The sequence below is a fragment of the Agrobacterium sp. BT-220-3 genome (assembly GCF_025910175.1).
Lineage (GTDB): Bacteria > Pseudomonadota > Alphaproteobacteria > Rhizobiales > Rhizobiaceae > Agrobacterium > Agrobacterium oryzihabitans.
The window spans coordinates 55,741-163,885 of sequence record NZ_JAPAIX010000009.1 but is presented as its reverse complement, the minus strand read 5'-3'; the positions used below and the strand labels follow the sequence as shown (position 1 = coordinate 163,885).

The following is a 108,145-nucleotide window of genomic DNA, read 5'->3' as shown; positions in this document are numbered from 1 at the left end:
GTCGCGATAAATCCAATAGGGATTTACGCCGGTAACGCGGGGTGGAGCAGCCCGGTAGCTCGTCAGGCTCATAACCTGAAGGCCGCAGGTTCAAATCCTGCCCCCGCAACCAAAAATACAAGCATCAATCAAAGGGCTCCGGGGAAACTCGGAGCCCTTTTGGTGTTTGAACAGCCCGGACCTCAAGCTGTTGAAACAGGCTGAGCATCAACCTGCAATTCCCACTCGTTTTATGCGGCTGGTTCAGCCTTTCGGCATTGCGATAGACCCGGATTTGGCCATGATGCGCCAACCGTCCAGCTCAGAAGAAAGCCACCGTGAACGCCGATCCTATGCAAATCCTCAAGGCCGTCTATGGCTACGATACGTTTCGTGGGCAGCAGGCTGAAATCATTCGGCATGTGATGGCGGGCAACAATGCTTTCGTGTTGATGCCGACCGGGGGCGGGAAGTCGCTTTGTTACCAGATCCCGGCGCTCGCCCGTAACGGCATGGGGTTGATCGTTTCGCCCCTGATCGCGTTGATGGTCGATCAGGTAGCCGCCCTGCGTCAGGCGGGCGTGCGGGCTGAAGCTCTCAATTCCGATCTTTTGCCGGACGAGCGACGGGCGCTTTGGCAGGATATGCGTGCGGGTAAAGTCGACATTCTTTACGCGGCGCCGGAGACGCTTCTCAAGCCCGATGTTCTGGATGCGCTTCAACCCATTACCCTGTCGCTGATTGCGGTCGACGAGGCTCATTGCCTGTCGCAATGGGGGCATGATTTCCGCCCGCCATACCGCCAGCTCGACGCGCTGATCGAACGCTTTCCGGATACGCCACGCATGGCGCTGACGGCGACTGCGGACGAGCCAACCCGCGCGGAAATTTTAGGGCATCTAGGGATCGAAGGAAGCGACGCCTTTATCGCGGGCTTTGATCGCCCCAATATCCGCTACGCGATCATGGAAAAGGATAATCCCCGCGCGCAGCTGAAGCGCTTTCTGAGAGGTCGCGAAGAGGAAAGCGGTATCGTTTATTGCCTTTCCAAACGCAAGGTCGACGAGACGGCGGCGTGGCTGCGCGAGGAAGGTCGCGATGCGCTGCCCTATCACGCCGGCATGGATAAATCTGCCCGCGAGTCGAACCAGACCCGTTTCCAGCACGGCGAGGCGGTCATCATCGTTGCAACCGTTGCCTTCGGCATGGGCATCGACAAGCCGGATGTACGTTTCGTCGTCCACATCGATTTGCCCGGCAGCATCGAAGCCTATTATCAGGAAACCGGCCGCGCCGGCCGTGATGGCCTGCCGTCAGAGGTACTCATGCTCTACGGTTATGAGGACATTGCCCTGCGTAACCGCTTTATCGAGGAGTCGGACGCTGCGGATCAGCGTAAATATATGGAGCGCCAGAAGCTCGATGCGCTGCTCGGTCTTGCGGAAACCGCCGGTTGCCGCCGTCAGGTGCTGCTGTCCTATTTCGGCGATCGCTGCGAGCCATGCGGCAATTGCGACACCTGCGCGGAGCCGCCGGACCTGTTTGATGGGGCCATCGCCGCGCAGAAGCTGCTTTCCTGTATTTATCGCACCGGCGAGCGTTTCGGTCAGGCCTATGTCATCCGCGTATTGCTGGGAGTGGAGGATGAGCGGATCTCCAGTTTCGGGCATGACCGCATCACGACTTACGGGATCGGCAAGGAGCATGACAACCGCACCTGGCGAGCCATTCTGCGCCAGATGGTTGCGCTGCGCCTGATTGAGGTCGATCTGTCCGGTCACGGTGGATTGTCTATTTCCGAGGAAGGAAGGCGGTTCCTGCGGGAAAAACCTTCCCTGATGCTGAGGATACCATCCGCCCCCCGATCAACGCGACAACAGGCAACCCGCAAGCCCGCCTCTGCGGTTTTGCCGGAGGCCGATCGCAGTCTCTTCGAGGCACTGCGTGCGAAGCGCATGGAAATTGCGCGCGCGCAGAACGTTCCTCCCTATGTGATTTTCCACGATAAGACGCTTATCGAGCTTGCAGCCGCAAGACCGGCCTCGGCGCGCGAAATGGCGCAGATACCAGGAGTGGGAGACACCAAGCTCGAACGATACGGTCCGGCTTTTCTGGCGGCTATCGTGGAACATGCCGCCAGCGATTGAACGCTTGAATCCGGCAAAGAGTTGCGTGAAATATCACCGAAGCCGCAAGCCTCAGCCTGTCGTATCCTTGAACAGCACGTTCTGATCGATGAGATATCGGGAAAACAGCGGCAGGCTTGCTCCCCCGATCGCCCGGGCCTGGCTGCCAACCACGCCTTCGATGATCTCCGGCAATGTGACGCCCTGAAGATCGTGGTGCTTGAGGGCGAGCCGGGTGGCGGCAACTATTCTGGTTCTGACCCAGCCGGGAAAACCGCCATCGATGATCACGCTGGAAAAATCGATGATGGAGGCGGCGGCAATGACGGCCTGAGCTAGTGCGGCGGCGGTTTTGGTGATCCAGCTTTCCAGCGGCTCACCAAAATCGATCCATTCGTCGGGTGAAAACCAGAGGGGGCGCGGATCGATGTCCTTTTCGCGCAGCATGTTTTCCAGAACGAAGATCGACGCGATCTTCAGAAGCTGAACCGTATTACCATCCTGCCCCTGCACCGGCAGGGGGCCGATCGCGCCGGCCGTTCCCGTCTTTCCGGAAAACAGCGCCGAATTCAAAACAACGCCACCGCCGATGAAGGAGCCGATAAAGATATAGAGAAAGTCCGCATAGTTCTGGCCCGCGCCAAAAACCAGTTCGGCGCCACAGGCGCTGGTGGCATCATTCTGCAGGAAAACCGGATAGCTGACATTTTCGGCAATTTCCGAGCGGATATCGACGCCCCGCCACCGTTCCATTTCAATTTGCGGTGCACCCACCTCCTGTGCCCAGTTCCACAACTCAAATGGCGCGGCGATGCCGACGCCCGCAATTTTCTGGCGTTCGGCGGGAGACAGCTTCGTTTCGAGTTCCGTTATGCCCTCTGTCACAAAGGGCAATATCCATTCCGGCATGGGGTAGGGATAGGTTCTGCGCAGCTTGAGCCTGATGCGGCCGACAAAATCCATAAGCACGAGATCGACGCTGCGCCGGCCGATCTTCACGCCGAAAGAGAACACGGCGTCGGGGTTGAGGCGCATCGGTGTCGATGGCTGCCCCACCTTGCCGCGCAGCCTTTCACCACGAATAAGAAGACCATCCTTTTCGAGTGAGCGCATGATGACGGAGACGGTCTGTGCCGAGAGACCACAGAGCCTGGAGATTTCAGCCTTCGACAATCCGCCATGACGGCGAACGAGGGAAAGCACGAGCCGCTCATTATAGGCGCGCACCCCGATCTGGTTGGCGCCGCCGCTCATATCCATGGTGGTGGGCGGCGTTGGCGGCGCCGTCTCGACAGATTGTCTCATAATGTCATCCTCCCGCCCGCATATCCGTACATGACCGATACTCGCAGGCTTTATGGCAATCTTGCTATCGCAACGTTAAACGACGCGGCGATATTCCTCCCTGCCGTATATTAGAATGCCATATCGAATTAATAATTCAATCGGATTTATTTATTGACAGCCGTTTCCTTTGGTGGTTCCATCTGTGCCAACGGTCACTGTTCTCGGAGGAGACGGATCGTCGAGTAACCGTCACGGTGCTTAAATATCCATTGGGAGGATCACAAATGAAGACCACTGTTTCCGCTCTTCTGGGCGCGCTTGCGCTTGGCGTTTCTTTCGCTTCCGTCGCGTCCGCCGCCGATACGTCGGTGTGCCTCATCACCAAAACAGATACCAATCCCTTTTTCGTCAAGATGAAGGAAGGTGCGACCGCCAAGGCTAAAGAACTCGGCGTGACGCTGAAATCCTATGCCGGCAAGATCGACGGTGATTCCGAAAGCCAGGTTGCCGCCATCGAGACCTGCATCGCCGATGGCGCCAAGGGTATCCTGATCACCGCATCCGACACGAAGGGCATCGTTCCGGCCGTGCAGAAGGCGCGTGACGCCGGTCTTCTGGTCATCGCTCTCGATACACCTCTGGAGCCCGTAGATGCCGCCGATTCCACTTTCGCCACCGACAATCTTCTGGCCGGTGAACTGATCGGCAAATGGGCGGCCGGCACCCTCGGCGACAAGGCCAAGGATGCGAAAATCGCCTTCCTCAACCTTACCCCCTCCCAGCCGACCGTGGATGTGCTGCGCAACCAGGGCTTCATGAAGGGCTTTGGCATCGACGTGAAGGACATCAACAAGATCGGCGATGAAAACGATCCGCGCATTGTCGGCCATGATGTCACCAATGGTAACGAGGAAGGCGGCCGCGCGGCGATGGAAAATCTGCTGCAGAAGGATCCGACCATCAACGTCGTTCACACCATCAATGAGCCTGCAGCTGCCGGTGCTTACGAGGCGCTGAAAGCGGTCGGTCGTGAGAAGGACGTGCTGATCGTGTCCGTCGATGGCGGTTGCCCGGGTGTCAAGAACGTTGCTGAAGGCGTGATCGGCGCGACCTCGCAGCAATATCCGCTGCTGATGGCAGCGCTCGGCGTGGAAGCCGTCAAGAAGTTCGCTGACACGGGTGAAAAGCCGAAGCCGACCGAAGGCAAGAACTTCGTCGATACCGGCGTGACGCTGGTGACCGACAAGCCGGTCAAGGGCCTCGATTCCATCGACACGAAGGAAGGTCTCAACAAGTGCTGGGGCTGATGCCTCGCCGTTGAAACCCGCGGGGGCAATCTTTGCCCCCGCCCTTGGACCCATAATGATTTCAGGCACGATCCGGGGGATCGGACAAAGGAACAAACGGGTGTGCCGCATCCTGAAGGGATGACAGAGGCTGCCTCACAACACTTTGAATCTACGCATCATTCTCTTTGGAGACGGTTTCCCGTTTCGGGGCCGATGCGATGGAGCGATCGGGAGGAAAATCCATGAGCGATCAGCCGGTGCGGTCTCAGCCGCATAATGAATTTGAAAAAGTGCTCTCGGAAAGTTCGACGCAGGTCGCCGCTTTCGACACGCACGACAAGAATACGCTGGAAAAATTCCAGCATTTTCTCCATTCCAGCCCGGCCGCCGTGCCGCTTATCGTTCTGGTGCTGTCGCTGACTGTTTTCGGCCTGCTCCTCGGCGGCAAGTTCTTTTCGGCCTTTTCGCTGACCCTCATCCTGCAGCAGGTGGCGATCGTCGGCATCGTCGGCGCGGCGCAGTCGCTGGTCATCCTGACGGCGGGTATCGATCTCTCGGTCGGTGCGATCATGGTTCTGTCCTCCGTCGTCATGGGGCAGTTCACCTTCCGCTACGGTTTGCCGGCGGAGCTTGCCATTCTCTGTGGCCTTGCCGTTGGCGCATTCTGCGGTTTCATCAACGGCATCCTGGTTTCGCGCATGCGGCTGCCGCCTTTCATCGTCACACTCGGCATGTGGCAGATCGTCCTGGCGACCAACTTCCTCTATTCCGCGAATGAGACGATCCGCGCCCAGGACATCGCCCAGCAGGCGCCGATCCTGCAATTCTTCGGCGCCAATATCCGTTTTGGCAACGCGGTCTTCACCTATGGCGTCATAGCCATGGTTCTGCTCGTCGCCTTGCTCTGGTATGTGCTCAACCGAACCGCCTGGGGCCGTCATCTTTATGCGGTGGGTGACGATCCGGATGCCGCCGAACTTGCCGGCGTCAACGTCAAGCGCATGCTGACGACGGTTTACACGCTCTCTGGTCTCATCTGCGCCTTCGCCGGTTGGGCCTTGATCGGCCGTATCGGCTCGGTTTCGCCGACGGCCGGTCAATTTGCCAATATCGAATCCATCACTGCGGTGGTTATCGGCGGCCTGTCGTTGTTCGGTGGGCGCGGCTCCATCATGGGCATGATTTTCGGCGCCCTGATCGTCGGCGTCTTCTCGCTCGGCCTCCGGCTTATCGGAACAGACCCGCAATGGACCTATCTGTTGATCGGCGTCCTCATCATCATGGCTGTCGCAATCGACCAGTGGATCAGAAAGGTAGCAGGCTGATGGCAAAAGAACCCATTCTCACAGCACGCAATCTCGTCAAGCGTTATGGTCGCGTGACCGCTCTCGACCATGCCGATTTCGATCTCTATCCGGGTGAAATCCTGGCCGTGATTGGCGACAATGGCGCCGGCAAATCCTCTCTCATCAAGGCGATTTCCGGCGCGGTGACACCCGATGAAGGGGAAATCCGGCTGGAAGGCCAGCCCGTCCAGTTCCGCTCGCCGATAGAGGCGCGCAAGGCCGGCATCGAGACGGTTTATCAGAACCTCGCGCTGTCGCCGGCGCTTTCCATAGCCGACAATATGTTTCTCGGTCGGGAAATCCGTAAACCCGGCATTCAGGGCAGCCTCTTCCGCGCCCTTGACCGCCCGGCCATGGAAAAATTCGCCCGCGAGAAACTGTCGGAACTCGGCCTGATGACGATCCAGAACATCAATCAGGCAGTGGAAACCCTCTCCGGCGGTCAGCGTCAGGGTGTGGCGGTGGCGCGCGCGGCCGCCTTTGGTTCCAAGGTCGTCATCCTCGACGAGCCGACCGCAGCGCTCGGCGTCAAGGAAAGCCGCCGCGTTCTGGAGCTTATTCTGGATGTGCGCTCGCGCGGGTTGCCGATCGTTCTCATCTCGCACAACATGCCGCATGTTTTCGAGGTTGCGGATCGCATCCATATTCACCGGCTGGGCAAGCGCCTGTGCGTCATCAATCCGAAGGATTACACCATGTCCGACGCCGTTGCCTTCATGACCGGCGCCAAGGAAGCGCCAAAGGAAACGCTTGCCGCATGACGCTGAAGCTTGAGACGATCGTCGAAGACGTTCTTCGGCGGGCAGAGGGCCAATCCCGTTTCATCATCGCCATTGCCGGTCCCCCTGGGGCCGGCAAATCCACGCTGGCGGATGCGCTCTGCGACGCTCTGCTGGCGCGGAGCGAAACGGCTGCCGTCCTGCCGATGGATGGCTTTCATATGGACAATGGCATTCTCGAAGAGCGGGGGCTGCTGCCGCGAAAGGGCGCTCCCGAAACCTTCGATGTGCGTGGTTTCCTCGATATCGTCTCCGCCGTTCGCAAGGGCGGACAGGAGGTGCTTGTTCCGGTTTTTGACCGTTCCCGCGAAATTGCCATCGCCTCCGCCCGTGCTGTCCCGCCAGAGACACGCTTTGTCCTTGCCGAAGGCAATTATCTCCTGCTGAATGAAGCGCCCTGGACCACGCTTTCCGACAGCTTTGACCTCACCATCTTCGTTGGCCCGTCCGTCGCGGTGCTTGAAGAGAGGCTGCGGAACAGATGGCAGGGTTACGGTCTCGATGCGGCTGCGATCCACGCCAAACTTTTTGAAAACGATCTTCCCAACGGAAAAAGGGTACTCGAGAACGCCCGCCCCGCCGATATTCGCATCGATATCTGGGAATAGATTAACGCTTTTCCCGTCTTGAGCGGCAACTCCATTTATCGTTAAGCCTTTGTTGACTCTGTGTTGAATCTTTTTGATCCACAGGGTGGGGCTTTTCCATGTCTATTTATTGACGAGAAAATTTCCTCATATACTATATGTGGTGTTCGAGGTTCTTCCGATTCGCAAGCGTCGGGAGCTAAGACGGGAATTCGGTGCGTAACGCCATTAATGGCGGAGCAAGACCGAAACTGCCCCCGCAACTGTAAGCGGTGAGCATCGTTCCGATTTGGGTCACTGGAGCCGAAAGCTCCGGGAAGGCCGGAATAGATGTTGTGACCCGCAAGTCAGGAGACCTGCCTTGAGCGCAAACGTCCACGGGCGGGGTGTCCGGAGGAAGGTGTTGACGCAAATGATTTGCGTGCGCCCTTTTCTGCCCCCTCCAGAACAAGCTTCGGGGTGAAGTCATGCCAGTGCATTTTTTTGAGTTCCTGCGCTCGTCGGCGTAGAGAATGATTTTCCACGGCTAAAGGCCGTGCCCGCCACCTGAATGACAGAACCATCGCCAACCGATTGCGATCGCAATCGGCAATGTTGAGCCGTGTGCAAAAGCGGCTTCGAAAGAGGAAATCATGACCGTCACCGTTTACAGCAAGCCCGCCTGCGTCCAATGCACCGCCACCTATCGCGCACTCGACCGCATTGGCGTGAGCTACGAGATCGTCGATATTTCCGAAGATGCGGATGCGCTCGATCACGTTCGCGGCCTTGGTTACATGCAGGTTCCGGTGGTCGTCGCCGGCGAGCGCCACTGGGCGGGTTTCCGTCCAGATATGATCGGCTCGATCAGCTGAGGCGGCGGGCGATGGGGCTGATCGTCTATTATTCCAGCCGGTCTGAAAACACGCATCGCTTCCTTCAGAAACTGGGACGACGATTGTTTCGCCTGCCGCTGGGTGCCGAGGAGGAGGTGCCGCATGTGTCGGAATCCTATGTGCTCGTCACCCCCACCTATGGGGGCGGCGGCACGAAAGGGGCCGTGCCGAAACCGGTGATCCGGTTCTTGAACGAGCCCTCCAACCGAAACCTCATTCGCGGCGTCATCGCGGCGGGAAACACGAATTTTGGCGCAGCTTTCGCATCCGCCGGAGATATCGTCTCGCGCAAATGCGCGGTGCCGTTTCTCTATCGCTTCGAGCTTCTCGGCACGGAGGAAGATGTCGCCAATGTCAAACATGGATTGGAACGATTTTGGACACGCTGACCTCGAGCGCGCTGCGCAAGGACGCCAAACAGCCGGTAGCCGCAAGCCAGAAACCGGTCGATACTGGGCTGGACTACCACGCGCTGAACGCGATGCTGAACCTCTATGACGCGGATGGAAAAATCCAGCTCGACAAGGACCGCCTTGCGGCGAGGCAATATTTCCTCCAGCACGTCAACCAGAATACCGTCTTTTTCCATAACCTCAGGGAAAAGCTCGATTATCTGGTGACCGAAGGATATTACGAGCAGGAGGTGCTGGACCAGTATTCCTTCAATTTCGTTCGTGACCTCTACGATGAAGCCTATGCCCGGAAATTCCGCTTTCCGACCTTTCTCGGCGCCTTCAAATATTACACCTCCTATACGCTGAAGACCTTCGACGGAAAACGCTATCTGGAGCGTTACGAGGATCGCGTCTGCATGGTGGCGCTGGCTCTGGCGCGCGGCGATGAGCAGCTTGCCCGCGATCTGGTCGACGAGATTATTTCGGGCCGCTTCCAGCCGGCAACGCCGACCTTTCTCAACGCCGGCAAGAAAAGCCGTGGTGAGCTGGTCTCGTGTTTTCTGCTGCGTGTAGAAGACAATATGGAGAGCATAGGCCGCTCCATCAATTCGGCGCTGCAGCTTTCCAAGCGCGGCGGCGGCGTGGCGCTGTCCTTGACCAATATTCGCGAATTCGGAGCGCCGATCAAGCAGATCGAAAACCAGTCTTCCGGCGTCATTCCTGTCATGAAGCTGCTGGAGGATAGTTTTTCCTATGCCAACCAGCTTGGCGCGCGACAGGGTGCCGGCGCGGTCTATCTGCATGCCCACCATCCGGATATCATGCGTTTTCTCGATACGAAACGCGAAAACGCCGACGAAAAAATCCGCATCAAGACCCTGTCGCTCGGCGTGGTGATCCCCGACATTACCTTCGAACTCGCCCGCAACAATGAGGATATGTATCTGTTCTCGCCCTATGATGTGGAGCGGGTCTATGGCGTGCCGCTGACCGAGATTTCGGTCACCGAAAAATATCATGAAATGGTCGCCGACAGCCGCATCCGCAAGAAGAAGATCAAGGCGCGTGAGTTCTTCCAGGTCATCGCCGAAATCCAGTTTGAAAGCGGTTATCCCTACATCATGTTCGAGGATACGGTGAACCGCGCCAATCCGATCGCCGGTCGTATCAGCATGAGCAATCTCTGCTCGGAGATTCTTCAGGTCAGCGAAGCGAGCGAGTTCAACGCCGATCTGTCCTATAGCCATATGGGCAAGGATATTTCCTGCAATCTCGGCTCGCTCAACATTGCATCAGCAATGGATTCGGCCGATTTCGGCAAGACGATCGAGACCTCCATTCGGGCGCTGACGGCAGTGTCGGACATGAGCCACATCTCTTCCGTACCCTCGGTGGAAAAGGGCAATGATGCCAGCCACGCCATCGGGCTCGGCCAGATGAACCTGCACGGTTATCTGGCGCGGGAGCGCATCTTCTATGGTTCCGAAGAAGGCGTCGATTTCACCAATATCTATTTCTATACGGTGACCTACCACGCCATCCGCGCCAGCAATCGCCTTGCCGTGGAAAGGGGCCAGAGCTTCAAGGGCTTTGAAAACTCCAAATATGCCTCGGGCGAGTATTTCGATAAATACACCGACCGGGAGTGGCTGCCTGCGACGGAAAAGGTCCGCGACCTCTTCGAAAAAGCCGGCATTTCCATTCCGACACAGGAGGACTGGAAAACCTTGAAGGAGGCCGTCATGGCTTCCGGCCTCTATAATCAGAACCTCCAGGCCGTACCGCCAACCGGTTCGATCTCCTATATCAACCACTCCACCTCTTCCATTCATCCGATCGTCTCCAAGATCGAAATCCGCAAAGAGGGCAAGATCGGCCGCGTTTATTACCCGGCTTCCTATCTCTCCAACGATAATCTCGAATATTATCAGGATGCCTATGAGATCGGTCCGGAAAAGATCATCGATACCTATGCGGCGGCAACCCAGCATGTCGATCAGGGCCTGTCGCTGACTTTGTTCTTCCGCGATACGGCGACGACGCGCGATATCAACCGCGCGCAGATCTACGCCTGGAAGAAGGGCATCAAGACGATCTACTACATCCGTTTGCGCCAGATGGCGCTGGAAGGCACGCAGGTTCAGGGCTGCGTTTCCTGCACGCTCTGAATTGAGGGACAAGAGAATGAACATTGCCGTAAAACCCGTGTCCCGCATTCGCGCGGTCAACTGGAACCGTATCGAGGACGACAAGGATCTCGAAGTCTGGAACCGCCTAACATCGAATTTCTGGCTGCCGGAAAAAGTGCCGCTCTCCAATGATATCCCCTCCTGGGGAACGCTGAAGCCGGAAGAGCAGAAACTGACGATCCGCGTCTTCACCGGACTGACTTTGCTCGACACCATCCAGAACGGTGTCGGCGCCGTGCGCCTGATGGCGGATTCGGCCACGCCGCATGAGGAGGCGGTACTGTCCAACATCTCCTTCATGGAGGCCGTGCACGCACGCTCCTATTCCTCGATCTTCTCGACGCTCTGCTCCACGCCTGACGTCGATGACGCCTATCGCTGGTCGGAGGAAAACGAGTTCCTGCAGCGTAAATCCGCACTCATCATGCGCGAATATGACAGCGGCAATCCGTTGAAAATGAAGGTCGCCAGCGTGTTTCTGGAGAGCTTTCTGTTCTATTCCGGCTTCTATCTGCCGATGTTCTGGTCAAGCCGGGCGAAGCTGACCAACACCGCAGATCTGATCCGTCTCATCATCCGCGACGAGGCCGTGCACGGCTATTACATAGGCTACAAGTTCCAGCGGGCGCTGGAGCGTCTGGGCGAAAGCGAAAAACAGGAGATCAAGGATTTCGCCTTCGATCTCTTGCTCGAGCTTTATGACAATGAAGCGAAATACACCGAAGACCTCTATGACGGCGTCGGGCTGACCGAAGACGTCAAGCAGTTCCTGCATTACAACGCTAACAAGGCGCTGATGAATCTGGGTTACGAGGCGCTGTTTCCCGCCGAGGCCTGCCGGGTCAATCCGGCGATCCTGTCGGCGCTCTCGCCTAATGCCGACGAAAATCACGACTTCTTCTCGGGTTCCGGCTCATCCTATGTCATCGGCAAGGCGGTCGCGACCGAAGACGAAGACTGGGATTTCTGAAACCGCTATGTCGAAAGGACCCGCAAAAGCTATTGCGGGTTCACCACCTGGCTCGCAAGCCGGAAGGGGCTGGAGACGGTTGCCCCGATTGCATCGAACACAAAGGCACCCGCGCGGCCTATGCCGTTTTCGCCGTTGCCGTTCCGGCTCGCCTCCAGTTGTGGCACCAGCGATGCCAGTGCCGCATAGCGGTCATGGTTGAGCGGGTCCGACGCCTTCAGATTGGAAATATCCACGAATTGCACGCCCTCTTTCAGGGCTGCCTCCTGCACCTGCGGATCGGTCACATCCAGCGCGCCGATACGGGTGACGTCGGCCCCGAGGATAGAGGAGGCCTTCAGGGCTCGATCGTCCTTGGAGACGAGAACGGTGAGCGGCGGATTGAGCCGTCCCACCACCTCGATCTGCTTGCGGAACACATCGGCGTCGATATCCGGCGCGGCCAGCACGACCTGTAGTTTGGAGAGCACATCGTTCCTGCCTTCGAAGCGCAATTGCCGCAGCGCTTCCATGACCAGCCAGCCGCCCATGCTGTGACCGAACACGACAATGCTTTTTCGCGGTGTCTGCCGGGTAAGGTCGGTCAGCACCATGGCCAGCGCGTCGCGCGAATAGGTCGCTGATTCCTTGTCGGCCACATAACCGGTGACGCTCGCCTGCGACGGCCAGGAAAAGACCAGCGGCACGCCATCCATATTGGCGTCGGCGGCCATTTGTGCCGCGCGGAACAGGGCCTCCTGATAGCTGTAATTATAGCCATGGACAAAAAGGGCGATCTGTTTGCCAGACCGCGTGACATCTCCAAGATCTTCGTTGAAGCGTGCTTTCGTCAGTGTGTCGGCCTTGGTGACGACAAAATCCTTTTTCGGGTCAGGCTTGCCTTTGGACCATTCTATATTTCCGCTTTTATGGTCGGGCGGAATGGAAATGTCGAAGCGTGCATAGTTGGGCTCGGCCGCGCGCTCCGCGGTGAAGCCCTTTTTGGCTTCCTTGTTTCTTTCCCGCGTGCTCGCCACATAGGCGGTCACGATTTTCGCGTCGCCGGTCTTGGTATTTATGGCCTGCAGCACATCCGCCCCCGGCCTGCCTGCGCAGGATGAAAGAAGGCCGAGAGCGAGAAGGAGCGATAAGATCAGGCGCATGAATGGGGTTACCGGTGATGAGGACCGGCTCATAAATAACCGGGCGCTAAAAAAGTTGCTACTGGAGAATGGATTGCGTTGTTGGGCAGGGTCTTCGATATGGGAGGGACGTTCCCCACCTTGCTATCCGGCGATGTTCGTTTTAGGCCGTACAGATGACGAATAAGGTGTCGCTTTTACGGCTGAAACTCACGGACTTCCGCAACTACGCGGCAGCGTCGCTCACGCTTGATGACCGCCATGTGGTGCTGACGGGCGACAACGGTTCCGGCAAGACAAATCTCCTCGAGGCGGTGTCCTTTCTTTCACCGGGAAGGGGCCTGCGCCGCGCCACCCTGTCCGATGTCACTCGCGTCGGTGCGGAAGCCGTCGGTTTTTCGATTTTTGCGGATGTGGATGGCATGGATGGCGAAGTTGCCATTGGGACCGGGATCGAAGGCGACGGTGAGGTGGTATCGCGTCGCCTGAGGCTGAACGGAACATCGGTGAAATCCGTCGATGAATTGACGGATCATCTGCGTGTGCTGTGGCTGACGCCCGCCATGGACGGTCTCTTTACCGGCTCGTCCTCGGATCGCCGGCGTTTTCTCGACCGGCTGGTGCTGTCGCTCGATCCTGCCCATGGGCGGCGGGCGAGCGATTTCGAAAAGGCCATGCGCGGCCGCAACCGCCTGCTTTCTGAAGGCCGTTTCGATCCGGTCTGGCTGGACGGGATAGAAAAGCAGATGGCGGAACTCGGCATCTCCATGGCTGTCGCCCGTTATGAAATGCTTGGCCTTTTGAAGAACCTCATCGAAGGCAGAGCGGGCGACGCGGCCTTCCCATCGGCGGCGCTTTCGCTTTCCGGTTTCATGGACGAGATGCTGAACCGGCCGGCCGTTGATCTCGAAGACGAATATGGCCTGATGTTGCGTGAGGGCCGGTATCGTGACGCCGCAGCCGGCCGCACGCTCGATGGTCCGCACCGCGTCGATCTCTTCGTGCGCCATGCGGAAAAGAACATGGAAGCCGAACGCTGTTCAACAGGGGAGCAGAAGGCGCTGCTGGTGGGGCTGGTGCTTGCCCATGCGCAGCTTACCGCCAATATGACCGGCCACGCGCCGGTTCTACTGCTGGACGAGATCGCCGCCCATCTGGACGAGGGAAGGCGTGCCGCTCTGTTCGATCTCATCCACGCACTCGGCGGCCAGAGTTTCATGACCGGAACGGATGCGGCGATGTTCTCCGCCCTTGGCGAGCGGGCGCAATTCTTCAATGTTTCCCACGGGAGCGTCACGGCATGACGGCAGAGAGATGGAGTGCGACATGGACCCGCTGAGCCCGGAGGAAATCGAACGCTACAAGCGCCACATTCTGTTGCCGGAAATCGGCGGTGCCGGGCAGCAGCGGCTGAAAGCGGCGCGCGTGCTGGTGATTGGTGCCGGCGGTCTCGGCGCCCCTGTCCTTCATTATCTGGCCGCTGCCGGTGTCGGCACGCTCGGCCTCATTGATGACGACGTGGTGTCCCTCTCCAATCTCCAGCGGCAGGTGATCCACGATAGCGGCACAATCGGCGAATTGAAAACCGCAAGTGCCCGTGCAGCCATCGCCCGGCTCAACCCGCATGTCCGCACCCTTGTGTATGAGGAGCGGTTTTCTGAGGTCTGGGCGCATGACCATCTGCCATCCTTCGATCTCCTTATTGATGGCTCGGATAACTTTGATACGCGTTATGCCGCAGCCGACGCCGCAGAAGCCGCAAAACGGCCGCTGGTCACGGGTGCCGTCGGTCGTTTCGATGGTTCCGTGACGGTGCTCAAACCCTATGAGGCGAGTGCCGATGGCAATCTTTTGCCGGGTTACCGCGATCTGTTTCCCGAGCCGCCGCCACAGGGCCTTATTCCGAATTGCGCCGAAACGGGCATTGTCGGGGCGCTGACCGGGGTCATCGGCACCATCATGGCCATGGAGGCGATCAAGGTAATCACCGGTGCCGGTGAGCCGTTGATCGGCCGTCTGCTCCTCTACGACGCCCTGTCAGCCCGTTTCGAAACCGTTCGTTACAGGCGGCGGTCAACTGGAAAGAAACCATGATCGAGATCGCCAAGATCGGGGAAGAATTCAGTCGCTGGCAGGAATTGCTGACGCTCATCATGTCCTCCTTCGCCTATATGGATGGCGTCATCGACCCGCCATCCTCAGCCCATCGCCTGACGCTTGAAAATCTGGCGGAGAAGGCGAGAGTGGAGATAGCCTTCGTGGCGCTTGATGGCGATGAGATTGTGGGCTGCCTGTTTTGCCGGCCGGAGCCGCCGGTCTGTCTTTATGTCGGCAAACTCTGTGTTTCCCCGAAAGCCCAGGGAAAGGGCATCGGCAGCATGCTTCTGGAACAGGCCGAAGCGCTGGCCCGCGAATTGGCGTTACCGGCGCTGCGGCTGGAAACTCGTATCGAGCTTATCGCCAATCATGCCAAATTCGCCGCCTGGGGTTTCGTCAAGACCGCTGAAAATGCCCATCCCGGTTACGACCGCACGACTTCGATTGAAATGACGAAATTTCTCGGCTGATGCCGTTCCGTTCCGCCCGGCAAAGTCTATCGCAAAAGACCGGACTGAAGCATTTGGGAGAGAAAGACGGAAGAGACACGGTCAAGTCCCGTCTGTGACTGCACTTCAGCCGATCCGACCCGCCAGACGCCTTTATCCGGACCTCTGACGAGCTGAATTTCCGTAGCGACCTTGTGGGTGAGCGGAGCCGACTTCGTGGCGTCGACCATCTGCTTCATGAGTTTCGCGGAAGGCATGCGGGTTTTATCGCCAATATCCTCCGCATTTGCGGCTGCCTTCAGCCGCTGGAATGCAGGCCCGACATCCGGCAGGGAGCAGTTCATCTTTACCCGCGCCACAGAGAGACCCGTGGGCGATTGCGAGCCGATACGCGCAGGTTCGGCATGGCAGCGCACCCGTTCCGTGCTGGCGACCCAGAGCCGTGCGAACTGGTCGGACTGCTCGTTCGTGGTTCCCTTGGGAGCGTGCATGCCCTTGTATTTGCGCTGCCATGCAACGGGGTTGGAAACCAGATCCATGTCGGTGTAGCGCTGCCCGCTACCCGACGATCCCCATTCCTTGCTGAGGCGAACCATGCTGGCGCGATCAAAATTCAGCCAGGCGCGATAATAGAGTTCCGCGGTTTCCTCGGGTGAGGGCGGGGCAGCGCGGGCCGGACCGCTAATTAGAACGATGAGGACCGATATGAGCAGCAGAAACTTCGCCTGGATTGCCATTGAACTCCCCTCCGATGTGACGATCAGACACGGCTTGCCTGAACCGGTTCAGTTTCGCCCCGGCAGCACCCTGTTGGGCGGGCGATGGCCGTCGAACAGCGTGCGGATGTTGATAATGACCTTGTCGCCCATTTCGATGCGGCCTTCGATCGTCGCCGAACCCATATGCGGAAGCAGCACGACCTTGCCTTCCTTGGCGAGCTTGATGAGCTTTGGGTTTACCGCAGGCTCGTTCTCGTAGACATCGAGCCCGGCGCCGGCGATCTTTCCTTCGCGAAGGCACTGGATCATCGCCGCCTCATCGATGATGTCGCCGCGCGCCGTGTTGACGATGTAGCTGGTCGGCTGCATCAGCGCGAGCCGCCGCGCCGAGATCAGGTGATAGGTTGCCGGCGTCGAGGGGCAATTGACGGAAACGATGTCCACCCGCGCCAGCATCTGGTCGAGGCTATCCCAATAGGTGGCCTCAAGCTCCGTCTCGGTGGCCGGATTGACGCGTTTGCGGTTGTGATAATGAATGGAAAGCCCGAAGGCCTTGGCACGCCGCGCAACCGCCGTGCCGATGCGGCCCATGCCGACAATGCCGATGCGCTTGCCGGAAATGCGCCGCCCGAGCATCCAGGTCGGCGACCAGCCCAGCCATTCATCCGCGCCGTTGGCGAGAACGCGTGTGCCTTCGATCATGCGGCGCGGCACGGCCAGCGCCAGCGCCATGGTGATATCGGCAGTGTCTTCGGTCAGCACGTTAGGGGTGTTGGTGACGGTGATGCCCTTTCGGGCGGCGGCGTCCACATCTACATGGTCTATGCCGTTGGAAAAGCTTGCAATCAGCTTCAGCTGTGGCCCGGCCTTGTCGATCATGGCGGCGGTAATGCGGTCGGTCACGGTCGGCACCAGAACATCGACCCGCTGCATGGCGGCCACAAGCTCTTCCTCGCTGCGCTGCGTATCATCGATGTTCAGTTCGGCATCGAAGAGTTCCCGCATTCTGGTTTCGACGACGTCAGGCAATTTGCGGGTGATATAGACTGTCGGTCTCTTCTTGTGGGTCATCGTTTGCCGCTGCCTTGTTCAGAAGTCATTAACCAGAAAGAGCGATAATTTCTTTCAATCAGGGCGTTTCTACCAGACCCACCGGCGAAGACAAACAAATCTCGCTGAAGCTTGAGGCATGTGGAAACGAGCCTCCTCGAATATCATCCGGTTTGCAGAAGGCGGGAAACGGAAATGGGCATGCGCAGTGTGGTTTCTATCGTTTGCATTGCATTGTCTTTGGGCCTCCTTGGCGCGGCGACCGAAGCCATGGCGCAGGGCGCTGCCAAGGGCGCAAGCGGCCTGCCTCTGCCGCGGTTCGTCAGCCTGAAATCAAAGCGCGTCAACATGCGCATCGGCCCCAGCACGGATTATGCCGTCTCCTGGATGTATCTGAAATCGGGAATGCCGGTGGAAATCATCCAGGAATATGAAAACTGGCGGCGCATCCGTGATGCCGACGGCACGGAAGGCTGGGTCAATCAGGCGCTGCTTTCGGGTGAACGCACGGCGGTTGCCGCCCCCTGGATGCGCGGCAAGGGCAAGGAAGTCTACGTGAACATGCGCCGCGATGCACAGTCAGGCGCTGCCGTCATCGCCCGGCTGGAACCTGGCGTCGTCTTCAGGATCGGTGAATGCAACGGTGACTGGTGCCGCGCAGAGGCCGGTCAGGCCTCGGGCTGGGTGTCGCAGGGCGAAATCTGGGGTGCTTACCCCGGCGAGGCCTTTAAATAAGGCCGTGTTTCACGCCAAGGACCTTCAGGGATGACATTGGCCGCGGCCCGACCTGTTGAATGACGGCGGCGGCGGCGAGGCAGCCGAGTTTGCCGCAATCTTCCAGAGACCGGTCCTGCGTGTAGCCGAACAGGAATCCGGCGGCGAAAAGATCGCCGGCACCCGTCGTGTCGACCACATCATGCACTGGATAGGCGTCTACCTTCACGCGTTCCGTACCGCGCAGGATAACGGCGCCTTCTTCGCTCATCGTCACGGCTGCGATCTTGCAATCGGCTGCGATTTTCGTCAGAGCCAGCTCGAAATCATCGGTTTCGTAAAGCGAAAGCGCTTCCTGCTTGTTGGCGAAAACGATGTCCACCGTGCCGGAACGCATCAGGTCGAGAAACTCTTCGCGGTAGCGGCCGACGCAGAAACTATCGGAAAGCGTCATGGAGACTTCACGGCCGTTCTCATGCGCGATGCGGGCGCATTCGCGAATGGCGTCCTTGGCGCGCGGCGGGTCCCACAGATAACCTTCGAAATAGGTGACTTTCGTATCCGCCACCACATTCTCTTCGACGTCTTCCGGACCGAGATCCACGCAGGCGCCGAGATAGGTGTTCATTGAGCGTTCGCCATCCTCGGTGACGAAGATCATCGAACGGGCGGTCGGCGGAAACGTGCCTTCCGGTTTGGTTTCGAAATAGACGCCCTGCGCGCGGATGTCGTGTTGGAAGATTTCTCCGAGCTGATCTTCGGCCACCTTGCCAAAATAAGCGGCCTTGCCGCCGAAATTCGCCACGCCTGCGGCGGTGTTACCCGCACTTCCGCCGGATGCCTCCAGAGCTGGTCCCATCAGCGAATAAAGCAACTCGGCCCGCTCCGCGTCGATGAGGTTCATCGCACCCTTGGTAATGGCATTGTCGTTCAGGAACTGATCATCGCAGCGGGAAATGATGTCGACGATGGCATTGCCGACAGTCAGTACGTCGAATTTCGTCATGGGCCTATCCGGTTGGCGGTGGGTATTTTCCGAATGGTCTTAAACATTTCTGGCTTCAAGAAAAGCCCATGAGGGAAATATGCCGTTCTCCACGAGAGAGCGAGACGCGTCATTTGGCTGTAATATGGTTAAGCTATCACTCCGGTCAGAGCAAAAGGTGTGTGAATACGGACCTGAATGGAAGACATGAGGTTTTCTGGCTCCACCGTTATCTCCGTCACGGATGTACTGGCGGCATATAACGGATATGACAAAAGGCGGGGGAAACCCCGCTTTTTCTTTTGGCTCATTGCCTCCGCGCGCCATGGACTGAGCGGGGAGAAGCTTCGGCACATGCGCCTTGCCGTTCGGCTCCGGTAGCATGAAGGTTCGTCCGCATTCCATGAAAACAGGGCGGCATAGCGTTTTCGCGATTCCATTCCCTCGGAAAACGCTCTAAAGCGGAGTATCTCCCGCAAAGCCGCGAAAGCTTTCCCTCCATGTCTGCCGTTGCCGCGAACGTCGCTCCCATCTTCATTCTCATCCTGATCGGCTGGCTCACCGTCAAGGCCGGTCTGTTCAGGGCTGATGCCGGCGAGATTCTCAGCGATTTCGTGTTCAAGATCGCCGTGCCGACCCTGATTTTCCGCACGCTCGCGGAAGCGAATTTTCACGGCGCATCGCCTTTTCGCCTATGGCTCACATACTTCGCGGGTGTCGCCGTGACCTGGACGGTCGGTCATATCGTCACGCGTTATGTCTTCAAGCAGGATGTCCGCATCGCCGTCATAGCCGGCATTTCCTCGGCCTTTGCCAACAATATCTTCATCGGTCTGCCGCTCGTCGGGCGGTCCGTGGGGGATGAGGGGCTGGTCGCCCTGTCCATTCTGCTGGCCATCCACCTGCCGGTTATGATGATCGCCGGCACGATCCTGATGGAGAACGCCACGCACAAGGCGGTTGGCGGCGAAAAGCGCAGCACGGCTGCGGTCTTCAAGCAGGTGGGCCGCAACCTCGTCACCAATCCGCTGGTGATCGGCCTTTTCATCGGGCTTTCGACCAATGTTTCCGGTGTGACGCTGACGCCTATCCTCAAGACCGTGGTTGACCAGATCGCTTCCATGGCGGGACCGGCGGCACTTATCTCGCTCGGCATGGCGCTGACGAAATACACCATTCGCGGCAATCTCGGCATCGCCGTCACCATGACGGTTTTCAAACTACTGCTTCTGCCCGCCTGTGTGTGGGCCATGGGCCACGCGCTCGGCCTCAGCCGGGAATGGACAGCCGCGCTGGTGCTCACCTCTTCCGTGCCGACGGGGGTGAACGCTTGGCTGATCGCCAATCGCTTCGGTATCGGCCACAGCGTTGCGGCCTCCACCATCAGCATTTCCACGGCGACCGGTGTTCTTTCCGTGTCGCTGTGGGCATGGCTGTTGAGCTGATTATTCTGCGGACTTGATTACTTCTGGGCGCTCAGGATTTTGAAGCGCGCGTTGCGGCATACCTCGGCGCTGGTGCGGAATTCGGCCGCGAGCACCGGCTCATAGGGCATGCCGCGATTGGCAACCATCAGCAGCTTTCCGCCGCTGCGAAGCGCGCCGGCCGCAGCCTTGATGAAGGCCTGACCGAGTGCGGGTTCCGCTGCCTGTCCCGCCGCGTGGAAAGGCGGGTTCATGATGATGAGGTCGTATTTTTCCTTGGGCGGCTCGTTTGCCAGATCCTGCCAGAAGAAGCGCGCCGTCAGCCGCGGATTATTTTCAAGAAGATTGGTCTTGGCGAATTCGAGCGCATTCCAGTCCGCTTCAAAAAGATCGATGCGGGCCGTGCGCGGTGATTTTTCCGCAAGCATGATCGAGAGATAACCCCATCCTGCGCCAAAATCGGCAGCATTGCCGTCAAAGTTGGTCGGCAGGCGCGATGCGAGGAGCTCCGAACCGTCATCCACGCGATCATGCGAGAACATACCGGGCATGGCGGTGAAACGGCCAGCGACCGTAACGGAATGCTGGGCGAGCTTCGACACGACAAGCGAAACATCGTCCGGCCGCCTGAACCAGACGGCGACGCCGTGATATTTCGGCGTTGATTCCGCTTCGATGCCAAGCTTTGCAAGCGTCTTGCGCAGGGTCAGAATGCCGTCTTCCTTCGATCCGGCAGCAACGATGAGGCCACCGGCTTTCACGCGCGAAAGTGCTTCGGCAACACGGTTTTCGTTTTCGCCACGGTGTTTGCCGCACAGCAGAAGCGCGGCATCGTAGTCCTCGCCCGAAACATCGGGTGTTACCTGCGCACCCTGCGCCTGCAGGGGCCGGTAGAGCGGCCTCAGATGCTGGACCGCAACAATCTCCGCATCAAAACCGTCCAGCCGTGGGCCGGCCTCTGCTCCCAGAAACAGAACGCGCTCGCCCTCTTTCGGCATGTCGAGCATTTCTGCGGCAAAGGGATGGAAAAGGGTTTTGACTGCGTCACGGCTCATTGGAGCGTCCTTAAGATCGAGCATTTCCAGTAAAATTGCGTCGCGGTTTTACGCCCGGAAAATGCGTAAAAACAAATAAGTAGAGCGCTTTCGCGTTTCGGAGAAAGGCGGAAACGCTCTAATAGAAAAAAGGCGCGGGCAAAACCCGCGCCTCGATAGGGTCTGGCGGCGCGGCCTTATTCGGCAGCGGCTTCGCCGTCTTCCTTCTTCTTGTCGGCAGCGACTTCCTGGCCGGTGGCCTGGTCGACAACCTTCATGGACAGGCGAACCTTGCCACGCTCGTCGAAGCCCATCAGCTTGACCCATACCTTGTCGCCTTCCTTGACGACGTCAGAGGTCTTGGCAACACGCTCGGAAGCGAGCTGCGAGATGTGGACGAGGCCGTCGCGGGCGCCGAAGAAGTTGACGAAAGCGCCGAAGTCAGCGGTCTTGACGACCGTGCCTTCGTAGATCTGGCCGACTTCCGGTTCTGCAACGATCGAGTGGATCCACTTGCGGGCCGCTTCGATTTCCTTGCCGGAAGAGGAAGCGATCTTGACGGTGCCGTCATCCTCGATGTTGATCTTCGCGCCGGTCTTTTCGACGATTTCGCGAATGACCTTGCCGCCGGAACCGATGACTTCACGGATCTTGTCGACCGGAATGTTCATCACTTCGATGCGCGGTGCGAATTCGCCGAGCTGGCCACGGCTCTCGGTGATGGCGTTGGCCATTTCGCCGAGGATGTGCTTGCGGCCACCCTGTGCCTGCTCCAGAGCGATCTTCATGATCTCTTCGGTGATGCCGGCGATCTTGATGTCCATCTGCAGCGAGGTGATGCCGTCGGCAGTACCGGCGACCTTGAAGTCCATGTCGCCGAGGTGATCTTCATCACCGAGGATGTCGGAGAGAACCGCAAAGCGCTCGCCTTCAAGGATAAGGCCCATGGCGATACCGGCAACCGGCTTTGCCAGCGGAACGCCGGCGTCCATCAGTGCAAGCGAGGTGCCGCAAACCGTTGCCATCGACGAGGAGCCGTTGGACTCGGTGATTTCGGAAACGACGCGCAGCGTGTAGGGGAACTGTTCTGCAGTCGGCAGCATCGGGCGGATAGCGCGCCATGCGAGCTTGCCGTGACCGATTTCGCGACGGCCCGGGGAGCCCATGCGGCCTGTTTCACCGACCGAGTAGGGCGGGAAGTTGTAATGCAGCAGGAAACGTTCCTTGTACATGCCGGTGAGGCTGTCGACATACTGCTCGTCTTCGCCGGTGCCGAGCGTCGCAACAACGATCGCCTGGGTTTCACCGCGGGTGAACAGTGCCGAACCGTGCGTGCGCGGCAGAAGGCCGACTTCCGAGATGATCGGACGAACGGTCGACAGGTCGCGGCCATCGATACGGCTCTTGGTGTCGAGAACGTTCCAGCGAACGATCTTGGCCTGAAGGTGCTTGAAGACAGCGCCGATTTCTTCCGGCGTATACTTGGCTTCGCCTTCTTCCGGCAGGAAGTGCGCCTTCACCTTCGCCTTGACAGCGTCGACGGCAGCGTAACGGGCAGCCTTTTCGGTGATCTTGTAAGCGTCGCGCAATTCGGCTTCGGCGAGCGCCAGCATTTCGTTTTCGAGCGCGGAGAAGTCTTCCGGTTCGAATTCGCGCGGTTCCTTGGCGGCAACTTCGGCGAGCTTGATGATCGCGTCGATGACCGGCTGGAAGCCCTTGTGGCCGAACATGACGGCGCCGAGCATGATGTCTTCGTTCAGTTCCTTGGCTTCCGATTCAACCATCAGAACAGCGTCGGAGGTGCCGGCGACAACCAGATCGAGAGTGGATTCTTCCATCTCGTCGAGATGCGGGTTCAGAACATATTCGCCGTTGATGTAGCCAACGCGCGCGCCGCCGATCGGGCCCATGAACGGGATGCCGGAAAGCGTCAGTGCTGCGGAGGTGGCAACCATAGACAGAACGTCCGGGTTATTTTCCAGATCGTGCTGGATGACGGTGACGACAACCTGCGTGTCGTTCTTGTAGCCTTCCGGGAAGAGCGGGCGGATCGGACGGTCGATCAGGCGCGAAACCAGCGTTTCGTTTTCGCTCGGACGGCCTTCGCGCTTGAAGTAACCACCGGGGATCTTGCCGGCCGCGTAGGTCTTTTCCTGGTAGTTGACGGTCAGGGGGAAGAAGTCCTGGCCGGGCTTCGGGGACTTTGCGGAAACTACGGTCGCGAGAACCATCGTCTCGCCGTAGGTTGCGATGACGGCGCCGTCAGCCTGACGGGCAACCTTGCCGGTCTCGAGCTTCAGCGGGCGGCCTGCCCATTCGATTTCCACGGAGTGTTGATTGAACATATCTTGTCCTTGTTTGTACTTGCCCGCCTTTTGGGGGCAAAGAACGACGCAATCACGGGCAAGACAGCCGGAGGCTTTCAACGTGCAAGCATCCGGCAATCCTGCCCCATGACAGGTCTGCGGTTGAAAAGGCGACACCGGCCCATCCGGGGCTACCTTATCGTTCGGGGGCCATAGATGTGGCAAACGCCCGGAAATTCACGATGACCTTCAAAAGGCCGGATATAAAAACCGGCGGGTATCTTTGCGAGACCCGCCGGATAAGGCTTTAGCGGCGAATGCCGAGAGCACCGATCAGCTTGCTGTAACGGGCTTCGTCCTTCTTCTTCAGATAGTCGAGAAGCGAACGACGGCTCGAAACCAGCGTCAGAAGGCCACGACGGGAGTGGTTGTCCTTCTTGTGGTCCTTGAAGTGACCGGTGAGGTTGTTGATCCGCTCGGTCAGGATAGCGACCTGAACTTCCGGGGAACCGGTGTCGCCTTCCTTCGTTGCATATTCCTTGATGAGGGCGGCTTTGCGCTCTGCAGTAATCGACATCGGACGATCCTTTCTATTTAAGGAAAAATGGGACGCCTGGAGCCGGGATGTCGTCCAGCTCAGGCCATTCGGCAGCAAAGGCAAAGCCCAAGCTGGCGCTGCCTATAAACTATTCCGGGTACAATTGAAAGAGGCGATTGACTGCGCCTCCCAGAGCGTTTCCAGGAAAGGTGTGAAGCGGTTTTCAGTTGGGGAACGCATAGGCGAATAGATGGAGCCGTTTCAGCCGAAAACCCGCTTCGGCCTGAATTCTCCTTCGCCGATCTCGCCGATGGCGATGAGCTTGCCATGTGCGGTGGCATAGGCTTCCGGGTGATTGGCCGGCGCATCGCGCCCGCGCAGCAGGATAGGGTTGCCCATTTTCAGCCGGTGCGCCTGGTCGTCGTTGATGATGAGGCGGGGAAGGGCGGAAAGCGCCTCTGCCGTATCGATCAGAAACGCGTCCAGTGCTTCAAGCCGCTCGTCGCGATCTTCGATCGCTTCCAGCGCCGTCAAGGTCTCGAGCGGCACCATCATGTCCTCGCCGAACGGCGCAACCATGGTACGCCGCAATTGCGAGATATGGCCGTAGCAACCGAGATCGCGGCCCATGTCGCGTGCGAGTGCACGCACATAGGTTCCCTTGCCGCATTCCACCTCGAAATGGGCGGTGTTGGCATCGGGGCAGGCGAGCAGTGTCAGGCGGTGAATTTCCACTTCGCGTGCCGGGATTTCCACGGTCTCGCCGTCGCGCGCCAGATCATAGGCACGCTCGCCGGCGATCTTGATGGCGGAAAACTGTGGCGGCGTCTGCATGATAACGCCGGTGTAATTGGGCAGAATATCGCGGATCGCCTGTTCGTCCGGGCGCTGGTCGGAGGAATTGACGGCCTCGCCCTCCAGATCGTCGGTCGTGCGCTCCTCGCCCCAGGTCACGGTAAACTCGTAGATTTTCCGGCCGTCCATGACGTAGGGAACGGTCTTGGTGGCATCACCCAGCGCAATCGGCAACATGCCGGAAGCCAGCGGATCGAGCGTACCGGCATGGCCGGCCTTCTGGGCGTTGAACAGCCACTTGATCTTGGAAACGGCTTCGGTGGAGCCGAAATCGAGCGGCTTGTCGAGAATGAGCCAGCCCGAAATCGGGCGGCCCTTGGGTTTGCGGTGCTGCTGTTTATGTGGTTTGGACATGCTTCAGTTCTGTTCGTCGTCTTTTTCGTTTGAAGGTCCAAGATCGCGCTGCACCTCCGGTGACCGCAGGAGTGCGTCGATCTTCTGGTAATTGTCGAAACTCGTATCGTCGCGGAAACGCAGTTCCGGCATGTATTTCATTTGCCGCAGCTGGGGGCCCAGACGTCCGCGCATGAATTTGGCGTGGCGGTTGAGGGCGCTGATGATGTCGGTGTGATCCGCAACGCCAAGCGGCGTCACGTAAGCGGTCGCGATCTTGAGATCGGGCGACATGCGCACTTCCGAGATGGAAATGACGGTGCTTTCGATCAGGTCGTCACGGACTTCACCGCGCTGGAGAATCTGGGTCAGTGCGGCGCGCACCTGTTCGCCGACACGCAGCATGCGTTGCGAAGGGGCCGATGATGTTGCTTTTGCCATTGGTAATGCCTCAAACGGAGCGAGCGCCGGTTAAGCCGGCGCCCGACAGAAAAATCCTGTTTTGCGGCGAGACGCTTAGAGCGTTCTCGTGATGTGCTCGACGCGGAAGCACTCGATGGTGTCGCCGGCGCGGATATCTTCGTAGTTTTCGAATGCCATACCGCACTCCTGACCAACAGGCACTTCGTTGACTTCGTCCTTGAAGCGCTTGAGGGTCTTGAGCTTGCCTTCGTGGATAACGACGTTGTCGCGCACCAGACGCACACCCGCACCACGTTCCACCTTGCCCTCGACGACGCGGCAACCCGCGACCTTGCCGACCTTGGTGATGTTGAACACCTCGAGAATTTCGGCATTGCCGAGGAAGGTCTCGCGACGTTCCGGCGAAAGCAGACCCGACATCGCCGCCTTCACGTCATCCACCAGATCGTAGATGATGTTGTAGTAGCGGATTTCGATACCGGCGCGTTCGGACGCCGTACGTGCCTGTGCGTTGGCGCGAACGTTGAAGCCGATGATCGCGGCGTTGGATGCCTCGGCAAGCGAGATATCCGATTCCGTGATGGCACCAGCACCAGAGTGAACGACACGAGCGCGGACTTCGTCTGTGCCGAGCTTGTCGAGCGAAGCGATAATGGCTTCGACCGAACCCTGCACGTCCGCCTTGATGACCAGCGGGAATTCCTTCAATCCCGAAGTCTGCAACTGGCTCATCATCTGTTCCAGCGAGCCGCGCTGACCGGTCTGGCGGGCGACAGCCTTGTCGCGTGCCAGACGCTGGCGGTATTCGGAAATCTCGCGGGCGCGGCTTTCGTTTTCGACAACCGCAAAACGGTCACCGGCCGACGGCGTGCCGGAAAGGCCGAGGATTTCGACCGGCATGGCCGGACCGGCTTCCTTGACGTGTTCGCCCTTGTCGTTGACGAGCGCGCGCACACGGCCCCACTGGTCACCGGCAACGATGATCTGGCCGGGCTTCAGCGTACCCTTCTGCACGAGAACGGTGGCGACGGCGCCGCGTCCACGGTCCAGCTCGGCTTCGATGACCGTGCCTTCTGCGGTGCGGCTTGGATCTGCCTTGAGATCGAGGATTTCCGCCTGAAGCAGGATCGCTTCGAGCAGCTTGTCGAGATTGAGCTTGTTCTTGGCCGACACTTCGACGTCAAGAACTTCACCACCCATCGATTCCACGAAAACTTCGTGCTGCAGCAGCTGCTGGCGAACCTTTTCAGGGTTTGCCTCGTGCTTGTCGATCTTGTTGATCGCAACGACGATCGGAACACCGGCAGCCTTGGCGTGATTGATGGATTCGATCGTCTGCGGCATCACGCTGTCGTCTGCGGCAACAACCAGCACGGCAATGTCAGTCGCCTGCGCACCACGGGCACGCATTGCCGTAAAGGCGGCGTGGCCGGGGGTGTCGATGAAGGTGATCTTCTGGCCGTTCTTTTCGACCTGATAGGCACCGATATGCTGGGTGATGCCACCGGCTTCGCCAGCAACAACATTTGCCTGACGGATGGCGTCGAGCAGCGAGGTCTTGCCGTGGTCGACGTGACCCATGATGGTGACCACCGGCGGACGGGAAACCATCTCGCCTGCGTCGTCAGCCTGGTTGAAGATGCCTTCTTCAACGTCGGATTCAGACACGCGCTTGACGGTGTGGCCGAATTCGACGGCGATCAGTTCCGCCAGATCGGCGTCGATCACGTCGCCCGGCTTCATCATCTGGCCTTCCTTCATCAGGAACTTGATGACGTCGACGGCCCGTTCGGACATGCGCTGCGACAGTTCCTGAATTGTGATGGTCTCAGGCAGGATGACTTCGCGCATGACCTTTTCGCGGGTTTCCTGCATCTGGCTGCGGCGGAATTTCTCCTGACGGCGGCGCATGGACGCCATGGAGCGGCCACGCGGCGTGCCGTCTTCATCCAGATTGGACGAGGTGACGGTGAGTTTGCCACGACGGCGTTCTTCTTCCGTCTTCAGGCGGGCGGCGGGCTTGGCCGGAACCGGAGCTGCGACCTTGCCGCGGGCCGGAAGGCTGCTGCCGCGACGCGCACCGCGATCGTCCTCGTCATCACCACCAGCGCGACGTCCGCGCGGAGCGACGGTTTCAGGCGTGCCAGGAGCGGAGCGGGGAGCGGCGGCTGCAGGCTGGGGACGGGCATCGGCGCGTAGCGCCGGTGCTGCGGCCTGTGCCGGCTTTTCATCGGCCGGTTCGGCTTTTGCTTCAACGGCAGGCTGGCTTGCCGCCACCTTTGCGGCTGCAGCTTCCTCGATGGCGCGGCGTGCTGCCTCTTCCTTTTCGGCGGCGAGGCGGCGTTCTTCCTCGACCTTGCGACGCGCTTCGTCTTCGGCGCGCTGCTTGGCTTCCACGACATCGCGGGCTTGCGCTTCCATCAGCGCGCGGCGACGGGCTTCCATCTCGCCTGCTGAAAGGTCGTGCAGAACATTGCCGCGCGGCCGGTCAGGCTGGCGCTGCTGGGGTGCGGACGAGCCTGGACGCTGCTGCGACTGGGAAGAACCCGGGCGCTGCTGCTGGCCACCTGGCTGGTGAATACGCGGCTGGGGAGCCTGCGGACGCGGCGCCGAAGGCGCCGGGGCTGCTGCTACAACCGGCTTCGGTGCTGCTGCAACAGGCTGAACCGGCTTCTCGTCTTCGGGACGCAGGGGGCGGCGCTTGCGTGTTTCCACGACAACCGCGTTTGTGCGACCTCGACCCATGTCCTGCCGCACGGTGCCCTGATTCATCCCGCCCGGTTTCAGGGTAAGAGTCTTCTTGGCCGGCGCATTGAGTGTCTTGTCGTCGTTGTTGTCGGTCATTCCGTTCCCGTTCCTTCGGACGAAAACCGGATGACGTCCATCAGGCCTCGTCGTTCAATTGCTGCATCGGAACGCGGCGACCGTTCATGTTCGGTAACCGCGTCATTGTTCTGTCCGGGCAGCGTCGCGTTCCGCCTCAGGCTGACCGCCAAGGCGGTACTGCTCAAGCATCTTTGCGCGCTTCACTACACCCTCACCCGCCTGCCCCGCAAGCGCGCAAGCATGGATAAAAGCATTCTGGCCCATCAACTCGTCCATTTCGGCTCCACTGAAGAGCCGGAAGGACGGAATTTCATTGCCGGCATCGCTGCCGAGCGCCCAGGCCTTGCGGGCCTGGTCCAGTTTTCTCACGCCGTCTGCCGCAGCATCGTTCGCGTGGAATACGGCAATCGCGTTCCCGGACCGGACGGCGGCATCGACCTTCGTTGCGCCGCTGATGAACTGGCCCGCCTTGCGCGCCATGTTCATCATTCCGGCAAGCTGCTGCGCCATCAGCCGGTCGAGAAGAGCGAGAAGCTCCGGCCCGGCCTTGACGTCGCGTTTGAGAGCCCGTGCGAAGAGCTTCTTCGCAATGGCTTTCTCGATCAGGACGCGCTCGGGTGTTACCCAGCAGCCGCGCCCCGGCAATTGGCGTTTCAGATCCGGAACGACGTTGCCATCCGGCCCTGCGACGAAGCGGATCAGCTCGTCTGGCGATCCGCTCTGCCGTGTCACAATGCACATACGTCCATTGACGTTGCCAGCAAGCCGCCCGTCCTCATCGGTTTCGGGCAGCTCGTCCAGCTCATGCGCCTGCGATGTCATTCCTGTTCGGCGGTATCCGCCTCCTCGGCAGCTTCGAGATCGGCTTCCTCTTCGGAAGCGAGCTCCTCGGCCGTGATCCAGCCAGCCAGAAGACGGGCCTGCACAACCATGTTCTCAGCCTCGACGCGCGATACGTCGAGCTTGGAGAAGATGCCTTCGAACTTCTTCGTCTCGCCGTCCTTGCGTTCGCTCCAGCCGACCAGATCGTCCGCAGCGCAACCGGCAAAGTCCTCGATGGTCTTGATGCCGTCTTCACCCAGCGCAACCATCATCTGCGAGGTCAGGCCATCGATCTGGCGAAGCTCGTCGGTAACGCCGAGTTCCTTGCGCTTGGCGTCCATTTCGGCTTCCAGGCGTTCCAGATATTCGCGGGCGCGGGTCTGGATTTCATCGGCGGTATCCTCATCGAAACCGTCGATGGAAGAAATTTCGTCGAGATCGACATAAGCGAGTTCTTCGACCTGCGCGAAGCCTTCGGAAGCCAGAACCTGGCCGACCATCTCATCGACGTCGAGGGCGTCCATGAAGAGTGCCGTACGCTCGTTGAATTCCTTCTGACGGCGCTCGGATTCTTCCTGCTCGGTCATGATGTCGATATCCCAGCCGGTCAGCTGCGATGCCAGACGTACGTTCTGGCCGCGGCGGCCGATGGCGAGCGAAAGCTGCTCGTCGGGAACGACCACTTCGATGCGCTCGGATTCTTCGTCCAGAACGACCTTGGCGACTTCTGCCGGCTGCAGGGCGTTGACGATGAAGGAGGCCGGCTCCTGGCTCCACGGAATGATGTCGATCTTTTCGCCCTGCAATTCGCCGACGACGGCCTGAACGCGCGAACCGCGCATACCGACGCAGGCGCCGACCGGATCGATCGACGAGTCGTTCGAGATGACGGCGATTTTGGCGCGCGAACCGGGGTCACGGGCAACCGACTTGATCTGGATGATGCCGTCGTAGATTTCCGGAACTTCCATGGTGAAGAGCTTCACCATGAACTGCGGATGGGTACGCGACAGGAAAATCTGCGGGCCACGCTGCTCGCGGCGAACGTCGTAGACGTAAGCGCGCACGCGGTCGCCGTAGCGCATGTTTTCCCGCGGGATCATCTCGTCACGACGGATGATGCCTTCGCCACGGCCGAGATCGACGATGACGTTGCCGTATTCGACCCGCTTGACGGTGCCGTTGACGATTTCGCCGATGCGATCCTTGAACTCGTCATACTGACGGTCGCGCTCGGCTTCGCGCACCTTCTGAACGATCACCTGTTTGGCGGACTGGGCGGCGATACGGCCGAAATCCATCGGCGGCAGCGGATCGGCAATGAAGTCGCCGAGCTTGGCGTCCGGGTTGCGGTCGCGGGCCAGTTCGAGCGGGATCTGGGTCGAATAATCTTCGGCCGCCTCGACAACTTCCAGAAGACGCTGCAGGCGGATTTCGCCGGTCTTGGAGTTGATGTCGGCGCGAATGTTGGTTTCCGAACCATAGCGCGAGCGGGCGGCTTTCTGGATAGCGTCGGCCATTGCGGCAAGCACGATTTCGCGGTCGATGACCTTTTCGCGCGCCACAGCATCGGCGATCTGCAGAAGCTCAAGCCGGTTAGCACTCACTGCCATTTTTCTGTCTCCGTAAGTCGCATAATTGCGTTGGTCGCCCGTTTTCGGGCTTTACGTTGGAATTAGTCTTCGTCTGCTTCGTTTTCGTCGTTCTGGTTTGCGGCGGCGGCCTTTGCCGCCTTGTCTGCCCGCAGCGCATCACGAATAAGGTCATCCGTCAGAATGAGCTTCGCATCCGAAAGCGCGCTGAACGGAATGATGACTGTCGGCTCCTCGCCATAGGCGATCTGGTCGCGTTCCAGCTTGAAGCCATCCGCATCGACCTCTACGATCTTGCCGCGAAACCGCTTGCGGTTCTCGACCAGAATGGAGGTTTCGACCTTCACCAGATGACCCTGCCAGCGGGTGAAATCCGATTTGCGAACCATCGGCCGGTCGATGCCGGGCGAGGAAACTTCGAGATGATACGCTTTATCGACCGGATCTTCCACATCAAGAACAGGTGAAATCGCCATCGAAATGGCTTCGCAGTCCTGGACGGTCATTGTTCCGTCTTCGCGCTCAGCCATGACCTGAAGCGTCATGCCGTTCTGGTTGGAGAGCCGCACGCGCACCAGAAGATATTCCATGCCCGTCAAAACAGGCTCGATGATCTCGGCGATGCGCTGATCGATGCCCGTTTCGGTTATCAGTCGCGGTTCATATGTGGTGTCTGCCATCTGGCCTTCCGGTCGTTGATTTTTTCGCCGGGCCCTGAAGCCCGTGGTTTCCGGTTCGCCTAACGAAAAAGAGCGGAGCCTTGCGGCCCCACTCTTCATCAAGCGATCAAGAATTTCAGTGGTCATATAGACCCATCGGGGCAGGATTGCAAGGTTTTCGCAGGCAGCCCCACTTCGGTGACGGCCCCGGCCATATTTTCACCCTTACCGTGTCGGAAAGGCTGGCATGATTGTCGGCACTGTCTATAGTTGCCGTTTGATAGATCGCAGTTGCATTAAGTGGACTGATCGTGCCTGACCGTAAATCGCCACTCACGCCTTTAAGGCATTTGACTTACAGACGAATCTGGGTCGCCAGCCTTGCCTCGAATTTCGGTGGACTGATCCAGGCGGTTGGTGCCGCATGGATGATGACATCGCTGTCGAGTTCGGAAAACATGATCGCGCTGGTGCAGGCCTCGACCTCGCTGCCGATCATGATGTTCTCACTCATTTCAGGCGCGCTGGCTGATAGTTTCGACCGTCGCCGCATCATGATTTCCGCGCAGTTCCTGATGCTGACGGCCTCCGTTCTGCTCACGGTTTTTGCCTGGTCCGGCTGGCTCACGCCCTGGCTGCTGCTTTTCTTCACCTTCATGATCGGCTGCGGCACAGCGCTCAACAATCCGTCCTGGCAGGCTTCCGTCGGTGAAATGGTGCCGCGCGAGGATCTGCCTGCCGCCGTGACGCTGAACAGCGTCGGCTTCAACATCACCCGCAGCGTCGGCCCGGCCATCGGCGGCATCATCGTCGCGGCCGCAGGTGCTGCCGCCGCGTTTTTCGTGAATGCGCTCAGCTACTTCGCACTGATCTACGCCTTGTTGCGCTGGCAGCCGCCGAAATATGCCTCGACATTGCCGCGCGAGCAGCTTCTCGCCGCCATATCGGCCGGGATGCGTTATGTGGCCATGTCGCCCAATATCGGCAAGGTGCTGGTGCGCGGCTTTCTCTTTGGCCTCTCCGCCAGCGCCATCCTGGCCCTGATGCCGATCGTTGCCCGCGATCTGGTCGAAGGCGGGCCGCTGACGTACGGTGTCATGCTGGGTGCATTTGGTGTCGGCGCCATCGGCGGTGCGCTCATCAGCGCCCGGCTGAGGGAAGTCATGTCCAGCGAATGGATCGTGCGCGTCGCCTTTTTAGGCTTCGCTTTCAGTTCCGGCGTGACGGCAATCAGCACGAGTGCGATCATCACCTCGCTTGTCCTGACGGTGGCCGGCGCCTGCTGGGTTCTGGCGCTTTCCCTGTTCAATACCATCGTCCAGCTTTCCACCCCGCGCTGGGTGGTCGGCCGGGCGCTGTCGCTTTACCAGACGCTAACCTTCGGCGGCATCGCGGTGGGTAGCTGGCTGTGGGGTGAACTCGCGGAAGATTACGGCATTTCCTACTCGCTTCTCTGTTCCTGCGTGCTGATGCTGCTTGGCGTGGTGGTCGGCTTCAAGCTCGCCATGCCCGCCTTCGCCTCGCTCAATCTCGATCCGCTCAATCGCTTCGTGGAGCCGCCGCTACGGCTCGATATCAAGCCGCGCAGCGGGCCGATCGCCATCCTCATCGACTATGAAATCCACGACGAGGATCTCGGCGAGTTCCTGCCGCTGATGGCGGAGCGCCGTCGCATCCGTCTGCGCGATGGCGCACGCAACTGGAACCTGATGCGCGACCTGGAAAATCCTGACATCTGGACGGAAAGCTACCATGTGCCGACATGGGTGGAATATGTCCGCCACAACCACCGCCGCACCCAGGCGGATGCGGAGGCGTGGGACCGGCTGCTTGAGCTTCATCGCGGCAAGACCCGGCCGCGCGTGCACCGGATGATCGAGCGGCAGACCATTCCGCCGACCGACGATATCTTCCACAAACCCCATACCGACCAGCACTGAGAGGCTGGGAGAGGCAGAAACGGGACAGGTAAAAAGGTTATTGAGGGCCGTTGTCATAACCTCGACGTCATCCTCGGGCTTGTCCCGAGGATCCAACCACGTATCGTTAAATCAATCGGTTGCAGATGCTCGGGACAAGCCCGAGCATGACGACGAAGAGGTTTTCCGACGTCGCCGGTAACGTGCTATTTCAGCTTAGCCTTCAGGCTTGCATCTGGAAAACACGTCGGTGAGAGCCCGTTCTTGGCCTGCCAGTCGCCCAGCGACCGCCGCGTCTTGAAACCGGCCAGCCCATCTGCCTTGCCGACATCGTAACCCTTGGCCACCAGCGCCTTCTGCATGGCGAGAACATCCGAGCGCAGCATCGATCCGACATTGCCCCATTCACCCTTGAACGGGCCCGCCCCATGGGTGATGCGGTCGGCGAGATTGCCGATGAACAGCGCGTAGAGATCGGAATTATTATATTCCTTGATGACGTAGAAATTCGGCGTCACCACGAATTCCGGCCCGTGACGTCCGGCCGGAACCAGCATCATGCCATCAGCGGATAGGTCATTGGACGGAAAGGCTTTTCCGGAAATGCGGGTAATGCCCATCTTCGCCCAGTCGGCGACAGGGCGGGCAAGGTCCGGACCTTCCTGTGCGCAGGAGACCTTGGCCGGTATCGAGACCTCGAAGCCCCAGTCGCGATTGCGCTGCCAGCCGCGCTGGGAAAGATAGTTCGCTATGGATGCCAGCGCGTCCGGCACGGAATTCCAGATATCGCGATGGCCGTCGCCATCGAAATCCACGGCATATTTGAGATAGCTCGACGGCATGAATTGTGGCTGGCCGAGCGCGCCGGCCCAGGAGCCCATCATGCGCGAGGCCGCAATATCGCCGCTCTCGACGATTTTCAGCGCGTCGATCAGCTCGGTGCGGAACATCTCCTTGCGGGTGGACATATAGGCTTTCGTGGCCAGCACATCGACCACGGAATGCGGCAGTTTCGCCCGGCCGAAACCGGATTCGCGGCCCCAGATCGCGATGACGATATTGCCGGGCACGCCGTATTTCGCCTCGATCCTGCGCAGCGTCGCCGCATGCGTGGCGGCAAGCGAGCGGCCGGTGCCGGCCAATCCCTGCAGCCGTTTTTCGGAAAAATAGGCTCCCGGGGAGGAGAATTCCGCCTGACTCTGGCTCTGTTCCTTCGGCGGTTTCTGGCCGGGGATAACGAGATCAGGCAGGTTCCAGCTGATGGAAAGACCGCTGAGCGTGGCCTCAAGTGTTTTCTGCGATATGCCGGCCTTGCGGGCTTCCGGCCAGATTTCCTTTTTCAGCCAGACGTTAAATTCGGCGTCGTATCGGGCTGCGGCTGCGCCTGTCGGTGCCGACTGCGCAAAAGCCGTCGTTGCTGAAAAGACGGAAAGAATGGCGGCCAGTGCCTTAAAGCTTTTCCGTCCGGAAATGCGCCAAGACAAGGAATCAAATCGGTTTCGCATTCGGTCTCCTCTTTGGATGACGGGGAGGGAAGGCGTCAGATCGTCGTGCGCGCCCGAAGCGCGGCCGTCAATGTGCCTTCGTCGAGATAGTCCAGTTCGCCGCCCACCGGCACGCCATGCGCGAGCCGGGTGATCTTGACGCCGAAATCGGCCAGACGGTCGGTGATGTAATGGGCGGTCGCCTGTCCTTCCACCGTCGCATTGACCGCGATGATGAGTTCGCGGATACCGCCGACGCTGACGCGATCGATCAATCCCTTGATGTTCAGATCTTCGGGCCCGACGCCATCAAGCGGCGACAGCGTACCGCCCAGCACGTGATAGGCGGTGTTCATGGCGCCCGCCCGCTCCAGCGCCCACAGATCCGAAACGTCTTCCACCACGATGATGACCGCCTGGTCACGCCGCTCGTCGGTGCAGACGGTACAGGGGTCGATGGTATCCACATTGCCGCAGCAGGAGCAGATCTTCACCTTGTCATAGGCCTCACCCATGGCATGGCCGAGAGGCCCAAGAAGCTGTTCCTTCTTCTTGATGAGATGCAGCGCCGCCCGCCGCGCCGAGCGGGGCCCAAGCCCCGGCACTTTTGCAAGCAGCTGGATCAGTTTTTCGATTTCGGGGCCGGTGACTCGTTTTGCCATGAGCGCTTTCTACTGCATAAATCGGGAAACGGGAATCATGAAGCGCAAAGGGCAGTCCATGAAAATAAGGGCGGTATGCCGGGGCGAGGCGACGACCCTGCCGGGAAAGACGGCAAAGACGGGCATTTTCAAACATGCCGTGCAAGGCCCAGTGATTGTGGATGCTGAAGGCATTGTCAGCGACGCCGTCTGCAATCGCAAACATCACGGCGGGCCGGATCAGGCGATTTACGCCATGGGCTCCGTGGATCTCGATTTCTGGTCCGACACGCTTGGTCTCAGCATCGAGCCCGGTTTTTTCGGGGAAAATCTGGTCCTGGAGGGCATCGACAGCGCAAAGCTGCATGTGGGCGACAGGTTCCTGGCCAAGGAAGTGGTGCTAGAGGTGACGGCCGCCCGAATTCCCTGCGCAACCCTGTCAGCCCGGATCGGCGAGCCCGATTTCGCCCCGCGCTTCCGCAAGGCGGGCCATCCGGGCTTTTACTGCCGGGTCCTGAAAGGCGGAATGCTCATGGCTGGTGAGGACGTTGTGTTTGAACCCTATCAGGGAACGAAACTGCCCATACCGGTTATTCTGCAGCGCTTCCGCCCCATGCAACTCACCGAGGACGAACGCGCTGCCTATCTCGACACGCCGCTTGCAAGCCGCTTCCGCGCCATGCTGGAAGTCTGATTTCGAGAGACTATCAGAACGGTAGCTTCATGCCGGGCGGGATCGGCAGGCCGGCGGTGATTTCCTTGGTTTTTTCAGCAGTTATGGCCTCGGCGCGTTCCTTGGCGTCATTATGGGCGGCAACGATCAGATCTTCGAGGATTTCGACGTCGTCTTCCTTGAAGAGCGACGGATCGATCTTCAGGCCGAGCATGCTGCCCTTGCCGTTCAGCTTCACGGTGACGAGACCGCCGCCGGACTTGCCTTCGACTTCAAGCGCGGCGATATCCGCCTGCAGCTTTTCCATCTTGGCCTGCATTTCCTTGACCTTGCCCATCATGCCCATGATGTCGCGCATGTGCCAGACTCCTGTTTTTGTTATGTATTAAAATTCGATGTCGTCGCCGGGAAGGATGTCGCCTTCGCTCGATTCGGCAACCGAAGGGGCCGGGGCGATTTCGTCGGGCTCGTCCTGCTGGGTGACGCGAATGCGCACGTCAGTGATTTTTGCACCTGGAAACTGCTGAAGAATGGCTGCCACATCCGGATCCTGCCTCGCATCGACGAGGCGGGCGTCGCGCGCGCTGCCCTCGGCTTCAACCAGCGTCGGCTGACCCTGTTCCTTGCTGAGGCTGACGATCCAGTGGATACCGGTCCACTCCTTCAGCTTGACGCCGAGCTCGCCGGGGAGCGATCCGGGTGCGCCATCGCCGAGGCGCATGTCGAGCCGGCCCGGCTCCAGTCGCACCAGCCGCACGAAGTTGCGAACCTTTGCCCGCATGACGGGATCGCGATTTTTCTGGCACAGATCGGCGATATCCTGCACGGAATTAACAGGGACTTTCGGCTCCGGCCGCTCTTCGGTTTTCGGTGCCGCTACCTGCATCTCCTGCGGGCGGCTGTCAGGCACGGCGCGCAGCATGGTCGAAGGCTGCGAGCTCGCCGACCTCTGGGCGGGAAGCTCCACAGGTCTTCCTGCGGCCACCGTCTGTCCTGACGAATAGGCACGCGCACCGCCGCCATTGCCGCCGCCCGAAGGCGCGCCATTCGAATAGCCGCCATCGCCGTTGGAGAGTTCGAGCAGGCGCCGAGCCGCATCTTCCGGTGCCGGAAGATTGGCGGCATGCGAAAGGCGGATCAACACCATTTCGGCCGCACCTGCGGGACGCGAGGCATTTTCCGTTTCCGGAATGCCTTTCAGCAGCATCTGCCAGATACGCGAAAGCGCGGTCACCGCAATCGTCTCGGCAAATTCCGCACCGCGCACGCGTTCTATTTCTGAAAGCGAGGGGTCTTCCGCCGCGTCAGGCACATATTTCATGCGGGTGACGAGGTGGGTGAAATCGGCAAGGTCGTTCAGCACCACGACGGGGTTCGCACCCGCCTCATATTGCCCGTTGAACTCCGAAAGTGCCGCCGCAACATCACCTTTGACGACGTGCTGGAAGAGATCAACGATGCGCGCCCGGTCGGCAAGGCCGAGCATGCCGCGCACGGCTTCTGCCTCCACGCGCCCGCCGCCGTGGGCAATCGCCTGATCGAGCAGGGAAAGGCCGTCGCGGGCAGAGCCTTCGGCTGCGCGGGCGATCATCGAAAGCGCCTGCGGTTCGGCCTCGAAGCCTTCCTTGCCGGCAATGGCCGTGAAAAGGCCGACAAGATCGGCGGCGCTGATGCGGCGCAGGTCGAAGCGCTGGCACCGCGACAGGACGGTAATCGGAACCTTGCGGATTTCAGTGGTTGCGAAGATGAATTTCACATGCTCCGGCGGCTCTTCCAGCGTCTTCAGAAGACCGTTGAAAGCCTGCGTTGAAAGCATGTGCACTTCGTCGATGATATAGACCTTGTATCGCGCCGAGACCGGGCGGTAACGAACCTGCTCGATGATCTCGCGAATGTCGTCAATACCGGTATGGGAGGCGGCGTCCATCTCGATCACATCGACGTGGCGGCCTTCCATGATCGCCTGGCAATGTTCACCGGGAATGCGCAGGTCGATGGTCGGCTTGTCGATGGTGTCGGTCTTGTAGTTCAGCGCCCGGGCGAGAATGCGCGCCGTGGTCGTCTTGCCCACGCCGCGAACGCCGGTCAGCATATAGGCTTGCGCGATGCGCCCGGTCTCGAACGCATTGGTCAGCGTGCGAACCATCGGCTCCTGGCCGACCATCAGATCGGAAAAATCCTTGGGGCGGTATTTGCGTGCCAGTACCCGGTAGCCGGTCCCGCCCTGGGATTCGCTTGTTGTGGTGGGTACGGTGTCGCTCATCGCCTCGCCAGTTTGTTTTGCCAGTTTTTCTAGGGGCGCTGAACTGGCCCGGCGAAAGCTGAGCACGTCTTTTAAAAAAAGGGTGGGAGGCTGGCACGGCGACCCGTGCCTGGCTCGTTAGGGCTGCTTCCTTCCGGACCTGACCCGGTTGGCGAGTGGCTCGTCCACCACCAACCTCCCGGGGCCACATATCGGCAATATCGACAGCAAATGCAAGCCAAGCATTCAAAAAACTGCTATCACGGTGAAAACAAACATGGAGGACGCCTTGGAGACATTCCGGCTGGACGACAGGCTGGCGCGCGACAGCATACTTGTGACGCGTTTGGGACTATGTGAACTGCGTTTGCAGAATGACAGCCGCTGGCCCTGGCTGGTGCTGGTGCCACAGAGAGACGGTGCCAGCGAATTGTTCGATCTTACCCCGCTCGATCAGGCCGTGCTGACCTTCGAGACCAATCTCGTCGCCACCGCGCTGAAACAAGTCACTGGGGCAACCAAGATCAATGTCGGCGCGCTCGGCAACATCGTCCGGCAACTGCACGTCCATATTATTGCTCGCAATGAAGGTGACACCTGCTGGCCCGGCCCTGTCTGGGGTCACGGAACGGCGGTGCCCTATGCTGCGGGTGAAAAGGAAACTCTGATGAAAAAAATCTCCGGCGCGCTCTGATGATCTCCATGACTATTTTTGAAACCACTGCCCCCCATCCCGAAGCAAGCCTGCTGACAGCCTTTTCCAAGAACGCCCTCGACCGTTTTGCCGAAAAGCGGACGGAAGATTGCGTTGCCGATGCGCTGAAAGTCGACGGCACCCACATCTTCGCTTTTTCCGGAAACCGGCTTGTCCTGAAGCACGACGAACAGGTCATCGATCCCCTGTTTTCCGCCTATGAACTGGCGGAGTTGCAGCCGGATTTCGACAATGCCGTTCTGCTCGGATATCGCGAAACCGGCGAGCCCAGAATTGCGGTGCCGGTTGCTGTTGCCGAGGACCAGCTGGCCAGCCATTACAAGCTTGCCGACGCGCGCACCCTTTATCGCGATCATCTTCTCGATGAGGAATTGCTGAGCGAGGTTGCCCAGGCCGTCAGCCTAACGCATTGGAACGGCGACAACCGTTTCTGTGGACGGTGTGGCGGGACAATGGAATTGCGCATCGGCGGCTACAAGCGCATCTGCGCCGCCTGCAATCACACGATTTTTCCCCGCACCGACCCCGTTGTCATCATGATGACGATTGATATCGAGCGCGATCTGTGCCTGCTTGGCCGGGGCGCGCATTTTGCACCGGGCATGTATTCCTGCCTTGCCGGTTTCGTGGAACCGGGTGAAACGATAGAGCAGGCCGTTCGCCGCGAGACGCACGAGGAATCCGGTGTTGAAGTCGGCCGCGTGCGTTATCACGCCTCCCAGCCCTGGCCGATGCCGCATACGCTGATGATCGGCTGTTATGCCGAGGCACTGTCCTTCGATATTGCCCGAGATGAGATCGAACTGGAGGATTGCCGCTGGTTCACACGGGCGGAAGTCGCCAAGATGCTGGAGACGGCAACAGGTGAGGGCTTTTCCGCGCCTCCCGGTGGCGCAATCGCGCACCGGCTGATGCGCGATTGGGTGGAATGGACGAAATAATCGCGTTCGGCAGGCTCAGCTCTGGTTGAGCTTGCCGCGCATCGCATGGCCCTTGTAGACGCCGAGAATGCGGACCTTCTCGGAAAAGAAGCGCAGCTCGTCCAGCGCATGCCGTACCGGTTCGTCATCCGGGTGGCCTTCAATATCGGCGTAAAACTGCGTCGCCACGAATTTTCCGCCCAGCTGATAGCTTTCCAGCTTGGTCATGTTGATGCCGTTTGTCGCAAAGCCGCCCATGGCCTTGTAGAGCGCGGCCGGAATGTTGCGGACGTTGAACACGAAAGTCGTGACGATGATTTCGTCGGGAGAATCGCCGCGGGGCTGGCGCTTGGCCCAGTTTTCATCGCGGGAAAGCACGACGAAGCGGGTGACGTTGTTTTCCGAATCCTCGACATTTTCAGCCAGAATATCGAGACCGTAGAGATCGGCGGCAAGACGCGGCGCGAGTGCCGCCATGCTGCGGTCGCCCTTTTCGGAAACCTGCTTGGCAGCGCCCGCGGTATCGCCGGCAATAACCGGCTTCCAGCCGTTGGAGCGGATGATCTTGCGGCACTGGCCAAGCGCGTGAATGTGGCTGTGGACGGTGCGAATCTCTTCTTTTTTCACGCCCGGCATCACCATCAGCTGGAAGCGGATCGGCATGAAATATTCACCGATGATGTGAAGGCGCGATTCCGGCAGCAGATGATGAATATCGGCAACACGGCCGGCCAGCGTGTTCTCGATCGGGATCATGCCAAGATCGGCTTCGCCGTTTTCGATGGCGTTGAAGGCGTCCTCGAAGGTCGGGCAGGGCAAAGGCTCCATGTCCGGGAACATGTCGCGGCAGGCCATGTCGGAATTCGCGCCGAATTCGCCCTGAAAGGCAATGCGTTTTGTGCTCAAGGTCATGGATATGTCCGTTAAAGGGTTCTGCCTGCGAGAATGGTGCGGGCTTTTTCAAGATCGTGCGGCGTATCGACACCGAGTGGCACGGAGCGGACGATTTCAGCATCGATGCGCATGCCCGCTTCCAGCGCGCGCAATTGCTCCAGCCGTTCGCGTTTCTCAAGCGGCGATGGCGGAAGGCTTACGAATCTTTCAAGCGCTGCCCGGCGGTATGTGTAAAGCCCGATATGATGATAGAGCGGTCCGTCGCCGTAAGGTGCGGTTGTGCGGGTAAAATAAAGTGCACGCAATCGCGTCTCGGAAAGCGGGCTGCCAACCACTTTTACGACGTTCGGATTGGTTTTTTCGTCTTCGTCGGTGATCTCGACCGTCAGTGTTGCAATGTCGACGGTGGCATTTTCCAGCGGGCGCAGAGAGGCGCGGATCGTTTCCGCCTCGATGGTGGGAAGATCGCCCTGTACGTTGATGACATATTCGGCCTTGCCATAGGGGTCGGCCTTTTGCAACGCTTCGAAAATGCGGTCCGAACCGGATTGGTGGTCGTCCCGTGTCATCATCACGTCGAAACCGGCATTTTTCACGGCTGAAAACACCTGTTCGTCATCGACTGCAACGACGATTCGCTCCGCTCCCGCCTCACGCGCCCTGAGCGCCACCTGCACGATCATCGGCTTGCCGCCAATATCCGCAAGCGGCTTGCCCGGCAGCCGCGTGGATGCCATCCGCGCCGGTATGAGGACGACAGCTTTCTCGAAATCCCGATTCTTCATCCGACACCCTTCAAATCCCGCCCGAAAAGTGTCAAAACGTCACGGTGTGGGGAGCATTATTCAAGTTGCGCAGGCTGTGCAAAAGCCATAGCTTTCGAGCAATTTCAAGATGCCCGTTATATCAAGCGGATGCGAGGGAGCGCATATAGATGAATTCTTATGTAAATATGGGCGTTGGGGCTTTGCTTGGCACGGTTTTCGTCCTGATGTCGGTGTCGATTGCGTCTGAGGGCATTTTCCATGCGCCTGCGCCCGAAAAGGAAGGTTACGCCATTGCTGCGGCAGAGAGCGGCGGCGAAGCAGGTGGCGGAGAAGCCGCTGCTGCGGCGACGCCGATCGCGCAATTGCTTGCGAACGCCGATGCCGCCAAGGGCGAGACGGTCTTCAAGAAGTGTACGAGCTGTCATACCGGAGAGAGTGGTGGTGCAAACAAGGTCGGCCCCAATCTCTTCGATATCGTCAACCGGCCGATCGCCAGCCACGAAGGTTTCAGCTATTCCGCAGGGATGAAGGATTTCTCCAAGGGCGGTTCCGTGCATTGGGATTACGATCATCTCAGCTTCTTCCTCGAAGCTCCCAAGAAACACGTTCCCGGCACGGCCATGGGCTTTGCGGGTGTGAAGAAGGAGACGGAACGCGCCGATCTCATCGCTTATCTGCGCACGCTGTCGGCAAACCCGGCGCCGCTGCCGGATCCGGCTGCTGCTCCCGCGCCCGCGCCGACAAACTGACGCAAATGATGGTTTCATAAGAAAAGCCCGGCATCGCTGCCGGGCTTTTCTGATTCTGTCGGTGTCCGGTCTTTGAAAGATCAGAAGCCCTTGCCGCCGCGCAATTCGGAAATCACCGTTCCGACCATGATCTTGATATCCAGCCAGACCGAAAAATTCTCGACGTAATAAAGATCGGACACGATCCGGGCGCGCGCCTTGTCGCTGCGGTCGGTCGGACCGCGCAATCCCCGCATCTGGGCAAGTCCGGTAATTCCCGGTCGCACCCGGTGCCGCATATGGTAATGGGGAACGAGTTCCTCATAAAGACGGCCGGCGGCCAGCATGCCGATGGCGTGGCAGCGCGGACCGACCAGCGACATGTCGCCTTTCAGCACGTTGATCAGCTGCGGCAGCTCATCGATATTGGTGCGGCGAAGAACGGCGCCGATGCGGGTTATCCTCGGATCGTTCTTCACCGTTTGCGCCACCCCGGTGGCATCACCCAGTTCAGTCCTCATCGAGCGAAATTTATAAACGCGGATTTTCCGTCCGTTCATGCCCCACCGGACCTGCGAGAACAGGACCGGCCCCTTGCTGTCGAATTTGACCAGTGCCGCAACCGTCAGCAGGACGGGGGCGAGTGCAACAAGGGCGATGGACGCCCCTGCAATGTCGATTGTCCTTTTGAGAGCGAACTGGCTACGCAGCAACGCGGATGTGCTTCTTTCGGAAACGGCAGGTTGCGTTTCCGAAGCTTCAAAAGTGACCGCCGTGGAATAGGGAGCACCGTAAAAAACGGCATGCGATGAGCCTTTAGTACCCAGCATAATATCGAACCCTGAAAAGTTATTTTGAAACAAGAAAATTAATTTATATGAACGATTAATAATTCATTTACCGTAAAAAGTCATCAGAAATGTAACCGTCTTTGCGCATATGGCAATCTACGGTTAATGCGCTTGCACGCATATGTTGTGAGTTGGGCGATGCCTCCGCTCGTGGCTGCGGATCGCACGTCGTCAAGCCTTTGGAAACAATGATTGGCGGGCAGGTGATAACGTCGCCGATGCCACGCCGCCGGCCATGAAATCGGCCAGCGGATCGCCCCAAAAGCGATTAATTTCCCATCAGGATATCAAGAAGCGTTGTCTGTTTCGGGCCCGATGCGGCAGGCGCCTGACCGCCGATATCGGCCGGAGGAACAGGTCCGTTTCCGGCTGAATAGCCGGGTTCCATGTCACGAGACGGAATATTTGCCGGCGGCATGGGCACACCCGGCTGGCCAGGGTTCGGCGAAACTGGCGCCTCGGGATAGGCGCGGCTATTTGTCGAGCCGCCGCCGAGTGCATTGGAAATGATGTCGCCTATAGAGGAGGGCGCGTTTTCAGGCGCCGGCTGCTGCATTTCCCCAAGCGGTGGCACGTTGCCTGCGCCAAGCCCGAAGAGCGGTGATGGCGAGAGCCCGGAATGGGCGGCGGTCATGAAATCCTTCCAGGCTCTTGCGGGCAGCCCGCCGCCTGTGACCTTTTTCATCGACGTGCCGTCGTCATTGCCGAACCAGACGCCCGTAGTCAGATTGCTTGTGTAGCCGACAAAAAGCGCGTCGCGGAAGGATTGTGTCGTGCCGGATTTCCCGGCCGCCTGCCAGCCCTGCAGCCGCGCGGCCTTTCCGGTTCCTTCGGTGATGACGCGCGACAACATGCCGTTCATGGTGGCAGCGATCTCTTCGCTCAGCACGCGCGGCGGATTGTCGTATTTGTTTTCGTAAAGCACCTTGCCATCGGCATCGGTGATGCGTTTGACGATATGCGGGGTTGCCTTGTAGCCGCCATTCATAAAGGGAGCGTAGGAGGCCGTCAGCTCCATCAGCGACACTTCCGAGGTGCCGAGCGCGATGGAAGCATTGTTCTGCAACTCCGATTCGATACCCATGCGATGCGCCACCTGCGTCACCCGGTCAGGGCCGACTTCCATCACCAGCTGCGCGGCGATCGTATTCAGCGAATTGGCGAGCGCAGTCGCAAGCGTGACTTCGCCACGATATTTCTTCTCGTAGTTTTCCGGTGTCCAGTTTCCGATACGGACCGGGCCGTCATTGCGAATGGTGTAAGGGGTAAGCCCCGATTCGAGCGCGGCGACGTAAACGAAAGGCTTGAATGCCGAACCGGGTTGTCGTTTCGCCTTGGCGGCGCGGTTGAACTGGCTTTCGGCATAATCCGCCCCGCCCACCACGGCCCGGATCGCGCCCGTACCATCGATGGAAACCAGAGCTGCCTGCGAGGCGCCCTGCTTCTTGCCGTCTCCCTGCAGAACATGGCTCAGCGCTTTTTCCGCGTCACGTTCGAGATTGGGGTCGATGGTCGTGTCGACGACGATATCCTGCTTGACGTCGCCGATCAGGCCGCGCACCTCCTCCAGCACCATATCGGCGGCGTAATGTTCGGCGCCGGACCAGAAGCGTTTGGCCTTGGTCGGCGGCTGCGACATCGCGGTCTTGATCTCGTCGTCGGTGATGAAGCCGACATCGCGCATGGATTGCAGCACGACCTGCGCCCGCTGCTCGGCCGCCTGCGGGTCGCGCGCCGGTGAAAGGCGAGAGGGTGCTTTAAGAAGCCCGGCAAGTGTCGCGGCCTCGCCAAGATTAACGTCGCGTGCGGATTTGTTGAAGTAGCGCCGGGAGGCGGCTTCAACACCATAGGCGTTGGATCCGAAATAGACGCGATTGAGATACATCGCGAGGATCTGGTCCTTGGTGTATTTGTGCTCCAGCCAGAAGGACAACAGCACCTCCTGGACCTTGCGCTCCAGCGTCCGGTCCGGCGAAAGGAAAAGGTTCTTCGCCAGCTGCTGCGTCAGCGTTGAGCCGCCCTGCACGGTTCGCCCCGTCAGCACATTGGTGACGATAGCGCGCCCCAGACCAAGGGGATCGACCCCGAAATGCGAATAAAACCGGCGGTCCTCGATCGCCATCACCGCTTGCGGAATGTAAGGCGACATGTCTTCGAGCGCGAGGGCCTCGCCACCCGTGGTGCCGCGATTGGCGAGCACGCTACCGTTCACCGACACGATCTTCACATTCGGCGGACGTTCAGGAATCGACCAGCTGCTGGCGCTCGGCATGCGCGCGCCATAATAAAAGACCAGACCGGCAATGCCGATCCCACCCCATATACCAAGCACGATGCACCAATAAACCAGGGAACGGATCATGCCCGTCGGGCCACGGCCGGAACTGCGGCTGCGCTTTTCCCTTTTTTGCGATTTGGCGCGACCGCTGGCTGGCTTTGATTTCTTGGCGGGCTGCTTTGCTGTTCCGCTGATGCGCTCGCTGGCATCGAGGCGCAGGTCATCGCCGGACTCGTGGAAATCCCCGAAGGAAGGTTCTACCCGTTCGCGTGATTTGCCCTTGCCTGCCATCCAGCCGAAATCGCTCCTTATTCGCGAAACCGCGCGCATCCCACCATGGATTTGAGGCTTCTATGCCTGCGCGATCCTTAATCCAGGATGAAGAGTTTAAATGCGGCAATTTAAGGCGGGGTTAAGTCCTGGATGGATCAAATCGGCGTCATTGGCAGACGTCGACCCATTCCGCTCCCGTCAGTTGCACCATCATATCAGGCGAAATCCGCACCGCCGCATTGGTGGCGCCCGCTGCCGGAACTACCTCGTCATAGTTTTTAAGAGATATGTCGCAAAATACGGGAAGCGGCGCGGGCAGTCCGAAGGGGCAAACGCCGCCGATGGGATGGCTGGTCACGACAACCACCTCTTCCGGTCCCAGCATGCGCGGCTTGGCCCCGAAATGATCGCGGAATTTGCGGTTATCGAGCCGTTTCGTGCCGGCGGCGACAACGAGAAGAATGGTGTCACCCGCTTTCAGGCAGATCGTCTTGGCGATCTGGTCGGGATCGACACCGTGTGCTTCCGCAGCCAATGCAACCGTCGCCGAACTCGCTTCGGTTTCGATTACGGCCACTTCGGGCGAATTCTCGGTGAAAAAGGCTCTGACGGATTCTATGGTCATGCGTATTTATTAGGCGGTAAGTGGAGAGGCTTCAAGATGCCACCAGATAGCTATGCATTTTGTGCAATGCTGCGCTGCGATGAAGCGTCTGTTTTTTAAGCTGGTATCCTGTATGTTCAAAACATCGAAGCGACGCACTCCTCCTCCCAGCGTCGCCCGATTGGACTGACAATACTCCTCCTCCCAATTGTCAGTCAGTTTCAAGAACCCGGCGCACCTCCTCCCGCGCCGGGTTTTTGCTGTTTAAGGCCTTGTTTCCTGCAGCTTTTGTTTCCCGGCGGTTCACAAAGATCGCCCGTCTTTTTCAAAGAAACTTGACTTTTCGCCCCTGCCAACCTAGGTGTTCGCCCATCGATATTTGTTTGACGACCAGAGCTTCGGTACCTTTTTGAGGTGCGCACGACGATCTTTCCTTCAAATTCGACCCAAGACCGCACTGCGCGCAGTGCAAATACAATTGCCAACGGAAGGAAATCGTTATGGCGACTGGTACAGTAAAGTGGTTCAACGCAACCAAGGGCTACGGCTTCATTCAGCCTGACGACGGTTCGCAGGACGTATTCGTGCACATCTCTGCAGTTGAGCGCGCCGGTCTGACCGCCCTCAACGACGGTCAGAAGCTCTCCTACGAGCTGATGCAGGATCGCCGCTCGGGCAAGATGTCCGCAGGCAACCTCGTCGCTGCCTGATTAAGCGATCTGGCCTACGGGTCATTGATACCAAATGAAAAGGCCGGATTTTTTCCGGCCTTTTCTTTTGGCGCGAGGTCCATCGACCGGCCGGTCTTGAAAAACGCGGATCGCATACCAATATAGGGTTCAACGGTGCTCCGGACAGGAACCGTCAGGCTTGCATGTTTAAAAGTGCCGCTGTTGTTGCGTTAACCAAAGATTAACCGAAGCAGCCGATCCTGATGGTGAAAGCAGCGTCGACATCATCGACGCGCTCAGGAACATCAGACCGTTTGAACGCTTTGACCACGGATGTACTGGCACTGACGAAAAAACGGATGGAAAGGTCGGGCTTGCCCGGCCTTTTTGTTTTTGGCGATCAAAAACCGAAAAGAAGAGAGGCGTCGGGCAACCGGCGCCTCCTTTCTTTTGATTACTTCGTTGCGAGCGCGTCGAGAATACGCACCCACGAGCGGATGCCCTTGTGGAAGGACTGCAGGTCGTATTTTTCATTCGGCGAATGAATGCGGTCATCGGTCAAGCCGAAGCCGACGAGCAGCGAATCCATGCCCAGCATCTTCTGGAAATCGCCGACGATCGGGATCGAGCCACCCATGCCGATCACAACGGCGGGCTTGGGCCACTCTTCCGAAAGCGCATTCTTGGCCTTCGTCAGGACAGGTGAATCATAGGAAAGCTGGATGGCCGGCGATGCGCCGTGCTCATGAAATTCCACCGAGCAATCCGCCGGGATTTTCGAACGCACATAGGCCCTGAAGCTCTCGCGGATGGCTGCCGGGTTCTGTTCTCCAACAAGGCGGAAGGAAACCTTGGCAGACGCCTTGGCGGCGATCACGGTCTTGAATCCGTCGCCGGTATAGCCGCCGATAATACCGTTTACCTCCGCCGTCGGACGCGCCCAGGTCTGCTCCAGCACGGAGCGGCCCTTTTCGCCCGAGGGAACAGAAAGCCCGACCTCACCAAGGAAGGCCTCCGCACTGCGGCCCAGCGTTTCCCATGAAGCCTTGATATTGGCAGGGGTTTCCTCGACGCCGTCGTAGAAGCCGGCAAGTGTCACGCGGCCGGTCTCGTCATGCAGACCGGCGAGAATATCGGTCAGGATGTGAATGGGATTTGCGGCAGCACCACCGAAAAGGCCGGAATGCAGATCGCGGTCGGCTGCGGTGATGACGATCTCCTCGCCGACCAGGCCACGGAGGGCAGCAGCGATGGCGGGCGTATCGCGGTCCCACATGCCCGTGTCGCATACCAGCGCATAATCGGCCTTCAGCTCATCGGCATTGGCTTCGAGGAACGGCTTCAGCGACGGCGAGCCGGATTCTTCTTCGCCTTCGAAAAGAATGGTAACGCGCACCGGCAGGCCGCCATTGACCGCCTTGTAGGCCCGGCAGGCTTCCACGAAGGTCATCAGCTGGCCCTTGTCATCAGCCGTTCCACGCCCGGTGATCACCTGCCTGCCTGCGCCGATATCTTTTACCGCAGGCTCAAACGGATCGTTTTCCCAAAGGTTGAGCGGATCGACCGGCTGCACATCGTAGTGGCCATAAAAAAGCACATGCGGTGCGTCTTTCGTGGCTGCATCGTGATGCGCCACCACCATCGGATGGCCGGCCGTGTCGCGAACGGAGGCTTCAAAGCCCAGTGAGGAAAGTGTCCTGACCAGCCATTCCGCCGCCTTGCGGCACTCCGCCTTGTAGGCGGGGTCCGTGGAAATAGAGGGGATGCGAACAAGTTCGAACAGCCGCTCGAGGCTGGAGGTAAGGTTGTCGTCGGCCGTGGAAAGAATGGGGGAAACGTCTGTCATCGCTGATCCTGTCATGTCTGTCGTGACCCGGCGATGGGACGAAATATCCGGGCATCGCGCATCGCGTGGGAACAAGGGGCTGACGTGTCGTTGAATCGGCAACCGCGCAGCCGCGCGAACGATAGAGCAGTTCAGGAAAACTGCGAAGCGGTTTTCCATCCGAAACCGCGCAGAAACAAAAACTTGAGACGCTTTCGGCAATGAAAGGCGCCATGGCGAAGACAGACCGGTTTAGAAAGGCAAAAGCTATTTGGCCTTTTTTGCGCTCTCGATTGCCCGGCGCATATATTCCAGCAGGAGCTGCCTTTCGAAACGCCGGAAATCCTTGAGCAGCGTGTCCTCGGTGGCCTCGGAAGCGGCAATCGCATTCGCCTCCAGATCCCTGCCACGCTGCGTCAATTCGATGATCTGCGCGCGGCGGTCGCTTGGATGGGATTTGCGCAGGATCAGCCCGTCACGCTCCATGCGCGCAAGCGTGTTGGCAAGGGTTGCCTGTTCGATGTCGATTCTATCGAGCAATTGCCGCTGCGTCAGGCCTTCCTCATGCCAGAGTTCGATGAGAATGGGGAATTGCCCGGGAGAGAAACCCAGCGCGGCGGCTCGCTTCTGGAGCGCCATGGTGAATTCCCTTGCCATTCTCGCGGCGAGATAGATCGCCGATTCGTCCCGGGAAAAACCCATTCGTCCGTCCGTAAACTTCGTAGCCGGCGCATTCCGCGCGATTTCGATAGTGCGATATATATCGCATGATATGTTTAGGCCAGTCCGAAACACGGCACAAAATAAAACCGCCATGGCCGGGAGGGGTCGGCCATGGCGGTCGTATTGGAGGACAAAGGCCCGGAGAGGGGGAAAGGCCTTTGTCCGGTCTGATGCGGCGGGGGACGAGCCTACAATCAGACTACGGCGTGATCAGGCGCCGTCCTCTATGAAATGTGTCTGCAAATGCGGCTTTTCAAGGGAAAATCCATTACAAATCGGTAACGTTCAGGTGAATTTAACGGGCCTTTCCAGACGCTTCGCTTCAAGCGCTTTGCGGTGCGTTGTGCGAAGTTTCTATGGACGTCAAAACAGCCCCGCGCTATCCATATCGCCATGAAAAAAGGCGATCATCTCTTCCTCGTTGACGGTTCCGGTTTCATTTTCCGGGCGTTCCATGCCATTCCGCCGCTGAACCGCAAGTCGGACGGGCTGCCGGTCAACGCCGTTTCCGGCTTCTGCAACATGTTGTGGAAGCTGTTGAGGGATGCGCGCAATACCGATGTCGGCGTCACGCCCACGCATTTCGCCGTGATTTTCGACTATTCGTCGAAAACCTTCCGCAATGAACTTTATGATCTCTACAAGGCCAACCGCACCGCGCCACCGGAAGATCTGGTTCCGCAATTCGGCCTGATCCGTGAGGCAACACGCGCCTTCAATCTTCCCTGCATCGAGACGGAAGGCTTCGAGGCGGACGATATCATCGCCACCTACGCCCGACAGGCGGAGGCGATCGGCGCCGACGTCACCATCATTTCTTCCGACAAGGATCTGATGCAGCTCGTCACGGCCAATGTGCATATGTACGACGCCATGAAGGACAAGCAGATCGGCGTTCCCGATGTCGTCGAGAAGTGGGGTGTCGGCCCCGAAAAGATGATCGACCTTCAGGCGATGACCGGCGATTCCACCGATAATGTTCCGGGCATTCCCGGCATCGGCCCGAAAACGGCCGCGCAATTGCTGGAGGAATACGGCGATCTTGATACTCTTCTGGCGCGCGCAGATGAAATCAAGCAGCAGAAACGCCGGGAAAACATCATCGCCAATGCGGAACTTGCCCGCCTTTCCAGGCAGCTCGTGGCGCTCAGAACCGATGTACCTTTGGATCAGTCCCTTGAGGCGCTGGTGCTCGAACCGCAGAACGGCCCGAAACTCATTGCCTTCCTGAAGGCGATGGAGTTTACGACGCTGACGCGCCGGGTTGCCGAAGCGACCGAAACCGACGCTTCTGCCATCGACCCCGCCAATGTGCCGGTGCAATGGGGTGCCGATGCACATGGTCCCGATCTCGATGCGCCGGCCGCCATCATAACGTCTGGTGAAACAGCCGCTGATGCGAGTGCACAGGCTTCACCGGCAGCGCCTGCAAGGCAGGTGACAGGGGAGGGCAGCGCGCCTGCCGATCTTGCCACGGCACGGCAGACGGTTTTCGCCGCCGCCAAGATCGACACGGCCGCCTATGTGACGATCAGGAATCTGGCAGAGCTGGACCGCTGGGTTGCGGCGGCCCGCGAAACGGGCGTCGTCGCCTTCGATACGGAAACGACCTCGCTCGACCCCATGCAGGCCGAGCTCGTCGGTTTTTCGCTGGCGATTGCCGATAATGGCAAGGATGCCTCGGGCACCGATATCCGCGCCGCCTATGTTCCCTTGACGCACAAGACCGGCTCGGGTGGCGATCTTTTCAGCGATGGCATCAAGCTCGCCGAAGGGCAGGTGCCGTTTAGTGAGGCGCTGGAGCGTCTGAAGAGCCTTCTTGAGGACCCGGCCGTTCTGAAAATCGCCCAGAACCTCAAATATGATTACCTGCTGATGAAACGCCACGGCGTCGTCATGCAGAGTTTCGACGATACCATGCTGATTTCCTATGTTCTGGAGGCCGGCAAGGCCACGCATGGCATGGATTCGCTGTCCGAACGCTGGCTCGGTCACAAGCCGATCGCCTACAAGGACGTGACGGGGTCGGGCAGGTCGAGCGTCACCTTCGATTTCGTCGATATCGACAAGGCGACGGCTTACGCGGCGGAAGATGCGGATGTCACCCTGCGGCTGTGGATGGTGCTGAAGCCCCGGCTTGCCGCCGAGCGCTTGACCAAGGTCTATGAGCGGCTGGAACGCCCCCTCGTGCCGGTTCTGGCGCATATGGAGGAGCGCGGCATCACCGTGGACCGGCAGATCCTGTCGCGTCTCTCCGGCGAGCTGGCCCAGAAGGCGGCTGCCTTCGAAGAGGAAGTTTATCAGCTGGCGGGCGAGCGTTTCAATATCGGATCGCCAAAGCAGCTCGGCGATATCCTGTTCGGCCGGATGGGCCTGCCGGGCGGCTCGAAAACCAAGACCGGCCAGTGGTCGACATCGGCGCAGGTGCTGGAAGATCTGGCCGCGGAAGGTGCCGAACTGCCGCGCAAGATCGTCGACTGGCGTCAGCTGACCAAGCTGAAATCGACCTATACGGATGCGCTACCCGGCTATATTCACCCGGAGACGAAGCGGGTGCATACGTCCTACGCGCTTGCCTCCACCACGACGGGGCGCCTGTCGTCTTCAGAGCCGAACCTCCAGAACATTCCGGTGCGCACAGCAGAAGGCCGCAAGATCCGCACGGCTTTCATCTCCACGCCCGGTCACAAGCTTCTTTCCGCCGATTACAGCCAGATCGAATTGCGCGTGCTTGCCCATGTCGCGGATATTCCCCAACTTCGCAACGCTTTTGAAAATGGCATCGACATTCATGCGATGACCGCATCGGAAATGTTCGGTGTGCCGGTGGAAGGCATGCCGTCGGAGGTGCGCCGCCGCGCCAAGGCCATCAACTTCGGCATCATCTACGGTATTTCCGCTTTCGGGCTGGCCAACCAGCTCAGCATTGCCCGCTCTGAAGCGGGGGAATATATCAAGAAATATTTCGAGCGCTTTCCCGGCATTCGCGACTACATGGAAGCGACCAAGGCTTTCGCCCGCGAGAACGGTTATGTCGAAACGATTTTCGGCCGCCGCGCCCATTATCCGGAGATCCGCTCGTCCAACCCTTCCGTGAAGGCCTTCAACGAACGCGCGGCCATCAACGCGCCGATCCAGGGCTCCGCTGCCGATATCATCCGCCGGGCCATGGTCCGTATCGAGCCGGCGCTGGAGGCGGAGAAGCTTTCCGCCCGCATGCTGCTGCAGGTTCACGACGAACTCATCTTCGAGGTCGAGGAAGCCGAAATCGAAAAGACCTTGCCCGTTGTCGTCTCCGTGATGGAAAATGCGGCGATGCCGGCGATATCCATGAAGGTGCCGTTGCAGGTGGATGCGCGCGCCGCCGACAACTGGGATGAGGCGCACTGACAAGGCCGTGCGACCCGTGAAATCGACCGGTCGATGTCATTGATCTGTTGCGTATCGGGATTAGGGGAAACCTCTCAAAAGGAGTTTCCCCATGCACGCCCCGCTCGTCTCGAAAGACCTTGAATATATTTCCGCTGCCAACCACGATCACCCGCCGCGCCATCTCGGCAGCCGTTTTAACGCCGAGCGCGAATTTCTGCCCGAGCCGGGTAACACGGTCGTCTGCCACCTCGTTGAAGGCTCGCAGACCGAGAGCGCGATCATCAGGACACGCCAGCGCTTTCTGGACATGCCCGAGGCATCGCTGCTCGCCTTCACGCCGGTTTCCAGCCTGCACATGACGGTGTTTCAGGGCATCATCGAGTTCCGGCGCATGGCGCCCTACTGGCCCGAGGACATGCCGCTCGATACGCCGATCGACACGATGACGGACTATTACCGCGACCGCCTTTCGGCCTTTCCGGCGCTCCCCGGTTTTGACATGCAGGTGACCGGTCTGCGCCCCACGGGGCTCGTCATGAAGGGAGCAACTGCGGAAGACGACCGAATCGTCGCTCTGTGGCGGGATAGTTTTGCCGAGGCCTTCGGTTACCGCCATCCTGATCATGAAAGCTATGAGTTTCATATCACGCTGTCCTACATCACGCGCTGGTTTGATCCCGAGAGCCTGCCGCGATGGCAGGCGATGCTGGACGAGGAGCTGGAAAAACTGCGCGCAGCAGCGCCGGTCATCGAGATGCGCCCGCCTGCTTTCTGTGAATTCATGGACATGAACCACTTCAAGGAACTCATCGTTTTTGATAGAAGTGAGGCCTGATTTGCGCACACCTGCAGCCTGCTCGTCGTCCCTGTTCCGCTGAATCGGAAAAAATGCGCGTCAGGGCTGGTCAAAGCCCGTTTGGGCATGTATAAGCGCGCCAAATTTCCGATATCGAGACACCCGACATTCGGCCTTTGGTTCTGGCCGGTTCCGTTGTTTCGCCGCTAAAGTGGAGTAACAAAAATGGCTGTACCAAAAAGAAAAACAAGCCCGTCCAAGCGTGGCATGCGCCGCTCGGCTGACGGTCTCAAGTCTGCAACCTATGTTGAAGACAAGAACTCCGGCGAACTGCGCCGTCCGCACCATATCGATCTGAAGACCGGTATGTATCGCGGCCGTCAGGTTCTGACGCCGAAGGAAAGCGCATAAGCTTTTCCGACATTGTATGTGCAAAAAACCGGCCCTCGTGGCCGGTTTTTTGTTTTCAGGACCGTTTGATGGCTTTTTGCGATCACTTGGAAAATCCGGTCACTCCAGGTTTTTGTTTGAGCATCGGATTACCCGAAAACCGCGGTACACTTTTCGGTCCGATGCTCTACACTCTGTCCGGGAGAGCAGGTCTGGCGCCTGCGGCAGGAGGGGAGCTTCGGTGAAATATCGCTGGATTTTGTTGATGCTTCTCAGCCTCGGTCTCGGCTACGGCGCCGTGACGAAGGGTGGCAGCATCATCGCGGAAAGCTATTTCGGCGAAGTATCCGATCAGGGCCGCACCACCCTCAGGCTGGCCGTCTCTGCCCTCGGCGGGCTTTTGAGCCGTTACGAACCGCTGCCGGCTCTGATTGCCGATCACGACGACATAGAGGAGCTTGTCGCGCATCCGAAGGATGAGGCGCTGCGTCAGCGCGCCAATGTCTATCTCAAATCCATCAACACCCTCTTGGAATCCTCCGATATTTACATCATCACGCTGGACGGAGAGACGATCGCCGCCAGCAATTACGATGGACCGACGAGCTTCGTCGGCGAGAATTTCAGCTACCGACCCTATTTTCAGGATGCCGCAAAGGGCTTCAAGTCACGTTTCTTCGCGCTTGGCACAACCTCTCACAAACGTGGCTATTATTTCTCCGCCCCCATCCTTTTCAACGAGGAGATCAAGGGCGTCATCGTCTTCAAGGTCGATATTGAAGGCATAGAGGCATCCTTCGGTGATGGCGAGAACCGCATCCTCGTCTCCGATCCGGAAGGCATCATCTTCATGACCGGAACGCCGCAATGGCTTTATTCCGGCCTGATGCCGCTGACGCCCGAAAGGCTGGCGCGCACGGAGGCATCCCGCCGCTACGCGAATGCCAGGTTGAAGGAACTGCCGCTGAAAAACGGCAGTTTCGGTTCCCATCAGTTGATGACGATCACCCAGGATGACGGTGAGAGGGAATATCTCGTCCTGTCGCAGCCGATGCCGGATGCGGGCTGGACCGTCAGCGTGCTGATGGATACGGGCTCGCTCAGAACACAGGTCAAGACGGCGATGATTGCGATCATCCTGTGCCTGTGTCTTGCCGCCGCCTTGATCGCGGCCATGCTGCAAAGACGGCGGCGTCTGCGTGAGCGACTGACCCACCAGGCGGAGGCGCAGGCGGAACTGGAACGTCGGGTGGAGGAGCGCACCGCCGATCTGGCGCGGGTGAACCAGGAGATCGAGCACGAAATCGCCGAGCGCCGTCAGACGGAGAAACAATTGCGCAGGATGCAGAACGATCTGGTGCAGGCGGGCAAGCTTGCGGCACTTGGCCAGATGTCGGCGGCGCTGTCACATGAGTTCAACCAGCCGCTTGCCGCCGCCAAGAACTATGCCGAAAACGCTTCGCTACTGGTGGAGCGGGGGCGTCTGGAGGAGGTAACGGAGAACCTCAGGCGTATCTCGGGCCTCATCGACCGCATGGCGTCCATCAGCAAACACCTGAGGAATTTCGCCCGCAAACCCAATGAAAAAATGGCTTCTGTGAGCTTGGACACGGTCGTTCGCGATACGCTCGAGATCGTCGGCGCGCGGCTGAAGGCCGCCGATGCGGTGCTGGATGTTGATCTCGGTCCGGTGCCGCTTGCGGTGAAAGCCGGGCCGGTGCGGCTGCAGCAGGTGCTGGTCAACATCATCTCCAATGCCGCCGATGCGGTGGAAGGGCGCGAGGACCGCCGCATCACTTTGAAAGCCGTGCTGAACGGTCAGACGGTGTCGATTTTCATCCGCGACCGTGGTCCCGGCGTTCCACCGGCAATTTCGGAACGCATCTTCGATCCCTTCTTCACCACAAAAGGCGTGGGGCGCGGCCTCGGTCTCGGCCTTTCCATCACCTATAACATCATCAAGGATTTTGGCGGCCAGCTGCGTGTCAGAAACCATGAAGACGGCGGGGCGGAATTCGAGATCGAATTGCCGGCAGCCGCCTATCGTATGGAGGCGGCGGCGGAATGACCATGTCGCGCGTTCTGTTGATCGATGACGAGGAGGAACTGCGCTTCTCCACCGCGCAGGCGCTGGAGCTTTCCGGTTTTGCCGTCACCATGCTGGCGAGTGCCGAACATGCGCTCGAACTCATCGGCTATAGCTTCGATGGCGTCGTGGTCAGCGATATCAGGATGCCCGGCATGGATGGCATGACGCTGCTGCAGAAGGTGCGGGAGCTTGATCCGGAAATACCTGTCATCCTGATGACGGGTCATGGCGATGTGCAGCTGGCTGTCAACGCCATGCGCAACGGCGCCTATGACTTCATCGAAAAGCCCTTCACCCCGCAATATCTCGCCGGCATCATCAAAAGGGCCAATGACCGGCGGGCGCTGGTGCTGGAAAACCGCCGCCTGAAGGCGGTGGCGGGCAAGCATGACGATCTAGAGACGCGCCTGCCCGGCCGAACCCAGATCATGGTCGATCTGCGTTACCGCATCCGCGCCATCGGTGCGACGGATGCCGATACCCTCATCGTCGGCGATACCGGCGCCGGCAAGGAGGTGGTGGCGCGGGCGCTTCACGATATCAGCGCCAGAGCCAACCGGCCCTTCGTGGCGATCAATTGCGCCGCACTGCCGCAAACGCTGATCGAAAGCGAGCTGTTCGGCCACGAAGCGGGCGCTTTTCCGGGTGCGCTGCGCCCACGCTACGGCAAGTTCGAGCATGCCCGTGGCGGCACCATCCTGCTGGACGAGATCGGCTCCATGCCCTTCGAATTACAGGGCCGGTTCCTGCGTGTGTTGCAGGAAAGGGTTATTACCCGTCTTGGCTCCAATGAAACCGTCGAACTCGATGTCCGCTTCATCGCCACCAGCAAGGTGGATCTGGAGCAGGAGGTCGCGGCCGGCCGGTTCCGTGCAGACCTTCTCTACCGCCTGAACGTGGCGACGCTTCTCGTGCCGTCCCTGTCGCAGCGCAGCGCCGACATACCACTGCTCTTCCTGCATCTGGTGCGGGAGGCCGCCGCCCGCTACGGGCGGGAAGACATGGAGGTTCCGCAACATCTGCTTTCGGTGATTTCCCTGCGTGAGTGGCCGGGCAATGTGCGGGAATTGCGCAATGCCGCGGACCGCTTCGTGCTCGGTCTGGAAAGCGATGTTTCCGAAACGTCGCTGCCGTTTTCTGACGATGGCAGGGCAGCACTTGCCGCAAAGGTCGCCGCGTATGAAAAGAGCCTGATTGCGCGCGCGATCGCCGTCCATGGCGGCAATCTGAAATCCGTCTATGAAAGCCTCGGTATCTCGCGCAAAACGCTCTACGAAAAAATGCAGAAATACGAACTGCACCGGCATATGACCGAGGTGTAATGGGTGGAAATCCACCCATGTATGAGGCCTCATGGGTGGAAATCCACCCATTGCCATCAGTGATAGCGATAAAACAGGGCCTCAGTGCAAGAGCGCCATTGCTGAACGCTGATCCCGGATCGCAAATAGCTCACCCCGGCCGCCATAGAGGAGTATGCGCGGCTGAAGTGGCGAACATTTTCATCCGGGAGGAATCGATGAAAATACTGAAGACAGTTACCGGCCTTGCTGCCGCCGCTGCCGTTTCCCTTTTTGCGCTGTCCGCATCCGCTCAGAACTATCCCGAGCGCAACATCACCATGGTCGTGCCCTTTGCCGCCGGTGGCCCGACGGATACGGTTGCGCGTCTTGTCGCTGAATCCATGTCGAAGGATCTCGGTCAGCAGATCATCGTTGAAAATGTCGGCGGCGCTGGCGGCACGCTGGGCGCCGGCCGCGTGGCGGCGGCGGATCCGGACGGCTACACCGTTCTCCTGCACCATATCGGCATGGCGACGAGCGCCACGCTCTATCGCAAGCTCGCCTATGACACGCTGAACGCATTCGAATATGTCGGTCTCGTCACGGAAGTGCCGATGACCATCCTGTCGCGCAAGAACCTCGAGACCAAGGATCTCAAGGGTCTGATTGAATATGCCAAGGCAAACAAGGACAAGGTCACCGTCGCCAATGCCGGCATCGGCGCCGCCTCGCACCTTTGCGGCATGCTGTTCATGAGCGCCATTGAGACACCGCTCGTCACCGTTCCCTATAAGGGCACCGGTCCGGCCATGACGGATCTGCTCGGCGGCCAGGTCGATATCATGTGCGACCAGACCACCAACACGACCAAGCAGATCCAGGGCGGAACCGTGAAAGCTTACGCCGTCACTTCGGCCAAGCGGCTCGATGTGTTGCCGAACGTACCCACGGTCGCCGAAGAGGGCCTGCCAAAGCTCGAAGTGGGTATCTGGCACGGTATCTACACGCCGAAGGGCACACCTGCCGAAATCAATGAAAAGCTCTCCAAGTCGCTGCAGATCGCGCTGAAGGACAAGAACGTCGCGGCCCGCTTTGCCGAACTTGGCACCACGCCTTCCTCTGAAAGCGATGCGACGCCCGCCGCTCTGAAAGCCAAGCTTGAAAGCGAAATCGCGCGCTGGAAGCCGGTTATCGAGTCCGCCGGCCAATATGCCGACTGATGGTCAAGGAATGGCCGGCGGCACTCTGCCGCCGGCTTTTTGCCATCGATTTAAAGCGCGGATCGGTGTGTCACCGGCCGCAGTGGAGGGGCATCTTTCATGAAGTCGTTTTTCATTGACCCTGCCGAAGCAGCCTGCGGGGCAATTTTCATCGGTCTCGGCGTTTTTTTCGCCCTGCAGTCTTACGGGCTGGAGATCGGGACCGCCTTTCGCATGGGGCCGGGTTATTTTCCGCTTGTTCTGGCAATCGTGCTGATCCTGCTTGGCGGCGTCATCTTCCTGCGATCCACGCGCGTTCAGGGCGACGCCATCGGTGGCATCGCCTGGCGGGGGATCTTTTTCATCCTGCCCGCACCGATCTTTTTCGGCTTCACGGTTCGCGGGCTCGGTTTCGTTCCGGCGCTGTTTTTCAGCGCGCTTATCGCGGCCTTCGCCTCGCACAAGATGAGCCCGGTCATGGCGGTCCTGCTCTCCGCAGCCATCACGGTCTTTTCAGTGGCGGTTTTCGAATATGGTCTCGGTCTGCCCTTCCAGCAGTTCGGTCCCTGGCTTAAATTTTGAGGTCTTGCGATGGATTTGTTCAATAATCTCGCACTCGGTTTTGCCACGGCATCGTCCCTGGAAAACCTGTTCTTCTGCCTGATCGGCGTGCTGCTCGGGACATTGATTGGCGTGCTGCCGGGCATCGGCGCAACGGCGACCATCGCCATGCTCTTGCCGATCACCTTTCAGCTTGAGCCCGTCTCGTCGCTCATCATGCTCGCCGGCATTTATTACGGCGCGCAATATGGCGGCTCCACCACGGCGATCCTGATCAACATGCCGGGTGAATCCTCCTCCGCCGTCACCGCCATCGACGGTTACCAGATGGCCCGCAAGGGCAAGGCAGGGGCAGCACTTGCGATTGCGGCCATCGGCTCGTTTTTCGCCGGTACGGTTTCCACCTTCCTCGTGGCGATCTTTGCGCCGCCTTTGACGGCGATTGCGCTTGAATTCGGCGCGGCGGAATATTTCTCGCTGATGGTCGTCGGCCTCGTCTCCTCCATCGCGCTTGCCCACGGCTCCATCGTCAAGGCGCTTGCCATGGTGGTGCTCGGCCTGCTGCTCGGCCTGGTCGGCACGGATATCTATAGCGGCACACCCCGCTTCACCCTCGGCATCCGTGAATATGCCGATGGCCTGAACTTCGTGGCGGTGGCCGTCGGCGTATTCGGCATCGCCGAAATCCTGCGTAATCTCGAAAATGAGCGCACGCGCTCGGTGCTGATCGCCAAGGTCAGCGGCCTGATGCCGACGAAAGAGGATTTCAAGGCGATGATCGGGCCGGTACTGCGCGGCACGGCCATTGGTTCGGCGCTGGGCATCCTGCCCGGCGGCGGGGCAATCCTTGCTGCCTTCGCATCCTACACGGTGGAAAAACGCGTCTCCAAGAACCCGGAAGAATTCGGGCACGGCGCGGTTGCCGGTGTTGCCGGTCCGGAATCCGCCAACAATGCGGGTGCACAGACCTCCTTCATCCCGCTTCTGACGCTCGGCATTCCGGCCAACCCGGTCATGGCGCTGATGATCGGTGCGATGATCATTCAGGGCATCGTGCCGGGTCCGAACGTTGCAACCGAACAGCCGGCGCTGTTCTGGGGCATCATCGCCTCCATGTGGATCGGCAATCTGATGCTCGTCATCCTCAACCTGCCGCTGATCGGTCTGTGGGTGAAGCTCCTGACGGTGCCCTATTACGTGCTTTTCCCCATCATCATGGCCTTCTGTGCCATCGGGGTCTACAGCGTCAATTCCAACGTCTATGATCTCTATGCCGTCGCCTTCTTCGGCTTCATCGGATACGTGCTGGTCAAATTGCGCTGCGAGCCGGCGCCTCTGTTGCTGGGCTTTGTTCTCGGTCCGCTGCTGGAGGAAAACCTGCGGCGCGCCATGATCCTGTCGCGTGGCGATCCAATGACTTTCGTCACCCGACCGATCAGCGCCACGCTGCTCTTCATTGCTCTGGCCGTACTGATCGTCGTCTTCCTGCCAAGCGTGAAGAAGAAACGCGAAGAGGTCTTCGTCGAAGAGGACTGAGAAAAATCAAGAAAAATTCAGACGCCGGTGATGGAAACGTCGCCGGCGTTTTTCGTTGAATGGATCATCGTGACGAATCCGCTTCACGAAAGCGGCGTATGGTTGACTTGGGAGCTTTTAGGGCCAAGGAAGGGCGGGAAAGAGAGATCGATATGACGTCGGAAACCGAAAAACGGATCATCGCGCTTGAGGAAACGATCGCGCATCAGGCGAAGGCCATTGAGGAACTGTCCGATCAGCTGGCGGAACAGTGGAAGGTGGTGGAACAGACCCGCGCCAAGCTCGACCGCCTGACGGAAAGGTTCTTGAGCCTTGAGGAGCAATCGCTGGAAGCGCCATCCATCACCAGGCCGCCGCATTACTGACAGGGAAGACCCGATGAAAAAAGACACAGATGCACTTTCCACCGAAATCGTGGATTTCTGGAAGAAGGCCGGACCGGACAAATGGTTCGACAAGGACGCTGCCTTCGATAGCCACTTCCATGACCGCTTCCGCGATGCCCATTTTGCTGCCGCAAGGCGCGAACTGGATGACTGGCTGGAGAGCGCGGAAAGCAGCCTCGCGCTGATGCTTCTGCTGGATCAGTTCCCGCGCAACTGCTTTCGCGATACAGCGCATATGTATGCGACCGATCCGCTGGCACGGCTCTTCGCCGATGAGGCGATCCGCCGTGGCCATGATCAGGCGGTGGGTGAGGATTTGCGCGTTTTCTTCTATCTGCCCTTTTCGCATGCGGAAGACCTCAGGGATCAAGAGCGTGCCTGCACCCTCAACCAGCCGCTTGGCGGGCTTTATCTCCACCATGCCGAAGAGCACCGCGATATCGTCAAGCGCTTCGGCCGTTTTCCCCATCGCAACGACATATTGCTGCGGGAAACGACGCCGGAGGAACGGCAATATCTTGAAGAGGGCGGTTTTTCCGGCTGATCTCCAAACAAAAACGCCGCCTGTCCTAAAAGACGGCGGCGTTTATCATTCATAACAACGGCGGCGATCAGCCGTCGAAGAATTCCTTCATCCGGGCAAAGAAGCCGGTCGATTCCGGATTGTTCTCCTTGGAGGAGAGCTGCTCGAACTCCTGCAACAGCTCACGTTGACGCTTGCTGAGCTTCTGCGGCGTTTCGATCTGAATCTGGATATAAAGGTCGCCCGTCTGCGCCGAACGCAGCACCGGCATGCCCTTGCCCTTCAGGCGGAACTGCTTGCCCGGCTGGGTACCTTCTGGAACCGTGACGCGCGACTTCGTGCCGTCGAGCGTCGTGACATCGAAGGTGCCGCCGAGTGCCGCCGTCGTCATGGAGATCGGCACGGTGCAATAAAGATCAGCACCGTCACGCTGGAAGAACTCATGCGGACGCACGGACAGGAAGATGTAAAGATCGCCCGCCGGGCCACCGCGCATGCCGGCTTCGCCTTCGCCCTGCAGGCGAATGCGGGTGCCGTCCTCGATGCCCGAGGGAATGTTGACGGAGAGCGAACGCTCTTCCGTCACACGACCCTGACCGTGGCACTTGCCGCAGGGATCGGAAATCGTCTGTCCGCGACCATGGCAGGTCGGGCAGGTGCGCTCCACCGAGAAGAAACCCTGCGCGGCGCGCACGCGGCCGGAACCCTGACAGGTGGCGCAGGTCTTGGGTTGCGTGCCGGGCTTGGCGCCCGAGCCGGAACAGACGTCGCAGGTGATCGAGGTCGGAACCCTGATCTGCGCTGTCTTGCCGGTGAAGGCCTCTTCCAGCGTGATTTCCATATTGTAGCGAAGGTCGGCACCGCGTTCACGCCCGCCGGAAGAGCGGCGCGCCCGCCCGCCGCCCATCATCTCGCCGAAGATATCCTCGAAGATATCGGAGAAGCCGCCATTGGCGAAACCGCCGCCGCCAAAGCCACCGCCACCGCCGCCCATGCCACCGTTTTCAAACGCGGCGTGGCCGAAACGGTCATAGGCCGCGCGCTTCTGCGGGTCCTTCAGCGTTTCATAGGCTTCGTTGATTTCTTTGAATTTCCGTTCGGAATCGGCATCATCAGGGTTTTTGTCCGGATGGTATTTCATCGCGAGTTTGCGGAAGGCGCTTTTCAGCTCTTTTTCGTCCGCGGTCTTGCTGACGCCAAGTGTTTCGTAAAAGTCTGCTTTCGCCATTAAGATAACAAGCCCCGCAAATGGATTTCCGGCTGCACGTCGGCAGCCGGATGTCTTGCATATATAAAGAAGAGACCGGAAGTCACGCGATTACGCGGACTTCTTGTCGTCCTTGATTTCCTCATAGTCGGCGTCAACGACGTCGTCCTTGCCGCCTTCTGCGGAAGCGTCGCCGGCCTCGGCCTGCTGCGCTTCGTAGATGGCCTGACCGAGCTTCATGGAAACTTCCATGAGGGTCTGGGTCTTCGCCTGAATGTCGTCTGCATCCGGTTCGGAAGCTTCAACGGCGGTCTTCAGGCTGGCAATGGCGTCTTCGATGGCCTTGCGGTCCGTCTCGGAAACCTTATCGCCATATTCCTTCACCGACTTCTCGGTGGAGTGAATGAGGCTTTCGGCCTGGTTCTTCGCCTCGACACCGGCGCGACGCTTCTTGTCGGCCTCGGCATTGGCTTCGGCGTCCTTGACCATCTTTTCGATGTCGGCATCGGAAAGACCACCGGAGGCCTGGATGCGGATCTGCTGCTCCTTGCCGGTGCCCTTGTCCTTGGCCGAAACCTGCACGATGCCGTTGGCATCGATATCGAAGGTCACTTCGATCTGCGGAACGCCGCGGGGCGACGGCGGCAGGCCGACGAGGTCGAACTGGCCGAGCAGCTTGTTGTCCTGCGCCATTTCGCGCTCGCCCTGCGAAACGCGGATGGTCACGGCCGACTGGTTGTCTTCGGCGGTCGAGAAGGTCTGGCTCTTCTTTGTCGGGATCGTCGTGTTGCGATCGATCAGACGGGTGAAGACGCCACCGAGCGTTTCGATGCCGAGCGACAGCGGGGTCACGTCGAGCAGCAGAACGTCCTTGACGTCGCCCTGCAGAACGCCAGCCTGGATGGCGGCGCCCATGGCAACCACTTCGTCAGGGTTCACGCCCTTGTGCGGCTCCTTGCCGAACAGCTGCTTGACGACCTCCTGTACCTTCGGCATGCGGCTCATGCCACCGACGAGAACAACTTCATCGATCTCGGCAGCGGTAACGCCGGCATCCTTGAGGGCTGCCTTGCAGGGAGCGACGGTGCGCTGCACCAGATCGTCCACCAGGCTTTCGAACTTGGCGCGGGTCAGCTTCAGCGTCAGGTGCTTCGGACCGGAAGCGTCCGCCGTGATGAACGGCAGGTTGATTTCGGTCTGCTGCGAGGACGAAAGTTCGATCTTCGCCTTTTCGGCAGCTTCCTTGAGGCGCTGCAGAGCGAGCTTGTCGTTCTTCAGGTCGATGCCCTGATCCTTCTTGAACTCGCCGGCCAGATATTCGACCAGACGCATATCGAAGTCTTCACCACCAAGGAAGGTATCGCCGTTGGTGGACTTCACTTCGAAGACGCCGTCGCCGATTTCCAGAACGGAAATATCGAAGGTACCGCCGCCAAGGTCGTAAACGGCGATGGTCTTGCCGTCCTTCTTGTCGAGGCCGTAAGCGAGGGCTGCCGCGGTCGGCTCGTTGATGATGCGCAGAACATCCAGACCGGCAATGCGGCCGGCATCCTTGGTTGCCTGGCGCTGGGCGTCGTTGAAGTAGGCCGGAACGGTGATGACGGCCTTCTCGACCTTTTCGCCGAGATAGGATTCAGCCGTTTCCTTCATCTTCTGAAGGATCATCGCGGAAATCTGCGAAGGGGAATAATTCTTGTCCTGCGCCTTCACCCATGCGTCGCCATTGTCGCCCTTGACGATTTCAAAGGGGACGAGGGCCTTGTCCTTTTCAACGGTCGGGTCTTCGTAACGGCGGCCGATGAGGCGCTTGACCGCAAACAGGGTGTTGGTCGGGTTGGTGACCGCCTGGCGCTTGGCCGGCTGGCCGACAAGGCGTTCGCCATCGTCGGAAAATGCCACCATGGACGGCGTGGTGCGCGCGCCTTCCGCGTTTTCAATGACTTTCGTGTCCTTGCCGTCCATCACTGCGACGCAGGAATTGGTCGTGCCAAGGTCGATACCGATTACTTTTGCCATGCTCTTCTCTCCTTGAAGCGAGCTGTCGGAACCCCGTGAGGCATTCCATGGACAGCTCCTTGACTTGGATTTGCAGTATTCGCTGCAGTTATGCGGCGTATATAAGGAGCGATTTTTCCTGCTGCAAGGCGCAAGAGCGGGCGAACCGCAGCAAAAAAGCGGATGAATCCCTTTCTTTGCAGAAGCATAGCCATCAACGCTTGCGGAAGCGGCAAAACGCGACTTTGGCGGTACGCCGCGCCGTCGTTCGGTGCGGCCGGGTTGGGCGCTGGCGAATCTTGGTTCTGGCGCTGATGGAGATGGCGTGAAATGGCGGACGGGCAACGACGTCCACCCCATAATCCTCTAAAATCGTTTTCACTGGACCAGCGCGCTACCGCGAATCTTGTACATGCTTGATCAGTGCTCGCATCTTTGGCGCCATGTTGCGACGCTGGGGAAAGTACACGAAAAAGCCGGGAAAGGGCGGCAGGAAGTCTTCGAGCAGGGGGACGAGTTTCCCGTTTTCCACAAATGGCAGAAAGGTTTCCTCTAACGCAAAGGTGATCCCGCCCCCGGCAAGTGCGGCGCGCAGCATCAGACGCAGATCATTGGTGGTAATCTGTGGCTCGACAGCAACGTCGAAGGGCACGCCGTTCTCCTCGAACTCCCAGCGGTAGGGCGCGACGTTCGGTGCCGGGCGCCAGCCGATGCACCGATGATGGACCAGATCGCGTGGATGCGCCGGTGCGCCGTGGGCAGCGAGATATGCGGGGGACGCGACGACCATCTCCCTTTGTTCGCGAGTGAGGGGGATCGCGATCATGTCCTGCTCGATCACCTCGCCCAGCCTGATGCCTGCGTCGTAACCGGCGGCAACGATGTCGAACTCTTCGTCCGTGACAGTGACGTCGATGGTCACGCCGGGATAGGCCGCTGCGAACGAAGCGATGAACGGACCTGACAAAAACGTCTCTGCGATTGAGGTTGCTGCAATCCTGAGGAGACCACGTGGTGCGTTTTCCGTCGCTATATCCTCAAGCGCCGTGCCGAGATCGCAGAGCGGTCGCGATACGGCTTCAAAAAGCTGCTCGCCCGCTTCCGTCAAGCGCACGGAACGCGTGGTGCGCATCACCAATGCCGTTCCCAAAGCATCCTCAAGCCGTCGCATCCCCTGGCTGACGGCCGACCGCGTCACACCGAGACGATCAGCGGCAGCGCGGAAATTGTGCTCCTCCGCGACAGCGAGGAAAAGCGGCAGGAGATTGAGGTCGATCTTCATTGTCCAGCCTGGCTAACCATCCAGTAAAGCAGTCGATAGCTACCGGAACCGTCGGTAATCGTCCATCTTCTTTGCAGGAAAAACGGCATGAAAGATCATCGTCGCCGGCGCCCCCATCGAAACGCTGCCGGTTGTGCCGACGAGGGGCGGTCCACTGCGCCACCGACGCGCCGCTGAAAGTGGACACCACGAAATCACCACCCGGCCGAGCGCATCGGGCAATTGATGCCCGGCCGAGAAGCCGATCCGCAGCAACCTTAACAGAACGGAGTCATCCCATGAGTTTTGTGTCACTTGCCCAAAACACCATAACCGATGCGCGCAGTCTGATGATTGCCCTTGCCCTGACGGTTATCACTGTACCGGCACAGGCCAGCACCACCACGGCACCAGCCGCGGAAACCCAAACCCGGAACGAAGCCGCCGTTCGCGACGCCTTTGATGGATGGGCGGCCGGACGCGGCAATGTCTTCGACCTGTTGGCACCCAACGTCCGCTGGACGATCCATGGTTCCGGCCCGGTCGCCGACACCTACAACGGAGTAGAGGATTTCCTGCAACGGGGCTCCGTCCCCCTTGTCAGCCGTCTAGCAGGCCCGCTGACACCGCAAGTGCATCATATCTGGGCCGTCGGGGACAGGGTCATCATCCGTTTCGACGCCTCGGCCACCACGACGTCGGGAGCACCCTATCGCAACCAGTTTGTCTGGATATTTCGGATGGAGGGCGGCTCGGTCGTCGAGGCCGAGGCCTTCCTGGACCTGGTCGCCTATCAGCAGGTCGTCGACAACAACGAGCCGCGCCAGCCCTAAGCCGTCATGGCCCACCGAGGACGGCCGTAACGGCGGTCGTCCTCTTAACTGTCACCACCAACATATGAAACGAGGAGTTCGACCATGCGCAGCTTTGCAGCCCTTATCGCCGCAACGCTTCTGGCCCAACCCGCGATAGCCGAGGAAAAAGAATTGCAGGCCAACCACCCCTATGTCGGCCTCTGGGTCACTGAGGACAACCGTATCCGACACGAGCTTCTCCCTAATGGCCGCTACGTCGAAGCGCGTGGGACACGCGAGCGCGCCTATGAAGGACGCTACGAAGTCACTGGCACGCACATCGAATATTGGGACGACACCGGCTTCACCGCGGATGGCGATTTCATCGGCGACGTTCTGCACCACGCCGGCATGATCTTATATCGTCAATGAGGAGGGGCGGCACGCCTCTGGCGTGACGAGGGTTCGGTCCATTCTCTCGCGGCTGGCGTGAAATGGCGGACAGGGTGGTTATAACATACACCTTGAAAAACAATCCGTTGCTTCGTCTAACTCCACAGATTTAGCCATTGAAAAATCAGGCGAATTTGTCGCAACGGCCAACCGTGTCGCGATGGCTGCGCTCTGGCTTCACCAGCACCGTGGCGAATTCACCGGCTCCGCCATTCCCATTCTGAAAGAGCGCTTCGGCCTTCGTAACCTCGAAGCGATTGAGGCAACGAAGCAGGCCCACGCGCTGGCCTATCCGGGGGCGTGACATGGCGCTCCTGAAAGAAAACGATATTCTTTTCGCTCACAAGGCGCTGACGCTCATGTCTGGCCTCACGGACGCCACCAAGCGCGTTGCAGGGGCGATTATCGATCATTTCAACAAATGCACTGGTCAATGCGATCCGGGCATTGATCGTCTTTCCACGATGCTCGGTATCAACCGTGCAACCGTCATTCGCGCCACGGAAATGCTTGATGAGCTTGGCTTGATCGAAAAGGCCAGTCATGGCGGAAAGATGCACCGTGCCAGCTACCGCCCAAACTGGGAGCGTTTTCAGGCCATCGTTGCGGATTGGGATGCGCGCATGAAAAACGGCGATGCACCGGCCAAGGCGGAGGCGGCGGAAGATGCGGCAAACGTCGCAGGCGTGCGACGTTCAAGGTCGCAGGGATGCGACGTTAAAGGTCGCAAGGATGCGACCCAAACCCTTCGAAAGAACCCTTCGAATAAACCTATCGAAACGGAGCAAGTGGAAACGCAGGGCGCAAAGCCGCCTCCGGCACCTCCGCAGAAACCGTCAGATGGGCTTTGGAAAGGGAACAAGCCGGTTGCACAGCGATCCATGCTCTTGCCGATCAATGGCGGCAGGAACGTCAGTCATGCCGAAGCGGCGAGGTCTGCGGCGGAGCGCCGCTGGTATTCGCAGGTGCACGGGCTGGGCGAACGTGCCGAAGCTGACGTGCTGGACTGGATGACGTGGGACCGGCAGGAAGCGGCGACCCAAGCCGAATTGCAGCGCAAGGGCGGCGGCTTCGCCTACATCGTCGCGGCGATGCAGATGGACAGGATGCAAGCCCATGCCTGACCAGACGCCGCTTTCGCCTGCGATGACGGCCCGCCTGCTGGAACTGGCAAGGCAGGTGCAGCGCCTCACGCCATCCCACCGTCACCCCGAACGCTTCCACGAAAACAAGAGCGAGGTCGTTGCCGCCCTTCGCCGATTGGCTAACGCTTCCGAAAGGGATCACGCATGAAACACCCTCGTATTCACGATCTTCGTCAGCGCACGATTGAACTGGTGGACGGCATGTTCGCCGAGACTGTGCGCCTGTCGTTCATGAAGAACGGGACAACCGATCCAGCCCGCCCGCAGTGGGAGATTGACGCCATCCTTCGCGTCAACGCCGGTTCGTCCATGTCGCTCAATGGCGGTGGCGTGGACTTCAAGAGCCGCTTCATTGTCGCTGGCGGAGAACTGCACATCGACCGTGCGAAGTATCCCGACCTTGTGGTGCGCAAGGATGACCGTGTGAGGGCGATGGTCCGACCCGGACAGCCGTTGTTTGCAGTCGCTTCGGTCGATGATCGCAACACGGGTCGGTTGGTCTTGCAGCTTGGGGCGGTCTGATGGGTCCTTCCGGGGGTAGCGCCTTAGCGGGGGCGCGCGATCCCGGAATTTCGGGCTATGCAATAAAAATTAAATCCTAAAGTGAAAACAGTAAGATAGGTGAGTTATGCAGAGCAAGCATAGCGAAAACAGGGGGATAGAACCACGTTCCATGCGGAAGTCGTCTTTCGCTGCCCTTGTTGGTGTTTCCCCCGCAAGGGTGTCGCAGATGATCGGCGAAGGGATGCCGGTTGAGCATGACGGGCGCATTGATGTTGCTCGTGGAAAACTCTGGATCAAGGAAAACGTCAGCGCCAGCCGCTCCGCCGCGCAATCGAAGGAATGCGACCAGATGGAAATGCCCTTCGCGGCGCGGACGGACGCCGCCGCAGAACGTGCGCGGCTGGCCCGCGAACAGGCCGACAACGTTGCGCTCAAAAATGCGATCCTGCGCCGCGATATGGTCCCGGCAACCGAAGTCGAAAAGGAATGGTCCGGCATCATCCGGCAGGCCCGCGCCGGTATCCTCGCCGTTCCGCCCCGGCTTCGTCAGATCATCCCGACGCTTTCCGCCCACGACATTGACCTGATCGACGCCGAGTTGCGCAAGGTTTTGGAGGAACTGGCCCATGCGAAATGAAACCCTTCGCGAAATCCGCCGCAACGTGCTTCAGGCATGGTTGCCGCCGCAGCGGCTTTCGCTCTCCCAGTGGATCGAAAAGGAAATCCGGCTTCCGTCCGATGTGTCGGCGCTTCCCGGCGCAATCCGGCTCTACCCGTTTCAGAAGGGCATGGCCGACGCCATGAGCGATCCGAAGATTGAGCGCGTCACGGTCGTCAAGTCGGCCCGTATCGGTTACACCACGCTTCTTGTCGGCCTCCTCGGTTCCCATGTGACGAATGAGCCTGCGCCCGTTCTGTTCGTGTTGCCGACCGAAGACGACTGCCGCAACTTCGTCGTGTCCAATGTCGAACCCACCTTCGAAGCCTCGCCGGTATTGGCCGGGGCGCTGGCGGGCGAACAGGGGGGCGAGAACCGCAACACGATCCTGTCGCGGCGCTTTCCCGGCGGAAGCCTCAAGGTCGTTGCGGCCAAGGCTCCGCGCAACCTTCGCGCCCACAATACCCGCATCCTGATTATCGATGAAGCGGACGGCATGGAAATGACGAAGGAAGGAAGCCCGATCCGCATTGCCGAACAGCGCACCGTGTCTTTCCCTGATCGCAAGATCGTCATCGGCTCGACGCCGATCTATGAGGAAACCAGCCATGTGCTTTCGGCCTATGAGCGTTCCGACAAGCGGATTTTCGAGGTGCCTTGCCCGGAATGCGGCGAGTTCCATGAGGTGATGTGGAAGGATATCCAGTGGCCGGAGGGCAAGCCCGAACAAGCCTACTGGTGTTGCCCTGGCTGCGGTTCGGTTGTTGAAGAGCGGCAGAAAAATACTATGGTCGCCGGTGGACGCTGGCGCATCACCGCGCCTGATGTCACCGGCCATGCGGGCTTTCGCATCAACGCCCTTGTCTCGCCGTTGACGAATGCTGCATGGGGCAAGCTGGCGGCGGAATTCCTCGCGGCAAAAGACGATCCCGGCCTGCTGCAAACCTTCATCAATCTGGTCTTGGGGCAAGGCTGGCGCGACGGTGGCGATGAACTGGATGATAATGACCTTGCCAGCCGCGCCGAAGGTATATCGCTCGATCTGTTGCCGGAATGTGTCCTGTCGTTGACGGCGGGCGTGGACGTGCAGCGCGACCGGCTGGAAATCACCTTCATCGGCTGGACGCAATCGGGCGAAGCCTTGGTGCTGGATCATAGGGTTGTTTGGGGCTTGCCGGACGATGATGCGACGTGGACCGAACTGGACGCGCTCTTGAAAATGCGCTTCGATCATTCGTTGGGCGGAAAACTGGGGCTGGATGCCGTGGCCGTGGACAGTTCGGACGGCGTGACGATGGAAAATGTGTACGCCTTTTGCTTCCCTCGCGCATCGCGCAAGGTGTTGGCGATCAAGGGTGTGACCGGAAACCGGCCATGGATTGAAAAATCGAAAAGCCGCGTCAAGGGCGGCTGGTTGTGGATCGTCGGCGTTGATAGCCTGAAATCGCATCTGGCGGCGCGGCTGACCCGTAGCAACTCAATCCGCTTTTCCGACAAGCTGCCCCGCGTCTGGTTTGAACAGCTTGCCAGCGAGCGCGCCGTGGTGCGCTATACGCGCGGCCAGCCCTCGCGCCGGTTTGAACGTATTCCCGGCCGACGCGCCGAAGCGCTGGATTGCGTCGTCTATGCCTTCGCGGCGCGGCAGATCATCAATATCAATTGGGAGCAGCGGGCGGACGATCTGCGGTCACTGGTGCCGGTCGAAGCAGCAAAGCCGCAGCAGGTCACGAAAAGCAAGTGGATGCGCTAAAACTCGACTGGCGGGCCTTGTTTTCACGTTCGCCAGTCGAAAAAAGGTTCACTGCCCGATCCGAAACGCAAAAAAAGATACGTGCAACAAACTACGTCATCAGAAATCACCAAATACGTTTTGTCGATTGAATTGATTAAATCGATAGTCGCATTTGGATATTGTTCTTTTATCTCTTCTACATCCTCTTCGCTAAGACGAGTGAATAGCCTGCATGTCATTTAGAGAAGTCTAAGTTCGGGCCGTCGATAGCAAGAGCGCCATCGAACTCGACCGTATATGTTCCCTGAACCGTGAAATCCTCATACAGGTCAATTTGAAGCTGCGTCCCGCGATCTTTGACCCGATTGAACCGCAGAGGAACCGCGAAAACGTTGGCTCCAAAATTAATAGGCTTGTCGCGAGGATATTCTTTCAAGAGGTCCATAAGCTGGCCTACTGTGATGTCGTTCATCGGATTTCCTTGGTGAGTTGGTGCCTACAAAGGCGCGCAGCTATTCCGTTGCCAGATGAGCTTTAATTGCCTCCATAGCTTCCTGACGCCGGTTTTCTCGTCTTGCCTTGATCATTTCTCTGATTTCGGCCTCGCTCAATTCAGGGTTTTTATAGAAGTACGACATGAACTCACTTCGCTCTATGGTCGCGATCATGTCAAATGCCCACACTGCAAGATCGATCGGTATATCATCTACGTAATTGAGTACGTGATACATTAGCCTCAGTTGATAATCGAATTCCTGATCCGAAACGGCGTTCATCACCTCGGCGTGTCGCGCCAGCGCGTCATACTTCGCCGCTGCCTGATCAAGCTCGCTTTCTAGCGTTTGCACCGCGCGTGATAGCTTCTCCCAGTGTTCCGGCGGGTGTTCAACCGAAAAAGTTAGACGCTCAATAATCTCAGCAGACAGGCTCCGACGATTGCCGTGAGCAGCTTCTTCAAGCTGCTCTTTAAGGTCCGCTGGAACCATCAACTTATACTGAATTCTTTCAGGATCGCTCATGTCGGATAAATGGACGAAAAATGTCCTTGACGCAATGGGACATTAAATGTACCAAAAGGACATTAAATGTCCAAATGAGGTGACTTTATGGCAACGCCACACAAGCAATTCAAAATCAACATTCCACCAGATGTGAAGGATTGGCTTGCCGAGCAAGCACACAGAAACCTGCGCTCACAGACGGCAGAAATCGTCTTGGCACTGCGTGAAAAAATGAAGCGTGAAAACGAAAAAGCCCCGGCCCAGTCCTGATAAAACTGCCGGGGCTTTTCCACAACCTCATGGAAAGGTGCATTAAGCAAATGAAACATAATACGAAATCCGCATATAGCGCAAGCGCTATCGAACGTCTGTCTGCCCTCGCGCATGATTTCGACATGCTGACCGGCGATACGCAAGACGTGCACACTGCCGCCGAGATTGCCTGTGACGCTTTTCAAGGCGTGTTGAGCGGCACGAAAGCAACTGAAATCGTCAAGGAAGAATGGGCCGAGCTTTTCTATTACATCGGAGAAGCCGAGCGCCGACGCATTGACTATCAAGTTGTTGATGCGGTCAGGCGCGCCCGCGAGGCCGACGAACGCGCAACCGAGCTCTCCGACCGGTTGATGGATGTCGTTCGCGAAATGCGCAGTGGGGCTTCTGTTTCGGCCCCCAAATCGTCCGGCCTCGAAACCGCGATTGCAACGTGGATGACGGCGCATGCCGCATGGGTGGCCACCGAAACGGATGGCAACATTCCGGATGGGACGCCGGAAGAACTGGCGGAGCGTCAGGCGTTGATCGAATTGGCGGGCTTTCCCTGTAACTCGATTGAGGACGTGCGCCGCAAAGCCAATCTGTTTCAGGACAACGACCATCTTAGCAACGTTGCCTCGGATCACGCATTGTACCTGCTGCGCTCGTTTGCCGGTTGATTTTCCACCCGTAACCGGGGGCCGCTATAATCACGGCCCCTTGCAACGGAGGCGCTGGACTTGAACATTGACATGGGATCATCACACGGTTTAATGTGTGGGAAAATCACACGGAATTTGATCGATATGAACCGACTTGTTGGACCCTCCGAAGTAGAAAAGCGTACCGGCCTTGGTGTCGATATCTTGCGCGACTGGCGCCGCCGCAAGATTTTGACGGCTGGAACGCAGCAGGAAAATGGCCGTTGGGCATATTCGGTTGGCGATGTGGCGCAACTCGCCGCCGTCAACTTGCTGACCAAATGGCGCATCGTTTCCGACCTGAGTGATGCTTTCCAAGTTGCAGGGCAGGCGGTGCCTTTCATTTATGCTGCTATTTCCACTGACGCTTGGTTCAAAAAACGTGTCGGCAAGCTTCCCCTGATCGTCTTCTTTGCCATTCGCGAGGGTGAACGCCTGCAATTCGAGGTCGTTCACAAGCTGGACGATATCACCCGCCTGCGGGTTCCGGGCTTCGTTGTCATCGACACTCACGAACTCGCCGTCCATCTGAGTGAGCAGCTTGAAGGTCTCTTCGATCATCAGGGCGGGAACTAGGCATGGTGTTTTCTCTCCCGAAACTCATCTTCCGTTCGAACAAACAGGAAGCAAAACATGTCCGTAGCATGAACGCTGCGGCGCTGTGGCCGGACGATCCGCGCATGCCGACCCCGAACCGGGACATTCTGGCAAGCGCGCAGATCGTCGGCCAGCGTGTCGCCGGTCTCGCGAAGAACGATCCGATTGTTGCTTCCGGCGTTGACATGCTGGTGAGCCTGATCGTCGGGATCGGCACCCGCCTGAATACGCCCGACGAGACTGTTGACGAAGAATTTAATGGCCTGCGCCTCGATCCCTCCCGCAAACAGTCGCTGACGGCCATGCAGCAGACCGCTATTCGTTCCTGGGTGATTGCCGGTGAGGCGATTGCCCTTCTCGTCGTCGTGGACGGTGACCTTGCGGTCCACCTCCTGAACCCGGAGCAACTGGACCGTTCCAAGAATGAGGATTTGGGCGAGGGCCGCCGCATCATCAGCGGCGTGGAACTGGATGCTTATGACCGCGCCGTTGCCTACTGGCTTCTGCCGCAGGCTCCCGACGACCCTTTCATGCGCGTCACGCAATCGCAGCGCTTTGACGCTGGCGATGTCATCCATATCTTCGAACGCGAGTTTCCGGGGCAGGTGCGCGGCATTTCTCCGCTGACGCCGATCCTGCCTTCGGTCAACACCGCATCCATCGCCACCGACGCGGGTTTGAAGAAGTTGCAGGTTGCGGCCCTGTTCACGGCGTTTCTCACGTCGCCGGATGGTAGCGAGTTGTTTGGCGACAAGAACCCAAGTCTTGAACCGGGGGCGCTGGTTCGCCTCAATCCCGGCGAAGAAATTCACAGCGCGCAGGGCGGCGATGCGGGCGATCTGCCTTCTTTCCTCAAGCTGATCTATCACCAGTGCGCCGCCGCCATCGGCGTGACCTATGAGGACCTGACCGGCGATCTTTCCGGCGTCAACTACAGCTCATACCGCGCTGGCGCTCTGACTGCCCGCCGCAAGGCCGAAACCCGCCGCAAGGTTCTCCTGATCGACGGTTTGCTTGTGCCGGTATTTGAGCGCTGGCGCGCCATCGAACGCCTGAAAGGCCGTCGCCTTCCTTCCGGTTCGGCCAAATGGATCGAACCGACTTGGCCGGAAATCGACCGCCAGAAGGAAGCCGATGCGGATATCTCGCTGGTGAAGGCCGGTTTGAAGTCCCGCAAAGAAGTCATCGAAGGGCGCGGGCGCGACTTCTCCGCCGTCAATGCCGAAATCGAGGCCGATGATTTCCGCCCGACCGAAACTGGTAAAGCGTCATGAGGATCGCGCTCGACTACGACAACACCTTTACGGGCGATCCCGGCCTCTGGCGGTCTTTCGTCACCGCCGCCACGGATCGCGGACACGAAGTTCGTATCGTCACCGCGAGGGCGCGCACGAACAACATTGACGATCAGGTGAGCGGTATCCCCGTCATCTACTGTGACGGGGCCGCGAAACGCCTGTTTTGCCAGACCGTCGCGCTGTGGAACCCGGATATCTGGATCGACGACAAACCGGAAGCGATTGCCGCTCCCTACAAGCGAGGTATCATGACAAACGCCATTCTTCGATATCAGGCGACGGCGCGCCCGAACAGCTTCAATCCCGAAACCCGCACTTTCACCGTTGTTGCCCTGACGGGTGGCAAGGTTGACCGTGGTTCCCATACCGAAGTTATCGATGTCGATAGCTTCTTCGCGGCTGGCCTGCCGCAAAGCCTGCCGCTCCAGACGGACCATTCCAACAGCGTCCGCAACACCATCGGGCGTCTGGCGAATTTCCGTTTCGAAGCCTTGGCAGATGGCACCCGTGCCGTTCTGGCCGACGCCACTCTTTCCAGCCGCGCCGATAACGAAGCCATTGCCGCCAACATCAAGGACGGTGTGCAGACGGCGTTTTCCATCGCGTTTGCGGTTTCGAAGTGGCGCGACGGAAAAGACCCGGTAACGGGCAAAAAGATGCGCACCGCCGTTGCCGGACGGCTGGTTGAAGGCTCGCTTGTTGTTGATCCGGCAGACCCTCTCTCCATCATAAGGAATTCCACCATGCCGCAGGCAAACCCCGTTCCGGGCGAAAACGACGACGTTCCCGAAACGACTGATATCCAGCTTCGCAGCCTTGCAAAGGCCGCAGGCGTTGCCGATCAGGTGATTGACGCCGTGCTTGTCACCGACGCCACCACCGAACAGAAGATGCAGACCATGCTGGCAACGTTGAACGCCAAGCCCACCGTGCGCACCGCATCCAGCCACAACGATGAAACCTTGGACAATCCGCAGGTTCTCCGCCGTGCAGCGGTCGAAGCCTTCGATGCCGTCAATCGCGGCGAGGCCCCGACCGGGAATGCGGTTGCAGTGTTTGCCGATGGCGAGGCAGCTTTCGCCCGCCGTCTTCTGCGCAATGCCGGTGAAAACATCGTCGGCCTGTCTGACGATGTGGTGAAGCGCAATGCGGCGGCGACTTCCGATTATGCCATGATCGCCGGGGCGACCTTCAACCTCTCCATGCGCCGCGAATACGAAGCGCAGTCCTCGCCGGTTTCGGCCCTGTTCGGTCGCGCCACCGTTTCCAGCTTCAACAAGGAAACCGTGGGCATTGTGGACTGGACCACGCTTGAGATTGGCGACAAGCTGGAAAACGGCAAGTACCGCGCCTCGTATGTGGATGAGAGCGGCGAAACCGTCTTCGTCCATACCATCGGCGGTGTCACCTCCATCAGCCGCGAACTTTCCATCAACGCCGGTGCGCGTCTCGGCAACATGGGCTTGAAATACGGCAAGCGCCTCGCTGCCGATATCGCCGACCGGCAGGTTGCCTTCCTTGAGCAGGGCGCATTTGCCGGTCCGCAGATGGCCGATGGCAAGCCGGTGTTCCATGCGGATCGCGCGAACATTGAAGCCTACACTCAAGAAGCTGGCACGTACATTTTGCAGGTCATGAAGTTTCGCTCTGACATGGCGAAACGCAAGGGCAAGGGCGATGTGATGATCGGAGAATATCCGACGCATTGGCTCATTCATTCTGACTATGAGGAAATGGCGGTCCGCGTTCTCGCCACTGTCACGGCCAGTTCCATCGCCGATGTGAACCCGTTGGCGGGCAAACTCAAGATCGTGGTCGAACCCCGCCTTTCCAATCCGGCTAAAAGCTGGCTGGCGGTTGAGCCGGCCAAGATGGACGGCGCGACCCGCGTCTTCCTTCGCGGTCACGAAGCGCCCTTCACCGACAGCCGCCAGAACTTCGATACGGACAATATCGATTTCAAAATCCGTCAGGATTTCGGTCTTGGTTGGGTGGAATGGCGTAGCTGGTCCCGCCTCGACCACGCTTGAGGCGGCGGATGACCACTGTTTCCGAAATGCAGGACCAGCTTGCGAAACTCCGTTCGCTTCGTGCGGACGGGGTGCGCAAGAGCCGCTTCGGGGATGACGAAATCGAGTTCCGTTCCGATACCGAACTTGCCGCCGCCATCGCCGATCTCGAACGCAGGATTGCCGCCGCTTCTGGCGGCAATCGCATCACCAACATTCAAGGCGTGAAAGGCTACCGTCGATGAAGAACTATATTCAGGAAGGGGATATCCTCAACCTCACCGCACCCGCTGGCGGGCTTGCCTCCGGGCAGGCTCACATGTTCGGCGATCTGTTCGGCGTTGCTGCTGCCGCAGCCGCCGAAGGGGCAAAGGTCGCCGTCTCGCTGGAAGGTGTATTCAGCCTTCCGAAGGCGACGGGCGCAAGCCTCACCGAAGGTCAGAAGGTCTACTGGATCGCCGCTGACAAGAAGGTGACGGCCACCGCAAACGGCAACACGCTGATCGGTCATGCGGCACGGCCCGCAGCCGCCGACGCCGTGACCGCCGAAATCCGTATCAAGAACTAAAACTCACATTCCCGGCCTCCATAGAGGCCGGGGCCTACCCTCTGATCGGGCTTAGCCATGGCAAACACAAAAGCTGCAATCAAACAGGCTGACGCAAAGCGCATCTTCAAAGCTGGTCGCGAGGCCGGTTTCCCGGAGGTGAAAATCATCGTGCACCCTGATGGCCGCATCGAAGGCGTTGGCTATGAAAACCCGCTGCGCGCCCGTACCGATGCGTCCAACAGTTGGGATGATGTGCTGAAATGAAGCGCAAGAGCCGTAACGGCATGCCCCAATATTGTACGTTGGTCTTTGATCGCCACAAAAAGCGTCGTATTCGCTTTCGGGCCAAAGGCGTGGACACTTACCTGCCGTATCCGCCCTTGGGGGCGGAGTTTGATAAAGCCTATGCGGCGGCGCTTGCGGGCATTCCTGAATGGCGCGCTAATATTGGCGCGAGCCGCACGAAGTCCGGTTCTTTCGATGCGCTGGCGGTCTCCTATTATCGTGATCCGAAGTTCACCGGATTACGTGACAGCACCAAAAAAACCTATCGTCTTATCATTGAGCGCTTCCGCGAAAAGCACGGACACCGCATGGTTCGCGATCTTCGATTTGAGCATATCAGCGCCATTATCGGAGCGATGTCCGAAACCCCACAAGCAGCCAATCGCCTGCTATCTATCTTGAAAATCATGCTTCGACATGCGGTTGCGCAAGGATGGATCGCTCATAACCCGACCGAGGCTGTGGAAGGCTTTAAGAAAAAGACGAAGGGTTTCCACACTTGGACAGAAGCCGAAATAGCGGCCTACGAAGCTCGACACTCGGAAGGAACGAAAGCGCGCTTAGCGCTTATTTTGCTGCTCTACACAGCGCAGCGCCGCAGCGATGTGGTTTTGATGGGATGGGAGCAGATCAAAGGCAAGCACATTCAGGTCAAGCAGGTGAAGACAGATGCTGAGCTCGATTTGTTCATGCTGCCTGCCCTGACAGACGCAATCCGGTCGCTTCCAAGGGACAAGAAAACATTTCTTACCACCGAGCAGGGCAAGCCGTTCACGCCTGCTGGCTTCGGTAACTGGTTTCGCGACCGTTGCAATGAGGCAGGTCTCACTCATTGCACAGCGCATGGACTTCGCAAAGCCGCTGCCCGTCGCATGGCAGAAGGCAACATGAGCGGTGACGTTATCAAGGCCGTTACCGGCCACACGGACCTCAAGCAAGTCTCCGTTTACACCGCCGCAGCAAATCAGGCGGCACTTGCTGAAAAGGGTTTGAAGGCCATTGCGGGGACAAAAACGAGAACAAATTCTGTCCAACCCAAGAAAAAAGTTGGACAAACGAAAGGTGAATAAGATGGGAAATCAATGCCTTGGCAATGAGGATGGCGGACAGGGTGGGATTCGAACCCACGGTACGCTTTCACGCACACACGCGTTCCAGGCGTGCGCCTTAAACCACTCGGCCACCTGTCCTTTTTGAAATCTGCATGTTTGGAAGAATGCAAATCACTGGAACGGCGCGATATATACCGATGAATTCGCAGGGATCAACACGAATCTGACAGTTTTTTGAATTGTCGGCAATTTCCTGCGTTCGGATGCGATTGCAAACCGGTTTTCCGGCCTTTATCGATGCAATATATCTGTCAAAATGTGGCTGTCGAAACGACGGGCCGTAACCGAGGTGTCCCTGATGAAAGCTTTTTTGCGGTTTTTGAGCTTTCTTTTCCTCGTTGCGGCGGTTTTCATGGGTGTACTGGATTCGATCCGCTCGGTTTCCACATCCTCGGTCAACATTACCGGCATCCTGTCCGTCTGGGACTATCTTCTTCCTGCCTCACGCACCATGGTGGAAGCGGCCCTGGCGCACTATATTCACCCTGAAGCGTGGCGCTTCATTGAAAATGCCCTGTCGGCATTGCCCGCATTCGCTTTTTTCCTCGCGTTGTCCCTGCTTTGCTGGATGGCCGGTTACAGGAGATACAAGGCGATGAGGCGTTTGCCGGCCTGACTTTGTCGGCCTGCCTCTGGAGGCCTGGAGGGTTGGCGCCCGCGGATGTGAACCACGAGACGCGGCGGAGCTTGCCGCACGGAGGACCGAATGTTCCTGTTCGATACGCTTTCAAAAAAGACGACGATGCCGACCGAAGAGACGGCTTTGCCCGGCCGCGAAGAGGCGCTTGCGGTGCCGGAAGCCCATTTCGTCAATGGTCGACCTCTGAAGGGACCTTATCCCGATGGTTTTGAAACCATCTATCTCGGCATGGGTTGCTTCTGGGGTGCCGAGCGGCTGTTCTGGAAAACGCCGGGCGTATGGGTAACGGCGGTCGGTTATGCCGGCGGTTTTACTCCCAATCCCACCTATCAGGAGACGACGACCGGCCAGACGGGCCATGCTGAAGTGGTCAAGGTCGTCTACGATCCGGCCGTAATCTCGCTGTCAGGTCTGCTCAAGATATTCTTCGAGGAGCACGATCCGACACAAGGGATGCGACAGGGCAACGATGTCGGCACGACCTATCGTTCCGCCATTTATGCCAACACGGAAGGCCAGCTGCAGCAGGCGCAGAAGGCGCGTGATACTTTTCAGGAGGCTCTGGAGGCGGCGGGTCATGGCAGCGCCATCACCACCGAGATCGGACCGCTTGAAACATTTTATTACGCGGAAGACTATCATCAGCAATATCTTGCCAAGAACCCGGGTGGCTACTGCGGCCTCAGGGGAACGGGCGTAAGCTGCAATATCGACTAGATTTTTTGCACGTCGCACCGGTGGAAAGACTAAAAAAACGCCAGATTAAAGTTTTTCCACCGGGTCAAAAAAACCGGATGAATTTTTCATTGAGCCATGCAAGGATATGAGCCAAGCACAGCCGGGGAAACGGCTGGCGGTTCCGCAGACATTCCCGGTCAACGGGTTTGCGGGAGGACCCTTAAAATATCAATTGCAACAACAGGGCTGCACAATGAAAAAATCCCTTCTGACACTTTTTGCGCTTGCCGCAATGTCGGCTTCCGCGCTCGCGGCGGATATCAAGCCGGCGCTGGTCTATGGCACGGGCGGCAAGTTCGACAAGTCGTTCAACGAAGCCGCTGCGGCCGGCGCTGAAAAGTTCAAGGCGGAAACGGGCATCGAGTTCCGCGATTTTGAGCCGACCAGCGACACGCAGGGCGAACAGGCCATCCGCAACTTCGCCAGCAAGGGCTTCAATCCGGTCGTCGCCGTGTCTTTCGCCTGGACCTCGGCCATGGAAAAGGTCGCAGCCGAATTCCCCGATACCAAGTTCGTCATCGTCGATTCCGTCGTCGAGCTGCCGAATGTCCGCTCCGTCGTCTACAAGGAGCACGAAGGCTCCTATCTCGTCGGTCTTCTGGCCGGCATGGCCTCCAAGACCGGCAAGGTCGGCTTCATCGGCGGCATGGATATTCCGCTGATCCGCAAATTCGCCTGTGGTTATGCCCAGGGCGCGAAGGCTGCCAACGACAAGATCGAAGTCTTCCAGAACATGACCGGCACCACGGGTGCTGCCTGGAACGATCCGGTGCGCGGTGGTGAACTCACCAAGAACCAGATCGACCAGGGCGCTGACGTGATCTACGCGGCAGCCGGTGCGACCGGTATCGGCGTGCTGCAGACCGCGGCCGACAACAAGAAGTTCTCGATCGGCGTCGATTCCAACCAGAACCACCTGCATCCGGGCTCGGTTCTGACCTCCATGGTCAAGCGCGTCGATCTGGCCGTCTACAACGCCTACAAGGATGCCAAGGAAGACAAGTTCACCCCCGGCATCGTTGCGCTCGGCGTCAAGGAAGATGGCGTCGCCTACGCCCTCGACGACAACAACAAGGCCCTGATCACGCCGGAAATGACCGCCGCCGTGGACAAGGCGAAGGCCGATATCATCTCCGGCGCCGTCAAGGTTCATGACTATATGGCGGATAATTCCTGCCCGAAATGATATGATATGTAACGGGGGCGCATGATGTTTTTCATCTTGCGCCCTTTTCATATCCAGCCTTCGGAAAGGTTTCGGTTTGAGTATGGATCCTGCAATCGAACTGGTGGGCATCGACAAGAAATTCGGTGCCGTTCACGCCAACAAGAATATCAATCTGACCGTCGCCAAGGGCACGATCCACGGCATCATCGGGGAAAACGGCGCCGGAAAATCGACGCTGATGTCGATCCTCTACGGTTTTTACCAGGCCGACGCCGGCGAAATCCGGGTGAATGGCGCGCCGATCGTCATCCGTGACAGCCAGGCGGCAATCAATGCGGGCATCGGCATGGTGCATCAGCATTTCATGCTGGTGGAAAATTTCACCGTGCTGGAAAACGTCATGCTGGGCGCGGAAGGTGGTGCATCGCTCGCCAAGGGCCGGGCGGCGGCGCGCAAGGAACTGAAGCGTCTCGAGGACGATTACGGGCTGGAAGTCGATCCCGATGCGGTGATCGAGGAATTGCCGGTCGGTCTGCAGCAGCGCGTCGAAATCCTCAAAGCCATGTATCGTGGCGCGGAAATTCTTATCCTCGATGAGCCGACCGGTGTTCTCACACCCGCGGAGGCCGATCACCTTTTCAAGATCCTCGGCGTCCTGCGCGACCAGGGCAAGACCGTCATCCTCATCACCCACAAGCTGCGCGAGATCATGGCGATCACGGATTCCGTCTCCGTCATGCGCCGCGGCGAAATGGTGGCTACCCGCAAGACCTCCGAAACCAGCGTCGAGGAACTGGCCGAACTGATGGTCGGCCGTCGCGTGCTGCTCAGGGTGGAAAAGGGCGAAACGACGCCGGGTGAGGTTCTCCTCTCCATCCGCAATCTCACCGTCAAGGACAGCCGCGGCGTCACCATGGTGGATGATGTCTCTCTCGATGTCCGCGCCGGTGAAATCGTCGGCATCGCCGGTGTGGCGGGTAATGGTCAGTCGGAGCTTCTGGAGGCGATCGCGGGCATCCGCAAGCCCTATTCGGGAGAGATATGGGTGGCCGGGCAGAAGGTCGACCGTCCCGATCCGGCCATTCTGCGCGAGCTCGGTCTCGCGCATATACCCGAAGACCGGCACCATATGGGTTTGGTGCTGAAATTCGAAGAATATGAAAACTCCATCCTCGGCTATCACCATGACGAGCGTTACGGCAAAGGGCCTTTCCTGAACCCCGAGGCGATCCGCAAGGATGCGGTCGAAAAAATCGAGAAATACGATATCCGTCCGCCGAACCCGCAGCTGAAGACCGCCAATTTTTCCGGCGGCAACCAGCAGAAGATCGTCGTGGCCCGCGAAATCGAACGCGACCCCAAGATGCTGATCATCGGCCAGCCGACCCGCGGCGTGGATATCGGCGCCATCGAATTCATCCATCGCCGCATCATTGAAATGCGCGATGCCGGTAAGGCGATTTTGCTGGTCTCGGTCGAGCTCGATGAAATCCGTTCCCTTTCGGACCGGATCATGGTCATGTTCGCCGGGCGTGTCGTTGGAGAGAAAACGGCGGAAGCCGAAGAACAGACGCTGGGCCTGATGATGGCCGGCATCGCCGCATGAGGCATGAATGAGTACCGCTTCCGTACCCCTACCAAACTGGATCAGCTACGGCCTGTTGCCGTTGCTGAACGTCGTCACCGCCTTTCTGATTTCCGGCCTCGTCGTCTGGTCCATCGGTGAAAACCCGCTGGCAGCACTTCGTCTGCTCATTGAAGGCGCGCTCGGCCGTGGTGACGCCATCGGCTTCACGCTGTTTTACACGACGAGCTTCATCTTCACCGGCCTTTCCGTCGCAGTCGCCTTTCATGCCGGTCTGTTCAATATCGGCTCCGAAGGTCAGGCCTATATTGGCGGGCTTGGTGCCGCGCTGGTGGCGCTCACGCTCGACCGTTATGTGCCCTGGTATGTAACGATGCCCTTCGCCGTCATCGGTGCTGCACTTTTCGGTGCGGCCTGGGCCTTCATTCCAGCCTGGCTGCAGGCAAAACGCGGCAGCCACGTCGTCATCACCACCATCATGTTCAACTTCATTGCAGCGGCCTTGATGGTCTATCTGCTGGTGAATGTATTGATCGTGCCCGGCAAGATGGCGCCGGAAACGCGCACCTTCCTGGCCGGCGGGCAATTGCCGAAGCTGGACTGGCTGATGGCGCTGTTCGGCCTCAAGCTCGGGCCGGCGCCGTTCAACGTGTCCTTCCTCATCGCGCTGGTCATGTGTTTTCTCGTCTGGGTGCTGATCTGGCGCACCAAGCTCGGTTACGAGATGCGCACGCTCGGCGTCAGCCCATCGGCAGCCGTTTATGCCGGCATTCCCTATGCGCGCACCGTCATCATCGCCATGCTCATTTCCGGCGGTCTGGCGGGCATGATGGCGTTGAACCCGGTCATGGGCGCTTCCGCCCGCCTGCAGGTGGAATTCGTCGGCGGTGCTGGCTTCGTCGGCATCGCCGTGTCGCTGATGGGGCGAAGCCACCCGCTCGGCATCATCTTCTCGGCGTTGCTGTTCGGCATTCTTTATCAGGGCGGCGCTGACCTTTCCTTTGAGATGCCGAACATTACCCGCGAGATGATCGTGGTGATCCAGGGTCTGGTGATCCTGTTCGCCGGCGCTCTCGAATATATGTATCGGCCGGCGGTCGTCCGCATCTACCAGCGTTTGGCAAAGGGGTGAGCTGATATGGATTTTTTCGATATGCTGGTCAGCATCCTCGGCTCGACCGTCCGCCTGACCATCCCGCTTCTGTTCACGGCTCTTGCCGGGCTTTTTTCCGAACGCGCGGGCGTGTTCGATATTGGTCTTGAAGGCAAGATGCTGGCGGCGGCCTTCGCATCCGCGTGCGTCGCCTATCTCACGGCAGATCCATGGGCCGGTCTGCTGGCGGGAATCACCGTCTCCATCCTCTTCTCGCTGATCCATGGTTTTGCCGTCATCACCAATCGCGGTAACCAGATCGTGTCGGGCGTGGCGCTCAACTTCATCGCCGCCGGTCTGACGGTGGTTCTGGGGCAGGCATGGTTCGGGCAGGGCGGCCGCACGCCGCAATTGCCCTCCGAGGGCCGCTTTGCGCCGATCATCCTGCCCGGTGCGGATGCGATGCGCGAAGTGCCTTTCATCGGCCCACTCTACGCCAATGTCATTTCCGGCAACAACATCCTTACCTATCTCGCCTTTCTGGCGGTTCCGCTGTCCTGGTGGGTGCTTTATCGCACCCGCTTCGGCCTTCGCCTGCGCGCGGTGGGTGAAAACCCGGGCGCGGTCGATACGGCAGGCATTTCGGTCACATGGATGCGTTTCCGCGCGGTCATCGTTGCCGGTTTCCTCTGCGGTTTCTCGGGCGCCTATCTCGCGGTGGCGCAATCGGCGGCCTTCATCGCCAACATGTCGGCCGGCAAGGGTTATATCGCGCTGGCGGCATTGATCTTTGCGAAATGGAAGCCGGTGCCGGTCATGTTCGCCTGCCTGCTCTTCGGTTTTCTGGATGCTTTCGCCAATTTCATGCAGGGCAAATCCGTGCCCGGCATCGGTGAAGTGCCGGTGCAGATCTTCCAGGCCATGCCCTATATTCTGACCTGCATCCTGCTTGCCGGTTTCATCGGCGTTGCCAAGCCCCCCAAGGCCGGTGGCGTTGCCTATGCGAAGGAGCGTTAAGCTTATGTCCTCCGACCCCAAATCCGCCCACCCTGAATCCCATGCCCTGTTCGAGGCGGCGGTGGAGGCGATGGCCTTTGCCTACGCGCCCTATTCGAAATTTCCGGTCGGCGCGGCGATCCGTGCTGATGACGGTAAAATCTACAAGGGCGCGAATATCGAAAACATCTCCTTCCCGCAGGGCTGGTGCGCGGAACCATCAGCCATCAGCGCCATGATCATGGGCGGGGCAAAGAAGATCAGCGAAGTCGCCGTCATCGCCGAAAAGCTGCCGCTCTGCACGCCCTGTGGCGGCTGCCGCCAGAAGATCGCCGAATTTGCCTCTCCGGAGACGAGGATCTATCTCTGCGATGAAACCGGCGTCCAGAAGGTCATGACCATGGAAGAGCTTTTGCCATCCGTCTTCAAGACCGAGCTGCCCTGATGACGGATGGTTTGATCGATATTCTGGTGGAACGCCTGAACGGCCTGATGCCGCGTGTCGCCATTGTCCTTGGTTCTGGCCTGGGATCGCTGGTGGAGGACGTCAGCGATCCGATCCGTGTGCCCTACGCCGATCTCCCTGGCTTTCCCGCCGGTGGCGTTTCCGGTCATGCGGGCGAACTGGTTGCGGGTTATCTCGGCGGCGAGCCTGTCATGATGCTCTCCGGCCGGGTGCATTTCTACGAAAAGGGCGATCCGGCCGCCATGCGTCCGGTCATCGAGGCGCTGGCCGGGCTCGGCGTGCAGTCGCTCATCCTCACCAATTCGGCAGGTTCGGTCAGGCAGGATATGCCGCCCGGCTCGGTCATGCAGATCACCGATCACATCAATTATTCCGGCATGAACCCGCTGATCGGCGAAGAAAGCGACCGCCGCTTTGTCGGCATGACCACGGCTTACGATCCGGATTTGATGCTCGCCATGCGCAATGCCGCCATCCGCGCGACGGTGCCTCTGTTCGGTGGCGTTTATATGTGGTTTTCCGGCCCGAGCTTCGAAACACCAGCGGAAATCCGCATGGCGCGGCTGTTGGGTGCCGATGCCGTTGGCATGTCCACCGTGCCGGAAGTCATCCTTGCGCGCTTTTTCGGGATGCGCGTTGCCGCCGCATCGGTTATTACCAATTACGGTGCCGGCATGACCGGCGCGGAGCTGAGCCATGAAGAAACCAAGGATATGGCTCCCGTGGGTGGCAAGAGGCTTGCCGCTATCTTAAAGGAAATGATCGCAGGAGGAGCGTGACCATGGAACTCCAGCGTCCGCGCGAAGCGGCTGCCCTCACATTGTCCTTGCTGGACCTGACCAACCTCAAGGAAGATTGCACGCCCGAGCAGATTGCTGCTTTGTGCCAGAGGGCGCACACCGAATATGGCAATACCGCCGCGATCTGCATCTGGCCGCGTTTCGTCGCGCAGGCACGCGCCGCTTTCGGAAAAGACCATGCGATCCGTATCGCCACGGTCGTTAATTTCCCATCGGGCGATCTGGGTGTTGCGACCGTGGTTGCGGAAACCGAAGCGGCGATCCGCGACGGTGCCGATGAAATCGATCTGGTCATTCCCTATCGTAAATTCATAGCAGGCGATGAATCGGCCGTTTCCGAGATGGTGGCCGCCGTGCGCAAGGTCTGCGTCGCGCCGGTGCTTCTCAAGGTCATTCTCGAAACCGGCGAGCTGAAGGACAAGGCTCTCATTCGCCGTGCCTCCGAACTCGCCATTGCCGAAGGGGCGGATTTCATCAAGACCTCGACCGGCAAGGTCGCCGTCAACGCCACGCTGGAAGCCGCCGACATCATGTTGCAGGCGATCCGCGACAGCAGGCAGAAGGTGGGTTTCAAGCCCGCCGGCGGCATCGGCACGGTGGAAGATGCAACGCTTTATCTGCGGCTGGCGGAAACCATCATGGCGCCCAACTGGGCCATGCCGTCTACCTTCCGTTTCGGCGCTTCGGGTGTTCTCGACGACGTCTTGAACGTGCTGGCCGGTGGCGAGCCGGCCAAGGCCGCCAGCGGGTATTGAGCTTGATCCCGCAGGAAATCATCCGCCGCAAACGCGATGGCCTGTCCCTTGAGCCACAGGAGATTGCCGCTTTCATAGAGGCCCTCTCTAAGGATGGCATATCGGAAGGCCAGGCCGCCGCCTTTGCCATGGCGGTGTTTTTTCGTGGCATGAGCCGTGACGAGATGGTGGCGCTGACGCTCGCGATGCGTGACAGCGGCGACGTCCTGTCCTGGAGCGATATTGGCAGGCCGGTGGCGGACAAGCACTCGACCGGCGGTGTTGGCGATAATGTCTCCCTGATGCTCGCTCCGATCGTTGCCGCCTGCGGTCTCGCCGTGCCGATGATTTCCGGCAGGGGCCTTGGCCATACCGGTGGCACGCTCGACAAGCTGGAAGCGATCCCCGGTTACAATGTCATGCCGGACGAGACGCTGTTTCGCCGGACGGTGAAGACGGTCGGCTGCGCCATCATCGGCCAGACGGGCGATCTCGCACCCGCAGACAAGCGCCTTTATGCCATTCGCGACGTGACCGCGACGGTCGATTCCATTCCGCTGATCACCGCTTCCATCCTGTCGAAGAAGCTTGCGGCCGGGCTGCAGACACTGGTTCTGGATGTGAAGGCGGGCAACGGCGCCTTCATGCAGAGTGTGGAGGATGCCCGTAATCTGGCCCGCGCACTGGTCGATGTGGCGAATGGCGCAGGCCTGCCGACAACCGCCCTGATAACCGACATGAACCAGCCGCTTGGCGATGCCGCAGGCAATGCGGTCGAAATCGTCAATTGCCTGGACTTTCTGGCTGGCCGCAAGGCGGGAACACGTCTCGAAAAGGTGGTTCTTGCCTTTGCTGCGGAAATGCTGGTGCAAGCCGGCAGCGCGGCCACTCTGGATGAAGGCGAGGCGCTGGCTGAGGCCGCCCTTTCCTCCGGGCGTGCCATGGAAGTCTTTGCGAGAATGGTCGCAGCACTTGGCGGGCCTGCGGACTTTGTCGATCATCCATCGCGTTACCTGCCATCGGCGCCGGTCATTCTCCCGGTTTCGGCTGAGCGCAGCGGCTGGCTGGCATCCTGTGCGACGCGCGATCTCGGCATGGTCGTTGTCGAGCTTGGCGGCGGCAGAAGAATGCCGTCAGACAAGATCGATCCTTCGGTCGGGATCTCCGATATCCTGCCGCTCGGCACAAAAGTGGAAAAAGGCGAACCAATCGCCAGCGTCCATGCGGCGTCCAGGGACGAAGCCGAACTTGCCGTCAAAAGGATTACGGCCTGCTACGGGATTGCTGACAGAGCCCCAGAGATCGGCGCGCCCATTATCGAGCGAATTACCTGACCAGCCGCATTTCGCCGCCCGATACCTTGAAAGACGATAATTGTTTCAGGAAGCTCATGCCAATCAGCATGTTGCTCAGCGCATTGTCCTTCAGCACCATGGCGTCAACATTCTGAACGCGGACCGCGCCGATTTCCACCCGGTCGAGCTTTACATAGGCTGCCATGGTCTGGCCGTTGGCGGTCGAGATCGCATATTTGTAATCGAGGCTGTTGACGCCGTAACCCAGTCGCCGGGCAATTGTCTCGTTGATGGCGACCATGGAGGCGCCGGTATCGACAAGCCCGTCGAAAGATTTGCCGTTGATGCGGAAGGCGGCGTTGAAATGGCCGCGAGCATCCGCCTTCAAATTGACGCCGCCGCCCAGCGAAACGGTTTCGGGCTTCGCGGCTTCGGATTTCACTTCAGCTTTTTCAGCTTCAGCTGCCGGACGCGGCTGAAACTTTTCCACCAGCGCCGGAATTTGCGTGGCGCTGACCGAAAGGCCAATAAGCAGAAAAATTGTGCGCGTCAGCAAATCGTCGCTCCTGAAAGGGCAGGGTTATTCTTGGGCAGGATAGACGTAAAACATGCTGAAATCTTAAAAGAAAAAGCCATTCGCCGCTTGTCGGGGCGGCGAATGGCGCAAACGGTTAAACGATGATGAACGGTCTTATTTCGTGCCGTACATACGGTCGCCCGCATCGCCGAGACCGGGAACGATATAGCCCTTTTCGTTCAGCTGCTTGTCGATCGCGGCGGTGTAGATCGGCACATCGGGATGTGCTTCACGGAAATTCTTGATGCCCTCGGGTGCGGCCAGCAGACACAGGAAGCGGATGTTCTTCGCGCCCCGCTCCTTCAGTTTTTCAACTGCAGCGATGGAGGAATTGCCGGTCGCCAGCATGGGATCGACGACGATGATGAGGCGCGCATCGAGGCTTTCGGGAGCCTTGAAGTAATATTCGACGGCCTCCAGCGTATCGTGGTCGCGATAGACACCGATATGGGCGACACGCGCAGAAGGCACGAGTTCGAGCATGCCTTCCAGCAGGCCGTTTCCGGCGCGCAGGATGGAGGCGAAAACCAGCTTCTTGCCCTCAAGCACCGGAGCCTCGATGGTTTCGAGCGGCGTATCGATGGTTTCCATCGTCATTTCAAGGTCGCGCGTCACTTCATAGCAGAGCAGCGTTGAAATTTCCCTGAGCAGGCGGCGGAAGCCGGCCGTCGAGGTTTCCTTCTTACGCATGATGGTAAGTTTGTGCCGCACCAGCGGATGTTCGATGACTGTGACGCCGTCCATGAAACTGGCCTTCCTTTTTATCTTGTGCCCTTGTCATTCACCGAAAGAGCGCTTTTCGCAAGCCTTCTTCGCGGTTTTACCCATGCGAACCGCAGCGTCAGGCGCCATCGAGTTTCGCAAGCAGTCGCGCGCGTGTTTCCTTGTCCACGAAGGCGCATTCCAGTGCGGTCCGTGTCATACGGTTGATCTCGGCATCGCTGAAGCCGAATGCGTCCGTGGCCAGCGCATATTCGCGGGCAAGCGAGGTGAAGAAGAACGGCGGATCGTCGGAATTGATGCAGAGGCGTACCCCTAAATCGCTGAGATTTTTCAAAGGGTGGCTGGTGAAATCGGGATAGACGCCAAGAGCGATGTTCGACCCCGGGCAAACCTCCAGAACCGTTCCCGTCTCAACCAGCCGGGCAACGAGATCGGCATCTTCGATGGCGCGCACGCCGTGGCCGATCCGCGCCGGCTTGACGAGATCGAGCGCATCGGCAACGCTTTCCGGGCCGCAGACCTCACCCGCATGGATGGTCAGCCCAAGGCCCGCATCGCGGGCAATATCGAAGGCGCGGGCGTAGTCTGCAACCCGGCCCATGCGCTCTTCGCCGGCCATATTGAAGCCGGTCACCAGCGGATGCCGGGCGCGGGCCGCATATTCCGCCGCCGCGATCACCCGTTCAGGACCGAAATGCCGCTCGCCGGTTACGATGATGCGGGTTTCGATGCCGGTTTTTTCTTTCGCAACCCGGATGCCTTCGGCGATACCGGCAAGATAGGCGTCTGCGCCGAGCCCGATGCGGTCACCATGGTCTGGCGAGATGATAATTTCGCTATAGATGGTGTTGGCCTGCGCAAGCTCGGTCAGATAGGTTTCCGTCAGGACCGCATAATCCTCATCCGTCTTGAACACCTGCGCCACCGCGTCATAACACTGGATGAATTCGGCAAAATCCGACCAGACATATTGGCCGTCACGCAGGAAGCCGCTGGTGTCTATGCCGTATTTCTCCGCCTGTTTCGCAACGAGGGCAGGCGGTGCCGCACCTTCGATGTGGCAGTGAATTTCCGCTTTCAGCAAATGTGATGTCAAATGAAGCTCCTGCCGTGAGAACCGGCCTCGATGCCAAGATGGTGGGCGATGCTTTCGCCGATATCGGCGTAGCTTGAACGGATGCCGACGTCACGCGAGCGAATGCCCGGTCCGAATGCCATGATCGGCACCCGTTCGCGTGTATGGTCCGTGCCCCGCCATGTGGGGTCGCAACCGTGGTCGGCGGTGAGAAGGGCGATATCTCCCGGTTTCATCTTGCGATGGATTTCGGGAATACGGGCGTCGAAAGCCTCAAGGGCGGCGGCATAACCGGCAACGTCGCGGCGGTGGCCATAAAGCATGTCGAAATCGACGAAATTGGTGAAGACAAGATCGCCGTTTTCGGCCTCGTCGATGGCGTGCAGCGTCGCATCCATCAGGGCGGCGTTGCCGTTTGCCTTGATGACGCGCGAAACACCCTGATGGGCATAGATATCGCCGATCTTGCCGATCGCGTGCACTTTCCGGCCAGCTTCGACAAGGCGGTCGAGCAACGTCGGTTCGGGCGGCGGAACGGAGAAATCGCGGCGGTTACCGGTGCGCTCAAAAGTGGCGACGGTCTCGCCGATGAAGGGGCGGGCAATGACACGGCCGATATTCAGCGGATCGAGCAGTTTGCGCACTGTCTCGCAGAGCGCGATAAGCCGCTGCAGCCCGAAATGGGTCTCATGTGCAGCGATCTGGAACACGGAATCGGAAGAGGTGTAGCAGATCGGCTTGCCGGTCCTGATGTGCTCTTCGCCAAACTTGGCGATGATCTCGGTGCCGGAAGCGTGGCAATTGCCGAGGATGCCGGGAATATCGGCCTCTTTGCAGATGGCTTCCACCAGTTCCGGAGAAAAGGCGTCCCCCTCGGTCGGAAAGTATCCCCAGTCGAAAGTGACGGGCGTGCCCGCGATTTCCCAATGTCCGGAGGGCGTATCCTTACCCTTGGAGATTTCACTGGCGGAGCCATGCAGACCGAAAATACGCTCCGGTCGCTCCATGCCGGCGGGAATGTCGCCGCTTGACTGGCTGGCAATCTCGAGCAGGCCAAGCGAGCACATGTTCGGCAGTTTCAGCGGACCTGACCGAAGCCCCGCTTTGTCTGCTGCACCCGCCGCGCAGAATTCGGCGATGTGGCCGAGCGTATTGGCGCCAAGGTCGCCATAACGCTCCGCGTCAGGCGCGCCGCCGACGCCGAAGGAATCCAGAACGAGAAGAAATGCTCTTGCCATAACTCACCGAAACAAATTGCGCCGACGGGCAATGTCAGGCCGAACTGTCGTTATAGATCAGCAAAACGTGAAGAAGGAAGTGATTTTATGAACCATCTGGTAAAACCAGATGCTCAATCCTCGTCCCGTTTCGATTTCGGCGCGTTGAGATTGCGCAGGACGTACCAGCCGGCCGCAACCACCATTGCCGCCAGAATATACCAGGTCACGGCGTAGGACAGATGGTTGTTGGGGAAGATGAGCATGGTCTTGCCGCCGACCGGAAAGCCGCCCGGATTGGGTGTCGCATCAGCATCGACATAGAACGGCGCGACATCGGAAAGGCCGGATGCCTGCGATATCTGCGGGATGTTGCGGGAGTACCAGCGCCCATTTGCCGGATCGTTGGTTCGCAGGAAAAGCCCGCCGGTTTCCGGCGCACGCATCAATCCGACGATCTCGACATTTCCGGCGGGTTCGCCTTCCCGCCTCGAGGACGGGTCCCGTTTGTCGGAAGGCACGAAGCCGCGATTGACGATGACGCTTGAACCGTCTTCGCGCCTGAGCGGCGTCATCACCCAGTAGCCGGGGCCGAGATCGCTGACCGTATAGACCTGAACTTGTTTGTCATTAAGGAAGGTGCCGGACAGTTTTACACGGCGATATTCATAGCCAGCGGGATCGGTTAGGGCCGGCCATTCGGCAGCAGCAGGGGCTTCGACGGGGGCGGCATGGGCGCGGGCTTCGATACGCGCGATCAGGTCGAGCTTCCAGGAAAGACGTTTGACCTGCCATGTCCCGAGCGCAAGCAGAGAGCCCGTCAGGACAATGGTTAGAAACAGGACGACGATTGCCGCGGGGCGGATACGGCGCTTCTGCGGGGTGGTTGTCGATGGATCGGTCATGGTTTCACAGTCCTTGCAAGGCCATGCGGCTTGCCACGGCAGCGCTTTTGGCCGCAGGCATCCGGTCTTCCAGCAAATAACCCCATAAATCGCACCACGATTCATGGGGTTATGTGTTGGTGCGTTAGCCGGCCCGCCGGAAAACCGGCAGGCCGTTGATCTATGCTGCTCAGGGCAGGTTCTTCACATCTTCGATGTGCAGCGGCATCATGTTCTTGTTCATGTTGTACATGACCCAGAGCGAGCCGGAGAGCGTGATCAGGAGCACCACGACGGTGAAGATCAGCGCCATGAAGGTCCAGCCGCCTTCGGACCTGGTGTCCATGTGCAGGAAGTAGATCATGTGCACGAAGATCTGGATGACGCCGAGACCCATGATCGCGATGACGAGCAGGGTCTTGTTTTCAAGAACGTCGCCCATGACCAGCCAGAAGGGGATCGCTGTCAGGATAACCGACAGGACAAAGCCGATCATGTAGCTTTTGAACGTGCCGTGGCTGGCGCCATCATGGTGATGGTCGTCGCCATGCGCGTCGTGGTGTGCGTGTGCTTCGGAACTCATCACAGAACTCCCATGAGATAGACGAAGGAGAAGACGCCGATCCAGATGACGTCAAGGAAGTGCCAGAACATCGACAGGCACATCAGACGGCGCTTGTTGGCTGCGATCAGACCGTGCTTGGAGACCTGGAACATCAGCGTGACGAGCCAGATAATGCCGAAGGTAACGTGCAGACCGTGCGTGCCGACCAGCGCGAAGAAGGCGGAGAGGAAGGCCGAACGCTGCGGGCCTGCGCCTTCCGCGATCAGGTGATGGAACTCGTAAAGTTCCACGGCAAGGAAGGCGAGGCCGAAGAGGCCGGTCACGCCAAGCCACACCAGTGTCGACTTCACCTTCTTCTTTTCCATTTCCAGCATGGCAAAGCCATAGGTGATGGAGGAGAAGAGCAGGAAGCCGGTATTGATCGCCACGAGCTTCAGATCGAACAGGTCGGCGCCCGAAGGACCGGCCGCATAGTTGCGGCCGACAACGGCATAGGTGGCAAACAGGGTCGCGAAGATGAGGCAGTCGCTCATCAGGTAGAGCCAGAAGCCCAGCGAGGTGCCGTTCTCCGGGTGATGGTCTTCCTTCAGGTAGAAGACCGGTGGTTCAGCGCCGTCGACGCTTTGTGCAGGTGCATGAGCCATATTCGTTACGCCTGTTCAGCAAGCAGCTTCGTACGTTCCGCCTCGACTGTCGAAACATCGGAAGCCGGAATGTAGTAATCGCGGTTGTAGTTGAAGGTATGGGCGATCGAGACCGCGATGATGGCGAGCATGGACAGAGCCGCCAGCCACCAGATGTGCCACACCAACGCAAAGCCGAGCACCACGCTGATGGCGCTGATGATGACGCCTGCGCCGGTATTCTTCGGCATATGGATCGGGATGTAACCTTCAAGCGGACGAACATAACCGCGCTTCTTCATATCCGCCCAGGCGTCGACGTCATGGACGACCGGCGTGAAGGCGAAGTTGTAGGCCGGCGGCGGCGACGAGGTCGACCACTCCAGCGTACGCCCATGATAGGGATCGCCGGTAACGTCACGCAGCTGATCGCGCTTGAGGAAGCTGACGATGAGCTGGATGACGAAGGAGGCGATGCCGAGCGCGATCAGGAAGGCGCCGAAGGCCGCGATCACGAACCAGATCTGCAGCGAATTGTCCTCGAACTGGCTGATACGGCGGGTCACGCCCATCAGGCCGAGAATGTAGAGCGGCATGAAGGCGAAATAGAAACCGATGAACCAGAACCAGAAGGACAGCTTGCCCCAGAAAGGATCGAGGCGGTAACCGAAGGCCTTCGGGAACCAGTAGACGATACCCGCGAGCACACCGAACACAACGCCGCCGATGATGGTGTTGTGGAAGTGGGCGATGAGGAACAGCGAGTTGTGCAGCACGAAGTCCGCCGGCGGAACGGCAAGAAGAACGCCGGTCATGCCGCCGATGACGAAGGTGATCATGAAGCCGATCGTCCACAGCATCGGGACATCGAACTTGATGCGGCCCTTATACATGGTGAAGAGCCAGTTGAAGATCTTCGCACCCGTCGGGATCGAGATGATCATCGTGGTGATGCCGAAGAAGGCGTTCACGCTTGCGCCGGAACCCATGGTGAAGAAGTGGTGCAGCCACACGACATAAGCGAGGATGGTGATGACGCCCGTGGCGTAGACCATCGAGGCATAACCGAAAAGGCGCTTGTTGGAGAAGGTCGAGACGATTTCCGAGAAGACGCCGAATGCCGGCAGGACCAGAATGTAAACTTCGGGATGGCCCCAGATCCAGATGAGGTTGACATACATCATCGGATTGCCGCCGAGATCGTTGGTGAAGAAGTTCGTGCCAACGTAGCGGTCGAGGGTGAGAAGCGCGAGCGTGCCGGTCAGGATCGGGAACGAGGCCACGATCAGGATGTTCGAACACAGCGACGTCCAGACGAAGATCGGCAGGCGCATCATGGTCATGCCAGGTGCGCGCATCTTGATGATCGTGACGATCAGGTTGATACCTGAGAGCGTCGTTCCCACACCGGCGATCTGTAGGCCCCAGATGTAATAATCCACGCCCACACCCGGACTGCCGTCAATGCCGGAAAGCGGCGGATAGGCAAGCCAGCCGGTCTGCGCATATTCACCGATGAACAGCGAGATCATGGTGATGACGGCGCCGGCCGTGGTCATCCAGAAGGAGAAGTTGTTGAGGAAGGGGAACGAAACGTCGCGTGCGCCGATCTGCAGCGGCACGACGAAGTTCATGAGACCGGTGATCATCGGCATGGCCATGAAGAAGATCATGATGACGCCATGGGCCGTGAATATCTGGTCGTAGTGGTGCGGCGGAAGGTAACCTTCCGATCCGCCGGAAGCGATCGCCTGCTGGACGCGCATCATGATGGCATCGGCGAAACCGCGCAGCAGCATGACCAGCGCCAGGATGATGTACATGATACCGATCTTCTTGTGATCGATGCTCGTGAACCATTCATTCCAGAGATAGCCCCAGAGGCGGAAATAGGTAAGCGCGCCGACGACGGCGATACCGCCCAGAGCCACCGCCGCGAAGGTCGCGACGAGAATGGGCTCGTGAAGCGGGATGGACTCCCATGTCAGCTTCCCGAACAGGAACGACGTTTGATCGGAATTGACGATCATTTTTAGCCTCTTGCGATTCTAAGACATAAGATCGGCGCAGCCATTGGCCGCGCCGCATAATGCCGGGACGTATCCGTCAGCCAGCGACTTGTTTCGTTTCCGGCAGCGCCGCAGGCTCGAAAGTCTGACCTTCGATGGCAGCCGGAGTGGATTGAGGACCGCTGGCGACGCCATAAGGCGCAAGCGGCGTGCAGACGACGGAGTTCAGCGCCTTGGCGATGTCGATGCCTTCCTTGCCGCCGCCGCCCTTGGCGTCGATATGCATCATGTCGCGCATGCAGAGCTTGTTCGGCTCGACGCAGCGGTTGAGGATGGCGCTGTAGAGTTCCGGATCGACGGAAGCGAAATACTGAACCGGCTCACGCTCCGACGGCTTGGCGAATTCGAGATATTCCTGACGGCCGAAGCCCTTGCCGCCTTCCTTCGCCTTTGCCACCCACTGGTCGAAGCCCTGCTGGCTCATGCCATGGAACTTGAAGCGCATATGGGAGAAGCCGGGGCCGGAGAAGTTGGCCGAGAAGCCGTCATAGACGCCTTCCTTGTTGATGACGGCGTGCAGCTTGGTCTGCATGCCGCCCATGGCGTAAATCTGACCGGCAAGTGCGGGAACGAAGAAGGAGTTCATCGCGGTCGTGCCGGTGATCTTGAAGTTGATCGGAACATCAACAGGAGCGGCAAATTCATTGACGCTGCCGATACCGAGTTCGGGATAGAAGAACAGCCACTTCCAGTCCATCGCCACCACTTCGACCGTGATCGGCTTGGTCTCGGCGGTCACCTGACGGTTTTCGTCGATACGCTCCAGAGGGCGGTAGGGGTCAAGACGGTGGGTGGAAATCCAGGTGACCGTGCCGAGCATCAGGATGATGGCGACCGGGGCCGACCAGATCACCATTTCAAGGCGTGTCGAGTGGTGCCACTCGGGATCGTAATCCTCCGCTTTCGCCGATTCGCGATACTTCCACGCGAAGAACAGCGTAAGCACGATGACCGGAACGATGATAAGCAGCATCAGAACCGTGGACGTGATGATGAGGTCGCGCTGCTGGATGGCGACGTCACCCGAAGGGTTCATCACCACGAGGTTGCAGCCGCTGAGCAACAGCAGTGCCGGGATTGCCAGAAGGGCGGACGGGAGTTTTTTGATCATGCGCACGTTCTTTGGACTCGTACAGTTTGGATTATGCCGCGATTAATTGCCGAACATCATTTTTGAAATGAGGTATATTGTCGCGGTGCAGCGAAACCTTCGCGATGCACCATGTGCGGGCAGAGCTGCGTTTGAAGACGGAGCGGCTGCATTATCGCATAGCGAGCTTCCTGGGCAAGCCTTCTTATCAAACTTCATTTGACCTTACGGAAGGTGCGTGTGACAATCCGTCGCATCGTAACGCAACGGAAGAGGAGCCGGCGCGTTACAGGAAATGGTTCGTCCATGACGCAGGAGGGATATTATGAGTTATAGCAATGCTGCTCCATCTTTTGGGCAGGCGCCGGAAGCCAACGGTCATGGAACCGATCCGGTCAAGGTCGATCCGGATCGCATCACAATTGCGGTCATTCTTGCGAGAATGACGGAGTTTTTCGACTTCTTTATCTACGCCATTGCCTCCGCGCTCGTTTTTCCGCATGTTTTCTTCTCCTTCGTCGATCCGCTGACGGCAACCCTTTATTCCTTTGCGGTCTTCTCTCTGGCCTTTATCGCAAGGCCGATCGGCTCGCTGATCTTCCTCCAGATCGACCGAAAGTTCGGCCGTGCCGTCAAGCTGATGGCGGCGCTGTTCACGCTCTGTGGTTCAACGATGGCGATCAGCTTTCTTCCGTCCTATGCGGAAGCCGGCATGCTCGCTCCCTGTCTTCTCGCGGTATTCCGCATCGGTCAGGGTCTCGGCCTTGGCGGCGCATGGGATGGTCTCGTCTCATTGCTCGCCATGAATGCACCGCCGAAGCAGCGCGGCTGGTACGCTATGATGCCGCAGATCGGCGCGGCGATGGGTTTCGGTCTCGCCAGCGCGTTCTTCATCGTCTTCGTCACACAGCTTTCCAATGCGGAATTTCTCGCCTGGGGCTGGCGTTTCCCGTTCTTTGTGGCGCTGGCGCTCAATGTGCTCGCGCTCTTTGCCCGCCTGCGCATGATCGTGACGCCGGAATTCCAGGCCATGCTTGAACAGCACGAGCTGGAGCCGCGCCCCATGTTCAAAATGCTGCGCTCGCAGTTTCCAGTTGTGGTCACGGGTGCGTTCGTGCCGCTGGCAAGCTTCGCGCTCTTCCATCTGGTCACGGTTTTCCCGCTGAGCTGGGTTTCCCTCAACACCACCCAGCGCGTTTCGGACTTCCTGTTTGTGCAGTTTGTCAGCGCCATCATCGCCGGCGGCATGATCGTGGTGTCTGGTGTTCTCGCCGACAGGATCGGCCGACGGAAGCTTCTGGCTTTCGCCGCAGTGCTGATCGGTCTTTTCAGCCTTGTGGCACCGCTGCTTCTGAGTTCGGGCGATATCGGTCGCTATCTTTTCGTCTTGATCGGCTTTGCGCTGCTTGGTCTGTCCTTCGGTCAGGCGGGCGGTGCGCTAGCTTCCCGCTTCAGCCGTGAATACCGCTATACCGGTGCCTCCATCACCTCGGATATTTCCTGGCTGATCGGTGCCGGTTTCGCCCCGCTTGTCGCACTTGGATTTTCGTCCAAATTCGGACTGTTTGCGGTCGGAATTTACCTCATGTCAGGTGCGGTCTGCACGCTGGTAGCCCTCTGGTTCAGTCGAACGCTGGACATGCCGTCGGAGTGAACAGGGCAATTTAACAACCTCTGCAGCCATTGCGCCGCGGAATCCTGTCGGATTTCGCGGCGTTTTTGTTTTTTTATTGCGTCAGGACGATTTTAATCTTGACTCACGCTTTCATAAAATATTATGTAAGCAATACTGACATAATTCAGTGTGTCTCATTGTCGGAATTGCCGGCCATCAGGGAACGCCATGCGAACGATGACGATCATTATTTGCGAGAAAGCGGCCATTGCCGCCACGCCGTTTGACGGCCGCAAAACGACCGTTCGCGCCATTAAACGCCGATAAGCAGCAGAATGAGGAGCAGCCAGGTCGCCTGCGGCTCCGCCCGCAGAGTGCCGGCTGACGCGCCGGGTTTCGGGAAAGAGGGCGATGCCGCGCGAAATGCGCAACGAGAGGAGAGTGCCTTGAGCGTGACGGAGCAAAAATTCGGCCTTTACGATGCGGCTTTTGAAAAAAGCAGCTGTGGCGTCGGTTTCATCACCCGCAAGGACGGCGTGCAGACGCATGATGTGCTGAAGCGCGGCCACGAGGCGCTCTGTGCCGTGCCGCATCGCGGCGGCATGTCGGCGGAAGGTGTCGGCGATGGTGCCGGCGTGTCGCTCGACCTGTCGTTGTCATTTTTCCAGAAGCTGACGGGTAATGATGCCTTGCAGGCCGGTCGCTTCGGCGTCGGCAATTTTTTCCTGCCGCAGAATTCCGCTTTCCACGGTGAGGCGGTCGGTATCATCGCAAACGCCCTCAAGGAGCAGGGGTTTTCGGTCCTGCTTGCCCGCGATGTACCGGTCAATGACGCGGCTATCCGCCCTGCCGCCATCCCTTACCAGTTGCCGATCCGGCAATGGGTCTTTTCGGCTCCTGCCGAATGCGCAACCCTCGCCGAATTCGACTGGCGCATCCACAAGGCGCTGCTGGCCATTGAGGCGCTTGCCTATACCGTGCCGGAACTCGCCGGCTTTTATCCGCTGTCGCTCAGCGCCCGCACGCAGGTTCTGAAGGGTCGCCTGAACTCGCATGAGGTCATGCCCTATTTCTGTGACCTCACCGATCCGCGCCATGAAGTACATACGATGTATTTCCACACGCGGTTTTCCACCAATACCGATCCGCATCCCTCCATGGCGCAGCCCTTCCGCCTGATGGCGCATAATGGCGAACTCAATACCGACAAGAAGAACCGGCTGTCTGAAGCGGCTGTGGCGCTGGCGAAGAATGCCAGCATCATCCGGCCGAAGGGCCAGTCGGATAGCTGCCGTCTGGATCAGACCCTGCAGGCACGGGTAATGGAAGACGGTCTCGACCTCGTCACTGCCGTCGTCTCGATGATGCCGCCAGCCTGGGAAAATGACGATACCCTGTCACCGGGCGTGAAGGCGATGCTGGAATATTTCTCGCTTTATGAGGAGAAGAATGACGGCCCGGCCGCGCTGATCTTCGGCGATGGCACCATCATCGGTGCGCGGCTCGATCGCCTCGGCCTGCGCCCGCTGCGCACCGTCGAGACGGAAGACTATCTCTGCGTCATGTCGGAGGCCGGGCAGATCGCGTTTCCGGCGGAAAGCGTCATCCGTCGCGGCCGCGTCGAGGCGGGCGGCATGCTTTATTACGATCACGCCGAGCGTCGTGCTTTTTCCACGGTCGAGGCGCTGGAGCTTCTGGCCTCGCGCCGGGACTATCCGTCGCTATTGTCTGAAGCACGCGTGATGCTTGAGGACCTGCCGGAAGTGCCGGCGGAAAAGCAGGGCTCGCCCCTTCGTTACAATGGCGATCTGGAACGGCATCAGCGCTACGTCGCCTATTCGCATAATCAGGAAAGCTTCAAGTTCCTGATGGACCCGATGTTGGCATCAGGCGCGGAAAAAATCTCGGCCATGGGTTATGGCAATGCCATCAACGCGCTCTCCGATCAGGAAGGCGGGGTGGCGAAGTATTTCTCGCAACGCTTCGCGCAGGTTACCAATCCGCCGCTCGACAGCATTCGCGAGGCCGATGGCATGACGTTGCGTGTGGCGCTGGGCGCAAAGCCGAACAGCGGCGCGAAGAAGGCCCGCCAGATCGTCGTGCGCTCTCCGATCCTGACCCATCTCGATATGCTGCGTATTCGCGAACAGTCGGAAACGCCCGTTCGCCGTTTCGAAATGCTCTATTCGCCGGTCTTCGATGTTACGGAGGCCAATGAAACGGCCCTGCGGCAGGCAATTGATGGCCTCTGCGATGAGGTTGTGGCTTTCGCGGCTGAGGAAGGCGGCATCGCCGTCATCACCGACCGGCATGTCTCGGCTGGCCGCGCCGCTCTGCCGATGATCATGGTCGTTTCCGCCATCAATCAGCGGCTGATCGAGGAAGGTCTGCGGCTGCGCGTGTCCCTGATCGTTGAAAGCGGACAATTTTCTTCCTCGCATCACATCGCAGCAGGCCTCGGTTTTGGTGCTTCGACGGTCTATCCGCTCGGCGTGCAGTTCCGTGCGGAGGAAAAATTCGCCGCCGATGCCGACAAGGCGTTCAAGCGTTTTGCCAAGGCTGCTGAAAAGTCGCTGATGAAGACCATGGGCAAGGTCGGGCTGTGCACGGCGGAAAGTTATATCGGCGGCGAGTTCTTCGAACCGAATTTCCTCGATACCAGCGATCCGGTGCTGAAGCGCTATTTCCCGAATGTGAAGACCCCGGTCGGTGGCGTCACCTTCGCCGTTATCGCGCAGGCGGTGGCCGACTGGCATCGCAAGGCGCTATCGGTGAAGGGCGAAAACGACATTCCGCTGCTCGGCCTCTTCAAGGAACGCGCGGAAGGCGCCGGCCATTCCTATGGCACGACGGCGGTGCGCGGTTTCGTGGACATGACGGAAGAAAAGATCGGTTTCGACAAGGGAACCGAAAACGAGGAGATGCTGCGTCTTTTGCCGCTCAACCGGCTGGAGGATGCTTTCGGTCTCAACGATGCGGCCTATTATCACAACAGCTTCGACCGGCTGACCCCTGACGCCATCGACAAATTCGAGGTAACGCCCGGTTACCGCGCCTTCGCCCGCATGATGGCGGAGGAAAGGGCGCGCCGCCCCGCCGCTTTGCGCGATGTTCTGGAATTGCCGGCCGATGTGACCTTCGCCGGTTCCGCAGAAGAATTCCGCCGGGAAATGGGCCGCTTTTCCCGGCAGGGCAATAACAGCTTCATGGTGCGCGGATTGCGCTGCGAAGAGGCGGGAGACGGCGCTTTCCGGCTGCAGCTGACCGGCCCGCACGGTCATGAGCTTGCCCGGCTTGCTGCGCTCGGCCAGTCGCTGCTCGACCGTTTCGGTGCGGATATTCCCGGCCACTGGCTGGAAGGTAGCGCGCTCATGGTTCAGGCGAAGGGCGAAGCCTCCGCTTATCTCTCGCTTATCCGCACCGCGCCGGAAAGCATCCCGCTCGATGCCGTTCAGAAGGCGAGCGAGATCACCAAGACCCTCGCATCGGGCGCCATGAGCCATGGTGCGCTGGTGGCCGCCGCCCATGAGGCGGTTGCCCACGGTACCAACATGGTCGGCGGCATGTCCAACTCGGGCGAGGGCGGCGAGCATATTTCCCGTTACGGCACCATTCGCGCCTCGCGCATCAAGCAGTTCGCTTCCGGCCGCTTCGGCGTCTGGGCCGGCTATCTTGCCGATCCGATGCTGGAGGAAATAGAGATCAAGATCGGCCAGGGCGCAAAGCCCGGCGAGGGCGGGCAGTTGCCGTCTCCCAAGGTAACGGTGGAAATCGCCGCCGCGCGTGGCGGCACGCCGGGTGTCGAACTCGTCTCGCCGCCGCCGCATCACGATACCTATTCGATCGAGGATCTGGCCCAGCTCATCCATGACGCCAAGGCAGCGCGCGTGCGCGTCATCGTCAAGCTGGTCTCGTCGGAAGGCATCGGCACGATTGCGGTCGGCGTCGCCAAGGCGGGTGCGGATGTCATCAATGTCGCCGGCAATACCGGCGGCACGGGTGCAGCCGCCGTCACCAGCCTCAAATATACCGGCCGTGCGGCGGAAATCGGCATCGCCGAGGTGCATCAGGCGCTCTGCGCCACCGGACTTCGCGCCAAGGTACTGCTGCGTTGCTCCGGCGCGCACCAGACGGCGAGCGACGTGGTGAAATCAGCGCTTCTCGGTGGCGACAGTTTCGAGTTCGGCACGACGGCGCTGATGATGCTGAAATGTGTCATGGCCAAGAACTGCAACATCAAGTGCCCGGCCGGTCTCACCACCAATCAGGAAGCCTTCAACGGCGATCCGCGAGCGCTGGCGCAATATCTCATGAACATCGCCCATGAAACGCGTGAGATTCTGGCAGGCCTTGGGGTCGCCTCGCTACGGGAAGCCCGTGGTCGTTCCGACCTTCTTCATCTCCTCGATCATCCGGCAAGCGTCGGCCAGCTTGACCTCCGGGCAATGCTTGCCGTGGTCGAAGAGGTGAAGATCGACAGCCCCGTTTATATGGAAAAGGACTTCGCACTCGACGATGCCTTCATCGAACTCGTGCGCTCGGCCCTGGTCGACAGCAGGCGCGAGAACATCGAGCTTGGCGGCAATCGTTTCCTCAACAATTGCAACAAGAGCGTCGGCGGCCAGCTCGCCGTCGATATCGAGCGCATGCTGAACCACGAGCTTTCCGACGAGCAAATGGATGCGCTTCCTGCTGTGAAGCGTGACAGTCGTGGGCGTCGTTTTCTGGAGGCGGGTTCGGTGCGTATCGATACGTACGGTTCCGCCGGGCAGTCTTTCGGCGCTTTCTGCAATGACGGCATGGTCATGGTCCATACCGGCACGTGCAATGACGGCGTCGGCAAAAGCGCATGCGGCGGCACCATTGTCGTGCGCTCCCCGGGCGGCGGTTCGGAAGAGGCGGGTGGCAACGTGCTGGTCGGCAATTTCGCGCTGTTCGGCGCCACCGGCGGCCGCACTTTTGTGGAAGGGCAAGCCGGTGACCGTTTCGCGGTGCGCAACTCCGGTGCCACCGCCGTGGTCGAAGGCGTGGGCGATTTCGCCTGTGAATATATGACCAACGGTGCGGTCCTCAACCTCGGCAGTTTCGGCAAGGGTTTCGGCAACGGCATGAGTGGCGGTTTCGTCTATCAGTATGATCCCTATGGCGATCTGCCGAAGAAGGTCAGCCACGATTCGATCCTGCTCGGCTCGATCACCGGTGAGGACGAACAGGCCGCAATCCACAATCAGGCCGTTCACCAGCTTTTGACCTGGCATGTGTCGGAAACCGGCTCGGCCAAGGCAGCGTGGCTTCTGGAAAACTGGGAGAGCGAACAGCACAATTTCGTCTACGGCATGCCGCGCGCCCTGCTGCTTTATCAGGACAGCGACGAAATTCTGAAGGCTAAGCCCCGCAAGGAGCTGCTGGAAGAACTGGCGTCTGCGCTAGCCGCCCATCAGGTGCGGAAGTTCAAACTCGCCTATCGCGACCGCAAAGCCGTTTTGAACGGAACTGTGCCGGGTCATAGTGAGACGGATACGGAAGACATGTATGCGCTCATCAACAACTACACGGTGTTGAGCATGGCGCAGGCAATCGCCCTGCAACGGCTGCCGCTGGCATCCGGCCCCTCCGATCCCGCCATCGAAAAAGCCGTGCGCAATCTCGTCCTCACGGAAGATTATGCGCTGATGCAGCGGCTGCTGAAATATGCACGCGAGGCGCTTTCCGACCATAGTGACGAACAGCTTGCGGTGATGATCGCCGCCAAGCGCCTCGATGACTACAAGCAGGCGCTGGCGCGCCGCAACATATGGTCGGTGGACAGCCCCGGCACCTATGGCTGGATCATTCAGCAGAACCGGAAAAACATCGAGAAGATCGGCCGTCTGCCGGGCTTCGAAGAGCTTTTCGCGGCACGCGCCATTCCAGATCTTGCCACCGCATCCAGCCACAACAAGGCAGCATGATGAAGATACCTTATATTCCGCAGGACGCACCCTTTAACGGTGACCAGCGTGCCTGGCTTTCCGGTTTTCTAGCCGGTCTTCACTCCCGCACCGCCATCGGCATGGAAACATCGGTTGCCGCTGCGGCCCCGCGGGCAGCGGCCAGCGTGCTGAATGTCCTCGTTGGCACCCAGACCGGCAATGCCGAAGCGCTGGCGATGGATATCGCTGCCGCGGCCCGTGCACAGGGCATGCAGCCCGTAGTGACGGCGCTGGATGATGTCTCGATGGCTGGTCTCAGCGGCATGAAGCGGGTCATCGTCGTAACCTCCACCTATGGCGAAGGCGAAATGCCTGACAATGCCCAGCTTTTCTGGGAGGCGCTCGCCGCTGAAAACGCGCCGCGTCTGGACGAGATGAATTTCGCCGTGCTTGCGCTGGGCGATACCGGTTATGACGGCTTCTGCCAGGCGGGCAAGCTCATCGACACGCGGTTCGAACAACTCGGCGGCAAGCGCATGAAGACGCGTATCGACTGCGATATCGACTTCGAGGATGCGGCCGCAGCATGGATCGGTGAGACCCTGCCGCTTGCACGCGCCATCGATGGCGGCAGCGCGGCGGCGGCCATGTCTGTCGTCGCCGAGCCGCCGGCACGGGCAAAACAGGGATGGAGCCGCAAGAACCCCTATTCGGCTGAGGTAAGCATCAATCGCCTTCTTTCCGGACCTGCATCGTCGAAGGAAATTCGCCACTACGAGTTTGATCTCGGCGAAAGTGGCCTCGATTACGAGGCGGGCGATGCTCTTGGCGTCGTTCCCCTCAACGACCCAAAGTTGGTGGGTGCGCTGCTCGAACGCTTCGGAGCTGGTACAGACAGCGAAGTCGCCGGGCTGGACCGGCCGATCGGCGATGCGCTTCTGAACATGTTCGAGATTTCGACGCCCTCACGAGAGCTGGTCGCCGAAATTGGCAAGCGTGCAGGACATGAAGAACTCAGCCACATCCTTGCGAATGGAGACAGGGAACAGCTTTCCGCCTTTCTCTGGAGCAAGGATATTCTCGACCTGCTTGATCTCGGCGGAAAGTCCGTATTCGACCTTGCCGAATTCGTGACGTTCCTGAAGCCATTGCAGCATCGCGCCTATTCCATCTCTTCCAGCCCTCTGGTTGCGGAAAACAGCGTGCATCTGACGATCGCCAGCGTGCGGTATCGCGCCGAAGGCCGCGATCGTGGTGGCGTGTGCTCCACCTATCTCGCGGACCGGGTGGAAGCGGGTGAGAATGCCGGGATTTTCGTCTCGCCCAACAAGGCGTTTCGTGTGCCGCAGGATAATGATGCGCCTATGATCATGGTGGGACCGGGCACGGGTATCGCGCCGTTCCGGGCATTTTTGCAGGAACGGCAGGCGCGCGGCGCAAAGGGCAGGAACTGGCTGTTTTTTGGCGATCAGCACCGGCGGTCGGATTTCATCTATGAAGATGAACTTGGCGACATGAGCCGCGATGGCGTGCTGACCCGTCTCGATCTCGCCTTTTCACGCGATCAGGCGGAAAAGATCTACGTCCAGACCCGCATGCAACAGAACGGCAAGGCTCTCTATCAATGGCTTGAAGAGGGCGGCTATTTCTACGTCTGCGGTGACGCGACGCGCATGGCGAAGGATGTCGATGACAGCTTGCACCGGATCGTTATTGACGAGGCCGGCATCTCGGCGGAAGCGGCAAGCGATTATGTAAACCGGCTGAAGCGCGAAAAGCGCTATCTGCGCGATGTTTATTAGAGATTACCGATAGCACAGGACTGCCCTGCTCCAGAAAGCTCAGCAATTGGAGCAGGTGGTTTCCGCGTCGCGTTGCTTGAAGAAATAGTCGCGCCCGATCGTGATCGACTTAACACCAGTGGAGGAGAGGTCCGTCATGAACATCAGCAATTCATGCGGGATGGAAAGCTCGACATGAATGAGAAAACTTTCCGCTACCAGCAAGCGTGTCGGAACCGCCACTGACGATCCAACGGCATAAGGCCTCTGATCTTTCTCATTCCATGACCAGGCGATTTTAGCCTGTTTCTGCTTGTCGATCGTGATACCGCTGATTGTCAGTTGCAGACCTTTCGTGCTGTAAGGCGCAAAGACAGCTGCCGCGACGTTCTGCATGTTTTTGAGATAGGCCTTGTCGACGGAGCCCGTTTTCGAGATCAGGTCGTTGATCGTGGCGGCGGCGCTCGTTGATCGCTTAAAAGTATTGTAGCCGATCGTAAGTTCGAAGGACGTCACATAAAGCGCGAGCAATATCGGGAAAAGGATTGCGAATTCTACCGCGCCAACGCCGCGGCGATCTTTTGCGAAGCGTGCAATGAGCGCGATGAGACGCAGTTTGCCGTTCATGACGGCGACCAACAACCCTGCCATTATGAGCCCCCGCTTGTGGTGTATTTCTCGTTCATGAAAGCATCGGTCGCGACAATGAGGAAATGCGAGGGCATCGATCCGTCAGCCGGACGTACTTTGGTGAGATACGGCCGGATGATATCGGCAGTAACGCGCCAGCGATAATAGACACGCAGCATGTTGATCGTCTCCGGGCCGCC

101 protein-coding genes, 2 tRNA genes, 1 other RNA gene and 1 riboswitch (1 of these 105 cut by a window edge) are annotated in these 108,145 nt (G+C 59.2%); of the genes, 61 read left to right on the top strand and 43 right to left on the bottom strand.

Going from position 1 to position 108,145, the window contains the following annotated elements; genetic code table 11:
- Nucleotides 1-35: 35 nt before the first annotated feature.
- Together OK142_RS20110 and recQ are read left to right on the top strand one after the other, a co-directional pair.
- Nucleotides 36-112, top strand: a tRNA-Met gene (locus OK142_RS20110).
- Between the two features lie 205 nt (nucleotides 113-317).
- Complete coding sequence (recQ, locus tag OK142_RS20105) at nucleotides 318-2,126, top strand: DNA helicase RecQ (protein ID WP_498684781.1); 1,809 nt, start codon at nucleotides 318-320, stop codon at nucleotides 2,124-2,126.
- Between the two features lie 51 nt (nucleotides 2,127-2,177).
- On the opposite strand, the gene OK142_RS20100 is transcribed toward recQ, so the two are convergent.
- Nucleotides 2,178-3,410, bottom strand: coding sequence for an ROK family transcriptional regulator (locus OK142_RS20100; RefSeq protein WP_003492901.1), 1,233 nt, complete (start codon nucleotides 3,408-3,410; stop codon nucleotides 2,178-2,180).
- Nucleotides 3,411-3,676: 266 nt separating this feature from the next.
- On the opposite strand from OK142_RS20100, the gene OK142_RS20095 reads away from it, so the two are divergent.
- The 8 genes from OK142_RS20095 to nrdF all read left to right on the top strand — a co-directional run bounded on the left by OK142_RS20095 (nucleotide 3,677) and on the right by nrdF (nucleotide 11,822).
- Entirely contained in the window at nucleotides 3,677-4,699 is a 1,023-nt protein-coding gene (locus OK142_RS20095) for a sugar ABC transporter substrate-binding protein (protein ID WP_082183342.1), read from the top strand.
- Nucleotides 4,700-4,923: 224 nt separating this feature from the next.
- A complete protein-coding gene (locus OK142_RS20090; protein ID WP_216330459.1) occupies nucleotides 4,924-6,006 on the top strand; it encodes an ABC transporter permease in 1,083 nt (360 codons plus the stop codon).
- Nucleotides 6,006-6,788: an ATP-binding cassette domain-containing protein gene (locus tag OK142_RS20085; RefSeq protein ID WP_035241325.1), complete on the top strand. Its 783-nt coding sequence runs from the start codon at nucleotides 6,006-6,008 to the stop codon at nucleotides 6,786-6,788. The genes OK142_RS20090 and OK142_RS20085 overlap by 1 nt, the downstream gene beginning before the upstream one ends.
- Nucleotides 6,785-7,414: a nucleoside triphosphate hydrolase gene (locus OK142_RS20080; protein ID WP_498684775.1), complete on the top strand. Its 630-nt coding sequence runs from the start codon at nucleotides 6,785-6,787 to the stop codon at nucleotides 7,412-7,414. Before OK142_RS20085 ends, OK142_RS20080 begins: the two co-directional genes overlap by 4 nt.
- Before the next feature lie 132 nt (nucleotides 7,415-7,546).
- A riboswitch (cobalamin riboswitch) is annotated at nucleotides 7,547-7,771 on the top strand.
- A 254-nt stretch (nucleotides 7,772-8,025) separates the two neighbouring features.
- Complete coding sequence (nrdH, locus tag OK142_RS20075) at nucleotides 8,026-8,247, top strand: glutaredoxin-like protein NrdH (protein WP_003514250.1); 222 nt, start codon at nucleotides 8,026-8,028, stop codon at nucleotides 8,245-8,247.
- 11 nt (nucleotides 8,248-8,258) lie between these two features.
- Nucleotides 8,259-8,657 carry a class Ib ribonucleoside-diphosphate reductase assembly flavoprotein NrdI gene (gene nrdI, locus OK142_RS20070; protein ID WP_498684773.1) on the top strand — a complete coding sequence of 133 codons (399 nt, stop codon included), beginning with the start codon at nucleotides 8,259-8,261 and terminating at the stop codon, nucleotides 8,655-8,657.
- A complete protein-coding gene (gene nrdE, locus OK142_RS20065; protein WP_137038439.1) occupies nucleotides 8,645-10,831 on the top strand; it encodes a class 1b ribonucleoside-diphosphate reductase subunit alpha in 2,187 nt (728 codons plus the stop codon). The genes nrdI and nrdE overlap by 13 nt, the downstream gene beginning before the upstream one ends.
- 16 nt (nucleotides 10,832-10,847) lie before the next feature.
- Nucleotides 10,848-11,822: a class 1b ribonucleoside-diphosphate reductase subunit beta gene (gene nrdF / locus OK142_RS20060; RefSeq protein WP_003492917.1), complete on the top strand. Its 975-nt coding sequence runs from the start codon at nucleotides 10,848-10,850 to the stop codon at nucleotides 11,820-11,822.
- A 29-nt stretch (nucleotides 11,823-11,851) separates the two neighbouring features.
- Here nrdF and OK142_RS20055 read toward each other — a convergent pair whose 3' ends face one another.
- Nucleotides 11,852-12,964, bottom strand: a complete 1,113-nt coding sequence (locus tag OK142_RS20055) for an alpha/beta hydrolase (RefSeq protein ID WP_137038441.1) — start codon at nucleotides 12,962-12,964, stop codon at nucleotides 11,852-11,854.
- Between the two features lie 155 nt (nucleotides 12,965-13,119).
- Between OK142_RS20055 and recF the strand changes: the two genes are divergently transcribed.
- From recF to OK142_RS20040, 3 genes are read left to right on the top strand one after another with little or no spacing between them, the layout of a single operon-like run.
- On the top strand, nucleotides 13,120-14,247 hold the full coding sequence (gene recF, locus OK142_RS20050) for a DNA replication/repair protein RecF (protein WP_498684768.1): 1,128 nt from the start codon (nucleotides 13,120-13,122) through the stop codon (nucleotides 14,245-14,247).
- 22 nt (nucleotides 14,248-14,269) lie between these two features.
- Nucleotides 14,270-15,037 (top strand): molybdopterin-synthase adenylyltransferase MoeB, encoded by a 768-nt coding sequence (locus OK142_RS20045; RefSeq protein WP_498684766.1) that lies wholly within the window; start codon nucleotides 14,270-14,272, stop codon nucleotides 15,035-15,037.
- Nucleotides 15,034-15,510 carry a GNAT family N-acetyltransferase gene (locus tag OK142_RS20040; protein ID WP_498684763.1) on the top strand — a complete coding sequence of 159 codons (477 nt, stop codon included), beginning with the start codon at nucleotides 15,034-15,036 and terminating at the stop codon, nucleotides 15,508-15,510. Before OK142_RS20045 ends, OK142_RS20040 begins: the two co-directional genes overlap by 4 nt.
- A gap of 26 nt (nucleotides 15,511-15,536) precedes the next feature.
- Here OK142_RS20040 and OK142_RS20035 read toward each other — a convergent pair whose 3' ends face one another.
- Complete coding sequence (locus tag OK142_RS20035; protein ID WP_498684761.1) at nucleotides 15,537-16,226, bottom strand: hypothetical protein; 690 nt, start codon at nucleotides 16,224-16,226, stop codon at nucleotides 15,537-15,539.
- 48 nt (nucleotides 16,227-16,274) lie between these two features.
- The gene (locus tag OK142_RS20030; protein ID WP_216330465.1) at nucleotides 16,275-17,279 is read right to left on the bottom strand and encodes a 2-hydroxyacid dehydrogenase; all 1,005 of its coding nucleotides are present in this window, start codon (nucleotides 17,277-17,279) and stop codon (nucleotides 16,275-16,277) included.
- Between the two features lie 180 nt (nucleotides 17,280-17,459).
- Between OK142_RS20030 and OK142_RS20025 the strand changes: the two genes are divergently transcribed.
- Nucleotides 17,460-17,993, top strand: a complete 534-nt coding sequence (locus OK142_RS20025; RefSeq protein ID WP_175414384.1) for an SH3 domain-containing protein — start codon at nucleotides 17,460-17,462, stop codon at nucleotides 17,991-17,993.
- Here the strand turns inward: OK142_RS20025 and OK142_RS20020 are convergent.
- Nucleotides 17,986-18,978 carry an adenosine kinase gene (locus OK142_RS20020; protein ID WP_498684759.1) on the bottom strand — a complete coding sequence of 331 codons (993 nt, stop codon included), beginning with the start codon at nucleotides 18,976-18,978 and terminating at the stop codon, nucleotides 17,986-17,988. The two genes, OK142_RS20025 and OK142_RS20020, sit on opposite strands and share 8 nt — an antisense overlap.
- Before the next feature lie 479 nt (nucleotides 18,979-19,457).
- On the opposite strand from OK142_RS20020, the gene OK142_RS20015 reads away from it, so the two are divergent.
- Nucleotides 19,458-20,402, top strand: a complete 945-nt coding sequence (locus tag OK142_RS20015) for an AEC family transporter (protein WP_003492938.1) — start codon at nucleotides 19,458-19,460, stop codon at nucleotides 20,400-20,402.
- Between the two features lie 17 nt (nucleotides 20,403-20,419).
- Here OK142_RS20015 and OK142_RS20010 read toward each other — a convergent pair whose 3' ends face one another.
- The 9 genes from OK142_RS20010 to rimP all read right to left on the bottom strand — a co-directional run bounded on the left by OK142_RS20010 (nucleotide 20,420) and on the right by rimP (nucleotide 31,790).
- Nucleotides 20,420-21,436: a class I SAM-dependent methyltransferase gene (locus OK142_RS20010; RefSeq protein ID WP_498684755.1), complete on the bottom strand. Its 1,017-nt coding sequence runs from the start codon at nucleotides 21,434-21,436 to the stop codon at nucleotides 20,420-20,422.
- 176 nt (nucleotides 21,437-21,612) lie between these two features.
- Entirely contained in the window at nucleotides 21,613-23,760 is a 2,148-nt protein-coding gene (gene pnp / locus OK142_RS20005; RefSeq protein WP_082183370.1) for a polyribonucleotide nucleotidyltransferase, read from the bottom strand.
- 268 nt (nucleotides 23,761-24,028) lie between these two features.
- Entirely contained in the window at nucleotides 24,029-24,298 is a 270-nt protein-coding gene (gene rpsO, locus OK142_RS20000; protein WP_003492949.1) for a 30S ribosomal protein S15, read from the bottom strand.
- Nucleotides 24,299-24,520: 222 nt separating this feature from the next.
- Nucleotides 24,521-25,468 (bottom strand): tRNA pseudouridine(55) synthase TruB, encoded by a 948-nt coding sequence (gene truB, locus OK142_RS19995; RefSeq protein ID WP_082183373.1) that lies wholly within the window; start codon nucleotides 25,466-25,468, stop codon nucleotides 24,521-24,523.
- 3 nt (nucleotides 25,469-25,471) lie between these two features.
- A complete protein-coding gene (rbfA, locus tag OK142_RS19990; protein ID WP_035241339.1) occupies nucleotides 25,472-25,888 on the bottom strand; it encodes a 30S ribosome-binding factor RbfA in 417 nt (138 codons plus the stop codon).
- 75 nt (nucleotides 25,889-25,963) lie between these two features.
- Nucleotides 25,964-28,714 (bottom strand): translation initiation factor IF-2, encoded by a 2,751-nt coding sequence (gene infB, locus OK142_RS19985; protein ID WP_498684754.1) that lies wholly within the window; start codon nucleotides 28,712-28,714, stop codon nucleotides 25,964-25,966.
- Nucleotides 28,715-28,816: 102 nt separating this feature from the next.
- Complete coding sequence (locus OK142_RS19980) at nucleotides 28,817-29,518, bottom strand: RNA-binding protein (RefSeq protein WP_498684753.1); 702 nt, start codon at nucleotides 29,516-29,518, stop codon at nucleotides 28,817-28,819.
- Nucleotides 29,515-31,131: a transcription termination factor NusA gene (gene nusA, locus OK142_RS19975; RefSeq protein ID WP_035219707.1), complete on the bottom strand. Its 1,617-nt coding sequence runs from the start codon at nucleotides 31,129-31,131 to the stop codon at nucleotides 29,515-29,517. The genes OK142_RS19980 and nusA overlap by 4 nt, the downstream gene beginning before the upstream one ends.
- A 62-nt stretch (nucleotides 31,132-31,193) precedes the next feature.
- Nucleotides 31,194-31,790, bottom strand: coding sequence for a ribosome maturation factor RimP (gene rimP, locus OK142_RS19970; RefSeq protein WP_003492962.1), 597 nt, complete (start codon nucleotides 31,788-31,790; stop codon nucleotides 31,194-31,196).
- A gap of 290 nt (nucleotides 31,791-32,080) precedes the next feature.
- Here rimP and OK142_RS19965 point away from each other — a divergent pair, with 290 nt between their 5' ends.
- Nucleotides 32,081-33,709, top strand: a complete 1,629-nt coding sequence (locus tag OK142_RS19965; RefSeq protein WP_035241342.1) for an MFS transporter — start codon at nucleotides 32,081-32,083, stop codon at nucleotides 33,707-33,709.
- Between the two features lie 185 nt (nucleotides 33,710-33,894).
- Here OK142_RS19965 and OK142_RS19960 read toward each other — a convergent pair whose 3' ends face one another.
- Together OK142_RS19960 and recR are read right to left on the bottom strand one after the other, a co-directional pair.
- On the bottom strand, nucleotides 33,895-35,193 hold the full coding sequence (locus OK142_RS19960) for a lytic murein transglycosylase (protein WP_498684750.1): 1,299 nt from the start codon (nucleotides 35,191-35,193) through the stop codon (nucleotides 33,895-33,897).
- 35 nt (nucleotides 35,194-35,228) lie between these two features.
- Nucleotides 35,229-35,834, bottom strand: a complete 606-nt coding sequence (recR, locus tag OK142_RS19955; RefSeq protein WP_003492968.1) for a recombination mediator RecR — start codon at nucleotides 35,832-35,834, stop codon at nucleotides 35,229-35,231.
- 37 nt (nucleotides 35,835-35,871) lie between these two features.
- Here recR and OK142_RS19950 point away from each other — a divergent pair, with 37 nt between their 5' ends.
- Nucleotides 35,872-36,507 carry an MOSC domain-containing protein gene (locus tag OK142_RS19950; RefSeq protein WP_498684748.1) on the top strand — a complete coding sequence of 212 codons (636 nt, stop codon included), beginning with the start codon at nucleotides 35,872-35,874 and terminating at the stop codon, nucleotides 36,505-36,507.
- Between the two features lie 13 nt (nucleotides 36,508-36,520).
- On the opposite strand, the gene OK142_RS19945 is transcribed toward OK142_RS19950, so the two are convergent.
- From OK142_RS19945 to ffs, 3 genes are all read right to left on the bottom strand, one after another.
- Complete coding sequence (locus OK142_RS19945; protein WP_003492973.1) at nucleotides 36,521-36,844, bottom strand: YbaB/EbfC family nucleoid-associated protein; 324 nt, start codon at nucleotides 36,842-36,844, stop codon at nucleotides 36,521-36,523.
- Between the two features lie 27 nt (nucleotides 36,845-36,871).
- Nucleotides 36,872-38,749, bottom strand: coding sequence for a DNA polymerase III subunit gamma/tau (locus OK142_RS19940; RefSeq protein ID WP_498684747.1), 1,878 nt, complete (start codon nucleotides 38,747-38,749; stop codon nucleotides 36,872-36,874).
- Nucleotides 38,750-38,831: 82 nt separating this feature from the next.
- Nucleotides 38,832-38,928: signal recognition particle sRNA small type (gene ffs / locus OK142_RS19935), an RNA gene on the bottom strand.
- Between the two features lie 77 nt (nucleotides 38,929-39,005).
- Here ffs and OK142_RS19930 point away from each other — a divergent pair.
- Complete coding sequence (locus OK142_RS19930; protein WP_035241346.1) at nucleotides 39,006-39,422, top strand: HIT domain-containing protein; 417 nt, start codon at nucleotides 39,006-39,008, stop codon at nucleotides 39,420-39,422.
- Complete coding sequence (gene nudC / locus OK142_RS19925; protein ID WP_003492979.1) at nucleotides 39,422-40,384, top strand: NAD(+) diphosphatase; 963 nt, start codon at nucleotides 39,422-39,424, stop codon at nucleotides 40,382-40,384. The genes OK142_RS19930 and nudC overlap by 1 nt, the downstream gene beginning before the upstream one ends.
- Nucleotides 40,385-40,399: 15 nt before the next feature.
- On the opposite strand, the gene OK142_RS19920 is transcribed toward nudC, so the two are convergent.
- Both OK142_RS19920 and OK142_RS19915 read right to left on the bottom strand, forming a co-directional pair.
- Complete coding sequence (locus tag OK142_RS19920) at nucleotides 40,400-41,275, bottom strand: prephenate dehydratase (RefSeq protein WP_003492981.1); 876 nt, start codon at nucleotides 41,273-41,275, stop codon at nucleotides 40,400-40,402.
- A gap of 11 nt (nucleotides 41,276-41,286) precedes the next feature.
- The gene (locus OK142_RS19915; protein WP_313609926.1) at nucleotides 41,287-42,042 is read right to left on the bottom strand and encodes a 3-deoxy-manno-octulosonate cytidylyltransferase; all 756 of its coding nucleotides are present in this window, start codon (nucleotides 42,040-42,042) and stop codon (nucleotides 41,287-41,289) included.
- Between the two features lie 149 nt (nucleotides 42,043-42,191).
- Between OK142_RS19915 and OK142_RS19910 the strand changes: the two genes are divergently transcribed.
- Entirely contained in the window at nucleotides 42,192-42,773 is a 582-nt protein-coding gene (locus OK142_RS19910; RefSeq protein ID WP_137038453.1) for a c-type cytochrome, read from the top strand.
- Nucleotides 42,774-42,853: 80 nt separating this feature from the next.
- Here OK142_RS19910 and OK142_RS19905 read toward each other — a convergent pair whose 3' ends face one another.
- The 3 genes from OK142_RS19905 to OK142_RS19895 form a co-directional block, all read right to left on the bottom strand.
- The gene (locus OK142_RS19905; RefSeq protein ID WP_498684745.1) at nucleotides 42,854-43,582 is read right to left on the bottom strand and encodes a sugar transferase; all 729 of its coding nucleotides are present in this window, start codon (nucleotides 43,580-43,582) and stop codon (nucleotides 42,854-42,856) included.
- A gap of 289 nt (nucleotides 43,583-43,871) precedes the next feature.
- Entirely contained in the window at nucleotides 43,872-46,172 is a 2,301-nt protein-coding gene (locus OK142_RS19900; RefSeq protein ID WP_498684744.1) for a transglycosylase domain-containing protein, read from the bottom strand.
- A 148-nt stretch (nucleotides 46,173-46,320) separates the two neighbouring features.
- Nucleotides 46,321-46,779, bottom strand: coding sequence for a YbaK/EbsC family protein (locus OK142_RS19895; RefSeq protein WP_313611933.1), 459 nt, complete (start codon nucleotides 46,777-46,779; stop codon nucleotides 46,321-46,323).
- Between the two features lie 479 nt (nucleotides 46,780-47,258).
- Between OK142_RS19895 and OK142_RS19890 the strand changes: the two genes are divergently transcribed.
- A complete protein-coding gene (locus OK142_RS19890) occupies nucleotides 47,259-47,468 on the top strand; it encodes a cold-shock protein (protein ID WP_003492998.1) in 210 nt (69 codons plus the stop codon).
- A 415-nt stretch (nucleotides 47,469-47,883) separates the two neighbouring features.
- Here OK142_RS19890 and OK142_RS19885 read toward each other — a convergent pair whose 3' ends face one another.
- Together OK142_RS19885 and OK142_RS19880 are read right to left on the bottom strand one after the other, a co-directional pair.
- Nucleotides 47,884-49,275 (bottom strand): dipeptidase, encoded by a 1,392-nt coding sequence (locus tag OK142_RS19885; RefSeq protein WP_082183401.1) that lies wholly within the window; start codon nucleotides 49,273-49,275, stop codon nucleotides 47,884-47,886.
- Nucleotides 49,276-49,521: 246 nt separating this feature from the next.
- Nucleotides 49,522-49,956 (bottom strand): MarR family winged helix-turn-helix transcriptional regulator, encoded by a 435-nt coding sequence (locus tag OK142_RS19880; RefSeq protein WP_003493003.1) that lies wholly within the window; start codon nucleotides 49,954-49,956, stop codon nucleotides 49,522-49,524.
- 414 nt (nucleotides 49,957-50,370) lie between these two features.
- Between OK142_RS19880 and polA the strand changes: the two genes are divergently transcribed.
- The 10 genes from polA (at nucleotide 50,371) to OK142_RS19830 (ending at nucleotide 62,133) form a co-directional block, all read left to right on the top strand.
- Complete coding sequence (polA, locus tag OK142_RS19875) at nucleotides 50,371-53,367, top strand: DNA polymerase I (RefSeq protein ID WP_444783244.1); 2,997 nt, start codon at nucleotides 50,371-50,373, stop codon at nucleotides 53,365-53,367.
- Nucleotides 53,368-53,458: 91 nt separating this feature from the next.
- Nucleotides 53,459-54,184 (top strand): DUF1868 domain-containing protein, encoded by a 726-nt coding sequence (locus tag OK142_RS19870; RefSeq protein ID WP_313607969.1) that lies wholly within the window; start codon nucleotides 53,459-53,461, stop codon nucleotides 54,182-54,184.
- Nucleotides 54,185-54,370: 186 nt separating this feature from the next.
- The gene (gene rpmF, locus OK142_RS19865; protein WP_003507205.1) at nucleotides 54,371-54,556 is read left to right on the top strand and encodes a 50S ribosomal protein L32; all 186 of its coding nucleotides are present in this window, start codon (nucleotides 54,371-54,373) and stop codon (nucleotides 54,554-54,556) included.
- Between the two features lie 244 nt (nucleotides 54,557-54,800).
- Nucleotides 54,801-56,603: a sensor histidine kinase gene (locus OK142_RS19860; protein WP_498684741.1), complete on the top strand. Its 1,803-nt coding sequence runs from the start codon at nucleotides 54,801-54,803 to the stop codon at nucleotides 56,601-56,603.
- Nucleotides 56,600-57,946, top strand: coding sequence for a sigma-54-dependent transcriptional regulator (locus tag OK142_RS19855; protein ID WP_003493012.1), 1,347 nt, complete (start codon nucleotides 56,600-56,602; stop codon nucleotides 57,944-57,946). Before OK142_RS19860 ends, OK142_RS19855 begins: the two co-directional genes overlap by 4 nt.
- Nucleotides 57,947-58,143: 197 nt before the next feature.
- Nucleotides 58,144-59,127 (top strand): tripartite tricarboxylate transporter substrate-binding protein, encoded by a 984-nt coding sequence (locus OK142_RS19850; protein ID WP_035241945.1) that lies wholly within the window; start codon nucleotides 58,144-58,146, stop codon nucleotides 59,125-59,127.
- A 99-nt stretch (nucleotides 59,128-59,226) separates the two neighbouring features.
- The gene (locus OK142_RS19845; RefSeq protein ID WP_082183407.1) at nucleotides 59,227-59,688 is read left to right on the top strand and encodes a tripartite tricarboxylate transporter TctB family protein; all 462 of its coding nucleotides are present in this window, start codon (nucleotides 59,227-59,229) and stop codon (nucleotides 59,686-59,688) included.
- Nucleotides 59,689-59,697: 9 nt separating this feature from the next.
- On the top strand, nucleotides 59,698-61,203 hold the full coding sequence (locus OK142_RS19840; RefSeq protein WP_003493017.1) for a tripartite tricarboxylate transporter permease: 1,506 nt from the start codon (nucleotides 59,698-59,700) through the stop codon (nucleotides 61,201-61,203).
- A gap of 152 nt (nucleotides 61,204-61,355) precedes the next feature.
- A complete protein-coding gene (locus OK142_RS19835) occupies nucleotides 61,356-61,568 on the top strand; it encodes a SlyX family protein (protein WP_003493020.1) in 213 nt (70 codons plus the stop codon).
- Nucleotides 61,569-61,581: 13 nt separating this feature from the next.
- Nucleotides 61,582-62,133 (top strand): DUF924 family protein, encoded by a 552-nt coding sequence (locus OK142_RS19830; RefSeq protein WP_082183410.1) that lies wholly within the window; start codon nucleotides 61,582-61,584, stop codon nucleotides 62,131-62,133.
- A 67-nt stretch (nucleotides 62,134-62,200) separates the two neighbouring features.
- On the opposite strand, the gene dnaJ is transcribed toward OK142_RS19830, so the two are convergent.
- The 3 genes from dnaJ to OK142_RS19815 form a co-directional block, all read right to left on the bottom strand.
- The gene (gene dnaJ / locus OK142_RS19825) at nucleotides 62,201-63,340 is read right to left on the bottom strand and encodes a molecular chaperone DnaJ (RefSeq protein WP_003493025.1); all 1,140 of its coding nucleotides are present in this window, start codon (nucleotides 63,338-63,340) and stop codon (nucleotides 62,201-62,203) included.
- 90 nt (nucleotides 63,341-63,430) lie between these two features.
- Nucleotides 63,431-65,335: a molecular chaperone DnaK gene (gene dnaK / locus OK142_RS19820; protein ID WP_003493032.1), complete on the bottom strand. Its 1,905-nt coding sequence runs from the start codon at nucleotides 65,333-65,335 to the stop codon at nucleotides 63,431-63,433.
- A 373-nt stretch (nucleotides 65,336-65,708) separates the two neighbouring features.
- Complete coding sequence (locus tag OK142_RS19815) at nucleotides 65,709-66,596, bottom strand: LysR family transcriptional regulator (RefSeq protein WP_003493036.1); 888 nt, start codon at nucleotides 66,594-66,596, stop codon at nucleotides 65,709-65,711.
- A gap of 278 nt (nucleotides 66,597-66,874) precedes the next feature.
- Between OK142_RS19815 and OK142_RS19810 the strand changes: the two genes are divergently transcribed.
- The 8 genes from OK142_RS19810 (at nucleotide 66,875) to OK142_RS19775 (ending at nucleotide 71,879) form a co-directional block, all read left to right on the top strand.
- Complete coding sequence (locus tag OK142_RS19810; RefSeq protein ID WP_216330478.1) at nucleotides 66,875-67,408, top strand: nuclear transport factor 2 family protein; 534 nt, start codon at nucleotides 66,875-66,877, stop codon at nucleotides 67,406-67,408.
- An 84-nt stretch (nucleotides 67,409-67,492) separates the two neighbouring features.
- A complete protein-coding gene (locus OK142_RS19805; RefSeq protein WP_003493042.1) occupies nucleotides 67,493-67,801 on the top strand; it encodes an Atu4866 domain-containing protein in 309 nt (102 codons plus the stop codon).
- 181 nt (nucleotides 67,802-67,982) lie between these two features.
- Nucleotides 67,983-68,126: a hypothetical protein gene (locus OK142_RS19800; protein ID WP_498684736.1), complete on the top strand. Its 144-nt coding sequence runs from the start codon at nucleotides 67,983-67,985 to the stop codon at nucleotides 68,124-68,126.
- Between the two features lies 1 nt (nucleotide 68,127).
- Nucleotides 68,128-68,946, top strand: a complete 819-nt coding sequence (locus OK142_RS19795) for a helix-turn-helix domain-containing protein (protein ID WP_498684734.1) — start codon at nucleotides 68,128-68,130, stop codon at nucleotides 68,944-68,946.
- On the top strand, nucleotides 68,939-69,115 hold the full coding sequence (locus OK142_RS19790) for a hypothetical protein (protein ID WP_498684733.1): 177 nt from the start codon (nucleotides 68,939-68,941) through the stop codon (nucleotides 69,113-69,115). The genes OK142_RS19795 and OK142_RS19790 overlap by 8 nt, the downstream gene beginning before the upstream one ends.
- Nucleotides 69,112-69,489, top strand: coding sequence for a hypothetical protein (locus OK142_RS19785; protein ID WP_498684732.1), 378 nt, complete (start codon nucleotides 69,112-69,114; stop codon nucleotides 69,487-69,489). The genes OK142_RS19790 and OK142_RS19785 overlap by 4 nt, the downstream gene beginning before the upstream one ends.
- A gap of 151 nt (nucleotides 69,490-69,640) precedes the next feature.
- Nucleotides 69,641-70,108: a DNA packaging protein gene (locus tag OK142_RS19780; RefSeq protein WP_498684730.1), complete on the top strand. Its 468-nt coding sequence runs from the start codon at nucleotides 69,641-69,643 to the stop codon at nucleotides 70,106-70,108.
- Entirely contained in the window at nucleotides 70,098-71,879 is a 1,782-nt protein-coding gene (locus tag OK142_RS19775) for a phage terminase large subunit family protein (protein ID WP_498684729.1), read from the top strand. Before OK142_RS19780 ends, OK142_RS19775 begins: the two co-directional genes overlap by 11 nt.
- A gap of 217 nt (nucleotides 71,880-72,096) precedes the next feature.
- On the opposite strand, the gene OK142_RS19770 is transcribed toward OK142_RS19775, so the two are convergent.
- The gene (locus tag OK142_RS19770; protein ID WP_498684727.1) at nucleotides 72,097-72,333 is read right to left on the bottom strand and encodes a hypothetical protein; all 237 of its coding nucleotides are present in this window, start codon (nucleotides 72,331-72,333) and stop codon (nucleotides 72,097-72,099) included.
- Nucleotides 72,334-72,373: 40 nt separating this feature from the next.
- Entirely contained in the window at nucleotides 72,374-72,880 is a 507-nt protein-coding gene (locus OK142_RS19765) for a hypothetical protein (protein ID WP_498684726.1), read from the bottom strand.
- A gap of 87 nt (nucleotides 72,881-72,967) precedes the next feature.
- Here OK142_RS19765 and OK142_RS19760 point away from each other — a divergent pair, with 87 nt between their 5' ends.
- Genes OK142_RS19760 through OK142_RS19720 form a run of 9 tightly spaced genes read left to right on the top strand, consistent with a single transcriptional unit; the run spans nucleotide 72,968 to nucleotide 79,627 of the window.
- Nucleotides 72,968-73,132, top strand: a complete 165-nt coding sequence (locus tag OK142_RS19760) for an Arc family DNA-binding protein (RefSeq protein WP_498684725.1) — start codon at nucleotides 72,968-72,970, stop codon at nucleotides 73,130-73,132.
- A gap of 50 nt (nucleotides 73,133-73,182) precedes the next feature.
- Complete coding sequence (locus tag OK142_RS19755) at nucleotides 73,183-73,797, top strand: hypothetical protein (protein ID WP_498684723.1); 615 nt, start codon at nucleotides 73,183-73,185, stop codon at nucleotides 73,795-73,797.
- A 60-nt stretch (nucleotides 73,798-73,857) separates the two neighbouring features.
- Entirely contained in the window at nucleotides 73,858-74,394 is a 537-nt protein-coding gene (locus tag OK142_RS19750) for a MerR family transcriptional regulator (protein WP_498684721.1), read from the top strand.
- Nucleotides 74,395-74,396: 2 nt separating this feature from the next.
- Nucleotides 74,397-75,689: a phage portal protein gene (locus tag OK142_RS19745; protein WP_498684719.1), complete on the top strand. Its 1,293-nt coding sequence runs from the start codon at nucleotides 74,397-74,399 to the stop codon at nucleotides 75,687-75,689.
- Nucleotides 75,686-77,743 carry a hypothetical protein gene (locus OK142_RS19740; RefSeq protein WP_498684717.1) on the top strand — a complete coding sequence of 686 codons (2,058 nt, stop codon included), beginning with the start codon at nucleotides 75,686-75,688 and terminating at the stop codon, nucleotides 77,741-77,743. Before OK142_RS19745 ends, OK142_RS19740 begins: the two co-directional genes overlap by 4 nt.
- A gap of 8 nt (nucleotides 77,744-77,751) precedes the next feature.
- Nucleotides 77,752-77,967, top strand: a complete 216-nt coding sequence (locus tag OK142_RS19735; protein ID WP_498684715.1) for a phage head-tail joining protein — start codon at nucleotides 77,752-77,754, stop codon at nucleotides 77,965-77,967.
- Nucleotides 77,964-78,290 carry a DUF2190 family protein gene (locus OK142_RS19730; protein ID WP_498684714.1) on the top strand — a complete coding sequence of 109 codons (327 nt, stop codon included), beginning with the start codon at nucleotides 77,964-77,966 and terminating at the stop codon, nucleotides 78,288-78,290. The genes OK142_RS19735 and OK142_RS19730 overlap by 4 nt, the downstream gene beginning before the upstream one ends.
- 57 nt (nucleotides 78,291-78,347) lie before the next feature.
- Nucleotides 78,348-78,536: a hypothetical protein gene (locus OK142_RS19725; RefSeq protein ID WP_498684712.1), complete on the top strand. Its 189-nt coding sequence runs from the start codon at nucleotides 78,348-78,350 to the stop codon at nucleotides 78,534-78,536.
- Nucleotides 78,533-79,627 (top strand): tyrosine-type recombinase/integrase, encoded by a 1,095-nt coding sequence (locus tag OK142_RS19720; RefSeq protein WP_498684710.1) that lies wholly within the window; start codon nucleotides 78,533-78,535, stop codon nucleotides 79,625-79,627. Before OK142_RS19725 ends, OK142_RS19720 begins: the two co-directional genes overlap by 4 nt.
- A 30-nt stretch (nucleotides 79,628-79,657) precedes the next feature.
- On the opposite strand, the gene OK142_RS19715 is transcribed toward OK142_RS19720, so the two are convergent.
- Nucleotides 79,658-79,747, bottom strand: a tRNA-Ser gene (locus OK142_RS19715).
- A gap of 220 nt (nucleotides 79,748-79,967) precedes the next feature.
- Here OK142_RS19715 and OK142_RS19710 point away from each other — a divergent pair.
- From OK142_RS19710 to deoA, 10 genes are all read left to right on the top strand, one after another.
- A complete protein-coding gene (locus tag OK142_RS19710; RefSeq protein ID WP_035241954.1) occupies nucleotides 79,968-80,285 on the top strand; it encodes a hypothetical protein in 318 nt (105 codons plus the stop codon).
- 90 nt (nucleotides 80,286-80,375) lie between these two features.
- Nucleotides 80,376-81,026, top strand: coding sequence for a peptide-methionine (S)-S-oxide reductase MsrA (gene msrA, locus OK142_RS19705; protein ID WP_137038463.1), 651 nt, complete (start codon nucleotides 80,376-80,378; stop codon nucleotides 81,024-81,026).
- A 214-nt stretch (nucleotides 81,027-81,240) separates the two neighbouring features.
- Nucleotides 81,241-82,233, top strand: a complete 993-nt coding sequence (locus tag OK142_RS19700; RefSeq protein WP_498684708.1) for a BMP family lipoprotein — start codon at nucleotides 81,241-81,243, stop codon at nucleotides 82,231-82,233.
- Between the two features lie 82 nt (nucleotides 82,234-82,315).
- The gene (locus OK142_RS19695) at nucleotides 82,316-83,821 is read left to right on the top strand and encodes an ABC transporter ATP-binding protein (RefSeq protein WP_051032419.1); all 1,506 of its coding nucleotides are present in this window, start codon (nucleotides 82,316-82,318) and stop codon (nucleotides 83,819-83,821) included.
- A 7-nt stretch (nucleotides 83,822-83,828) separates the two neighbouring features.
- Nucleotides 83,829-84,932, top strand: a complete 1,104-nt coding sequence (locus tag OK142_RS19690; protein WP_003493078.1) for an ABC transporter permease — start codon at nucleotides 83,829-83,831, stop codon at nucleotides 84,930-84,932.
- A gap of 6 nt (nucleotides 84,933-84,938) precedes the next feature.
- Complete coding sequence (locus OK142_RS19685; RefSeq protein WP_003493080.1) at nucleotides 84,939-85,910, top strand: ABC transporter permease; 972 nt, start codon at nucleotides 84,939-84,941, stop codon at nucleotides 85,908-85,910.
- 4 nt (nucleotides 85,911-85,914) lie between these two features.
- On the top strand, nucleotides 85,915-86,334 hold the full coding sequence (locus OK142_RS19680; RefSeq protein WP_313615454.1) for a cytidine deaminase: 420 nt from the start codon (nucleotides 85,915-85,917) through the stop codon (nucleotides 86,332-86,334).
- Nucleotides 86,334-87,134 (top strand): purine-nucleoside phosphorylase, encoded by an 801-nt coding sequence (locus tag OK142_RS19675; RefSeq protein ID WP_498684703.1) that lies wholly within the window; start codon nucleotides 86,334-86,336, stop codon nucleotides 87,132-87,134. Before OK142_RS19680 ends, OK142_RS19675 begins: the two co-directional genes overlap by 1 nt.
- A 2-nt stretch (nucleotides 87,135-87,136) precedes the next feature.
- Nucleotides 87,137-87,910, top strand: a complete 774-nt coding sequence (deoC, locus tag OK142_RS19670; protein WP_498684701.1) for a deoxyribose-phosphate aldolase — start codon at nucleotides 87,137-87,139, stop codon at nucleotides 87,908-87,910.
- Nucleotides 87,907-89,223: a thymidine phosphorylase gene (gene deoA, locus OK142_RS19665; protein WP_498684699.1), complete on the top strand. Its 1,317-nt coding sequence runs from the start codon at nucleotides 87,907-87,909 to the stop codon at nucleotides 89,221-89,223. The genes deoC and deoA overlap by 4 nt, the downstream gene beginning before the upstream one ends.
- Here deoA and OK142_RS19660 read toward each other — a convergent pair.
- The 9 genes from OK142_RS19660 to cyoA form a co-directional block, all read right to left on the bottom strand.
- Nucleotides 89,216-89,740, bottom strand: coding sequence for a TIGR02281 family clan AA aspartic protease (locus OK142_RS19660; RefSeq protein ID WP_498684697.1), 525 nt, complete (start codon nucleotides 89,738-89,740; stop codon nucleotides 89,216-89,218). The two genes, deoA and OK142_RS19660, sit on opposite strands and share 8 nt — an antisense overlap.
- Nucleotides 89,741-89,875: 135 nt before the next feature.
- Nucleotides 89,876-90,505 (bottom strand): uracil phosphoribosyltransferase, encoded by a 630-nt coding sequence (gene upp, locus OK142_RS19655; protein WP_003493096.1) that lies wholly within the window; start codon nucleotides 90,503-90,505, stop codon nucleotides 89,876-89,878.
- Nucleotides 90,506-90,602: 97 nt separating this feature from the next.
- On the bottom strand, nucleotides 90,603-91,580 hold the full coding sequence (locus tag OK142_RS19650) for an adenosine deaminase (protein WP_498684695.1): 978 nt from the start codon (nucleotides 91,578-91,580) through the stop codon (nucleotides 90,603-90,605).
- Nucleotides 91,577-92,797: a phosphopentomutase gene (locus tag OK142_RS19645; protein WP_498684693.1), complete on the bottom strand. Its 1,221-nt coding sequence runs from the start codon at nucleotides 92,795-92,797 to the stop codon at nucleotides 91,577-91,579. The genes OK142_RS19650 and OK142_RS19645 overlap by 4 nt, the downstream gene beginning before the upstream one ends.
- 113 nt (nucleotides 92,798-92,910) lie before the next feature.
- Complete coding sequence (locus tag OK142_RS19640; protein ID WP_498684691.1) at nucleotides 92,911-93,681, bottom strand: SURF1 family protein; 771 nt, start codon at nucleotides 93,679-93,681, stop codon at nucleotides 92,911-92,913.
- A gap of 169 nt (nucleotides 93,682-93,850) precedes the next feature.
- Complete coding sequence (gene cyoD, locus OK142_RS19635) at nucleotides 93,851-94,243, bottom strand: cytochrome o ubiquinol oxidase subunit IV (RefSeq protein ID WP_003493104.1); 393 nt, start codon at nucleotides 94,241-94,243, stop codon at nucleotides 93,851-93,853.
- A complete protein-coding gene (gene cyoC / locus OK142_RS19630; RefSeq protein ID WP_035219604.1) occupies nucleotides 94,243-94,869 on the bottom strand; it encodes a cytochrome o ubiquinol oxidase subunit III in 627 nt (208 codons plus the stop codon). Before cyoC ends, cyoD begins: the two co-directional genes overlap by 1 nt.
- 5 nt (nucleotides 94,870-94,874) lie before the next feature.
- Nucleotides 94,875-96,878, bottom strand: coding sequence for a cytochrome o ubiquinol oxidase subunit I (gene cyoB / locus OK142_RS19625; RefSeq protein ID WP_313607951.1), 2,004 nt, complete (start codon nucleotides 96,876-96,878; stop codon nucleotides 94,875-94,877).
- Between the two features lie 76 nt (nucleotides 96,879-96,954).
- Nucleotides 96,955-98,028, bottom strand: a complete 1,074-nt coding sequence (gene cyoA, locus OK142_RS19620; RefSeq protein WP_498684689.1) for a ubiquinol oxidase subunit II — start codon at nucleotides 98,026-98,028, stop codon at nucleotides 96,955-96,957.
- A gap of 304 nt (nucleotides 98,029-98,332) precedes the next feature.
- On the opposite strand from cyoA, the gene OK142_RS19615 reads away from it, so the two are divergent.
- The 3 genes from OK142_RS19615 (at nucleotide 98,333) to OK142_RS19605 (ending at nucleotide 107,336) form a co-directional block, all read left to right on the top strand.
- On the top strand, nucleotides 98,333-99,661 hold the full coding sequence (locus OK142_RS19615; RefSeq protein ID WP_003493113.1) for an MFS transporter: 1,329 nt from the start codon (nucleotides 98,333-98,335) through the stop codon (nucleotides 99,659-99,661).
- A 407-nt stretch (nucleotides 99,662-100,068) separates the two neighbouring features.
- A complete protein-coding gene (locus OK142_RS19610; protein ID WP_498684688.1) occupies nucleotides 100,069-105,573 on the top strand; it encodes a glutamate synthase-related protein in 5,505 nt (1,834 codons plus the stop codon).
- Nucleotides 105,570-107,336: a sulfite reductase subunit alpha gene (locus OK142_RS19605; protein ID WP_498684686.1), complete on the top strand. Its 1,767-nt coding sequence runs from the start codon at nucleotides 105,570-105,572 to the stop codon at nucleotides 107,334-107,336. Before OK142_RS19610 ends, OK142_RS19605 begins: the two co-directional genes overlap by 4 nt.
- Nucleotides 107,337-107,375: 39 nt before the next feature.
- Here OK142_RS19605 and OK142_RS19600 read toward each other — a convergent pair whose 3' ends face one another.
- A complete protein-coding gene (locus OK142_RS19600) occupies nucleotides 107,376-107,969 on the bottom strand; it encodes a TadE/TadG family type IV pilus assembly protein (RefSeq protein WP_409528208.1) in 594 nt (197 codons plus the stop codon).
- Nucleotides 107,966-108,145: the 3' end of a TadE/TadG family type IV pilus assembly protein gene (locus OK142_RS19595; protein ID WP_082183429.1), read on the bottom strand. It continues 417 nt past the right edge of the window; only the last 180 of its 597 coding nucleotides appear in the window; its start codon lies off the right edge, out of view — the gene reads right to left on this strand; it ends in the stop codon at nucleotides 107,966-107,968. Before OK142_RS19595 ends, OK142_RS19600 begins: the two co-directional genes overlap by 4 nt.

Coding starts and splice junctions, on each gene's coding strand:
- OK142_RS20100 (WP_003492901.1), bottom strand. CDS start 3,410: ATGAGACAATCTGTCGAGACGGCGCCGCCAACGCCGCCCACCACCATG.
- OK142_RS20095 (WP_082183342.1), top strand. CDS start 3,677: ATGAAGACCACTGTTTCCGCTCTTCTGGGCGCGCTTGCGCTTGGCGTT.
- OK142_RS20090 (WP_216330459.1), top strand. CDS start 4,924: ATGAGCGATCAGCCGGTGCGGTCTCAGCCGCATAATGAATTTGAAAAA.
- OK142_RS20085 (WP_035241325.1), top strand. CDS start 6,006: ATGGCAAAAGAACCCATTCTCACAGCACGCAATCTCGTCAAGCGTTAT.
- OK142_RS20080 (WP_498684775.1), top strand. CDS start 6,785: ATGACGCTGAAGCTTGAGACGATCGTCGAAGACGTTCTTCGGCGGGCA.
- nrdH (WP_003514250.1), top strand. CDS start 8,026: ATGACCGTCACCGTTTACAGCAAGCCCGCCTGCGTCCAATGCACCGCC.
- nrdI (WP_498684773.1), top strand. CDS start 8,259: ATGGGGCTGATCGTCTATTATTCCAGCCGGTCTGAAAACACGCATCGC.
- nrdF (WP_003492917.1), top strand. CDS start 10,848: ATGAACATTGCCGTAAAACCCGTGTCCCGCATTCGCGCGGTCAACTGG.
- OK142_RS20055 (WP_137038441.1), bottom strand. CDS start 12,964: ATGCGCCTGATCTTATCGCTCCTTCTCGCTCTCGGCCTTCTTTCATCC.
- recF (WP_498684768.1), top strand. CDS start 13,120: ATGACGAATAAGGTGTCGCTTTTACGGCTGAAACTCACGGACTTCCGC.
- OK142_RS20045 (WP_498684766.1), top strand. CDS start 14,270: ATGGACCCGCTGAGCCCGGAGGAAATCGAACGCTACAAGCGCCACATT.
- OK142_RS20040 (WP_498684763.1), top strand. CDS start 15,034: ATGATCGAGATCGCCAAGATCGGGGAAGAATTCAGTCGCTGGCAGGAA.
- OK142_RS20035 (WP_498684761.1), bottom strand. CDS start 16,226: ATGGCAATCCAGGCGAAGTTTCTGCTGCTCATATCGGTCCTCATCGTT.
- OK142_RS20030 (WP_216330465.1), bottom strand. CDS start 17,279: ATGACCCACAAGAAGAGACCGACAGTCTATATCACCCGCAAATTGCCT.
- OK142_RS20025 (WP_175414384.1), top strand. CDS start 17,460: ATGCGCAGTGTGGTTTCTATCGTTTGCATTGCATTGTCTTTGGGCCTC.
- OK142_RS20020 (WP_498684759.1), bottom strand. CDS start 18,978: ATGACGAAATTCGACGTACTGACTGTCGGCAATGCCATCGTCGACATC.
- OK142_RS20015 (WP_003492938.1), top strand. CDS start 19,458: ATGTCTGCCGTTGCCGCGAACGTCGCTCCCATCTTCATTCTCATCCTG.
- OK142_RS20010 (WP_498684755.1), bottom strand. CDS start 21,436: ATGAGCCGTGACGCAGTCAAAACCCTTTTCCATCCCTTTGCCGCAGAA.
- pnp (WP_082183370.1), bottom strand. CDS start 23,760: ATGTTCAATCAACACTCCGTGGAAATCGAATGGGCAGGCCGCCCGCTG.
- rpsO (WP_003492949.1), bottom strand. CDS start 24,298: ATGTCGATTACTGCAGAGCGCAAAGCCGCCCTCATCAAGGAATATGCA.
- truB (WP_082183373.1), bottom strand. CDS start 25,468: ATGTCCAAACCACATAAACAGCAGCACCGCAAACCCAAGGGCCGCCCG.
- rbfA (WP_035241339.1), bottom strand. CDS start 25,888: ATGGCAAAAGCAACATCATCGGCCCCTTCGCAACGCATGCTGCGTGTC.
- infB (WP_498684754.1), bottom strand. CDS start 28,714: ATGACCGACAACAACGACGACAAGACACTCAATGCGCCGGCCAAGAAG.
- OK142_RS19980 (WP_498684753.1), bottom strand. CDS start 29,518: ATGACATCGCAGGCGCATGAGCTGGACGAGCTGCCCGAAACCGATGAG.
- nusA (WP_035219707.1), bottom strand. CDS start 31,131: ATGGCAGTGAGTGCTAACCGGCTTGAGCTTCTGCAGATCGCCGATGCT.
- rimP (WP_003492962.1), bottom strand. CDS start 31,790: ATGGCAGACACCACATATGAACCGCGACTGATAACCGAAACGGGCATC.
- OK142_RS19960 (WP_498684750.1), bottom strand. CDS start 35,193: ATGCGAAACCGATTTGATTCCTTGTCTTGGCGCATTTCCGGACGGAAA.
- recR (WP_003492968.1), bottom strand. CDS start 35,834: ATGGCAAAACGAGTCACCGGCCCCGAAATCGAAAAACTGATCCAGCTG.
- OK142_RS19950 (WP_498684748.1), top strand. CDS start 35,872: ATGAAGCGCAAAGGGCAGTCCATGAAAATAAGGGCGGTATGCCGGGGC.
- OK142_RS19945 (WP_003492973.1), bottom strand. CDS start 36,844: ATGCGCGACATCATGGGCATGATGGGCAAGGTCAAGGAAATGCAGGCC.
- OK142_RS19940 (WP_498684747.1), bottom strand. CDS start 38,749: ATGAGCGACACCGTACCCACCACAACAAGCGAATCCCAGGGCGGGACC.
- OK142_RS19930 (WP_035241346.1), top strand. CDS start 39,006: ATGGAGGACGCCTTGGAGACATTCCGGCTGGACGACAGGCTGGCGCGC.
- nudC (WP_003492979.1), top strand. CDS start 39,422: ATGATCTCCATGACTATTTTTGAAACCACTGCCCCCCATCCCGAAGCA.
- OK142_RS19920 (WP_003492981.1), bottom strand. CDS start 41,275: ATGACCTTGAGCACAAAACGCATTGCCTTTCAGGGCGAATTCGGCGCG.
- OK142_RS19915 (WP_313609926.1), bottom strand. CDS start 42,042: ATGAAGAATCGGGATTTCGAGAAAGCTGTCGTCCTCATACCGGCGCGG.
- OK142_RS19910 (WP_137038453.1), top strand. CDS start 42,192: ATGAATTCTTATGTAAATATGGGCGTTGGGGCTTTGCTTGGCACGGTT.
- OK142_RS19905 (WP_498684745.1), bottom strand. CDS start 43,582: ATGCTGGGTACTAAAGGCTCATCGCATGCCGTTTTTTACGGTGCTCCC.
- OK142_RS19900 (WP_498684744.1), bottom strand. CDS start 46,172: ATGGCAGGCAAGGGCAAATCACGCGAACGGGTAGAACCTTCCTTCGGG.
- OK142_RS19895 (WP_313611933.1), bottom strand. CDS start 46,779: ATGACCATAGAATCCGTCAGAGCCTTTTTCACCGAGAATTCGCCCGAA.
- OK142_RS19890 (WP_003492998.1), top strand. CDS start 47,259: ATGGCGACTGGTACAGTAAAGTGGTTCAACGCAACCAAGGGCTACGGC.
- OK142_RS19885 (WP_082183401.1), bottom strand. CDS start 49,275: ATGACAGACGTTTCCCCCATTCTTTCCACGGCCGACGACAACCTTACC.
- OK142_RS19880 (WP_003493003.1), bottom strand. CDS start 49,956: ATGGGTTTTTCCCGGGACGAATCGGCGATCTATCTCGCCGCGAGAATG.
- polA (WP_444783244.1), top strand. CDS start 50,371: ATGAAAAAAGGCGATCATCTCTTCCTCGTTGACGGTTCCGGTTTCATT.
- OK142_RS19870 (WP_313607969.1), top strand. CDS start 53,459: ATGCACGCCCCGCTCGTCTCGAAAGACCTTGAATATATTTCCGCTGCC.
- rpmF (WP_003507205.1), top strand. CDS start 54,371: ATGGCTGTACCAAAAAGAAAAACAAGCCCGTCCAAGCGTGGCATGCGC.
- OK142_RS19860 (WP_498684741.1), top strand. CDS start 54,801: ATGCTTCTCAGCCTCGGTCTCGGCTACGGCGCCGTGACGAAGGGTGGC.
- OK142_RS19855 (WP_003493012.1), top strand. CDS start 56,600: ATGACCATGTCGCGCGTTCTGTTGATCGATGACGAGGAGGAACTGCGC.
- OK142_RS19850 (WP_035241945.1), top strand. CDS start 58,144: ATGAAAATACTGAAGACAGTTACCGGCCTTGCTGCCGCCGCTGCCGTT.
- OK142_RS19845 (WP_082183407.1), top strand. CDS start 59,227: ATGAAGTCGTTTTTCATTGACCCTGCCGAAGCAGCCTGCGGGGCAATT.
- OK142_RS19840 (WP_003493017.1), top strand. CDS start 59,698: ATGGATTTGTTCAATAATCTCGCACTCGGTTTTGCCACGGCATCGTCC.
- OK142_RS19835 (WP_003493020.1), top strand. CDS start 61,356: ATGACGTCGGAAACCGAAAAACGGATCATCGCGCTTGAGGAAACGATC.
- OK142_RS19830 (WP_082183410.1), top strand. CDS start 61,582: ATGAAAAAAGACACAGATGCACTTTCCACCGAAATCGTGGATTTCTGG.
- dnaJ (WP_003493025.1), bottom strand. CDS start 63,340: ATGGCGAAAGCAGACTTTTACGAAACACTTGGCGTCAGCAAGACCGCG.
- dnaK (WP_003493032.1), bottom strand. CDS start 65,335: ATGGCAAAAGTAATCGGTATCGACCTTGGCACGACCAATTCCTGCGTC.
- OK142_RS19815 (WP_003493036.1), bottom strand. CDS start 66,596: ATGAAGATCGACCTCAATCTCCTGCCGCTTTTCCTCGCTGTCGCGGAG.
- OK142_RS19810 (WP_216330478.1), top strand. CDS start 66,875: ATGAGTTTTGTGTCACTTGCCCAAAACACCATAACCGATGCGCGCAGT.
- OK142_RS19805 (WP_003493042.1), top strand. CDS start 67,493: ATGCGCAGCTTTGCAGCCCTTATCGCCGCAACGCTTCTGGCCCAACCC.
- OK142_RS19800 (WP_498684736.1), top strand. CDS start 67,983: ATGGCTGCGCTCTGGCTTCACCAGCACCGTGGCGAATTCACCGGCTCC.
- OK142_RS19795 (WP_498684734.1), top strand. CDS start 68,128: ATGGCGCTCCTGAAAGAAAACGATATTCTTTTCGCTCACAAGGCGCTG.
- OK142_RS19790 (WP_498684733.1), top strand. CDS start 68,939: ATGCCTGACCAGACGCCGCTTTCGCCTGCGATGACGGCCCGCCTGCTG.
- OK142_RS19785 (WP_498684732.1), top strand. CDS start 69,112: ATGAAACACCCTCGTATTCACGATCTTCGTCAGCGCACGATTGAACTG.
- OK142_RS19780 (WP_498684730.1), top strand. CDS start 69,641: ATGCGGAAGTCGTCTTTCGCTGCCCTTGTTGGTGTTTCCCCCGCAAGG.
- OK142_RS19775 (WP_498684729.1), top strand. CDS start 70,098: ATGCGAAATGAAACCCTTCGCGAAATCCGCCGCAACGTGCTTCAGGCA.
- OK142_RS19770 (WP_498684727.1), bottom strand. CDS start 72,333: ATGAACGACATCACAGTAGGCCAGCTTATGGACCTCTTGAAAGAATAT.
- OK142_RS19765 (WP_498684726.1), bottom strand. CDS start 72,880: ATGAGCGATCCTGAAAGAATTCAGTATAAGTTGATGGTTCCAGCGGAC.
- OK142_RS19760 (WP_498684725.1), top strand. CDS start 72,968: ATGGCAACGCCACACAAGCAATTCAAAATCAACATTCCACCAGATGTG.
- OK142_RS19755 (WP_498684723.1), top strand. CDS start 73,183: ATGAAACATAATACGAAATCCGCATATAGCGCAAGCGCTATCGAACGT.
- OK142_RS19745 (WP_498684719.1), top strand. CDS start 74,397: ATGGTGTTTTCTCTCCCGAAACTCATCTTCCGTTCGAACAAACAGGAA.
- OK142_RS19740 (WP_498684717.1), top strand. CDS start 75,686: ATGAGGATCGCGCTCGACTACGACAACACCTTTACGGGCGATCCCGGC.
- OK142_RS19735 (WP_498684715.1), top strand. CDS start 77,752: ATGACCACTGTTTCCGAAATGCAGGACCAGCTTGCGAAACTCCGTTCG.
- OK142_RS19730 (WP_498684714.1), top strand. CDS start 77,964: ATGAAGAACTATATTCAGGAAGGGGATATCCTCAACCTCACCGCACCC.
- OK142_RS19725 (WP_498684712.1), top strand. CDS start 78,348: ATGGCAAACACAAAAGCTGCAATCAAACAGGCTGACGCAAAGCGCATC.
- OK142_RS19720 (WP_498684710.1), top strand. CDS start 78,533: ATGAAGCGCAAGAGCCGTAACGGCATGCCCCAATATTGTACGTTGGTC.
- OK142_RS19710 (WP_035241954.1), top strand. CDS start 79,968: ATGAAAGCTTTTTTGCGGTTTTTGAGCTTTCTTTTCCTCGTTGCGGCG.
- msrA (WP_137038463.1), top strand. CDS start 80,376: ATGTTCCTGTTCGATACGCTTTCAAAAAAGACGACGATGCCGACCGAA.
- OK142_RS19700 (WP_498684708.1), top strand. CDS start 81,241: ATGAAAAAATCCCTTCTGACACTTTTTGCGCTTGCCGCAATGTCGGCT.
- OK142_RS19695 (WP_051032419.1), top strand. CDS start 82,316: ATGGATCCTGCAATCGAACTGGTGGGCATCGACAAGAAATTCGGTGCC.
- OK142_RS19690 (WP_003493078.1), top strand. CDS start 83,829: ATGAGTACCGCTTCCGTACCCCTACCAAACTGGATCAGCTACGGCCTG.
- OK142_RS19685 (WP_003493080.1), top strand. CDS start 84,939: ATGGATTTTTTCGATATGCTGGTCAGCATCCTCGGCTCGACCGTCCGC.
- OK142_RS19680 (WP_313615454.1), top strand. CDS start 85,915: ATGTCCTCCGACCCCAAATCCGCCCACCCTGAATCCCATGCCCTGTTC.
- OK142_RS19675 (WP_498684703.1), top strand. CDS start 86,334: ATGACGGATGGTTTGATCGATATTCTGGTGGAACGCCTGAACGGCCTG.
- deoC (WP_498684701.1), top strand. CDS start 87,137: ATGGAACTCCAGCGTCCGCGCGAAGCGGCTGCCCTCACATTGTCCTTG.
- upp (WP_003493096.1), bottom strand. CDS start 90,505: ATGGACGGCGTCACAGTCATCGAACATCCGCTGGTGCGGCACAAACTT.
- OK142_RS19645 (WP_498684693.1), bottom strand. CDS start 92,797: ATGGCAAGAGCATTTCTTCTCGTTCTGGATTCCTTCGGCGTCGGCGGC.
- OK142_RS19640 (WP_498684691.1), bottom strand. CDS start 93,681: ATGACCGATCCATCGACAACCACCCCGCAGAAGCGCCGTATCCGCCCC.
- cyoD (WP_003493104.1), bottom strand. CDS start 94,243: ATGAGTTCCGAAGCACACGCACACCACGACGCGCATGGCGACGACCAT.
- cyoC (WP_035219604.1), bottom strand. CDS start 94,869: ATGGCTCATGCACCTGCACAAAGCGTCGACGGCGCTGAACCACCGGTC.
- cyoB (WP_313607951.1), bottom strand. CDS start 96,878: ATGATCGTCAATTCCGATCAAACGTCGTTCCTGTTCGGGAAGCTGACA.
- cyoA (WP_498684689.1), bottom strand. CDS start 98,028: ATGATCAAAAAACTCCCGTCCGCCCTTCTGGCAATCCCGGCACTGCTG.
- OK142_RS19615 (WP_003493113.1), top strand. CDS start 98,333: ATGAGTTATAGCAATGCTGCTCCATCTTTTGGGCAGGCGCCGGAAGCC.
- OK142_RS19605 (WP_498684686.1), top strand. CDS start 105,570: ATGATGAAGATACCTTATATTCCGCAGGACGCACCCTTTAACGGTGAC.